We start from the raw sequence: 84,287 nt of genomic DNA, 5'->3' as shown, positions 1-84,287 counted from the left end.
TCGCGCAGTTCCCCGCGCCCCTGAGGGGCGCTGTGCGGCACCCCCTTTTCCCGCCGCAACGGTGATCAGCCACGACGGTGTTGTCCGGCGGTGCCGGGCCGGCCGGTGCCGCTCGCCGTTGCGGGTGGCGGTGCTCTCCCGGGTGCGGCGTCGTCACGGCTGGTCGCGCAGTTCCCCGCGCCCCTGAGGGGCGCTGTGCGGCACCCCCTTTTCCCGCCGCAACGGTGATCAGCCACGACGGTGTTGTCCGGCGGTGCCGCGCCGTCGTGGCTGGTCGCGCAGTTCCTCCCCCAGCCTTCGGCCGGGGGTACCCCCAGCGCCCCCAAGGGGGGCGCTACGCGGCCCGGCGTTGCAGAGGTTCCGCGCTGTTCAAGGAGCCTGATGTGCCCAGGTCCGTCAGGATCGCTGCTGTTGCCCGGTGGGCCGAGTGGAGGGCTCCCTGGACTGTGCTGGTGTCGCGGTGGTCGCCGCAGACGTAGAGGCCGGCGAGGAGGCGGACGGGGCGGCGGAGGTCGTGCGGGGGGCGCATGGCGGGGATGGCCTCGGGGGTGTGGTGGACGGCGAGGGTCTCCCAGCGGCGGGTGGAGGTGGCGTAGAGGCGGGCCAGGTGCATGCGGACCGCCGTGTCGATGTCCGAGGGGGGTGCGCCGAGGACGGTGGAGGAGATCAGGGCGCGGCCCTGGGGGGCGCGGGTCGGGTCGATGTTGCTGACCACGGAGGTGTGGGAGACGGGGCCGCCGCGGTCGGCGTCCAGCAGGAGGGACGTGCCGGTGGTGAGGGTCACCGGTTCGTCCGTGGTGTGGTGGACCACCGTCACCCGGTGGAAGTCCGGGACGCGCAGGCCCGGGAGGAGTTCGGCGGCGGCTCGGGCGTCGGTCGCCAGGAGGACCGCCCGGCAGCGGATCTCGCCGTGCTCGGCCGTGGTCACCGATGTCGTCGAGACCGAGGTGACCCGTACGCCGGTGTGGACCGTGCCGGGCGGCAGGGCGCGGGCCAGGAGGTCCGGGAGGACCTCGGCGCCGCCCTCCGGCACGCACAGCCGCCCGCTCGCGAAGGAGCGCAGGGCGAGGTCCGCGCAGCGGCTGGACGTCGTCAGCTCGGGGTCGCACAGGAGGGCCGCGAGCAGCGGGCGCAGGAAGCCGTCGATCGTGCGGGCGGGCACCCCGCGCTCCGCGAGGGCGTGGGCGGCGGGGAGTTCGGGGCGGGCGAGGATCCGTTCGACCGGGGTCGTGGCGATCCGGCCCAGCGCGGCACCCAGGCGGGCCTGGTCGACGGCGCCGCCCATCGGCGCGGTCGACCGAGGCGGCGCCACCGGCGAGCCGCCCCTGGGGGCGCTTGCCAGGGCGCGCACGGCGTACAGTGCGCCCCTCGCGCTTCCGCCGCCCGCCGGAGCGCCGGCCCGGTGCCTGCGCCCGTCGCGATGCAGCAGCACGCCGGGCGCGTACCGGCGCAGAACCAGGGTGTCCAGTCCCGGGGCCAGGCGCAGCTCCGGATAGGACGTGGACAGGAGCTGCCCGATCCGGTCGAGCCGGAAGCCGTCCACCTTCTCGGTCGACATGCGTCCGCCGACGTAAGGGGCGGCCTCCAGGACCGCGGTCGTTACTCCTGCGCTGTTCAGCCGATGAGCCGCGGAGAGTCCGGCGATTCCGGCTCCCACGATGACGACGTCCGCCTGGTACGCGGGCTCATGCACGAGGCCCCTCCTCGATTGCGCGTCCGGTGGAGACGTGATGCCCCCAACAAGCTCCGGGGATACCCGAGTTCGGGTCGAGGTTAGGACGGTGATCGGTCAAGGACAGTCGCGCATGAACAGGGCACGGTCGCACGGCGGTCGCATGCGGTCACAGGGGCCGTCAGGCCGCCCGGATCGCGTCCTCGATGTCCGGGAACGCGAAGGTGAACCCCGACTCCAGCAGCCGCTTCGGCACCACCCGTTGACTGCCCAGCACGTCCCCGGCCATCTCGCCGAGCGCCGCGCGCAGCACCGGGGCGGGCACCGGGAAGAGAGCCGGACGGCGCAGCACCCGGGCCATCGCCGCGGTGATCTCGGCGTTGGTCAGAGGGCGGGGCGCGGTCAGGTTGAACGGGCCCGACAGACCCTCGGTCTCCATCAGGAACCTGATCGCCGCCACCTCGTCGTGCAGCGCGATGAACGACCAGTACTGGCTGCCGTCGCCCAGCCGGCCGCCGAGCCCCGCCCGGAAGAGCGGGAACAGCCGGCCCCAGGCCCCGCCGCCGCGGGCCACCACCAGGCCCGTGCGCGGGAACACCGTCCGCACGCCCGCCTCCTGCGCCGGGGCCGCCGCCTCCTCCCACTCCACGCACAGCGACGGCAGGAAGCCGTCCCCGGGCGGCGCGTCCTCGTCCACGGCCCGGTCGCCGGTGTCGCCGTAGAAGCCCATCGCGCTGCCGCTCACGAACACCCGCGGCGGGTCCGGCAGCGCCGCCACCGCCTCCGCGAGCGCCGCCGTGCCGAGCACCCGGCTGTCCCGGATCTCCCGCTTGTAGGCGGCGGTCCAGCGCCGGTCGCCGATCCCGGCCCCGGCGAGGTTCACCACCGCGTCGCAGCCGGCCAGGCCCGCGGCGTCCACGTACTGCCCGCCGGGGTCCCAGCAGACCTCCCCGGTGCCGTGGGCCGCGCGCCGGACCAGGCGCACCACCTCGTGCCCGTCCGCCCGGAGGGACCGCACCAGGGCGCTGCCGATGAGGCCGGACGCGCCGGCCACCGCGATACGAGAACGTTCCATGGGTCCCAGCATGCCGGGAAGGACGGGGGAAAACCCGTGGGGCCCCGGTGCCGGCCGACTTAGGGTGACCGCATGCCGGAACCGTACATACGCACCGCCCTGCCCGACGACGACGAGGAGCTCTCCGCCCTCGACCGCGCCACCTGGTCGTACCTGCACGCCGTGCTGCCCGAGCCGCAGCCGCCGTACGGCCCCTTCTTCAGCGAGCGGCACGCCCCCGAGGACACCCTGGTCGCCGAGCTCGACCGGCGCATCGTCGGCTACATCCGCCTCGCCCTCGGCCACAAGATCGCCTCCAACGCGCACGTCCGGCAGATCCAGGGCCTCGCGGTCGCCGAGGAGGCCCGCGGCCGGGGCGTGGCGCGGGCGCTGCTGCGGGCGGCGGTGGAGGAGGCCCGGCGCCGCGGCGCCCGCCGGATCAGGCTCGGCGTCCTCGGCCACAACACCCCGGCGCGCCGGCTCTACGAGTCGGAGGGCTTCGCCGTCGAGGGCGTGCTGCCCGGGGAGTTCTTCCTGGACGGCGAGTACGTCGACGACGTGATCATGGGCCGGTCGCTGTGACGCTCAGGACATGACGCTCGGGACGTGACGCTCAGGACGTGATCAGTTCGCCCGTGTCCACCGGCGAGGTGGCGTGCGCCCCGCGCGTCGCGTCCGCGGTCACCTCGTCGGCGGTGAGCACGTACCCCGTCTCGTTGTCGGACGTGGAGCGGGCGAACACCACGCCGTACACCTTGCCGCCGGTGGTCAGCAGCGGGCCGCCGGAGTTGCCGGGGCGGACCGTGGAGCGGATCGAGTAGATCTCCCGGGTCACGGTGGCGTCGTTGTAGATGTTCTGGCCGGTGGCCTGCACCCTGTTCGCCACGGTGGCCGCCTGCAGGTTCAGGTTGCCGTCCTGCGGATAGCCGGCCACCACCGCGGAGTTCCCGCGCGCCGCGCTCGTGTCGAACTTCAGCACCGGAGCCCGCAGCTGCGGCACGTACAGCACCGCCACGTCCCGGTCCGGGTCGAAGAGGACGACCTCCGCGTCGTACGACGGACCGACCCCGCCGATCCGCACGCTCGGGTTGTCGATGCCGGCCACCACGTGCGCGTTGGTCATCACGTGCTCCGGCGCGAACACGAACCCGCTGCCCTCGCGGCCCTGGGTGCCGGAGGAGCCCTCGATCTTGACCGTGCTGCGCTTGGCCGCGTTCGTCGCCGCCGCCGTGACGTTGTCCCCGGAGGGCTTGGCGACCCGGGCCGTCGACTCGTTCTCGAACGGGTTGAAGACCTGCGGGAAACCCGCCTCGGTCAGCGCCGAGGTGGCCCGCGAGAACCAGGCAGGCGTGGTGTCCGGCATGGTGTCCTGCACGGCGCCGAGCAGCTTCGAGTCCCGGATCGCCGTCGTCACCGCGGGCGACGAGGACGCGCCGAGGACGCTCGCCGCCACCCAGGCCACGATCAGCACCGCCACCGAGTTCGCGACCGCCCCGCCCACCCCGTCGGCCACCCTGAGCGGCCCCTGGTCCAGCTCCCGGCGCAGCCGCAGCGCCAGCCGCCCCGCCAGCTCGTGCCCCACCACCGCCGGTACCAGCACCGTCAGCACCGCGACCACCGTCGCCGTCGCCGTCCCGCGCGTGACCAGCTCCATCACCCACGGCAGCACCCACACGCCGATCACCGCGCCGCCCACGAACCCGGCCAGCGACACGCAGCCGGCCACCAGCCCGCGCCGGTATCCGGACGCCGCGTAGACGAGGACCACCAGTACGAGCACCAGGTCGAGCAGGTCCACGGAGCCGCCTTTCTCTCGGTGCCCTTAATACGGTCGGGACAGGTCCAGTGATCAGTTCACGCGCGCGGGGCCCCGGGAACCGGCCACGCGTGCGTGTACCCCCTGAAACGCCCCGGACCAGGACGATGGTTCCACCAGGTGGCACAGCACACATCGCGGGCGCAGCCGATCCGCCCGAGCATGATTGCCATGCGTGTCTTCCCAAGAGCGGGGCGGCGCACCAGGATCACCGCCCTGACGCTGCTCGGCTGCCTGCCCGGCGTCGCCGCCGTCCTCACCCTGGTGCTGTGCACCCGGGACGTCGACCGGCCTGTCGCGATCCACCTGGCCGCGCCCGCACCCGCCAGCCCCGCCGCCCTCTTCCGGGCACCCCGGCCGCACATCGAGCCGCGCTCGGTCTGGCTGGACGCCACCGTCAGCCGTGTCCAGCCGCCGCCGCGCTACGACGACCAGGTCGTCGCCGTCTTCGTGCACCACACCGACTCGCCCAACGGCTACTCCTGCGCGCAGAGCCCCGAGATCATCCGCCGCCTGTACACCGGTCAGACCGGCGACCGCGCCTGGGACGACATCGGCTACAACTTCCTCGTCGACCGGTGCGGCACCATCTACGAGGGCCGCGCGGGCGGCGCGGACCGGGCCGTCACGGGCGCGCACACCCAGGGCTTCAACCACCGCACCGCCGGCATCGCCGCCCTCGGCACCTTCACCGCCGGGGTACCCGTGCCGCGTGCCATGACCGACGCGATCGCCGCCGTCGCCGCCTGGAAGCTCGGGCTGGCCGGCGTCGACCCGCGCGGCAGCGCCCGGCTGGTCTCCAGCAACGGCCTCAGCCGCTACCGGGAGGGCACCGCCGTCGCCCTGCCCGCCGTCGCCGGCCACCAGGACGGCTACCGGACCAACTGCCCCGGAGCCGCCCTCGCCGACCGCCTCCCGGAGATCAGGGAGACGGCGGCCCGGCTGCAGGGCAGGGGGACCCGGGCGGGGACTCCGCTGCGCATGCTCATGGGGACGGCCCCGGCGACCTCGCTCGGACCGCCCGCGAAAGCGTCCACAGGAACGCCATAGGCGGCACGCAGGCCGTTCCGATCCCCGCGTCCTACCGTCAGGGACATCAGAAGCCGACTGGAGGCGGGGACCATGAACAGCAGTCGTACCGAAGGCCGTGCCGAAGCCCGCGCCGAGGCCCGTGCGCAGGGCACGGAGAAGGCGGGGCGGGCCTGGTCGTCCCGCGGGCCCTGGGCCGTGGTCTGCGCGGTCGCGACGGTCGTCCTCGGCCCGGCCGCGGTCACCGCGTCCGCCCTCGACCAGGCCAACGCGGCGCCGATGCACCACGCGGTCAAGGCCGAGCAGACCCAGGCGTACATCCCGTCCGACATGACCCGCCGCCGTACCGCGGCCTGAGCAGCCCTACGCCTTGAAGCGGTCCCACAGCCTGGGGAACCGCTCGGCGAGCACCCGGCCGTTCTCGAAGTCGACCGGGGTGCCCTCGGGTTCGGAGGGCGCGGGGGCGATGCCCAGGTCCGGCGCCACCGTCCCGGTGAGCTGCTCGTACGCCTCGTCCGCCGCGTACCCCAGCTCCTCGCCGTCGCCGTCGATCTCCTCGTCGAAGTCGGCCAGCAGCTCCGCCAGCGCGTCCGGGTCGTGCAGGGCGCCCTCGAAGATCTCCCGGCCCTGGGCGATGAGCCAGCACCGGAAGAAGTCGAACGCGTCGTCGCTGGCCCCGTCCAGCAGGACCCAGGCGGCGCCCCACAGGTCCCAGCGGTAGGCGCGGTTGTAGCGGGCCTCGAAGTGCCGGGCGAAGTCCAGGACGAGGTCGGGCTCCAGCTGGAGCAACCGCTCCACGAGCAGGTCGGCCTGCTCCTCGGGGTCGCCCTCGGCGGCCTCGCGGGTGGTGTCGACCAGCTCCCAGAACTCCGTCTCGTCCATCACGGGTCCAGCATCGTGCCTGGGCGCCGGGGGCGCACGCGGAGTGGTGCGGATTGTTATCCACCGTCACCCCGGCGTGCGTCACCCCGTCAACCGCTCAGAGCCCGTAGCGCTCCCGGGCTTCCTTCACCGCGGTCGCCTTGACCTCGCCGCGCCTGGCCAGCTGGGCCAGGGCCGCCACGACGACCGACTCGGCGTCGACGCCGAAGTGGCGGCGGGCCGCGTCCCGGGTGTCGGAGAGACCGAAGCCGTCGGCGCCGAGGGAGGACCAGTCCTGCTCGACCCACTGGGCGATCTGGTCCGGGACCTGGCGCATGTAGTCGGACACGGCCAGCACCGGGCCCTCCGCGCCGTGCAGCGCCTGACGGACGTACGGCACCCGCTCCTCGCCGCGCAGCAGGGCCGCGTCCGCCTCCATGGCGTCCCGGCGGAGCTCCGTCCAGGAGGTGGCGGACCAGACGTCGGACGCCACGCCCCACTCCTCGGCGAGCAGCCGCTGCGCCTTCAGCGCCCAGTGGATCGCCGTACCGGAGCCGAGCAGCTGGATGCGCGGGGCGTTCGCCGGCGCGGACAGCCCGGCCGACTCCGCCGTGTTGAACCGGTACAGGCCCTTGACGATGCCCTCGTCGATGCCGAGCCCGGCCGGCTTGGCGGGCTGCGGGAGCGGCTCGTTGTAGACGGTCAGGTAGTAGAAGACGTTCGGGTCCTCGCCCGGGGCCGGCTCGCCGTACATGCGGCGCAGGCCGTCCTTGACGATCGTCGCGATCTCGTAGGCGAAGGCCGGGTCGTACGACAGCGCGGCCGGGTTGGTCGCGGCGATCACCGGGGAGTGGCCGTCGGCGTGCTGGAGGCCCTCACCGGTCAGGGTGGTGCGGCCGGCGGTCGCACCGACGAGGAAGCCGCGGCCGAGCTGGTCGCCGAGCTGCCACATCTGGTCGGCGGTCCGCTGCCAGCCGAACATCGAGTAGAAGATGTAGAACGGGATCATCGCCTCGCCGTGCGTCGCGTACGCGGTGGACGCGGCGATGAAGTCGGCCATCGAACCGGCCTCGGTGATCCCCTCGTTGAGGATCTGGCCGTTCTTGGCCTCCTTGTAGTACATCAGCTGGTCGCGGTCGACCGGCTCGTACGTCTGCCCCTTGGGCGAGTAGATGCCCAGCGACGGGAACAGGCTCTCCATGCCGAAGGTGCGCGCCTCGTCGGGGACGATCGGCACCCAGCGCTTCCCGGTCTCCTTGTCGCGGACCAGGTCCTTGACGAGGCGGACGAAGGCCATGGTCGTCGCCACGTTCTGCGAGCCGGAGCCCTTGTCGAAGGAGGCGAACGCCTTGTCGGCGGGGGCGGGCAGCGGGGCCAGGGCGTGCGTACGGCGGGCCGGGGCCGGGCCGCCGAGGGCCGCGCGGCGCTCCTGGAGGTAACGCACCTCGGGGGAGTCGGCGCCGGGGTGGCCGTAGGGCACGACGCCGTCGGCGAAGGCGCTGTCCGGGATCGGCAGCTCCAGCAGCTCCCGCATCGTCTTGAACTCGTCCACCGTCAGCTTCTTCATCTGGTGGTTGGCGTTCTTCGACGCGAAGCCGGTGCCGAGGGTGTGGCCCTTGACCGTCTGGGCCAGGATCACGGTCGGCGCGCCCTTGAACTCGACGGCGGCCTTGTACGCGGCGTACACCTTGCGGGCCTCGTGACCACCGCGCGAGAGGTGGAAGCACTCCAGGATCTTGTCGTCGCTCAGCAGCTTCGCCATCTCGGCGAGCGCCGGGTCCTTGCCGAAGAAGTCGGCGCGGATGTAGGCGGCGTCGCGGGTCTGGTACGTCTGCACCTGCGCGTCGGGTACCTCGCGCAGCCGCCGTACCAGCGCACCGGTGGTGTCCAGCTGGAACAGCTCGTCCCAGGCGCTGCCCCACAGCGACTTGACCACGTTCCAGCCGGCGCCGCGGAACTGGGCCTCCAGCTCCTGCACGATCTTGAAGTTGGCGCGCACCGGGCCGTCGAGGCGCTGCAGGTTGCAGTTGATGACGAAGGTGAGGTTGTCGAGGCCCTCACGGGAGGCGAGTGCGAGCGCCGCCGTCGACTCCGGCTCGTCCATCTCGCCGTCACCGAGGAACGCCCAGACGTGCGAGGCGGTGAGGTCCTTGATGCCGCGCGCGGTCAGGTACCGGTTGAAGCGGGCCTGGTAGATGGCCGAGAGCGGGCCGAGGCCCATGCTCACCGTCGGGAACTCCCACAGCCAGGGCAGGCGGCGGGGGTGCGGGTACGACGGGAGGCCGTTGCCGCCGGCCTCCTGGCGGAAGTTGTCGAGGTGCGCCTCGGTCAGGCGGCCGTCGAGGAAGGCGCGGGCGTAGATGCCGGGGGAGGCGTGGCCCTGGATGTAGAGCTGGTCACCGCTGCCGTCCCCCTCCTTGCCCTTGAAGAAGTGGTTGAAGCCGGTCTCGTAGAGCCAGGCGGCGGAGGCGAAGGTCGCGATGTGCCCGCCGACACCGTGTTTCGAGCCCCGGGTGACCATCGCGGCCGCGTTCCAGCGGTTCCACGCGGTGATCTTCCGCTCCATCTCCTCGTCACCGGGGACGGCCGTCTCGGCGGTGGTGGGGATGGTGTTGAGGTAGTCCGTCTCCAGCAGCTTCGGCAGCGCGACGCCGTCCGCCTCGGCGCGCTCCAGCGTGCGGCGCATCAGGTACGCGGCGCGGTGCGGCCCGGCCTCCCTGGCCACGGCGTCCAGGGAGGCCTGCCATTCGGCGGTCTCCTCCGGGTCCCGGTCGGGGAGCTGGTCGAGCGCGCTCGGCTGGATGGCCTGGGGGTCGGTCATGTCGCCGCCTTCCTCAGTCGAAGGGGGTTCCCTCATCGGTAAGGGGTTCGGGGGTGCCCTTGGTCTTTGGCAGGACAGGGCAGAGGGCTCGGGTGCGAGCCCGTCGGTGACTCTAACTCCCTGATCGATGATCGATCAAAGGGTTGAGGGCAAAACCTCTCGATTCCGAGAAAGTCGGCACGGGGTGCCTTCGGCGATGGCACCGGGTGACGTGATCCAACCGACGTTTACGCAGGTGAGGCGGTGTTTGAGCGGGGGAGTGCTCTTGTGTGGGAGGGGGTGTGACGATCTCTTCTCCGCCGCGACGGTGCTCAGCGGGGACGGCGGTTTCCGGCGGTGCCGCTCGCCGTTGCGGGTGGCGGTTGTCGGTTCGGTGCCGCGCCGTGGGGGCTGATCGCGCAGTTCCCCGCGCCCCTGAGGGGGCGCTGTGGGCTCGCCCCTTTTTCTTTTCCGCCGCGACGGTGATCAGCCGGGACGGCGTTTCTCGGCGGTGCCGGGCTCACGGTCTGGGGGCGCAGCCCAGGACGTGGGACTTCACGATTTCCGCGATCCGGGGGTCGCGGCGCTTGAAGGCCGCCACCAGTTCCTCGTGTTCCTCGGCGTACGACTGCTGGACCGTGCCCAGCCAGCGGATCGACAGGGCCGTGAAGACCTCGATGCCGAGGCCCTCCCAGGTGTGCAGCAGCACCGAGTTCCCGGCCGCGCGGACCAGCTCGCGGTGGAAGCCGACCGTGTGGCGGACCTGGGCCGTGCCGTCGGCGTTGCGGTCGGCGTCGTACAGCGCAGCCACGTGCGGTTCGAGGGCCGAGCAGTCCTCGGCCAGCTGCTCCGCCGCCAGCTCCGCCGCGATCGCCTCCAGGCCGGCCCGCACCGGGTAGCTCTCCTCCAGGTCGGCCGCCGTCAGGTTCCGCACCCGCACGCCCTTGTTCGGCGCCGACTCGATGAGACGGAGGGACTCCAGCTCGCGCAGCGCCTCCCTGACCGGCGTCTGGCTGACCTCCAGCTCCGTCGCGATCCGTCGCTCCACGATCCGCTCGCCCGGCTTCCAGCGCCCGCTGACGATTCCCTCCACGATGTGCTCGCGGATCTGTTCGCGCAGCGAGTGGACGACGGGCGCGGTCATGGGAGCTCCTTAAGGGCGTTTGACGTTTAGACAATAAGGCCGGACCGTCTTTCGGGAGAGGCGCACGGGGGCGCTTTCGCGCAGGTGAGACGAGACTTACACGCGGGACGACGGTGCCCCGCCCGGAAGGACTCCGGACGGGGCACCGTGGAAACCGCTGGGGATCAGAGGCCGAGCTCGACCTCGAACTCGCCCGCCTCCAGGATCGCCTTGACGGCCGTCAGGTAACGGGCCGCGTCGGCGCCGTCCACCAGGCGGTGGTCGTAGGACAGGGTCAGGTACGTCATGTCGCGAACGCCGATCACCGTGCCCTCCTCCGTCTCGATGACGGCCGGACGCTTGACCGTGGCACCGATGCCGAGGATCGCGACCTGGTTCGGCGGCACGATGATCGTGTCGAAGAGCGCGCCGCGCGAGCCGGTGTTGGAGATGGTGAAGGTCGCGCCGGACAGCTCGTCCGGGGTGATCTTGTTCGCCCGGACCTTGCCCGCGAGCTCGGCGGTGGCCTTGGCGATACCGGCGATGTTGAGGTCGCCCGCGTGCTTGATGACCGGGGTCATCAGGCCCTTCTCGGAGTCCACCGCGATACCGACGTTCTCGGTGTCGAAGTAGGTGATCGTGCCCTCTTCCACGTTGATCCGGGCGTTGATGGCCGGGTGGGCCTTCAGTGCCTGGGCCGCCGCCTTGACGAAGAACGGCATCGGGGAGAGCTTGACGCCCTCGCGCGCGGCGAAGGAGTCCTTGGCCTGGGCGCGCAGGCGCATCAGGCGGGTCACGTCGACCTCGACCACCGAGGACAGCTGGGCCTGCTCGTGCAGCGCCTTGACCATGTTGTCGCCGATGACCTTGCGGATGCGGGGCATCTTGACGGTCTGGCCGCGCAGCGGGGAGACCTCCAGCGCCGGGGTCTTCTTCGCGGCGGCGGCAGCCGGAGCGGCGGCCACGGGGGCCGGAGCAGCGGCGGCGGCCTTCGCGGCCTCGGCGGCGGCGAGCACGTCCTGCTTGCGGATCCGGCCGCCGACGCCGGTGCCCTTGACGGCGCCCAGGTCGACGCCGTTCTCCGCGGCGAGCTTGCGGACCAGCGGGGTGACGTAGGCACCCTCGTCGACCGGAGCGGCCGGGGCCGGCGCCGGGGTGACGGGGGCGGCGGCCACCGGCGCGGGAGCCGGGGCCGGGGCGGCCGGAGCCGGAGCGGCGGCGACCGGCGCGGGAGCCGGAGCAGCCGGGGCGGGCGCGGGCGCCGGAGCCGCGGGCGCCGGAGCCGGGGCGGCGACGGGGGCCGGAGCGGCCGGGGCGGGGGCGGCCGCCGGAGCGGCACCCGGGGCGCCGATGACGGCGAGCTTGGCGCCGACCTCGGCGGTCTCGTCCTCGCCGACCGTGATCTCCAGCAGCACACCCGAGGTGGGCGCCGGGATCTCGGTGTCGACCTTGTCGGTCGAGACTTCGAGCAGCGGCTCGTCGGCCTCGACGGAGTCGCCGACCGACTTCAGCCAGCGGGTGACGGTGCCCTCGGTGACGGACTCACCGAGCGCGGGCAGGACCACGTCCGTGCCGGACGCGCCACCGGCCGGAGCGGCGGGGGCGGCGGCAGCGGGGGCCGGGGCGGGGGCGGGGGCGGCGGGGGCCTCGGCGACCGGCGCGGGGGCCGGGGCGGCCGGAGCCGGCGCGGCGACGGGCTCGGCCGCCGGGGCCGGCGCGGCGGCCGGGGCACCGGTGCCGTCGTCGATGATGGCCAGCTCGGCGCCGACCTCGACCGTCTCGTCCTCGGCGACCTTGATCGAGGCCAGGACACCGGAAGCAGGGGCCGGGATCTCGGTGTCGACCTTGTCGGTCGAGACTTCGAGCAGCGGCTCGTCGGCCTCGACGCGCTCGCCCTCGGCCTTCAGCCAGCGGGTGACAGTGCCCTCGGTGACGCTCTCGCCGAGCGCCGGAAGGGTTACGGAAACCGCCATGGTTTCGGTTGCTCCTTACGAATTGCGGAAGTCTGTGTGCAAGCGGAGTCGCTTGTGTCGACCGAGGGTCAGTCGTGCGAGTGGAGGGGCTTGCCGGCGAGGGCCAGGTGGGCCTCGCCGAGCGCCTCGTTCTGCGTCGGGTGGGCGTGGATGAGCTGGGCGACCTCGGCGGGCAGCGCTTCCCAGTTGTAGATCAGCTGGGCCTCGCCGACCTGCTCGCCCATGCGGTCGCCGACCATGTGGACGCCGACCACGGCACCGTCCTTCACCTGGACGAGCTTGATCTCGCCCGAGGTGTTGAGGATCTTGCTCTTGCCGTTGCCCGCCAGGTTGTACTTCAGAGCGACGACCTTGTCCGCGCCGTAGATCTCCTTGGCCTTGGCCTCGGTGATGCCCACGGAGGCGACCTCCGGGTGGCAGTACGTGACCCGGGGGACACCGTCGTAGTCGATCGGGACGGTCTTCAGACCGGCCAGCCGCTCCGCCACCAGGATGCCCTCGGCGAAGCCGACGTGCGCGAGCTGGAGCGTCGGGACCAGGTCGCCGACGGCGGAGATGGTCGGGACGTTGGTCCGCATGTACTCGTCGACCAGGACGTAGCCGCGGTCCATGGCGACACCCTGCTCCTCGTAGCCGAGACCGGCGGAGACGGGGCCGCGGCCGACGGCGACGAGCAGGACCTCGGCCTCGAACTCCTTGCCGTCGGCCAGGGTGACCTTGACGCCGTCGGCGGTGTACTCGGCCTTCGAGAAGAAGGTGCCCAGGTTGAACTTGATGCCGCGCTTGCGGAAGGCGCGCTCAAGAAGCTTGGAGGAGTTCTCGTCCTCGACCGGGACGAGGTGCTTGAGGCCCTCGACGACGGTGACGTCGGCACCGAAGGACTTCCAGGCGGAGGCGAACTCGACGCCGATGACACCGCCGCCGAGGATGATCGCGGACTTCGGCACGCGGTCCAGGACGAGGGCGTGGTCGGAGGAGATGATCCGGTTGCCGTCGATCTCCAGGCCCGGCAGCGACTTCGGCACGGAGCCGGTGGCGAGGAGCACGTGGCGGCCCTGGATGCGCTGGCCGTTCACGTCCACGGAGGTCGGGGAGGACAGACGTCCGGTGCCCTCGATGTACGTCACCTTGCGCGAGGCGATCAGACCCTGCAGGCCCTTGTACAGGCCGGAGATGACACCGTCCTTGTACTTGTGGACGGCGGGGACGTCGATGCCCTCGAAGGTGGCCTTGACACCGAACTGCTCGCTCTCGCGGGCCTGGTCGGCGATCTCGCCCGCGTGCAGCAGGGCCTTGGTGGGGATGCAACCCCGGTGCAGGCAGGTACCGCCGACCTTGTCCTTCTCGATCAGGGCGACGTCCAGGCCCAGCTGCGCCCCGCGCAGGGCCGCGGCGTAACCACCGCTACCACCGCCGAGGATCACTAGGTCGAAAACGGTGCTGGCGTCGTTCGCCACGTCACGTCCTCCATGCATGTGCGCCGTACGCCGGTCAACGGTGACCGCGCGGCGGCTGGTGTCCGGCCGCTCTTCTTCGGCCCTGTGGGTGGGGCCCTGTCCTGCCGAGCCCCATCTTCGCACTTGTCGGAGGTGAACGAGACGCGGGGCTGGGGTGTGAGACACCACACGCAGCGCCCCGTCAGGGGCGCGGGGAACTGCGCGATCGGCCACAGACAACCCGCAGCCGCCGCATAACCGAAAGCCCCGAGTCAATGGGCGACGGGACCCCGCCCTACCCGCGTGCGAGGTCCCGTCCACAAAACCCGACGTCAGCCCAGGTCGCCCTCGGCCGTCAGCTCCGCCAGCCGCACCAGCGTCCGCACCGCGGACCCCGTGCCTCCCTTCGGCGTGTAGCCGAAGGCGCCCCCCTCGTTGAAGGCCGGCCCCGCGATGTCCAGGTGCGCCCAGGTGATCCCCTCGCCCACGAACTCGCGCAGGAAGAGGCCCGCGACCAGGCCGCCGCCCATCCGCTCACCCATGTTCGCGATGTCCGCGGTGGGGGAGTCCATCCCCTTGCGCAGGTGCTCCGGCAGCGGCATCGGCCACGCCGGCTCGCCCACCTCCTCCGCGGCCTCGTGCACCGCGGAGCGGAACGCGTCGTCGTTGGACATGATCCCGAACGTCCGGCTGCCCAGCGCCAGCATCATCGCGCCGGTCAGCGTCGCGACGTCCACGATCGCGTCCGGCTGCTCCGCCGACGCCGCCCACAGCGCGTCGGCGAGCACCAGCCGGCCCTCCGCGTCCGTGTTGAGCACCTCGACGGTCTTGCCGCTGTACATGCGCAGCACGTCACCCGGGCGCACGGCGGTGCCGGACGGCATGTTCTCGGCCAGCGCCAGCCACCCGGTCACGTTGACCGGAAGGCCGAGCCGCGCCGCCGTGACGACGGCCGCGAACACCGCCGCCGCGCCGCTCATGTCGCACTTCATCGTCTCGTTGTGGCCGGCCGGCTTGAGCGAGATGCCGCCCGAGTCGTAGGTGATGCCCTTGCCGACGAACGCGAGGTGCTTGTCCGCGTCGGCGTGCGTGTACGACAGCTTCACCAGCCGCGGGGTGGCCGCCGAGCCGCCGCCGACGCCGAGGATGCCGCCGTACCCGTCCTTGGCGAGCGCCTTGTCGTCGAGCACCTGGATCTTGAGGCCGTGCTCCTTGGCCGCGCCCTGGGCGATCGCGGCGAACGCGGCCGGCGTGAGGTCGTTCGGCGGGGTGTTGATGAGGTCGCGGGCCCGGTTGAGCTCCTCGGAGACGGCCGTGGCGCGGGCCAGGGCCGCCTTGTGGGCGGCGTCCCGCGGCTTGCCGCCGAGCAGCACGCCGTCGGCGAGCGGCGCCCGGCCGTTCTTCGCCTTCAGGCTCTTGCCGGTGCCGGCACCGTTGTCCTTGTACGTGTCGAAGGAGTAGGCGCCGAGCAGTACGCCCTCGCCGATCGCGCCCACGGCGGCCGCGTCCTCGATGGGCAGCGCGAAGGCCGCCTTCTTGGCCCCGGCCAGCGCGCGGGCGGCGACTCCGGCCGCGCGGCGCAGCGCCTCGGCCTCGTAGTCCGCGTCCGGGCCGGGCTCGGCGCCCAGTCCGACGGCGATGACCAGCGGGGCCTTGAAGCCGGCCGGGGCGGGCAGCTTCGTCAGTTCGCCCTCGGCACCCGAGGCTCCGAGGGTCTCCAGGACGGCCGCCAGCTTGCCGTCGTAGGCCGTGTCCACGGCTTCGGCGCCCGGGGCGACGACCGGGCCCTTGGCGCCCTTGGCGACACCGATCACGATCGCGTCGGCCCGGAGGCCGGGCGCCGCTGAGGTGCTGAGAGTGAGAGCAGTCACGGTAGTGGGATCTCGCTTCCGATGTTGAGTTGCAGTGGCCGAGCGGGTGGGTCGACCGGGCCCGGGAAGCGACCCCAGGAGTTTCCTCGGGCCGCGTTGCGACCGGGGCCTTCACCCCGTCGGCGAACACCCGGGACGAGCCTACGCGTGTGTATGCGTTCGCTCATTCCTGCGGGTGTTCACCTGGGGGTGGCGTCGTAGCCACTTTCCACCGCGGCGGGACTCGGTGTACCGGGCCGTACCCGGGATGGGAGATCATCCATGGGCAGATCCCGTCGCACCCCCTGGAGCCCGCCCGGTGAAACTCCGCGTCACCCCGCTGCTCGCCCTCCCGGCCCTGCTCGCCGGCTGCACCCAGGCCCCGGCCGACGCCGGGCGCTGGCAGCCGAAGCCGGGGATCAGCTGGCAGTGGCAGCTGAGCGGCCGTGTCGACACCACCGTCAAGGCGTCCGTCTACGACATCGACGGCTTCGACCAGTCCAGTGCGACGGTCGCCACGCTGCACGGCAAGGGCCGCAAGGTCATCTGCTACATCTCCACCGGCGCCTACGAGGACTGGCGTCCCGACGCTAAGAAGTTCCCGGCGTCGGTGCTCGGCCGAGGCAACGGCTGGGAGGGCGAACGCTGGCTGGACATCCGCCGTACGGACGTGCTGAAGCCGTTGATGGCGGCCCGCTTCGACATGTGCAGGAAGAAGGGCTTCGACGCGGTGGAGCCCGACAACATGGACGGCTACAAGAACCGCACCGGCTTCCCCCTCACCGCGGCCGACCAGCTCCGCTACAACCGGCTCGTCGCCCGGCTCGCCCACGACCGCGGGATGTCGGTCGGCCTGAAGAACGACCTGGACCAGATACCGCAGCTGGTGGGCGACTTCGACTTCGCGGTGAACGAGCAGTGCGCCCAGTACGGCGAGTGCGGCGACCTGAAGCCGTTCGTCCGGGCGGACAAGGCGGTCTTCCACGTGGAGTACGAACTGCCCACGAGCAGGTTCTGCGCGCAGTCGCGGAAGCTGAAGCTGAGCTCGCTGGAGAAGAAGTACGAGCTGGGGGTGTGGCGGAGAACCTGTTGAGCGGGCCCGAGAACAGCGCGCCCCCAGGGGCGCGGGGAACTGCGCGACCAGCCCCCACCGGTCCGCAGCCGGCACACCACCTTTAGCCCCCCAGACAGAACACCACCAGCGCCGCAGTAGCCGCCACCTCCGCAAGCGCCCCGAACACATCCCCCGTCACCCCGCCGAACCGGCGCTTGCAGTGCCGCAGCAGCCCGTCCGTCGCGGCCTCCGCCACCACCACCGCGAGCAGCGCCCGCAGGCTGTCGCCCGCCCCCACCAGCGCCCCGGCCCCGGCCGCCAGCAGCATCACCGCGAACGTGACCACGGTCGCCCCGGTCTTCGGCACCACCCCGGCCACCGCCGCCCCCAGCCCCTCCGGACGGGCCGCGGGCACCCCCTCCACCGCGGCCAGCGTCAGGGCCAGCCGGGCCACCGTCGCCGCGACGACCGCCGCGAGCGCACCCCGCTGCCACCCGTCGCCGTACGCCTGGGCCAGCGCGGCCACCTGCCCGAGCAGGACGAGGACGAGGGTGACGACCCCGAACGGCCCGATGTCCGACTGCTTCATGATCCGCAGGGCGTCCTCGGCGGGCTTGCCGCTGCCCAGGCCGTCCGCGGTGTCGGCGAGGCCGTCCAGGTGCAGCCCCCGGGTGAGCACGGCCGGTACGGCGACGGCGGCGACCGCGGCCACCAGCGCACTCGCCCCGAGCACCACGAGCAGCGCACCGACCGCCCCCGCGCAGAGGCCGACCGCGAGCCCGGCCAGCGGTGCGGACAGCATGCCGCCGCGGGCCGCCTCGCGGTCCCAGCGGGTGACCTTCACGGGGAACACGGTGAGCGTGCCGAAGGCGAAGCGGACGCCTTCCGGCCAGGGAGTCGCAGAGGTCGCAGCCATCGGCGCAGGCTACCCGGTGGCCGGGAAGGGCCGCGTGCCCGGCCGGACCCGGGGCCGGGCTCCCCGCCAGGGATAAAGTGCGCACATGGGACATTGGCTGGAGCGGAACATCGTCGAGCCGGGCAAACTCCCGCTGCTGCTCGCCCTGACCGCCTTCGTCCTGACCTTCGTGATCACCCGGGTCATCACCCGGCTGATCCGCGCCGGGAAAGGCCCGTTCGGTAACGTGAAGGCGGGCGGGCTGCACATCCACCACGTGGTTCCCGGCGTCGTCCTCGTCGTCGTCGGCGGCTTCGGCGCGGTCGCCGCTTCCCGCAACGGCGTCGGCGCGGCCCTCGCCGCGATCGTCTTCGGGATCGGCGCGGGGCTCGTCCTCGACGAGTTCGCGCTGATCCTGCACCTCGGGGACGTCTACTGGACCGAGGAGGGCCGCAAGAGCGTGGAGGCCGTCGTGATCACGGCCGCGCTGGTGGGGCTGCTGCTCGCCGGGTTCTCGCCGTTCGGCGTCAACGACCTCTCGGCGGACGAACTCCAGAGCCGCGGGACCGTCATCGCGAACGTCGTGGCCAACTTCGCCTTCTCCCTCGTGGCCCTGAGCAAGGGCAAGACGCGCACCGCGATCTTCGGGGTGATCGTCCCGCTGGTCGCGATCGTCGGCGCGGTCCGGCTGGCCCGCCCCGGCTCGGCCTGGGCCCGCCGCTTCTACGGCAACCGGCCGCGCGCCCGCGCCAGGGCCCGGCTGCGCAGCTACCACCACGACCGCCGCTGGTCCCGGCTCGCCCTGACCCTTCAGGACTGGATCGGCGGCAAACCCGACCGCCCCGAACCACTGCGACTGCCCGAACGCGGCCCCGGTCCCGGTCCCGACCCCGGCCGCCGGTGACTCCACCGCCGCCACAGCCGCCGTCCCGCCGGCACCGCCCCGCACAGCGCCGCCACGGCCGCGATCGCCGCCAGGTGCTCCTTCCCGGCCAGGTTGTCCTTCAGCGCCACCTCGACCGCCATCGCGGCCGCCACCGCGCCGGCGGTGACGTAGGCGCCGTACCGCCAGCCGAGGTAGACCGCGAGCCCGACCACGGCGGCCGACGGGCCGGTGTCCACCACCAGGGCGTCCGAGGCCGGCAGCCCCAGCGGGCCGTGCGGCCCCAGCGCGATGCCCGTCCGCGCGTACAGCGTGCCCGCGAGCGTCGCGACGTACGCGATGACCAGGGTCCGGCCCCAGCCCAGGCAGACCTCGGCGATGCCGAGGACCGCCAGGATCTGGACCAGCGCGCCCCACACCGGCAGGTCCAGCGCCGGCACGAACAGCGACAGCGGAGTGCGCAGCAGGGCCGCCCAGAGCGGGTCCTCGGCGCGTACCGCTCCGACGTCCTGGACGAAGCGGTACCCCCACGACTGGTTCTGCGTGAACTGGAGCAGCGCGGTCAGGCACACCGCCCCGGCCGTCATCGGCACCGCCCGCAGCGGGCGCTTCGTCAGCGGGCCGCGCACGGTGGCGTACAGCAGCCCCCACTCGGCGCGGGCCCAGCGGGCGAGCGGCGTCATGCGGTGGTCCTCATCCCTGCGTTTCCCTCTGCGTGTCCAGGTGCCTGCGGTGCAGCCACTTCGGCAGCCCCGGCGCCTCCAGGAACCCCTCCGCGCGCGCCGACGCCAGGCCGATGCGCGGCAGGTCCGCGCTCTTCTCGAAGAGGAGGAACCGGGGTTCCCAGATGGGCCGGTACTTCGCGTTGGCCCGGTACAGGGACTCGATCTGCCACCAGCGGGAGAAGAAGCTCAGCAAGGACCTCCACAGCCGCAGCACCGGCCCGGCGCCGAGACGCGCACCACGTTCGAAGACCGAACGGAACATCGCGAAGTTGAGCGAGACCTGCGTGATCCCGATCTCCCCGGCACGCCGGAGCAGTTCGATGACCATGAACTCCATCAGCCCGTTGTCGGAGTCCCGGTCCCGCCGCATCAGATCGAGGGAGAGCCCGCCCGGCCCCCACGGCACGAAGGAGAGCAGGGCCCGCAGCCCGCCCTCCCCGTCCGTGCACTCCAGCATCACGCACCGGCCGTCCCGGCCGTCCCCGAGCCGCCCCAGCGCCATGCTGAACCCGCGCTCGGTGGCCCCGTCCCGCCAGTCGTCCGCGCACCGGACCAGGTACGACATCTCGTCCGCCGGGATGTCCTCATGGCGGCGGATCCGCACCCGGTACCCCGCCCGCCCGACCCGGTTGTACGCCTGCCGGACGGTCCGCATCGCCCGCCCCTCCAGCGTGAACTCGGCGACCTCGACGATCGCCTCGTCCCCGAGCTCCAGCGCGTCGAGGCCGTGCCGCGCGTACACGGTCCCGGCTTCCTCGCCCGCCCCCATCACCGCCGGGATCCACCCGTGCGCCCGCGCCTCGCCGAGCCACGGCACGATGGCACCCGGCCACGCCTCCGGATCCCCGATCGGGTCCCCGGAGGCCAGCGACACCCCGCCCACCACCCGGTAGGCGACCGCCGCCTTCCCGGTGGGCGACCACACGACGCTCTTCTCCCGCCGCAGCGCGAAGTACCCGAGCGAGTCCCGCTCACCGTGCCGCTCCAGCAGTTCCCGCAGCCGCTTCTCGTCGTCCTCGGTGATCGGGTCGACGGCGCGGCGGGAGCGGAAGGCGGCATAGAAGACGGCGAGCACGAGGAGCGTGCTGAGCACGTTGATGGCGACGTTCACCCAGTTGGGCGGCGCGATGTACGGGAACCGGGAGGGGTCGGCGGCGACCGACACCAGGCGCAGGGTGCCGTAGTGCCAGCGCTCCAGGAACGTCGAACGCGCGGCGTGCGGAGCCCGGTCGGTGGCGGTCACGAGGAGGGCGGCGAACAGTGAGGCGGCGAGACCGCCGGCGACGGCGACGGTGGCGGCGAGGCGCGGGTTCGACCGGTCGCCCTTCGCGTAGAACTCCCGCCGCCCGACGAGCAGGGCCACGACGAAGGCGGCGGTCAGCACGATCGAGATCCAGTTCTGCGCGTAGCGCCGGATCTCCGGGAACGCCATGGCGAACGCGAACAGCGCGAGGAAGAGCCCGCTCAGCACCAGGTTGAGGATCCAGGCCGCCCGCTTCCGCCGCCGCATGGTGACGGCGAGGAACGCGGTGAACACGCCGGAGGCGAAGCCGGCCGTCAGCAGGTACGGGGTGAAGAAGTTCTCCTGGTTGTGCCGCCGCACGTCCTGGCCCAGCGACAGCCACACCCCGCTGAGGAAATTGACGAAGGCGACGGTCCGCAAGTACCAGACGGCAAAGGCGGCGGCCCGCTGGGAAACCCCGGTACCCCGCCGCCCCGGCCCACGTCCATCACACCGCTCCACGGCAATTCGGACATCTCCCATGGAGAGCGATCATATGGGCGCCCTTGCCTCAAACCCCGCCGCACGCACCCTTTTTCAGCCGGACGCATACGGGGTCCGGCGGTCTTGCCGTCGCCGGTCCCCGTCCTTGGCCGGCTTCACGCTTGCGCCGGTCTCTTCTTTCCGCCGCAACGGCGATCAGCGGGGACGGCGCATCCCGGCGGTGCTGTCCCGGTCGTGGCCAAGGGTGCGCTCCCGGCGGTGCTGTCCCGGCCGTGGCCAGGGGCCCGCTACTCCTCCGGCTTCTCCTCGGTCTCGGGCTCGGCCCCGGGCTGCTCCGGCTTCTCCGGCAGCTCCGCCGCCAGCGCCGCCGCGGCCTGCACCAGCGGCAGCGCCAGCAGGGCGCCCGTGCCCTCGCCGACCCGTACGCCCTGCTCCAGCAGCGGCTCCAGGGCCATCCGGTCCAGCGCCTTCGCCTGCCCCGGCTCCCCGCTGTCGTGCCCGGCCAGCCACCAGTCCGGCGCCCGGAACGCGATCCGCTGCGCGACCAGCGCACACGCGGCCGCCACCACCCCGTCCAGCACCACCGGCAGCTTCCGCACCGCCGACTGCAGCAGGAACCCGGTCATCGCCGCGAGGTCGGCCCCGCCGACCGTCGCCAGCAGCTGCAACTGGTCCCCGAGCACCGGCCGAGCCCGCCGCAGCGCGTCCCGGATCGCCGCACACTTCCGCATCCACGCGAGGTCGTCGATGGGGAGCCCGCCCCGTCCGGTCACCACGGACGCGTCCGTCCCGCACAGCGCCGCGACCAGGACGGCGGCCGCCGTGGTGCCGCCGACGCTGACGTCGCCGAGGACCACCAGATCGGTCCCCGAGTCGGCCTCCCCGTCGGCCAGCGCGACGCCCGCCCGGAAGGCCGCCTCGGCCTCCTCCAGGGTCAGCGCGTCCTCGATGTCGATACGGCCGCTGCCCCGCCGCACCCGGTGCCGCACGACCTCCTCGGGCAGCGCCTCCGGGTCGCAGTCCAGCGCCATGTCCACGATCCGCACCGGCACCCCGAGCCGCCGGGCAAGGACCGCCACGGGGCTGGCGCCCTCCAGGACCGCCCGCACCAGCAGCTCCGCACTGCCCGCGGGCCGCGCCGAGACGCCGAGTCCGGCGACGCCGTGGTCGCCGGCGAAGAGCAGCACCCGCGGCCGTTCCACCGGTCGCACCGGTACCGAACCCTGCGCGGCGGCCAGCCACTCACCCAGGTCGTCGAGGCGGCCCAGCGACCCGGGCGGCACGGTCAGCCGCTCCCGGCGCGCCTCGGCGTCACGGCGCACACCGCCGTCGGGGCGCTCGATCAGATCGGTGAAGTCGTCGAGATTAAGCGAGCTCATTCGCCGAACAGTACCGGCACCCGACGAACGGTTAGGTGCCAGATCGCCACCACACCCGCACGGCGCCTTGGCAGGCAAGATCGGTATCCCATACGTTCCGGTTTGCAGTGGATTGCGTTCAGGGAGTACAGGGAGCACAGGGAGCCGCCCATGCCGCCGCGCAAGCCCGAACTCGCCCCGGGCCCCAACCGGTTCCACGAGCCGCGCCGCGAGGACTGCCCCTGGTGCGGCTCCAGGCGCCTGCGCACCCGCCTGCGCACGCCCGACCTCCTCCACCACCGGCCGGGCACGTTCACCGTCGACGAGTGCCGGGACTGCGCCCACGCCTTCCAGAACCCCCGGCTGTCCCCGGCCGGCCTCGCCCTCTACCACCGGGACTTCTACGACGGCCGCCTGGAGGACTACACCGACCGCCTGCACGCCACCCGCGCCGGCCGCCGCCGGCACCGCGCCGCCGCCCGCGTGATGCTGGCGCTGCCGGAACCGGAGAGCTGGCTGGACGTCGGCACGGGCCACGCCCACTTCCCGCGCACGGCGAAGGAACTCTTCGCCTACACGTCGTTCGACGGCCTGGACCCGACCCTCCGCGTGGGGCGCGCCCAGACCGAGGGCCACATCGAGGAGGCCCACTGCGGCTACCTGGCCGCGCCGGAGGTGCTGGCCCGCCTGCGCGCCCGCTACGACGTCGTCAGCATGTTCCACCACCTGCAGCACACCCCCGACCCGCGCGCCGAACTCCGCGCCGCGCTCACGGCGCTGCGTCCCGGCGGCCACGTCCTCATCGACGTCCCGGACCCGCGCAGCGCGTTCGCCAGGCTCCTCGGCAAGTGGTGGATCCCCCACGGGCAGCCCCGCCATCTGCACCTGATGCCGCTGGCCAACCTCCGGGCGGAGCTGGAGTCCCAGGGGTGCGAGATCCTCAGCACCGACCGGAAGTCGGCCCACACGCCGTACGACATCTCGGCGGCGCTCGGCCTGGTGCTCGGCCGGCTCCTGCCGAAGCGGTGGCTGCGGGCGGCTGCGCCGCTGGTCGCCGTGGCGCGACTCGCCGACCACGCCCTGGCTCCGCTGCTGCGCAGGACGCCCTTCTCGAACGCGTACCGGATCGTCGCGAGGAAGGGGCGCTGACGGCCGGTCGCGCGGCTGCGGGCCGGTGGGGGTTGCTCGCGCAGTTCCTCCCCCAGCCTTCGGCCGGGGGGACCCCCAGCGCCCCTTACGGGGCGCTCCTCAGCCGTGTCTCGTACAGCCGCGGGCAGTCGTGCCGCTGGGGCGGCACGGGTGGGCGCGGGCGGCACCCTGCAAGCGCCGGTAAGCGTCCCCCCCCCGCCCCGCCCCCACTCACCTCAGCACCACCACCTGCCCCGCCACCACCAGCACCACCTGCTCGCACTCGCCCGCGAACGCCGCGTTCAGCCGGCCCAGTTCATCCCGGTACCGCCGCCCCGACGCCGTCGCCGGCACGATGCCCGACCCGACCTCGTTGGACACCGCGACCACCGTCCGCCGACTCGCCCGCACCGCCTCCGTCAGCTCCCGCACCCGCTCCCGCAGGGCCTTCTCCCCGCCCGACGCCCACTCCGTGTCGTCCCACGCCCCGACGGAGTCCATCGCGTCCGTCAGCCACAGCGACAGACAGTCGATCAGCAACGGCGGCCCGTCCTCCGTCAGCAACGGCACGAGGTCGCACGTCTCCGTCGTACGCCAGGACCCCGGCCGCCGCTCCCGGTGCACGGCCACCCGCTCCGCCCACTCGGTGTCCCCGCCGCGCGTGCCGCCGGTGGCGACGTACAGCACGTCGGGGAAGGACTCCAGCCGCCGCTCGGCCTCCACGGACTTCCCCGACCGGGCCCCGCCCAGCACCAGCGTCCGGCGCGGTACGTCGGGCACGTCCTCGTACACCCCCACCGTCAGCGTCGTCCCGTCCGGTACCGCCCGCGCCCCGGCCGCCGCCAGGCGACGGCGCAACTCCGGGCCGGGCGGCACGTCGTGGCCGAGATGGACGGCGACGACGTCCGTGGTCGGCCCGGCCGAGCCGGCCGCCCGCAGCCGCGCCAGCGCGTCCGGACGGCCGACGACGTCGAGCAGCACCAGGTGGTACGGGTCCGCGGTCCCGTTCTCCAGCCCGGCCTGCGCGCCGCCCGGCGGCAGGTACAGCAGCCGCTGCCCGTCGGGGCCGGTCACCGCGTACCCGGTGCCGCCCGCGTCCATCGCCACCGCCCGCACCCGATGCCCCGTCAGCAGCGCCAGCTCCCGCCCGTCCGGCACCCGCCCCGGCTGCGGCAGCCCGGCCGGCACCTCGACGGCGGGCCCGTCGTGCGGATGCGACAGCAGCACCTGCCGTACCCCGCCGAGGGACAGCCCGGCCCGGGCCGCCGCGAACGCCACGCCCGGCGTCAGATCGAGCAGCAGCGTCCCGTCGACGAGCACCGCGGTGGCCGCCCGCGCCTCGGCCCCGACGGCACACGAACAGGCCGCACAGGGACAGCCGGGCTGAGGCAGCCCCGCAGGAGCACCGGTACCGAGCAAAGTCACTTCCACGGACCGATTCTCACCCGTCCTGGCGGTTCTCGCTGAGGCGGGCGTCGGCGGTCACGCGCCCCAAAGGGGCGCTGGGGGTCCCCGGCCGAAGGCTGGGGGAGGAACTGCGCGATCAACCCCCACCGGGCCCGCACACAAGCCCACAACCAGCGGAGTTTTCGTCGACGCCCTTATACGATGCACCGGTTGGATCAAAGGAGGCCACATGGCGGCATGGACATGGCGATTCGAAAAGGCCGACGGGACGGAGGTCCAGCCCGCGGTGGAGCCCGAGGAGTTCACCACGCAGGGCGACGCCGAGTCGTGGATCGGCGAGCAGTGGAAGGCCCTGCTGGCCGGCGGCGCCGACCAGGTGCGGCTCTTCGAGGACGCCACCGAGATCTACGGCCCGATGAGTCTGCACGCCGACGAGTCCTGAGACGTGCCGGTCCGGGGCGGCCCTCGCCGGCCGCCCCGCCGTCACCGGGTCACTGCTCGCCCAGCGTCACGTCCACCGTCCTGCTGACGCCGTCCCGGCTGTAGGTCACCGTCGTCTTCTGCCCCGGCCGGTCCACGGCGAGCGACTCGGCCAGTGAGGTGATGGTGGTGATGTCGTCGCCACCCAGCGCGGTGATGATGTCCCCGGGCCGGATGCCCGCCTTGTCGGCCGCGTTGCCGTGCTCCACGGTCACCACCGCCACCCCGGCCGGCTGGTAGTTCACGTCCACGACCGTGCGCCCGGCGATGCCCAGCGCGGCCCGCCCCGAGTCGGTCACCTTGCCCTGCTTGATGATCTGGTCGGCGACCGTCTTCACCATCGACCCCGGGATGGCGAACCCGATCCCGGGCGCCGCGCTGCCGCCCAGGTCGGGGTCGTTCGCGGCGAGCGTGGGGATGCCGATGACCCGGCCGTCCAGGTCGACCAGGGCGCCACCGCTGTTGCCGGGGTTGATGGCCGCCGAGGTCTGCACCATGTTGGGGATCGTGGCACCCGTACCGCCGCCCGCCGTGTTCTCGCTGACGGTCCGTCCGGTCGCCGACACGATGCCCTCGGTCACGCTGGACGACAGCCCGAGCGGCGACCCCATGGCCAGCGTGATCTGCCCGACCTGGATCTTCTCGGTGTCCCCGAAGGCGGCCGGCTTCAGCCCCTCCGGGATCCTGTCGAGCCTGATGACCGCCAGGTCCTGCTGGGGGTAGGAGTACACCAGCGTCGCGGTGAGCGGTTCCTCCGTGTTGGCGGTCGTCACCTTGAACTTCTTCTCGTTGCCCACGACATGCGCGTTGGTGACGATGTGTCCGTTGCCGTCGTAGACCACGCCCGAGCCCAGGTCGCTGCTGGCCTGGATCTGCACGACCGACGGCAGGACGTCCTTGATCACCTTCTGGTACCGGTCCTGCAGGTCCGTCGCGGCCAGGGGGACGGCCGTCGCCCGGGCGGCCCGGGCGGCCGAGGTGTCCTCGGCCGCGCCGCCGCCGAAGGCGGAGCATCCGGAGGCCAGGGCCAGGCAGCAGGAACCGAGCACGGCGGCCGTACGCAGGGTCCGGCGGGCGGGGGAAGCGTCCATGTCCCGAGTCTCACCGCGGTGGTGACGCTCCGGCTCGCGCTGCTGGCCCGAACGAGCGGCGCCCGGGTGCGGTCAGCCGCGGACCCCGCACAGGTGCAGCAGCGCCGCGACCGCCCGGTACGGATCGGTCCGCCCGGCCCGCTCCTCCGCCGCGAGCAGCGTCTCCAGGTCGGCCGGTGCCCCGGCGTCGTCCGCCGCGGTGTCCGTGAACACCCTTACGCCGTACCAGGACTGCAGCGGGGCGCCGATGCCGGCGAGCGCACCGGTGAGGGTGCTCAGCCGGTCGGCCCGGACGTCCAGGCCCAGCCGGTTGCGGTAGGAGAGGGTGTCGAAGGACTCCAGGGCGCCCGCCCAGTCCCCGCTCAGACCCGCGCGCATGGCCAGCGCGTCGGCGTTGCGCACCAGCAGCGACAGCAGCCCGCCCGGGGCCAGCATCCGGGCCAGCCCGGCGAGCAGCGCGTCCGGCTCCTCGACGTACATGAGCACCCCGTGGCAGAGCACCACGTCGAAGCTGCCCGGCAGGAAGTGGACACCCGTGTCCCGCCCGTCGCCCTGGACGATCCGCACCCGCTCGCGGATGCCGTCCGGCTCGGCGGCCAGGGCCTCCCACGCGGCCGCGACCATCGCCGGTTCCCGCTCGACACCGGTCACCTGGTGGCCGGCCCGGGCCAGCCGCAGCGCCTGCGTGCCCTGGCCCATCCCCACGTCGAGCACCCGCAGCCGCTGCCCGACCGGGAACCGCCCGGTTATCTGCTCGTCGAGCTGACGGGCCACCAACTGCTGCCGTACGACATCACGCAGCCCACCCAGCCTGTTCAGCCAGGCCTTCGCCGCACCCCCGGAGAACGGCTCTGTGCTCAGGGCCGCTCTCCGCGCTTGACCTGCGGCTTGGGCAGCCGGAGCCGGCGCATCTGGAGGGAGCGCATCAGGGCGTAGGCGACGGCGCCCTTCCTGTTCTGGTCGGGGAAGCGCTCGGCGAGGCGCTTGCGCAGCCGCAGGCCGCTGATCACCGCGTCGAGCACGATCAGCACGATCACGACCAGCCACAGCAGCAGCGCGATGTTCTTGATCGCCGTGTTGTTGACGACGCTCATGACCAGGATCACCACGGCCAGCGGCAGGAAGAACTCCGCCACGTTGAAACGCGAGTCGACCCAGTCACGGGCGAACCTGCGGACCGGGCCCTTGTCACGGGCCGGCAGGTACCGCTCGTCGCCGGTGGCCAGCGCCTGGCGCTGCCGGTCCATGGCGGCGCGTCGGTCGTCGCGCTGACGCTTGGCGGCGTCCTTGCGCGTCGTCGGCGTACTGGCCACGCTGCGCCGCTGGGACTGGGCCTCACTGCGCTTGGGCGTGGGCCTGCCCTTCGGGGCCTGCGGGTCACGGGTCTCTTTGGAGTCGGTCACGGCCGCCTTGTCGGCGGAGGCCTTCTCATCCTTGGCACGGCTACGGAACACAAAACCCAAGGGTACGGGGTCATGGGGTGTGGGCCCTAGTCCGGCGGGGAACGATCCCGCAACGCCAGTCGTCTCCATGGGGGGGGGGGACAGAGGGGACGTTGCAGGCGCTTCGCTCAGGGGGACACCTACTACCTGTGCCGGAGCGGAGCTGTCGGTAGTCGTCCTTGGGGATGAGCGCATCGGTCCCCGAACAGTGCGGTAATGGAGGCAGGGCCCGTACTGTGGGTTCTGTCGCAGGATCTGTGAGCTGGAGTCCGTCAGAAGGGGGCGCGCGAAGCCCATGAGCGGTGTCATGAAGCGTATGGGGATGATCTTCCGCGCGAAGGCGAACAAGGCCCTGGACAGGGCCGAGGACCCGCGCGAGACCCTCGACTACTCGTACCAGAAGCAGCTCGAACTGCTGCAGAAGGTCCGCCGCGGCGTCGCCGACGTCGCGACCAGCCGCAAGCGGCTCGAACTCCAGCTGAACCAGCTCCAGCAGCAGTCCGGCAAGCTGGAGGACCAGGGCCGCAAGGCGCTCGCCCTCGGCCGCGAGGACCTCGCCCGCGAGGCGCTCTCCCGCCGCGCCGCCCTCCAGCAGCAGGTGACCGACCTGGAGACGCAGCACGCCACCCTCCAGGGCGAGGAGGAGAAGCTCACCCTCGCGGCCCAGCGCCTGCAGGCCAAGGTGGACGCCTTCCGCACCAAGAAGGAGACCATCAAGGCCACCTACACCGCCGCCCAGGCGCAGACCCGCATCGGCGAGGCCTTCACCGGCATCTCCGAGGAGATGGGCGACGTCGGCCTCGCCATCCAGCGCGCCGAGGACAAGACGCAGCAGCTCCAGGCCCGCGCCGGCGCCATCGACGAACTCCTCGCCTCCGGCGCCCTGGACGACCCGACCGGCACGGCGAAGGACGACATCGCCGCCGAGCTGGACCGGCTCTCCGGTGGTACGGATGTGGAGCTGGAACTGCAGCGCATGAAGGCCGAGCTCGCCGGAGGTTCGCCCCAGCAGGCGATCGAGGGCGGCACCGGCCAGGGGCAGCAGTCGCAGCAGCCGCAGGACACCCCGCGCTTCGACAAGCAGTAGCCGACGCCTGGAGGGCGACATGGCCGACATGGTCGTGAGGATCATGGGGGAGGGCCAGGTGAGGCTGGCCGACAGCCACCTCGCCGAACTGAACAAGCTGGACGACGAGCTCCTCGCGGAGACCGAGTCCGGCGACGAGGCAGCCTTCCGCCGCACCCTGGGCGCCCTCCTGGACAAGGTCCGGGACCTGGGCGCCCCGCTCCCCGACGACGCCCTGGAACCCTCCGACCTGATCCTGCCGTCCCCGGACGCGACCCTGGCGGAGGTCAGGGCGCTGCTGCGGGACGACGGGCTCATTCCGGGCTGACGGTTGAAGAGCAGCCCGTCCGGCGTTTGAGGACGAGGCCGTTCAGGCCGAAGCGGGGGTCCGGGGGCGGCAGCCCCCGGGGACAGTGCCCGTACCGGCCCGAACCGGCAGTTCCGGCCCGCACCAACCCGCCGTACTGTTCAGAACGTGAGCACCCTCGAAAGAGCCCGCTGCAGAGCAGGCGCCCATCCACTCGCCGTGGACGCGGTCATCGCCGCGGGCGCCCTCGTCTGCATGGTCGTGAGCTCTTTCGCCGTGCCGCACGGCGCGCACGGCGTCGCCTGGGGCATCCGCACCCCGGACCCCCTCAGCCTGCTGCTGATGACGCTCGCCGCCGCGGCCCTGGTCTTCCGCCGGTACGCCCCGAAGACGGTCCTCGCCGTCACCGGCGCCGCCTCCGTCGTGGAGTGCGTCACCGGCGACCCCCGCGCCCCCGTCGCGATGGCGGCCGTGATCGCCCTGTTCACCGTCGCCGCCACCACGGACCGCCGCACCACCGTGTGGGCCGGCCTGCTCACCATGACCGTGCTGACCACCGCCGCGATGGTCGCGGGACCCCTGCCGTGGTACGCCCAGGAGAACCTCGCGATTTTCGCCTGGACCGGCATCGGCGCCACCGCCGGGGACGCCGTCCGCAGCCGGCGCGCGGTCGTCCAGGCCATCCGCGAGCGTGCCGAGCGCGCCGAGCGGACCCGTGAGGAGGAGGCCCGCCGCCGGGTCGCCGAGGAGCGGCTGCGCATCGCCCGTGACCTGCACGACGTCGTCGCCCACCACATCGCCCTGGTCAACGTGCAGGCCGGGGTCGCCGCGCACGTCATGGACAAGCGGCCCGACCAGGCCAAGGAGGCCCTCGGCCACGTCCGCGAGGCCAGCCGCTCCGCGCTGAACGAACTGCGGGCCACCGTCGGCCTGCTCCGCCAGTCCGGCGACCCCGAGGCGCCGACCGAGCCCGCCCCCGGCCTGCACGTCCTGGACGAGCTCGCCGACACGTTCCGCAACGCCGGCCTCCAGGTCGAGGTCGCCCGCGCCGACCAGGGCACCACCCTGCCGGCCGCCGTCGACCTGGCCGCCTACCGGATCGTCCAGGAGGCCCTGACCAACGTGCAGAAGCACGCGGGACCCGAGGCCAAGGCCGAGGTGAGCGTCGTACGCGTCGGACCGCGCATCGAGGTCACCGTCCTGGACAACGGCTCCGGCGACGACACCGCCCCCGAGGAGGGCGGCGGGCACGGGCTGCTCGGCATGCGCGAGCGCGTCACGGCCCTGCGCGGCACCCTCACCACCGGCCCCCGCTACGGCGGCGGCTTCCGGGTCCATGCGATCCTGCCGGTCAAGACCGACACCGACGACCGTACGAGTGACCGCACGGGTGACCGTACGAACGGGCGCGCCAAGGGGCGTGCGGCCGCCCTGGGGGATTCCGTATGACGATCCGTGTCCTGCTCGCCGACGACCAGGCACTGCTGCGCAGCGCGTTCCGGGTGCTCGTCGACTCCGAGTCCGACATGGAGGTGGTCGGCGAGGCCTCCGACGGCGCCGAGGCGGTGGCGCTGACCAGGGAGCGAGCGGCCGACGTCGTCCTGATGGACATCCGGATGCCGGGCACGGACGGACTCGCCGCCACCCGGCTGATCAGCGCCGACCCCTCCCTCGCCCACGTCCGCGTGGTGATCCTCACGACCTTCGAGGTCGACGACTACGTCGTCCAGGCCCTGCGCGCGGGCGCCTCCGGCTTCCTCGGCAAGGGCAGCGAGCCCGAGGAACTCCTCAGCGCCATCCGCCTAGCCGCCGGCGGCGAGGCACTGCTCTCCCCGACGGCCACCAAAGGCCTGATCGCCCGCTTCCTCGCCCAGGGCGACCTCGGTGACGACGGCCGCACCCCGGCCCGCGGCGAGCGGCTCGACGCGCTCACCTCACGGGAGCGCGAGGTCCTGGTCCAGGTCGCCGGCGGGCACTCCAACGACGAGATCGCCGAGCGCCTGGAGGTCAGCCCGCTGACCGTGAAGACGCACGTCAACCGGGCCATGGCCAAGCTGGGCGCGCGGGACCGGGCGCAGCTCGTGGTGATCGCGTACGAGTCGGGGCTGGTCCGCCCGAGGATGGACTGATCTCCACCCGGGCGTACTGCGGGCGGAGTAGGAGCCGGATAAGGGAACGGCACCCAGGGGCTACCCGAGAGGGTCCGCGCATGGGTGAGAGTGGTGCGGTGGGCGCTCACAGGCACCGCCTGTCCTGTTCATCCGTCGCTCACAGCAGCTCCGCTCATCGCAGCTCCGCTCACAGCAGCTCACCGAAAAGAGACCCTGACCCATGTCCTGGCTGTCCAGATTCAGCCTCGCGCAGCGGGCCCTGATAGGCCTCATCTCCCTGATCGCGCTCGTCTTCGGGGCGATCGCCATCCCCCAGATCAAGCAGCAGCTGCTGCCGACCATCTCCCTGCCCATGGTGTCGGTCATCGCCCCCTACCAGGGAGCGGCGCCCGACGTCGTCGAGAAGCAGATCGTCGAGCCGGTCGAGAACAACCTCGAAGGCGTCGACGGCGTCACCGGCGTCACCTCCACCGCGAGCGAGGGCAACGCCGTGATCATGGCGTCCTTCGACTACGGCAACGACACCAAGCAGCTGGTGGCCGACGTCCAGCTGGCCGTCAACCGCGCCCAGCTCCCGGACGGCGTCGACCCGCAGGTCATCGCCGGCTCCACGGACGACATGCCGACCGTGGTCCTCGCGGTCACCTCAGGCAAGGACCAGCAGGCCCTCGCCGACCAGCTCGACAAGACGGTCGTCCCGGCCCTCAAGGACGTCGACGGCGTCGGCCGCGTCCAGGTCACCGGCGTCCGCGACCTCCAGGTCGACGTCACCCCCGACGACGCGGAGCTGGCGAAGGCCGGTCTCACCTCCGCCGCCCTCGCCCAGTCGCTCCAGGCGGCCGGCGCGACCGTCCCGGCGGGCTCCTTCGACGAGGGCGGCGCCAACCGCACCGTCCAGGTCGGCGGCGGTCTCACCTCGCTGCAGCAGATCAAGGACCTGATGGTCACCGGGCAGGGCGCGAAGAAGCCCGTGCGCCTCGGCGACGTCGCCACGGTGCGGGAGCAGGAGGCCCCGGCCGACTCCATCACCCGCACCGACGGCCGTCCCAGCCTCGCCGTCAACGTCACCATGGACCACGACGGCAGCGCGGTCTCCATCTCGAACGCGGTCAAGGACAAGCTGCCGAAGCTGCGTCAGGACCTCGGCTCCGGCGCCACCCTCACGGTCGTCAGCGACCAGGGCCCGGCGGTCTCCAAGTCCGTCAAGGGCCTGACCACCGAGGGCGCCCTCGGTCTGCTCTTCGCGGTCCTGGTCATCCTGGTCTTCCTGGCCTCGGTCCGCTCGACCCTGGTGACGGCGGTGTCCATCCCGCTGTCGGTGGTCCTCGCGCTGATCGTCCTGTGGACCCGCGGCCTCTCCCTCAACATGCTCACCCTCGGCGCGCTCACCATCGCCATCGGCCGGGTCGTCGACGACTCGATCGTGGTCCTGGAGAACATCAAGCGCCACCTCGGCTACGGCGAGGAGCGCGAGGCCGCCATCCTCGGCGCGGTCCGCGAGGTGGCCGGCGCGGTCACCTCCTCCACCCTCACCACCGTCGCCGTGTTCCTGCCGATCGGCCTGGTCGGCGGCATGGTGGGCCAGCTGTTCGGCCCCTTCAGCCTCACCGTCACGGCGGCCCTGCTGGCGTCCCTCCTGGTCTCCCTGACGGTCGTGCCGGTGCTGTCCTACTGGTTCCTGCGCGCCCCGAAGAGCACCCCCGAGGACGCCGAGGAGGCCCGCCGCAGGGCCGAGGAGAAGGAGGCGAACAGCCGCCTCCAGCGCCTCTACGTCCCCGTCCTGCGCTTCGCGACCCGGCGCCGCCTCACCAGCGTGCTGATCGCGATCGTGGTCCTGGTCGTCACGTTCGGCATGTCCGGGCTGCTGAAGACCAACTTCTTCGACCAGGGCGACCAGGAGGTCCTCACCGTCAAGCAGGAGCTGAAGCCCGGCACCAGCCTGGCGGCGACCGACGTCCAGGCGAAGAAGGTCGAGAAGCTGCTCGCCTCCGTCGACGGGGTGAAGGACTACCAGGTCACCGTCGGCTCCTCCGGCTTCATGGCGGCCTTCGGCGGCGGCACCGACACCAACCAGGCGTCGTACTCGGTGATGCTGGACGACGCGAAGTCCTACGACCGGGTGCAGAAGGCCATCGAGGACGGCCTGCACAAGCTGTCCGGCATCGGTACGACCACGGTGTCGGCCGGTGACGGCTTCGGCAGCCAGGACCTGAGCGTCGTCGTGAAGGCGGCCGACGGCGCCGTGCTGCGCAAGGCCTCCGAGCAGGTCCGGGCCACCGTCGCCAAGCTGGACGACGTCACCGACGTCACCAGCGACCTCGCGCAGAGCGTGCCGCGCATCTCGGTGAAGGCCAACTCCAGGGCCGCGGCCGCCGGTTTCGACGACCAGACGCTGGGCGCCGCCGTCACCCAGGCGGTGAAGGGCACCACGGCCGCGAAGGCGACCCTCGACGACACCGAGCGCGACGTCGTCGTGAAGTCCGCGAAGCCGGCCGAGACCCTGGCCCAGCTGCGCGCCCTCAGGCTGGGCCCGGTGAAGCTCGGCGACATCGCCACCGTCAAGCTGGTGGACGCCCCGGTGTCGATGACCCGGATCGACGGCCAGCGCGCCGCGACCATCAGCGCCAAGCCGACCGGTGACAACACGGGCGCGGTCAGCACCCAACTCCAGTCAAAGATCAAGGCGTTGAAGCTCCCGGCGGGCGCGACGGCCTCGATCGGCGGGGTCACCTCGGACCAGGACAGCGCGTTCAAGAACCTGGGCCTCGCGATGCTCGCGGCGATCGCGATCGTCTTCATGCTGCTGGTCGCGACCTTCCGCTCCCTGGTCCAGCCGCTGATCCTGCTGGTCTCCATCCCGTTCGCGGCGACCGGCGCGCTCGGCCTGCTGATCGTCACCGGCACCCCGATGGGCGTCCCCGCGATGATCGGCATGCTGATGCTCATCGGCATCGTGGTGACGAACGCGATCGTCCTGATCGACCTCGTCAACCAGTACCGCAGGCAGGGGTACGGCGTGGTCGAGGCCGTGGTCGAGGGCGGCCGGCACCGGCTGCGCCCGATCCTCATGACGGCCCTGGCGACGATCTTCGCCCTCCTCCCGATGGCGCTGGGCGTCACCGGCGAGGGCGGGTTCATCGCCCAGCCGCTCGCGGTGGTCGTGATCGGCGGCCTGATCAGCTCCACCCTGCTCACGCTGCTGCTCGTGCCGACGCTGTACGCGATGGTCGAACTCCGCAAGGAGCGCCGGGCCGGGAAGCGGGCCGCGAAGCAGGGCCGGGGGGCCGCGGAGCCCGCCCCCGCGGCAGAGGAGCCGCAGACCGCGGCCGTGTGACGGTCCCGCGAACGGCGGCCGGTTTCCGGAACACCACCGGGAACCGGCCGCCGACGCGTGCCGGTTCCGTATGCTGGCGCCGCGAACTGCACGGCGGGGAAGGGGAGTTTCGGCGTGCCGCTGCACAAGGACGACCCGAGGTCCCTCGGCGGGTACCGGCTGGCGGACCGCCTGGGGGCCGGCGGGATGGGCATCGTCTACCGGGGCCGCTCGCGCTCCGGGCGCGAGGTCGCCGTGAAGGTGGTGCACGCCCAGTACGCCGAGGACCCCGTCTTCCGCGCCCGGTTCCGGCAGGAGATCGAGGCCGCACGCCGGGTCAGCGGCGCCTTCACCGCCCCCGTCCTGGACGCCGACCCGGACGCACCGGCGCCCTGGATGGCCACCCAGTACGTGCCAGGACCCTCCCTCGCCGCCCGCATCCGGTCCCAGGGCGCGCTCCGCGTCACCGAGTTACGGCCACTGGCCCTCGGCCTGGTGGAGGCGCTGCGGGACATCCACCGGGCCGGAGTGGTGCACCGCGACCTGAAACCGGCCAACGTCCTGATCGCCGAGGACGGCCCCCGCGTCATCGACTTCGGCATCTCCCGGGCCGCCGAGAACCACAACACCCTCACCGAGACCGGGCAGATGGTCGGCACCCCGCCGTTCATGTCCCCGGAGCAGTTCACCGACGCCCGTACCGTCGGCCCCGCCTCCGACGTCTTCTCGCTGGGCGCGCTGCTGGTGTACTGCGTCACCGGACGCGGCCCCTTCGACGCCGACAGCCCCTACCTCACCGGCTACCGGGTGGTCCACAACGAGCCTGTCCTGGACGGGGTCACCGGCCCGCTGCGCACGGTCCTGGAGCGCTGCCTGGCCAAGGACCCCGACGCCCGGCCCGGACTCGACGACCTGGCCAGGGAGTTCGCGGCGGCCCTGCCGGAGCCGTCGTCCACCGAACCGCGGACGATGACCCTGCGGCTGCCGGACACCCACCCCGGCCGTGGCGCCCCGGCCCTCGACGCCACCACCCCGCCGGTCACCGGCCGCCGCCCCCGCCGCCGCACCCCGCGCCTGCTGCTGGCCGCCGCCGCGGTGACCGCCGTGGCCCTGACCGGCTACTTCCTGCTGCTGGGCCCCGGGAGCGGCGACGGCGAGGCACGCACCGGTTCCACGGTGTCCGCCGGCTCCCGCTGGGGCACCCTCCCGAACGGCTGGAAGCCCTGGCAGACGACGGTGTCCGCGACCGCCGAGCAGGGGGTGAAGAAGGCACCGGGCTACGCGGGCGACACCTCGCCGACCTGCGTCTCGGACGGCTCCTCCGTCTACTGCGGCGGCACCGCCCTGCTCCCCACCCGGGTCGACGCCACCACCGGCCGGACCCTGTGGCGCTCCGGCATAGCGCCCGCGGGCGTACCGGCCGACCGCTACATCACGACCGTCCTCGGCGTGGACGACGGCCGGGTCCTCGTCGAACTCCAGATCACCGACGAGAACGGCGCCGGAAAGGCGCAGTCCGTCATGGCCCTCGACGGCAAGGACGGCAGCAGGCTCTGGTCCCACGCGGTCCGCACCGACTCCCTGGGGTCGGCCTACGGCGACGGGGTGACCCTGACCCAGGAGGGCGACGGCAGCACGTTCACCGTCCGCTCGGCGCGGGACGGCAGCGTGATCAGCACCGTCCCCGTGCCCGGCGGCTGGCTCTGCTCGATGCTCTCCGCGGGCGACTTCCCCTATGTGGACTGCGGCGACCAGTCGGACGGCTCGCACGCCACGAGGTTCTACGTCGTCCACCCCGCCGACGGCTCGGTGCGCACCCTGAACTCCCCCGCCCAGACGGCCAGTTTCGTCGGCACCCTCTCCGGACAACTGGTCTTCCTGGAATCGGACGACCAGGACGTCAACAACGGCCCCGACCTGATCTACAACCGGATCGTGCGCGTCGACCCCGACACCGGGAAGCGCAGCCTGACCCCGCTGCCCGAGAAGTACCGGGGCGGGCTGCCCACCCTGGCCCACGGCACGCTCTTCCTCGCCACCTCCAGCGGCCTGGTCACCGCGTTCTCACCCACGACCGGGGCCCGGCTGTGGGAGAGCCACACGACCCTGGAGTCGCCGGGCCAGGCCTCGGTGGACGCCAAGGGCCGCACCGTGTACATGGCGGGCATGAGCGGACGGGTGGTCGCGCTCGACGCGGCGAAGGGCACCGTCCTGTGGGAGTCCTCCGCCCGCGCCGAGGTGCTCGGCAACAGCGGCCTGCTGCCCACCGTCTGGTTCAACCGCGGCGCGCTGGTCCTCTCCACCTCCGACGGCACCGTCTTCACCCTCGATCCCGCACACCCCGGGCGCAAACCCGTCGACCCGGGGTGAACCCGGGTCGACGCGGACGTCGTACGGCTACGGCAGCGCCAGCATCCGCTCCAGGGCCAGCTTCGCGAACGCCTCGGTCTCCTTGTCGACCTCGATGCGGTTGACCAGGTTGCCCTCGGCCAGCGACTCCAGGGTCCAGACCAGGTGGGGGAGGTCGATGCGGTTCATGGTCGAGCAGAAGCAGACGGTCTTGTCGAGGAAGACGATCTCCTTGCCCTCGGGCGCGAAGCGGTTCGCGAGGCGGCGGACCAGGTTCAGCTCGGTGCCGATCGCCCACTTGGAACCGGCGGGCGCGGCCTCCAGGGCCTTGATGATGTACTCCGTCGAGCCGACGTAGTCCGCGGCGGCCACGACCTCGTGCCGGCACTCCGGGTGGACCAGCACGTTGACACCCGGGATCCGCTCGCGCACGTCGTTGACCGAGTCCAGCGAGAAACGGCCGTGCACCGAGCAGTGGCCGCGCCACAGGATCATCTTGGCGTCCCGCAACTGCTCCGCGGTGAGTCCGCCGTTCGGCTTGTGCGGGTTGTAGAGGACGCAGTCCTCCAGGGACATGCCCATGTCCCGGACGGCGGTGTTGCGGCCCAGGTGCTGGTCGGGGAGGAAGAGGACCTTCTCGCCCTGTTCGAAGGCCCATTCCAGGGCGCGCTGGGCATTGGACGAGGTGCAGATGGTGCCGCCGTGCTTGCCCGTGAACGCCTTGATGTCCGCGGAGGAGTTCATGTACGAGACGGGGACCACCTGCTCGGCTATCCCGGCCTCGGTCAGCACGTCCCAGCACTCGGCGACCTGCTCGGCCGTCGCCATGTCGGCCATGGAGCAGCCGGCCGCGAGGTCGGGGAGGACCACCTTCTGGTCGTCCGAGGTCAGGATGTCGGCGGACTCGGCCATGAAGTGCACACCGCAGAACACGATGTACTCGGCCTCCGGGCGGGCGGCCGCGTCCCGGGCCAGCTTGAAGGAGTCGCCCGTGACATCGGCGAACTGGATGACCTCGTCGCGCTGGTAGTGGTGGCCGAGCACGAAGACCTTGTCGCCGAGCTTCTCCTTGGCCGCGCGGGCACGCGCGACCAGGTCCGGGTCGGACGGCGAGGGCAGGTCGCCGGGACACTCGACACCCCGCTCGCTCTTCGGGTCGGCCTCGCGGCCGAGCAGCAGCAGGGCGAGCGGAGTCGGCTGTACGTCGAGCTCCGTGGTCTGGGCGGTGGTCACGACACGCACCCTTTCTACTTTTCGTCGTTCTGACGTTATCTATCATAACTGCTTCACGTCACTTTGACGATGGCCATAGCGTCGATGTGACATCAATCCCGGCGCCGAACGGGAGGATGGCCGGCGGGTGGACGCGGGGTGGTCGCCCTGTGCGCAGGTCGCCGTGGGTGGCCACGGCGACTGCTGTGCGTCACCTCGGGCATGTGCGAGCATGAAGACGTAGGAAAAACGCGAGAACGCGCATGCCGGCCCGGAATGAATCAGCGGACCCGCCGGTTGCACTCGTCGGCAAGCAGTCTCCGTACAACCCGGGAGAGATGTAGATGTCCGTATCGGACGAGACCAGCACCGCCACCGACGGCATCATCCTGAGCGACGCCGCCGCGGCCAAGGTCAAGGCCCTGCTCGACCAGGAAGGCCGTGACGACCTCGCCCTGCGCGTCGCCGTCCAGCCCGGTGGCTGCTCCGGCCTGCGCTACCAGCTCTTCTTCGACGAGCGTTCCCTCGACGGCGACGTCGTGAAGGACTTCGGCGGTGTCAAGGTCGTCACCGACCGCATGAGCGCCCCGTACCTGGGCGGCGCGTCGATCGACTTCGTCGACACCATCGAGAAGCAGGGCTTCACGATCGACAACCCGAACGCGACCGGCTCCTGCGCCTGCGGCGACTCCTTCAGCTGAGCCGAGGGGCACACAGCGGGAAGGCGGCGGTCCCTCGTGGTGAGGGGCCGCCGCCTTCGTCGTTGCGTGCTGTGCCCGCCTAGCCCACCTGCGGGTTCAGCGTCGTCGCCTTCTCCTTCGGGACGGCGCTGCCGTCCGTGCCGACCACCTTCCGGCCGTCCAGCGGCGCGTCCAGGCGGATCGTCTGGTGGTACTGCTTGGCGATCATGACGCAGATCTTGTCCGGCCAGGGCGTCGCGGTCACCTTCACCACCACCTGCTCCGAACCCTCGTCCGCCGTGGCCTTGTAGTCCGCGCACACCCCGCCGGTGAAGGCGACGGTCAGATCGCGGCCGTCGGCCGTGTACCCGTCCACCTTCACGTCCTTCGTGGCCCCCGCCGAGCCGCTCGCACTCGCACTCGCCGAGGGTGCCGGCGACGAGGAGGCCAGGTACTCCGGGTCCACCGCCGGATAGGTCACGGTGTACGAGTCCGCCGCCCCGCGCACCTGGAACAGCCAGGACGGCACCAGCGCCTGCCGCCCGGCGACGGACTGCGCGGCGAGCCCGAACACCGCCTTCTCGATCACGGCCGGGGCCGCGGACGAAGCAGCCGACGTGGACGAGCCGGACGAGGCGGACGACGCGGACGGTGTGGACGCGCCGCACGGCTGCTCCAGCCGGTCCTTCAGCGGTACGGAACTGGCGCAGCCGCCGATGCCCATCCGGTGGTCGGAGCGCGGCGCCGCGTTCATCAGCTCCAGCGTCTTCGCGGCGCTCAGCACCGGGTACGTGTCGCCCTTGGCCGGCGTCGCCAGCATCCCGTTGCCGCCGACCACCTCGCCCTGCTTGCTCACGGTCAGCCCGGTCGTCCAGCCGTACGTCGGCAGCCCGCCGACCACCGGATCGGCGTTCACCACCCGCTGGGCGCCCATCACCTGGTCCGCGTCGAGCTTCGCCTCGTCCTGGCCGAGCGCCTTCAGCACCGGCGCCGCCGCCTTCTCGGCGTCACTCACGCTCACCGGGTCACCGGCCGGCGCCGCCGGGTCCTGGGTGCACACCAGGCCCCTCTTGCAGTTGTCGGTGCCCGGGGCGTAGCGGCTGTACGTCCAGATGCCCGGGGCGGTCCGGTTCACCTGGAGACTCCCGCCCGAGCCGTCGTTGTCGGTGCCCACCTTCCAGACCTGGCCCTCGGCGACCGGGGTCCCCTCGATCCCGAGCGCCTTCGCCAGCGCGGCGACCCGGTCCTTGGAGACCTCGCCGGAGGGCTGGTACACGGCGGCCGAGCCGGGGCCGGCGGGGAGCGTGCCGCCGGCCTTGTACGTCACCCCGTACGGGTTGGGCTCGCCCGGGGCGATGCCGTTGCCGCCGGAGGAGTAGCCGTCCAGGGCGAGGGGCGGGGGCGTGGCACCGCCGGACGCGCCCGTGCTCGTACCGCCGCCGGAACCACCGCCGGAGCCGGTGCCCGCGGCGAGGTAGGCACCGCCGCCACCGACCAGGAGGACGGCGGCGGCCACGGAGGCGACGACGAGGGCGGGGGAGCGGCGGCGGGGGGCGGGGTGGTCCGCGCCGGGCTCGGCCACCGGGGTCTCGGGAGCGCCGGGGGCCTCGGGGACGGCGGCGGGGGCGGGCGTCGCGGCTTCCGGCTCGACGGGGGCTTCCGCAGGCTCCGCGGGCTCTGCGGCGGCCTCGGCGGCAGGAGCGACGTCCGGCTCGGGGGCTTCCTCCGGCTCGGGAGCCTTCTCCGGCTCGGGAACCTCCGAAGCGGCGCCCTCGGCGCCCTCGGCGCCCTCGGCGCCCTCTGCGGACTCGGCGGTGGCCTGCGCGTCGGCAGCGGCGTCGGCGTCGGCGGTCACCTCGGCCTCGGCGGCCTTCGGTGACTCCGTGGCCTGCCGGGCCTCGGTGGGCTCCCCGGTGCCGCCTCCGGCCGCGTTGTCGTCGTTCTCGGGTCGCTCGCTCTTCACCGCATCGCTCCTTGCCGTGTCGTATCCCGCCTCCCCTTCACGGGGGACGGCGATGGGACGCGGGAGGGGAGCGCGCGGTTCCCTGGGAGCGCGCCGGGCGGGAACTCAGTCGCCGTAGTCGGACATCGCGTCCAGCAGCCTGGCGGACTTCTTCGGCACGGTCACCCCGTGGATGAGTGACGGCGGCACCGGGCGGGCATCGCTGTGATCGGGCACGGCCCAGTGCGGAGCCATCCGGGCGCAGTCCCCGCGCAGCGACGCGAGATCGCCGTCGAGGTCGGCCGGAGCGGGGGCGTGGACCTTGAGGTTCGTCATGACGGAACCGTAGGCACGCCATGGGCCGGGAAGAAAGATCTACTATCGGGTAGTTTTGGCACCTTCAGAGTGCCCACACCGACCCGGTAGCGTTAACTGTCAATCACGCCTCCCCCTCAGGAGAGTCCCAGCCGTGCGCATCGCAGTCACCGGCTCCATCGCCACCGACCACCTCATGACCTTCCCCGGCCGCTTCGCCGACCAGCTGGTCGCGGACCAGCTGCACACGGTCTCGCTGTCCTTCCTGGTCGACAACCTGGACGTACGACGGGGCGGCGTCGGCGCGAACATCGCGTTCGGCATGGGACAGCTCGGCACCGCGCCGGTCCTGGTCGGCGCGGCGGGCTTCGACTTCGACGAGTACCGGGCCTGGCTCGACCGGCACGGCGTCGACACGGACTCCGTCCGCATCTCCGAGACGCTGCACACCGCGCGTTTCGTCTGCACGACCGACGCCGACCACAACCAGATCGGCTCCTTCTACACGGGCGCGATGAGCGAGGCCCGCCTGATCGAGCTCAAGACGGTGGCCGACCGGGTCGGCGGACTCGACCTGGTCCTGATCGGCGCGGACGACCCGGAGGGCATGCTCCGCCACACGGAGGAGTGCCGGACCCGGTCCATCCCCTTCGCCGCCGACTTCTCCCAGCAGATCGCCCGGATGGACGGCGACGAGATCCGGATACTGCTGGAGGGCGCGACGTACCTCTTCTCCAACGAGTACGAGAAGGGGCTCATCGAGACGAAGACCGGCTGGAGCGACGAGGAGATCCTCGCGAAGGTCGGCCACCGGGTCACCACGCTCGGCGCGCGCGGGGTGCGGATCGAGCGGGTGGGCGAGGACCCGATCGAGGTCGGCTGCCCCGACGAGGAGCGCAAGGCCGACCCGACGGGCGTCGGCGACGCGTTCCGCGCGGGGTTCCTCTCGGGGCTGGCGTGGGGGGTCTCGCTGGAGCGGGCGGCCCAGGTGGGCTGCATGCTGGCGACGCTCGTCATCGAGACCGTGGGGACGCAGGAGTACCAGCTGCGCCGGGGCCACTTCATGGAGCGGTTCACCAAGGCGTACGGGGACGAGGCCGCCGAAGAGGTCCGGGGTCATCTGGTCTGAGTTCCGGCTGCGGGCGCGTGGGGGCTGGTCGCACCCACGCGGCGGCAGCCGCGGATCGATACAGCCCCCCACCCCTGACGGGGCGCTCAGCTCACCCGGCGGACCAAGTAGGCCGTTCCTTTTTCCGCCTTCTCCTCGCCCTCGTACTCCTGGCCCCGCATCTCGCACCATGCCGGGATGTCCAGTCGTGCCGCCTCGTCGTCGGACAGGACCCGGACCCTGCCGCCCACCGGCACGGTGCCGATGACCTTCGCCAGTTCGATGACGGGGATCGGGCACCGCTTGCCGAGGGCGTCCACGACGAGTACGTCCTCCTGCACGGCCGCCGACGGCGTGGGCGCGCCCAACTTCTCCCGCACCCCCGCCACCACCCCCGGCAGCACCTCCAGGAACCGCTCCACGTCCCCCTCGGCGGCCCCCGTCGGCAGCGACACCCGCACGTTCCCCTCACTCAGCACACCCATCGCCCTGAGCACATGGCTCGGCGTCAGCGTGCTGCTCGTGCAGGACGATCCGGACGACACGGAGAAGCCCTCCCGGTCCAGCTCGTGCAGCAGTGTCTCCCCGTCGACATAGAGACAGGAGAAGGTGACGATCCCGGGCAGCCGCCGCTCCGGATCGCCGACCACCTCCACGTCCGGCACCAACTCCGGTACCCGCGCCCGGATCCGCGCCGTCAGCTCCCGCAGCCGTACGGCCTCCTGTTCCGCCGCCGCCCGTACGGCCCGCAGCGAGGCCGCGGCCGCGACGATCGCCGGCAGGTTCTCGAAGCCGGGCGCCCGCCCCGACTCCCGTTCGTCCGAGGCCCCTTGGACGGCGAACCGCACCCCCTTGCGGACGACCAGCAGCCCGACCCCGCTCGGCCCGCCCCATTTGTGCGCACTCGCCGTCAGCAACGACCAGTCGCCCGCCACCCGCTCCCACCCCAGCGACTGCGCCGCGTCCACCAGCAACGGCACCCCGGCCGCCCGGCACACCTCGGCCACCGCCGCCACCGGCTGCACGGTGCCCACCTCGTGGTTGGCCGACTGGAGGCAGGCGAGCGCGGTGTCGGGGCGGAGCGCGGAGGCGTACGACTCCACCTCCACGGCACCTGTCCGCGCCACCGGCACCTGCGTCACCTGTCCACCGTCCGCCTCGAACACCTCGGCCGAATGGAGCACCGAGGAGTGTTCGACGGCTGACACGATCAGGTGACGTCCGACGCGACGACGACCGGCCAACGCACCCGCGACGCCCGCGTGTACGGCCCGGGTGCCCGAGGGGGTGAAGGTCAGCTCGTCCGGTCGGCACCCGACGGCCTCGGCGGCCGCCTCCCGAGCGGCGTCCAGCAACATGCGCGCCTTCCGCCCCTCCCGGTAGAGACGAGAAGGGTCGGCCCACCCGTCGTCCAGAGCAGCCGACAAAGCCTGACGGGCCACAGGGTGGAGGGGAGCAGCAGACGCAGCGTCAAAGTAGGGCACACAGCAACGGTAAGACGCCGGTGGATCACCCAACCTCAGGGGCGCGGGGCTGTGCCCATATGCGGCTCCGCCGCGGGGCGCGACCAGCCCCCACGCACCTGCACTCGCACCGCAAACCGCGACAACCCGAGCTATTAGGCGCCCATTCCCACCCCTACGGAGTGACAGGCGGCGCGTATGCCCCCCTCCCCGCGAACCCCCGAATCGCGTCGGCTAGGGTTTGGTCCGCATAAACATCCAAACCCCTGCCCGACGCAGGGCGGCGACCGACCAGCGAGAAGGCCGCAGCCAACCGCGCGGGCGAGACTCTCGGGAAGGCGCTACGTGAGTCCCAACGGCTCCGACCGCTCGCCGCGGCGCCCGATGCGGCGGAAGCTGCTGCAGGCAATGACCGCGGGCCTGGTCCTGGTATCCGCTACCGGATGCACATACAAGGACTTCCCCCGCCTTGGTATGCCCACCCCGACCACGGAAGAGGCTCCGCGGATCCTCTCCCTGTGGCAGGGCTCCTGGGCCGCCGCGCTCGCCGTCGGCGTGCTGGTGTGGGGTCTGATCATCTGGAGCGCCATCTTCCACCGGCGCAGCCGCACCAAGATCGAGGTCCCGGCCCAGACCCGGTACAACATGCCGATCGAGGCGCTGTACACGGTCGTGCCGCTCATCATCGTCTCCGTGCTGTTCTACTTCACGGCCCGCGACGAGACGAAGCTGCTCAGCCTCTCCGACAAGAAGCCGGACGTCACGGTCAACGTGGTCGGCTTCCAGTGGAGCTGGGGCTTCAACTACATCACGCCCGTCGACGGCGTGACCGGCGACGCGAAGACCGACAAGAACCTGGACGCCATTCCGACCCGGTTCAAGGACGCGTTCCCGGCCGACGCCGGCGGTGTCTACGACGTCGGTACGCCGGGCACGAAGAACCCGCAGACCGGCAACCCCGGTCCGACGCTCTGGCTCCCCAAGGGTGAGACCGTCCGCTTCGTCCTCACCTCGCGTGACGTCATCCACTCCTTCTGGGTGGTGCCGTTCCTGATGAAGATGGACGTCATCCCGGGCCACACCAACGCGTTCCAGGTGACTCCGAACCAGGAGGGCACCTTCCTCGGCAAGTGTGCCGAGCTCTGCGGCGTCGACCACTCCCGGATGCTGTTCAACGTGAAGGTCGTCTCGCCCGAGCGTTACCAGCAGCACCTCAAGGACCTCGCCAAGAAGGGGCAGACCGGTTACATTCCCGCCGGCATCGCGCAGACGAGCCACGAGAAGAACCGGGAGACGAACAACCTGTGAGCATCCTCAACGAACCCCAGGGTGCCGCGGCAGCTGAAGGCTCTTACGCAGATGAGCTGCCGGTCAGGCGCAAGCAGCCCGGCAACGTGGTCATCAAGTGGCTCACCACCACCGACCACAAGACCATCGGAACGCTGTATCTGGTCACGTCGTTCGCGTTCTTCCTGATCGGCGGTGTGATGGCGCTGCTGATGCGCGCCGAGCTCGCTCGCCCCGGTCTGCAGATCATGTCGAACGAGCAGTTCAACCAGGCGTTCACGATGCACGGCACGATCATGCTGCTGATGTTCGCGACGCCGCTGTTCGCCGGCTTCACGAACTGGATCATGCCGCTCCAGATCGGCGCCCCCGACGTCGCGTTCCCGCGGCTGAACATGTTCGCCTACTGGCTGTACCTGTTCGGCTCGACCATCGCGGTCGGCGGCTTCCTCACCCCGCAGGGCGCCGCGGACTTCGGCTGGTTCGCCTACTCGCCGCTGTCGGACGCGGTCCGCTCGCCGGGCATCGGCGCCGACATGTGGATCATGGGTCTGGCCTTCTCCGGCTTCGGCACCATCCTCGGCGCGGTCAACTTCATCACCACGATCATCTGCATGCGCGCACCCGGCATGACGATGTTCCGCATGCCGATCTTCGTGTGGAACGTGCTGCTGACCGCCGTCCTGGTCCTGCTCGCCTTCCCGGTCCTCGCCGCGGCGCTGTTCGCCCTGGAGGCGGACCGAAAATTCGGGGCACATGTCTTCGATGCCGCGAACGGCGGAGCGCTGCTCTGGCAACACCTCTTCTGGTTCTTCGGCCACCCAGAGGTGTACATCATCGCGCTGCCGTTCTTCGGCATCATCTCCGAGGTCATCCCGGTCTTCTCCCGCAAGCCGATGTTCGGCTACATGGGTCTGGTGGCCGCGACCATCTCCATCGCCGGTCTGTCCGTGACGGTGTGGGCGCACCACATGTACGTCACCGGCGGTGTGCTGCTGCCGTTCTTCTCCTTCATGACCTTCCTGATCGCGGTCCCGACCGGTGTGAAGTTCTTCAACTGGATCGGCACCATGTGGAAGGGCTCGTTGTCCTTCGAGACACCGATGCTGTGGGCCACCGGCTTCCTGATCACCTTCACCTTCGGTGGTCTGACCGGTGTCATCCTGGCCTCGCCGCCGATGGACTTCCACGTCTCCGACTCGTACTTCGTGGTGGCGCACTTCCACTACGTGGTGTTCGGCACGGTCGTCTTCGCGATGTTCTCCGGCTTCCACTTCTGGTGGCCGAAGATGACGGGCAAGATGCTCGACGAGCGGCTCGGGAAGATCACCTTCTGGACGCTGTTCATCGGCTTCCACGGCACCTTCCTGGTCCAGCACTGGCTCGGTGCCGAGGGCATGCCGCGCCGGTACGCCGACTACCTGGCGGCCGACGGCTTCACCACCCTGAACACGATCTCGACGATCAGCTCCTTCCTGCTCGGCCTGTCGATCCTGCCGTTCCTCTACAACGTGTGGAAGACGGCCAAGTACGGCAAGCCGGTCGGCGTCGACGACCCGTGGGGCTACGGCCGTTCGCTGGAGTGGGCGACCTCCTGCCCGCCGCCGCGGCACAACTTCGTCACCCTGCCGCGGATCCGCAGCGAATCGCCGGCCTTCGACCTGCACCACCCTGAGATCGCCGCCCTTGAGCAGCTGGAGCACGGGCACGCCGTCGCCGCTGTCGCGGGCAGCAAGGAGGCCGGCAAGTGAAGATCCAGGGCCGCATGTTCGTGTGGCTGAGTGTCTTCGTCCTCGTCATCGCGATCGTCTATGGCGTGTGGTCGAAGGAGCCGGCCGGTACCACGGCGCTCTTCCTGGCCTTCGGCCTGTGCATCATGATCGGCTTCTACCTGGGCTTCACCGCCTCGCGCGTCGACGCGGGTGCCCAGGACAACAAGGAGGCCGACGTCGCGGACGAGGCCGGCGAGATCGGCTTCTTCAGCCCGCACAGCTGGCAGCCGCTCGCCCTCGGCGTCGGCGGCGCGCTGGCCTTCCTCGGTGTTGCCGTCGGCTGGTGGCTGCTGTACTTCTCGGCACCCATCATCATGATCGGCCTCTTCGGCTGGGTGTTCGAGTACTACCGCGGTGAGAACCGCACCCAGTAACCACGTACCGAGCGCAGCGGGAGCCCGGACCCTCCGTCAGGAGAGTCCGGGCTCCTGCCGTCTCCGGCCCGTTCGCGCCTTCGGCGCAGCGCCCGTCCCCCGTCCGGACTACCTGCCGCGCCGGGCCGGAAAACATCTCATAGCGTGACAGTATGAGTCACTCTCCGTGCGCCCGTACCGTCGTCAGCTGCACCCTGCTGGTGATCGCCCTCGGAGCGGGCGTCACCGCCTGCGGTTCGGACGGCAACCCCCTCGCGGACAAGCCGTACGACGCGGCGGACCAGATCTCCTTCAACACCCCCACCGGGACGGGGAAGCGGGCCGACCCCGACAAGCCCCTGGAGGTCGTCGCCAAGAGCGACGAGGACCACATCACGGACGTCACGGCCCAGGACGCCACCGGTCGCTTCGTGGCGGGCGAACTCGACGCCGACGGCCGCCGCTGGCACAGCACCTCCCCGCTGGCCGCCAACGCCCACTACACGGTCCAGGTCAGCACCGAGGACAAGGACGGCGCGCAGGGCCGCAAGATCCTCACCTTCGACACCAGCACGCTCACCACCCGGCAGCGACTGAAGGTCACCTTCGGCCCCAAGGCGGGCGAGTACGGCGTGGGCCAGCCGGTCACCGCCCAACTCGACCACGAGATCAAGGACAAGGCCCAGCGCGCCGTCGTCGAGCGCGCCCTCAGGGTCGACTCCGTCCCGGCCGTGGAGGGCTCCTGGTACTGGGTGAGCGACAAGGAACTCCACTACCGGCCCAAGGACTACTGGCCCGCCCACGCCACCGTCCAGGTGCACAGCAACCTGGACGGCATCAGGATCAGCGACCGCCTGTGGGGCGGCGCGGCCGCGCCCCTCAAGCTCACCATCGGCGACAAGCTCCTCGCCGTCACGGACGCCGCCGCCCACCAGATGACGGTCTACAGGGACGACAAGGAGATCAACCAGATCCCCGTCACCACCGGCAAACCGGGCTTCGAGACCCGCAACGGCGTCAAGGTCGTCCTGGAGAAGCAGTACTTCGTACGCATGCGCGGCACCACGGTCGGCATCGCCGAGGGCACCTCGGACTCGTACGACCTGCCGGTCTACTACGCCACCCGGGTCACCTGGTCGGGCGAGTACGTGCACGCCGCGCCCTGGTCGGTGGGGTCCCAGGGGTACGAGAACGTCAGCCACGGCTGCACCGGCATGAACACCTCGAACGCCGAGTGGTTCTTCGACACCGTCCACCCGGGCGACCTGGTGAAGGTCGTCAACTCCAACGGCAAGACGATGGAGGCCTTCGGCAACGGCTTCGGCGACTGGAACCTCGCCTGGAAGGACTGGCGCAAGGGCAGCGCCCTCACCGACGGCACCCAGGACGGCCAGAAGCCCCAGGACGCGGCGAGAGTGCAGCCGGCCGCACTGTGAACCGCCCTCAAGGGCAGCCGACCCAGGGGCGCGGGGCGTTATCCGGTATGCGGCTACCGCCGCGTGGGCGCGAACGGCGCCCACCGGCCCGCACGCGCGCACGCACCGCGCCCCACCCTCTCCTAGGCGCTCTGCAGCCTCTTCTGCCGCAACAGGGACGCCAGCGCCCCCGCGAACTCCACCGGCTCCACCGGCAGCGTCACAGCCGCGTCCGCCCGGCTCCACGTGGCGAGCCACGCATCCTGCGGCCGCCCGATCAGCAGCAGCACCGGCGGGCAGTTGAACACCTCGTCCTTGATCTGCCGGCACATGCCCATGCCCCCCATCGGCACGGCCTCGCCGTCCAGGACACACACGTCGATCCCGCCCTTGTCCAGCTCGGCGAGGACCGCCGCGGGCGTCGCGCACTCCACGAACTCGACGAACGGCACATCGGGAGCCGGTCGCCGGCCGGCGGCGAGCCGTACCTGCTCGCGGGTGTTGGAGTCGTCGCTGTAGACCAGCACCGTGGCGGTCGGCTGCATTGTTCCTCCGAGACGTCAGCGTCGTACGGACAGGACCGATGCGCCGGATGCTACTCCCCTGAACACCTCGTCAACACCTGTTGGAACACCGCTTCGATGGGCCATCCGGGCACTACACAGGGGGCGGACACTCCGAACGGCACCCCCCGGAGTGAGCGCGAGATAAGCGACCGACATAATGTCGGTCGTGGCGACAGCAACGACAGTAGAAACCGGGCACGCGCACCCGTCGGTCAACAGGCCGAACCTCACCAGCGTCGGAACCATCATCTGGCTGAGTTCCGAGCTGATGTTCTTCGCGGCCCTCTTCGCGATGTACTTCACCCTGCGATCGGTGACCGGCGAGGCTCACTGGAAGGAGATGGCGAGTCATCTCGACATCCCCTTCTCGGCGACCAACACCACGATCCTGGTGCTCTCCTCCCTCACCTGCCAGCTCGGCGTGTTCGCCGCCGAGCGCGGGGACGTGAAGAAGCTCCGGGGCTGGTTCATCGTCACCTTCATCATGGGTGCGATCTTCATCGGCGGTCAGATCTACGAGTACACGAACCTGGTCAAGGAGGACGGGATCTCCCTCTCCTCCGACCCGTACGGTTCGGTGTTCTACCTGACCACCGGCTTCCACGGCATGCACGTGACGGGCGGCCTCATCGCCTTCCTGTTCGTCCTGGGGCGCACCTACGCGGCGAAGAGGTTCACGCACGAGCAGGCGACCGCGGCCATCGTCGTGTCCTACTACTGGCACTTCGTCGATGTCGTCTGGATCGGCCTCTTCGCCACGATCTACCTGATCAAGTAGCCGGGCCGGCACCACGCGCCGCAGAAGCGCATTTTCCAGAAGCTTCCAGAAGCATCGACGCAGAAGATCCTGACACCGGGGTAATCCGTGAAAAAGCTCTCCGCACGACGACGCCATCCGCTGGCGGCGGTCGTCGTCCTACTCCTCGCGCTGGCATGCACAGGGGGGCTGTACGCCGCGTTCGCACCCGCGGGCAAGGCGCAGGCCGATGAAACATCCCAGTCCCTGACCATCGAGGAGGGCAAGAAGCTCTACTCGGTCGGTTGCGCCAGCTGCCACGGCACCGGCGGTCAGGGTTCGTCCGACGGCCCCAGCCTGGTGGGCGTGGGCGCCGCGGCCGTGGACTTCCAGGTCGGCACCGGCCGTATGCCGGCCGCCACCTCGCAGGGCCCGCAGGTCGTCAAGAAGAAGAACATCTACACCCAGGCCCAGATCGACCAGCTCGCGGCGTACATCGCCTCGCTGGGCGCCGGTCCCGAGGTCCCCACCTCGGAGCAGTACGGCCCGGACGGTGCCGACATCGCCAAGGGTGGCGAGCTCTTCCGCACCAACTGCGCGCAGTGCCACAACTTCGTGGGCTCGGGCGGTGCGCTGACCAAGGGCAAGTTCGCCCCGAGCCTTGAGGGTGTCGCCCCGAAGCACATCTACGAGGCCATGCAGACGGGCCCGCAGAACATGCCGTCCTTCCCCGACACCACGCTGACGGAGAAGAACAAGAAGGACATCATCGCGTACCTGAACGCGGTCAACAGCAGCAACACGGAGAACCCCGGCGGTCTCAACCTGGGCGGCCTCGGGCCGGTCAGCGAGGGTCTGTTCGCCTGGATCTTCGGTCTCGGTGCACTGATCGCGGTCGCCGTCTGGGTCGCCGCTCGGACCGCAAAGGCCAAGAAGTCATGAGTAGCCAAGACATTCCAGAAGAGAACCTGCCTGCTGAGCAGGACCACCACGGGCACGGCGCCGTGAGCGTCGCGGACGAGAAGGACCCCTTCTCGGACCCGGGTCTGCCGCCCCACGAGCACCGGATCCAGGACATCGACGAGCGGGCCGCCAAGCGGTCCGAGCGCGTCGTGGCCATGCTGTTCACGGTGTCGATGCTGGCCACGGTCGGCTTCATCGCCTCCTATGTGACGATCCCCAAAGACAAGTCGATCTTCGTCTTCCCGATCGGTCACATCAGCGCGCTGAACTTCGCCCTGGGCCTGACCCTCGGCGCGGCGCTGTTCTGCATCGGCGCGGGCGCGGTCCACTGGGCCCGCACCCTGATGTCCGACGTGGAGGTCGCCGACGACCGGCACGCCATCGCGGCCGAGCCCGAGGTCAAGGCCAAGGTCCTGGCCGACTTCAAGCAGGGCGCGAAGGAGTCGGCGATCGGCCGGCGCAAGCTGATCCGCACCACGATGTTCGGCGCGCTGACCCTGGTCCCGCTCTCCGGCGTCGTGCTGCTGCGCGACCTCGGCCCGCTGCCCGGCACCTCGCTGCGCCACACGGCGTGGTCGAAGGGCAAGCTGCTCGTCAACATGAACACCAACGAGCCGCTGCGTCCCTCCGACGTCGCCGTCGGCTCGCTGACCTTCGCCAAGCCCGAGGGCGTCGAGGAGTCCCAGGAGGACTTCCAGAACGTGATGGCGAAGGCGGCCCTGATGATCATCCGGCTGCAGCCGGACAACATCAAGGACAAGCGCGAGCTCGAGTGGTCGCACGAAGGCATCGTCGCCTTCTCGAAGATCTGCACCCACGTGGGCTGCCCGATCTCGCTGTACGAGCAGCAGACCCACCACGTGCTCTGCCCGTGCCACCAGTCCACCTTCGACCTCTCCGACGGAGCCCGAGTGATCTTCGGCCCGGCCGGCCACGCCCTGCCGCAGCTGCGCATCGGCGTGAGCGAGGAGGGCTACCTCCAGGCGCTCGGCGACTTCGACGAGCCCGTCGGTCCTGCCTTCTGGGAGCGCGGATGAGCACTAACGAGAACTCCACGCGGACATCAGCCGCTGACGCGGCGGGCCGCGAGCGCGGGAAGGCACCGGCCGGCGAGCGTGTCGCCGACTGGGCCGACGGACGGCTCGGGATCTACTCCCTGGCCAAGTCCAACATGCGCAAGATCTTCCCCGACCACTGGTCGTTCATGTTGGGCGAAGTGTGCCTGTACAGCTTCATCATCATCATCCTCACGGGTGTGTACCTGACGCTGTTCTTCCACCCGTCGATGAACGAGGTGGTGTACCACGGCAGCTACGTCCCGCTCCAGGGACAGATGATGTCCGAGGCGTTCAGCTCGACCCTGCACATCTCCTTCGACGTGCGCGGTGGTCTGCTCATCCGGCAGATCCACCACTGGGCCGCGCTGATCTTCCTCGCCGGCATGTTCGTGCACATGATGCGCGTGTTCTTCACGGGCGCGTTCCGCAAGCCGCGTGAGATCAACTGGCTGTTCGGCTTCCTGCTGTTCGTCCTGGGCATGTTCACCGGTTTCACCGGTTACTCGCTCCCGGACGACCTGCTCTCCGGCACCGGTGTCCGCTTCACCGAGGGCGCCATCCTGTCGATGCCGATCGTCGGCACGTACATCTCGTACTTCCTCTTCGGCGGCGAGTTCCCCGGCCACGACTTCGTGGGGCGGTTCTACTCGATCCACATCCTGCTGCTGCCGGGCATCATGCTCGGCCTGGTGGTGGGCCACCTGATCCTGGTCTTCTACCACAAGCACACGCAGTTCGCGGGCCCCGGAAAGACCGAGAAGAACGTCGTCGGCATGCCGCTGCTGCCGGTCTACATGGCCAAGGCCGGAGGCTTCTTCTTCCTGGTCTTCGGTGTCATCGCGGCCATCGCGGCGACCACCCAGATCAACCCGATCTGGGCCATGGGCCCCTACCGCCCGGACCAGGTGTCCACCGGCGCCCAGCCCGACTGGTACATGGGCTTCGCCGAGGGCCTGATCCGCTACATGCCCGGCTGGGAGATCAACTTCTGGGGCCACACCCTGGTCCTGGGCGTCTTCATCCCGCTGGTCCTGTTCGGTCTGGTCCTGGGTGCGATCGCGGTCTACCCCTTCATCGAGTCCTGGGTCACCGGCGACAAGAGCGAGCACCACATCCTGGACCGCCCGCGCAACGCCCCGACCCGTACGGCCTTCGGTGTCGCCTGGGTGACGGTCTACATGGTGGGCCTGATCGGTGGTGGCAACGACCTCATCGCCACCCACTTCCACCTGTCGATCAACGACGTGACCTGGTTCGTCCGGATCTTCTTCTTCGCCGGACCGGTGATCGCGTTCATCGCGACCAAGCGGATCTGCATGGGCCTGCAGCGCCGGGACCGCGACAAGGTGCTGCACGGTCGCGAGACCGGCATCATCAAGCGGCTGCCGCACGGTGAGTTCATCGAGGTCCACGAGCCGCTCTCGCAGGAGCAGCTGCACACCCTCACGGCGCACCACCAGTACGAGCCGGCCCAGGTCGGCCCGGCGGTCGACGAGAACGGTGTCGAGCGCAAGGTCAAGGGCTCCGAGAAGCTCCGCGCCAAGCTGAGCAGCGCCTACTACGGCGAGGACAACCAGATCCCGAAGCCGACCGTCGAGGAGTACAAGGAGATCACGAGCGGCCACGGCCACCACTGATCGACCGCGTCGCCACGCCACAGCCGAAGGGCCCCGTCCGTACACCGGACGGGGCCCTTCGCGGTGCCCGGGGCTGGATAGGGTAGGCCGTGAGACCTTCATTCCGCGTACGACGATCAGGAGCGGCCCCATGAGCGCTGTGACCCCCGCTGGAGGCGACACCGCGGCGGGCCGTTCCTGGCCCGAGGTACTGAACGCGCTGCTGTACGGCCAGGACCAGAGTGCCGAGGCGACGGCCTGGGCGATGGACCAGATCATGCGTGGCCAGGCCACCGACGCCCAGATCGCGGGCTTCGTCGTCGCGCTGCGCGCCAAGGGCGAGACGGTCGAGGAGATCAACGGGCTCGTCCGCACGATGTACGCGCACGCCAACGTCATCGAGGTGCCGGGCCGCACCGTCGACATCGTCGGCACCGGCGGCGACGGCGCGAAGACGGTGAACATCTCCACGATGTCGGCGCTCGTGGTGGCCGGCACCGGCGCGAAGGTCGTCAAGCACGGCAACCGCGCGGCCTCCTCCGCGTCCGGGGCCTCCGACGTCCTGGAGAAGCTCGGCGTCAACCTCGACCTGACCCCGCAGCGGGTCGCCGAGGTCGCCGAGGAGGCGGGCATCACCTTCTGCTTCGCCGTCAAGTTCCACCCGGCGCTGCGCTACGCGGGCGCCGCGCGCGGCCAGCTGGGCATCCGCACGGTCTTCAACATCCTCGGCCCGCTGACCAACCCCGCGCAGGTCCGCGCCCAGGCGGTCGGCGTCGCGGACCCCCGCATGGCCCCCGTGGTCGCGGGCGTCTTCGCGGAGCGCGGCAACTCCTCCCTGGTCTTCCGCGGCGACGACGGCCTCGACGAGCTGACGACGACCGCCACGTCCCACGTCTGGATCGTCCGCGACGGCAAGGTCACGGAGGAGACCTTCGACCCCCGCGAGGTCGGCATCGACCTGGTCCCCGTGGAAGCGCTCCGGGGCGGCGACCCGTCGTACAACGCGGAGGTCGCCCGCAGGCTGCTGGACGGCGAGCGGGGCCCGGTGCGGGACGCGGTGCTGCTGAACTCCGCGGCGGCGCTGGTGGCCCTGGACCCCGGCGCCGGAACCCTGGCCGAGGAACTGCGCGCCGGCATGGACAGGGCGGCCGAGTCGATCGACTCGGGCGCGGCGAAGCGGGCACTGGAGCGCTGGGCGGCGGCGACGAACAGGTAGGGGCTGCGGTCGGCCCGTGGCGGTGTCCCGTCATCCGGACAGGAGTTGCGCGGCGGCGATCACTTCACCTACGTTTCTTTCCAGGTCATGAGTGACAGTCATGAGGCCCCGGCCGACTGTCCGGCAACCCTCCGTCCGTGGCGGGGTGCCCCGGGTGAAGACCAGGCCGCAGGCAGCGAGGTCTGCGGCAAGCGCGGACCCCTCGTACACCAGGGGTCCTGGTCGTCGAGGAGTCTCCCGTGAGCAAGCGAATGCGATAGGGCCGCAGAGCCCCGCCTCCGCATCCCCTTTTCCTTTTTCCCCGTGCCGGAGCCGCGGTCGTCCGCGCGCTCGCACGGTGATTCCGCCTTGCCTCTCACGGGAGTTCCGCCATGTCCGTCTCCACCGCTGCCGCCGCCCGGTCCGTTTGTGCCCCGCTGCCCGTTCTGGGCCGGGATGTCACCGTCCCCCTCGTCACCGGCGGCGAGGTCACCTACGCCGCCCTCGACTACGCGGCCAGCGCCCCCGCCCTCCAGCGGGTCTGGGACGACGTGGCGGCGTACGCGCCCTACTACGGCAGCGTCCACCGCGGCGCCGGCTACCTCTCCCAGCTCTCCACGGACCTCTTCGAGAACGCCCGGAAGGCCGTCGCCGAGTTCCTCGACTGCCGCCCCGACGACCAGCTGGTCTTCACCCGCTCCACCACGGACTCCCTGAACCTCCTGGCCCGTGCCCTCCCCGCCGACTGCCAGGTCTTCGTCTTCGAGACCGAGCACCACGCCTCCCTGCTGCCGTGGCAGGACGCCCGCGTCACCTACCTGAACGCCCCCCGCACCCCGCGCCAGGCCGTCGAGACCCTGGAACGCGCCCTCGCCGACCGCGACCCGTACGGCCCGGCCCTGGTCTGCGTCACCGGCGCCTCCAACGTCACCGGCGAGCTGTGGCCGGTACGGGAGCTCGCGGCCGCCGCGCACGCGCACGGCGCCCGGATCGTCCTGGACGCCGCCCAGCTGGCCCCGCACCACCCCGTCTCCGTCCAGGACCTGGACGTCGACTGGGTCGCCTTCTCCGGCCACAAGCTGTACGCCCCCTTCGGTTCCGGCGTCCTGGCCGGCCGCGCCGACTGGCTGCAGGCGGCCGAGCCCTACCTCGCGGGCGGCGGCGCCAGCCGCAGGGTGACCCGGCGCGAGGACGGGGGAGTGGCCGTGGAGTGGCACGAGAGCGCCGCCCGGCACGAGGCGGGCTCGCCCAACGTCATCGGCGCCTACTCCATCGCCTCCGCCTGCAAGGCGCTCACCGAGGCCGGCTTCGAGGCGCTGGTCGCCCGTGAGCAGCACCTGATCGAGAAGGTCCGGGCCGGGCTGGCCGGGGTCCCCGAGGTCCGGGTCCTCTCCCTCTTCGGCGACGACGCCCCCCGCGTCGGCGTGATCAGCTTCGTGGTGGACGGCTGGAACAGCTCCCACTTCGCCGCCGCCCTCTCCGCCGAGTACGGCATCGGTGTCCGCGACGGCCTCTTCTGCGCCCACCCGCTGGTCAGGACCCTGCTGGGCTCCGACCCGCAGACCCAGGGCGAGTGCGGGGCGCCGGAGGCGGCACCGGGCGAGAAGTCCCTGAACGCGATCCGGGTGAGCTTCGGGGCGGGGACGCCGGACGAGCACGTGGAGCGCTTCGTGAACGCGGTGCGGGAACTGGTGACGGAGGGCGCCAAGTGGTCCTACCGCACGGAGGACGGCCGCTGCGTCCCGGCGGTGAGCTGACTTACCTGTTTTTCAGGGGCGCGGGGAACTGCGCGACCAGCCACGACGTACCCGCAGCGGACCACGGCGCTTCGTGCCCGGCTGCGGACCGGTGGGGGCTGGTCGCGCAGTTCCCCGCGCCCCTTTGGGGCGCGTTGCAGTCGGGGCGCCCCGAAACGTACTGGCTCAGCTGTCCAGGCCGATCGCGAACGCCGCCTCCAGGTCGTGCTGGGAGTACGTGCGGAACGCGACGTGCGTGTCCGTGGCCTCCACGCCGGGGATCTTGCTGATGGAGCCGGGGATGACCTCGGCCAGGTCCTCGTGCTGCTTGACCCGGACCATGGCGATCAGGTCGTACGTACCGGTGACGGAGAAGACCTCGCTGACGCTCTCCAGTGCGGCGATCCGTTCCGCGATCTCGGGGATCCGGTCCACGCTGGTCTTGATGAGGACGATCGCGGTGATCACGGCTGGTTCTCTCCCTCGGGTGCCGGAGCTGGGGCGACCTTCACTTTAGTCGCCCGCCCGTCGCCCACCACCCCCCTTCCGAGGCCGCGCTTCGCGCCCTTCTTTCTTCCGTACCGCACCCACGCGTAACCGAACCCGAGTCCGAAGCCGACCAGGTGTGCGAGGTAGGCCACGCCGGGACCGGAGGGGGCCTGGTTCAGGGCCAGCCACTGGAGGGCCGCCCAGAACGGGAGGACCACCCAGGCCGGGAAGCGGAGCGGGAGGAAGAAGAGGAAGGGGAGGAGACTGGTCACGCGGGCGTTGGGGAACAGGTACAGGAACGCCCCGAGGACCGCCGAGATCGCCCCGGACGCGCCCACCAGCGACTGCGGGGACGTGGCGTTGGCGACCGCGTAGCCGAGCAGCGCGAGATAGCCGCAGCCGACGTAGAAGAGGGTGAACTCCACGCGGCCCATCCGTTCCTCGGTCATCGCCCCGAAGACGAAGAGGAAGAGCATGTTGCCGAGCAGGTGCACCCAGCTGCCGTGGATGAACAGCGCCGTGGCCGGGGTGAGCGCCTCCCGCGCCGGCCCGTCGAACAGGTCGGCGGGAACCACCCCCCAGTGCCGGAAGTACGCCCGCTGGGCGGTCGCGAGGGCCTCCCCGGTGCCGTAGGACGGGGTGAAGCCGGAGGCGGGGCCGAGCACGAAGATCAGGCAGCACACGGCGATCAGGGTGTACGTCATGGGCGCGGACGTGCCTCGCAGGCTCCGCAGGGTCCGGGCCGCCGTCGTGTTCCAGTTGCCGATCATGGACATAGAGCATGGCGTAACGGGACGCAGTGGTGCAGACCGCCTCGCCGCCATGGAGAGGGCGGCGTCGAGTACCCGCCAGGCCGTAGGGTTACGAGCCACACGCGTCGGGACGGCGCGTCACGGACACTAGAAGGAAGCGAACAAGCCACGATGACGGTTCCCCTGCCGACCGCCACGACGCGGTGGCGCTGCACCCTCTGCGGCAACCTCACCCGCTTCGACGTGACCCGCTCGTCGAAGGTGGTCGAGTACATCCACCTCGACCTGGCCGGTGAGCCGAAGGTCGAGGAGCGCGAGGTGGTCAGTGAGACCATCGAGTCGGTGCGCTGCCGCTGGTGCAACGCGGTGGACCAGGTGGAACTCGTGGACAGGCCGGGCGCCGACTCCTGATACCGGGAGCCGGCCCCGTACAGGTGATGGGGTGTGACGGATGGTGGAGACCACAGGCGGGGGGCCGGGCGACGGCACCGCCGAGGTGCTTGACCGTCCGTTGCCCGACGGTGTGCGACGGCGTGTCGTACAGATCGTGTCGGACGGCTTCGGTGGGCTGACCGTCGCCGAACTGCCCGCACAGCTGCGGCAGTACGCCCGTTTCGCCCCGAACCGCCGGGCCAAGTTCGCGGGGAACGCCATGGCGGCCGCGCTGGAGACGGACACCCTCTTCCGGCAGCGGATCGGCGAGAAGCTGAGAGAGGCCCAGCCGGAACTGGCCGGCGCCCTGGACTCCGGCTCCCCGCCCCCGGCCGCGGACCCGCTCGACGTGGCGGCCGCGGCCTACGTACTGCGCCCCACGGGCTGGGTGAAGCTGGTGGCGGCGGCCGGCGAGGAGGCCCAGCGGGCCGACGCCGAGCGGGCCGACGAGGAGAGCCGGGCCGAACTGGAGCGGCTGCGCGAGGAGCTGGACCGGGCCCGGGAGCAGACCCGGTCCGAGACGGAGCGGCTGCGCACCGAGCTGGACGCGGCGAAGAAGGAAGCGGAATCGCTTCACCGCAAGCTGCGGGCCGCCCTGAGCGACGTCAAGCGCGGTGAGGCCGCCCTGCGCAAACTGCAGGCCGGGATGGAGGCGGGGCGGGCCGAGGGGCAGTCCCAGCTGTCCGCCGCCGAGAGCGAGAGCCGGCGGCTCAAGGCCCGGCTCGGCGAGGTCGAGGCGGCCCTGGAGGCCAGCCGCCGGGCCGCCCGCGAGGGGCGCAGCGTCGAGGACATGCGGCTGCGGCTGCTGCTCGACACCGTCCTCGACGCGGCCCAGGGGCTGCGCCGGGAGCTGGCCCTGCCGCCGGTGTCGGTGCGGCCCGCCGAGACCGTGGATGCGGTCGAACCGGGACGAATGACCCCGAAGGACATCGCGGCGCGCGCACTGTCCGAGCACGACCCGGCCGTTCTCGACCAGCTGCTCGCCCTGCCCCAGGCGCACTTGGTCGTCGACGGCTACAACGTGACCAAGACCGGCTATCCGCAGATGCCGCTGGAGAAGCAGCGGCTGCGGCTGCTCGGCCAGCTCTCCCAGCTCGCCGCCCAGACCGGCGCCGAGGTCACCTGTGTCTTCGACGGAGCCGAGCTGGCCGCGCCGGTGCTGCTCGCCCCGCCGCGCGGGGTCCGCGTCCTCTTCTCCAAGCCCGGTGTCACCGCGGACGAGTTGATCCGCCAGCTGGTGCGCGCCGAGCCGCCGGGCCGCCCGGTGATCGTCGCCTCGACCGACCGCGAGGTCGCCGACGGGGTCGCGAAGGCGGGCGCCCGTCCGGTCGCTTCTGCGATGCTTCTGAAGCGACTGTCCTGAAGATGCAACCCGCATATGCAATGCCCGAATTGACCGAACCGTCACGCAACGTAGCGTCAATCGAGCATTACCGCTCGTGAGTTATGTGCAAAGAGTGCGTTGCGTGACCACTTTTTTGGCTGCTGGGTTTGAACTGATCACAGGTAGGTCACTAGGGTCGGGCCTCGAACCTCCACACGGGTGATCACTCAAACGAAGGAGCCCGTCTCCGTGGCGTCCCATCGTCGACCCAAGCAGCCGAGCCGTGCGCGCGTGACGGTGCTCACCACCGCAGCCGCCGCCGCCGTAGTCCTCAGCGCCAACGCCGCCAACGCGGCGCCCAGCGAGAAGCTGAGCAAGGACGAGGTCAAGGCGAAGGTCGACAAGCTCTACGAGGAGGCCGAGCAGGCCACCGAGAAGCTCGACGGGGCCAAGGACAAGCAGCAGAAGCTGCAGAAGGAAATCTCCACGATCCAGGACAACGTGGCCCGTGGTCAGGAGGACCTCAACAAGCTTCGGGACAGCCTCGGTTCGCTGGCCACCGCGCAGTACCGCTCCGGCGGCATCGACCCGTCGGTCCAGCTCTTCCTCTCCTCGAACCCGGACGACTACCTCGACAAGGCGTCCACGCTCGACCAGTTGAGCAGCCAGCAGGTCGAGGCCCTGAAGAAGATCCAGGACAAACAGCGCGAACTGGCCCAGGAGCGGGCAGAGGCCTCCGACAAGCTCAAGGACCTCTCCGCCACCCGCACCGAGCTGGCCAAGCAGAAGTCCGCCGTCCAGGCCAAGCTCGCCGACGCGCAGAAGCTGCTCAACACGCTGACCGCCAAGGAGAAGGCGGCCCTCGACGCCGAGCAGGCCCAGGCCGCCAGCCGCGCCTCCTCGCGCGTGAACCTCGGCAGCACGGGCTCCGCCTCCAGCCGGGCCGCCGCCGCCTTCGCCGCCGCCCAGTCCGTGATCGGCTCGCCGTACGTCTACGGCGCCTCCGGCCCGTCCTCCTTCGACTGCTCGGGCCTGACCTCCTGGGCCTACGCCCAGGCCGGCGTGACCATACCCCGCACCTCCGAGGCGCAGGCCAACGCCGGCACCCGCATCTACAGCGCGAGCGACCTCAAGGTCGGCGACCTGGTCATCTTCTACGGCGACTACCACCACGTCGGCCTCTACGCCGGCAACGGCCAGGTGCTGCACGCCCCGCACACCGGCGCCGTCGTCCGCTACGAGGCGATGAGCGACATGACCTTCGAGTTCGGCGTCCGGATCTGACCACCGCCGGGACTCCGCGCCCGGTCAAGATCGTGATGCCCGGGCGTCCGAACGGGCGAACTGTTTCAGCCTGATGCACCCCCCGCCCCGCCTTTGACCTGCGTCAGAGGCGGGGCGTCGCGTTGTGCGGCCGGGGACGGTCGTTGGCCGGTGCGTGTCCGCGCGGCTAGCATCGCCGCGTCCAGTGACGGAAGTCGCCGGACCTACCGCCGGACGGGCGGGAAGTCACGCCTGTGGAGGCTGCGTAGGACCGACCCGCACGGGTCGGCGGCGGCCTGTGAAGCAGGAACCCGCGGTGGCGCCGCTGAGCGGTGCGGACCGGATCTCCTGCCCCGGGCGGGAGAGGGCGTCAATGTCTGGCGCGTTTCCCCCGACACCGGGGGAGACCGTCGGCGTCCGACGATCGGAAGGAACGCGGCTCCCCGTGGTGTCTCATCGCCGTCTCGTACCGCCGTCCGGGTTCAACCGGGGCGCCGGTGCCGCAATCTGCGTGCTGTCGGCCGCGGCCGCCGCGCTCGGCGCCGTACCGGCGAGCGCCGCCCCGCACGCCGACGGCCGCGCCGAGGTGGACCGGCTGTACCGGCAGGCCGAGGAGGCGACCCAGGCCTACGACAAGGCCGACGAGCGGGCCGGCGCGCTGCGCCGCGAGGTCAACGACTCCCAGGACCGCATCGCCCGCCAGCAGGAGCGCATCAACACCATGCGGGAGGCGCTCGGCTCGCTGGCCGGCGCCCAGTACCGCTCCGGCGGCATCGACCCCACCGTGGCCCTGCTGTTCTCCGACGACCCGCAGGACTACCTCGACCGGGCCTCCCTCCTCGACCGCATCGACGTCCGCCAGGCCGGGCAGCTCAGGCGGCTCCGGACGGCGATGCGCGAACTCGCCCAGGAGCGCACCGAGGCCGCCGGGAGCCTCGCCGAACTGGAACGCAGCCGCCGGGCGGTCGCCTCCCACAAGGCCGTCGTGGAGAAGAAGCTCACCAGGGCCCGGCAACTGCTCAACGCGCTGCCCGCCGCCGACCGCGCCGCCTTCGAGCACTCCTCCCGGGGCGACGACCGGGCCGACCTGCCCGACCTCTCCGGCGCCGACGCCCCCGACGGCCGCGCCGCCGCCGCGATCGCCGCCGCCCGCTCCGCCCTCGGCAAGCCCTACGTCTGGGGCGCCAGCGGCCCCACCGGCTTCGACTGCTCGGGCCTGATGCAGTGGTCGTACGCGCACGCCGGGATCCACCTGCCGCGCACCTCGCAGGAGCAGCGCTTCGCCGGCCACCAGGTGCCGCTCTCCCAGGCGCAACCCGGTGACCTGGTCGTCTACCGCTCCGACGCCAGCCATGTGGGCATGTACGTGGGCAACGGCCAGGTCATCCACGCCCCCTACCCCGGCGCCCCGGTCCGCTACGACCCGGTCGGAATGATGCCGGTCTCCTCCGTCACCCGGCCCTGACTTCCGGGCCGCTGCCCGTACGATCGGAAAGTGGCTGGTCGTGGACGGGCGTGGCGCTCAGGAGCGGTGGGGCTGTGTCTGCTGCTCCTGCCGCTGGCCGGATGCGGCGGCGGGCAGTCGCCGACCGGCGCGGCGATGGCCGAGGTGCAGCAGGTCCTGGACCGCCGCTCGGCCGCGGTCCTCGGCCACGACGAGCAGGCGTACGCCGAGACCGGCACCCGGAGCTCGTACGCGAACCTGCGGGCCGTACCGCTCGCGGACTGGAGCTACCGCCTGACCGCCCTCCACCCCGACGGCGCCGGGGCCACCGCCGACGCACAGCTCAGCTACCGGATCCAGGGGTACGACAAGGCACCGGTGACGACGGACCGGGCGCTGACCCTCAGCCGCACCGCCGACGGACAGTGGTATGTCACATACGACAGGCCCGCCAAGAAGTCCGGCCAGCAGCTCTGGGACCAGGGCGAGGTGACCGCGGTCAGGTCCGCCCACACCCTCGTCCTCGGCGTCGGCCAGTCCCGGGCCACGCTGCGCGGTTACGCCGGCCTCGCCGACACCGCCGTCCCCGAGGTCTCCAAGGCCTGGGGCACGGACTGGACGCAGCGGGTGGTCCTGCTCGTGCCCGGGTCCCTGAACGGCATGGCGGGCCTGCTCGGTGCCCCCGCCTCGAACTACCGCGGCATCGCCGCCGTCACCACCGGGGAGGCGGGCGGCTCCGGCCAGGCCCCGGCCGACCGGGTCATCCTCAACCCGGAGGCGTACGCCGTCCTCGGCGCGGTCGGCAGGCAGGTCGTCCTCACCCACGAGACCACCCATGTGGCCACCCGCGCCCACACCACGGCCGCCACCCCGCTCTGGCTCTCCGAGGGCTACGCCGACTGGATCGGCTACCTCGACACCGGCCGCACGCCCACCGAGGCGGCCCCCGAACTCGCCCGCGCCGTCGAGGCCGGGAACGTCCCCGGGGACCTCCCGGCGGACCAGGACTTCGGCTTCACCGACGACCCCACCAAGCTGGCCCAGGCCTACGAGGGCGGCTGGCTGGCCTGCCGGATGATCGCCGCCCACTGGGGCGAGGAGCGGCTCGGCGCCTTCTACCGGGCCGTCGGCGCCCACAAGGAGCGCACGGGCGCGGTGGAGGACGCCCTGAAGACGGAACTCGGCACGACCCTGCCCGACTTCACCGCCCGCTGGCGGGACTACGTGAAGGCTCAGCTGGGCGACTGAGCCCGCCGCCCGGCCGCCGCCGCGAGCCGGGCCCGCTCGGCCGCCCGCGCCGCGGGGTCCGGGCTCAGGAGGAGACCGGGGTCTCCTTCGCGCGGGTCGCCTGGGCGGGGAAGGGGGCGACGGCGGCCTCGGCCACCGTGGAGCGCCACAGTGCGCGGGCCGCCGTGACCGTGGCCGCCGCCAGCAGGCCGTTGCGCAGGGCCAGCAGGGTGATGCCGTACCAGTCGCTGACGACGACGTGCGAGAAGCCGACGGGGAACTCCAGGACGGTCACGAAGGTCGCCAGGAGGAGCAGGACGGCCGGGAGGGTCATGCGGCTGGCGCGGAAGCAGAGGCAGACGGCGGCCAGGCCGACCAGCCAGACCATGTACTGGGGGCTGATCACCCGGCTGGTGATCGTGAACATCAGGACGGCGGTGAAGGCCGCGTCCGCGAGCGTGTGGGAGCGGAAGCGGGCCGCCGACAGCCGCCACAGCAGCAGCCAGCCGAAGGCGAGGACGGTGAGCAGCAGGGCCGCCGTGCTCACCGCCTGCACGTGCGGGCCGAGGAATTCGATCGAGCCGTAGTTGAGCAGCACCTCGCCGTGCCAGCCGAAGTGCCGGGCGACGTGGAGGACCAGCGCGCCGAGGGACTCCACCTCGGTGCCCCGGTCCCGCTGGAAGGTCAGGAACGCGAACGCGCCCGGCATGGCCACCGCGAACAGCGTGCCGACCGCGCCCGCGGTGACGGCCGCCGACACCCAGGCCCGCCGCCGTACCGCACCCACCAGCAGCAGCGCCGGCCACACCTTGACCATCGCGCCGAAGCCCGCCAGCGCGCCCATGAGCCGGGGGTGCCGGGCCCCGGCGAGCAGCGCGGCGACGGCGACGGCGGTGACCATCAGGTCGTAGCGGGAGTAGACGGTCGGGCCGAGGAGCGGGACGCCGAGTACCCAGACCCAGGCGCCGCGCAGGGTGCGGCCGGGGCGCGGGCCGGCGTAGAGCAGGAGGGAGAGGACCACCAGGTCGGCCAGGCAGGCCAGCACGAAGAAGGCGGTCGGGTAGTCCAGGAAGGGGAACAGCGCGGGGGAGAGGATCGCCAGGGCGGCCGCGGGCGGGTACTGCCAGGTGACGTCGTCCAGGGGGAACGTTCCGTGCCGCAGGACCTCGTACCAGCCCTGGTAGATGACGGAGACGTCGCTGGTGACGTCCGCGCCCGGGAACACGAACACCTTCAGGACGAACAGCAGCAGCACCAGCCGGGTGGCACCCCAGATGACCAGCGGCAACGCCAGGGCACGCCGTACGCCCGTCCTGTCCACCTGAGCCCCTGTCCGTCGGCATCGCCGTGTCGAATGGGCCACATGATCTCCCGGCGTCCTGTGCGGGGGCCATGAAGCACGGCCGGACACACTGTGCGGGTAGGGTCGGCGCCGATGAACAAGACCCTCGTCGTGACCAATGACTTCCCGCCGCGGCCGGGCGGTATCCAGGCCTTCCTGCACAACATGGCGCTGCGCCTGGACCCGGAGCGGGTCGTCGTCTACGCGTCCACCTGGAAGCGCGGCCGGGAGGGCGCCGAGGCCACCGCCGCGTTCGACGCGGAGCAGCCCTTCACCGTCGTACGCGACCGTACGACGATGCTGCTGCCGACGCCCGGGGTGACCCGGACGGCGGTCGGGCTGCTGCGGGAGCACGGGTGTACGTCCGTGTGGTTCGGGGCGGCGGCACCGCTGGGCCTGATGGCGCCGGCGCTGCGGAAGGCCGGGGCACGGCGGCTGGTCGCCACGACCCACGGGCACGAGGCGGGCTGGGCCCAGCTGCCCGCGGCCCGGCAGCTGCTCGGGCGGATCGGGGAGGCGACCGACACGATCACCTATCTCGGCGAGTACACGCGGTCCCGGATCGCGGCCGCGCTGAGCGCCGGGGCGGCGGCGCGGATGGTGCAGCTGCCCCCGGGGGTGGACGAGAAGACCTTCCACCCCGGCTCGGGGGGTGCCGAGGTCCGGGCGCGGCTGGGGCTGAGCGACCGGCCGGTGGTCGTGTGCGTGTCCCGGCTGGTGCCGCGCAAGGGGCAGGACACCCTGATCCTCGCGATGCCGCTGATCCTGGCCGCCGAGCCGGACGCGGTGCTGCTGATCGTGGGCGGCGGGCCGTACGAGAAGGAGCTGCGGCACCTGGTCCGGGAGACCGGGGTGGAGGCGTCGGTGCGGTTCACGGGGGCTGTGCCGTGGCCCGAACTGCCCGCCCACTTCGGCGCGGGTGACGTGTTCGCGATGCCGTGCCGGACCCGGCGCGGCGGGCTGGACGTGGAGGGGCTCGGGATCGTGTACCTGGAGGCCTCGGCGACGGGCCTGCCGGTGGTGGCCGGGGATTCGGGCGGGGCGCCGGACGCGGTGCTCGACGGGGAGACCGGGTGGGTGGTGCGGGGCGGGTCCCCCGAGGAGGCCGCCGAGCGGATCGTGGCGCTCCTGGGGGACGCCGAGCTGCGGCAGCGGATGGGGGAGCGGGGGCGGCGGTGGGTCGAGGAGCGGTGGCGGTGGGATCTCCTTGCGGAGAGGTTGAAGGCGCTGCTTTAGAGGGTTGGGACGGGTTTCGTCTGCAGGCCGGTGGGCGCTTGTCACCAACTCTGTCTTATCTCTAGGCGGAACCGGAAAATCCGCACATGCTGCGCGCATGACAGCAAAACTGATGCAGCGTCAGCTGAGTAGACGTCAGATCCTGGGCATGATCGCCCTCCAGACCGCCGCCGCGGCCGGTCTCACCCGTGTCGGTCTCCAGTCGGCGCAGGCCGCCGAGGAAGCGGCCGACGTCGACAACGCGCCCGCGATCGTGGTCGGTTCGGGGTACGGCGGGGCCGTGGCCGCGCTCCGGCTCGGACAGGCCGGGATCCGGACCGTCATGATCGAGATGGGGCAGCTGTGGAACACGGCCGGCTCCGACGGCAAGATCTTCTGTTCCACCGCCGCCCCGGACAAGCGGTCCATGTGGTTCAAGACCCGCACCGAGGCCCCGCTCGCCACCTTCCTCTGGCTGGACGTCGTCAACAAGGACATCGCCTCCTACGCGGGAGTGCTCGACCGCGTGCACTACGACAACATGTCCGTGTACGTGGGACGCGGTGTCGGAGGCGGGTCGCTGGTCAACGGCGGAATGGCCGTGACCCCGCTCCAGTCGTACTTCACCGAGCAGTTCCCGACCGTCGACGCGACCGCGATGTACAACACGTACTTCCCGCGCGCCCGCGCCATGCTCGGCGTCAACACCGTCGACCCCACCTGGTTCGAGTCGACCGAGTGGTACCAGTTCACCCGGACCTCCCGGAAGGCCGCCGCCAACACCGGGCTCAAGACCACCTTCGTGCCGAACGTCTACGACTTCGGCTACATGCAGCAGGAGGCCGCCGGCACCGCCACCAAGTCCGCGCTCGCCCAGGAGGTCATCTACGGCAACAACTACGGCAAGAAGAGCCTCGACAAGACCTACCTCGCCGCCGCCCTCGGCACCGGCAACGTCACCATCCACACCCTGGAGAAGGCGAAGGCCGTCACGCGGGCGAGCGACGGCTCGTACGTGCTGAGCGTGGACCGGATCGACACGAGCGGGAACGTCGTCGAGAGCAAGCAGTACAGCTGTACCTACCTGTTCCTCGGCGGCGGCAGCCTCGGGACCACCGAGCTGCTCGTCCGGGCCCGGGACACCGGGGCGCTGCCCGCGCTCAACTCCAGTGTGGGAGGCGGCTGGAGCACCAACGGCAACACCATGCTCGGGCGCGCCAACCACATCTGGGACACCACCGGCGCCAACCAGGCGACCATGCCGGTGATGGGCATCGACGACTGGGCCAACACCGACAACCCGGTCTTCGCCGAGATCGCCCCGCTGCCCATCGGGTTCGAGACCTGGGTGAGCCTCTACCTGGCGATCACCAAGAACCCGCAACGGGCGTCCTTCACCTACGACTCCGCGAGCGGCGGGGTGAAGCTGGGCTGGACCGCGGCCCAGAGCGCGGTCTCGGTCGCCATGGCCAAGAAACTGTTCGACCGGATCAACACGGCCAACGCCACGATCTACCGGTACGACCTGTTCGGGTCGAGCAGCAAGGTGTTCGCGGACGACTTCTGCTACCACCCGCTGGGCGGCTGCGTGCTGGGGCAGGCGACCGACAACTACGGCCGGGTGAAGGGGTATTCGAAGCTCTACGTCACGGACGGCTCGCTCGTGCCGGGGAACATCGGCGTGAACCCGTTCGTCACCATCACCGCGCTCGCCGAGCGGGCGATGGAACGGGTTCTCGCCGAGGACTTCTGAACACCGGGAGGATGCCCCGAGCGCCGCTCTACTTCTGGTAGATGGCCTCGATCTCGTCCGCGTAGTCCTTCGCCACCACGTTGCGCTTGAGCTTCAGGGACGGCGTCAGGTGGCCCGACTCCTCCGAGAACTGGGAGGACAGAATGCGGAACTTCCGCACCGATTCCGCCTTCGACACCGCGGCGTTGCCGTCGTCGACAGCGTCCTGGATCGCCGCGATCAGATCCGGGTCGTCACGCAGCGACGCCGCGGTGGACCCCGCCGGCTTGCCGTGGTCGGCCGCCCAGCGGCCCAGGAACTCGTCGTCCACGGTGATCAGCGCGGCCACGAACGGCCGCCCGTCGCCGACCACCATGCACTCCGCGACCAGCGCGTGCGCGCGGATGCGGTCCTCGATCACGGCCGGGGCGACGTTCTTGCCGCCCGCGGTGACGATGATCTCCTTCTTGCGGCCGGTGATCCTGAGGTAGCCGTCCTCGTCCAGGGTGCCGATGTCCCCGGTGTGGAACCAGCCGTCGGCCAGCGCCTCGGCGGTCGCGGCCGGGTTGTTCCAGTACCCCTTGAACAGGTGCTCGCCGTGCAGCAGCACCTCTCCGTCGTCCGCGATGCGGATCACCGAGCCGGGCAGCGGCTGCCCGACCGTGCCGATCTTGGTCCGGTCCCAGGGGTTGAACGCGGTCGCCGCACAGGACTCGGTCAGGCCGTAGCCCTCCAGGACCGTGAAGCCGATGCCGCGGAAGAAGTGGCCCAGCCGCTCGCCGAGCGGGGCGCCGCCGGAGATCGCGTACTCGCCCTTGCCGCCGAGCACCGCGCGCAGCTTGCTGTAGACGAGCTTGTCGAAGGTCCGGTGCTTGATCTTCAGGCCGAGGGTCGGGCCCGACGGGGTGTCCAGCGCCTTGCTGTACGCGATCGCGGTGTCCGCGGCCTTGTCGAAGATCTTGCCCTTGCCGTCCGCCTGCGCCTTGGCGCGCGCCGAGTTGTAGACCTTCTCGAAGACGCGCGGGACACCGAGGATCAGCGTCGGCCGGAAGGCGGCCAGCTCGTCGGTGAGGTTCTTGATGTCCGGGACGCAGCCCAGCTTGATCGGCGCCATCATCGGCGCGATCTGGACGAGCCGGCCGAAGACGTGCGCGAGCGGGAGGAAGAGGAGGACCGAACACTCACCGGTGCGGAACAGGGGGCGCAGCCGCTCCACGATGTTGCCGCACTCGGCGAAGAAGGCGCGGTGGGTGAGGACGCAGCCCTTGGGGCGCCCGGTCGTACCGCTCGTGTAGACGATGGTCGCCGGGTCGTCCGCCTTCGCCTGCGAGCTGCGCGCGTCGACGGTGGCGTCCGTGACGCCCTGGCCGAGTCTGCCGAGTTCCTCCAGGGCGCCGGCCTCGATCTGCCAGACGTGCTTGAGGGCGGGCAGCGTCTCGCGCACCGACTCGACGGCGGCCGTGTGGCTGTCGAGTTCGACGATGCAGGCGGTCGCGCCGGAGTCGCTGAGGATCCACTGCACCTGCTCCGGCGAGCTGGTCTCGTACACCGGCACGGTGACCGCGCCGGCGCTCCAGATCGCGAAGTCGAGGAGCGTCCACTCGTACCGGGTGCGGGACATCAGGCCGACCCGGTCGCCCGGCTGGATGCCGGAGGCGATGAGGCCCTTCGCGGCCGCGTGCACCTCGGCCAGGAAGGCGGTCGCGGTCACGTCCGTCCAGACCCCGGCGACCTTGCGGGCCATGACGGCGACGTTCGGATGCTGCGCGGCGTTTCTGCGGACGATGTCGGTCAGATTGCCGTCCGCGGGGACCTCGTACAAAGCCGGAAGGCTGAACTCGCGCAAGACTGCTGCTCCTCATAGGGCGCCGACGCCACGACGTTGTGCGATGCGACGGTGCGGTCCAAGGCTCGGGCAGGTGCTCAGGGCTTCGCCACGGGCTGGAAGATCCGTTGGTTGAATTCCTGAGCACGACTGGACTGCCCGGACGTTACCCGCCGGTATGGCTTCTTCGACAGGGGGGTCCGGCGAGATGTTCGGTGCGTCACACAGGTTGGTGTTCCTCCGCGTACGGTAGTCCACGGCTTTAGTGACTGACCAGTAACCGCGGGCCCGGCCATCGCCTGTTCACGTTTGCCGCACAGGCCTACCCTTGATCACCATGGCAGCCACACCCTCCGGCACCCGAAGGACCCGCGTCCACGTGGTCAGCGACGTACACGGCAACGCCCGTGACCTGGCCAGGGCCGGCGACGGCGCGGACGCCCTGATCTGTCTCGGCGACCTCGTCCTCTTCCTCGACTACGCCGACCACTCCCGCGGCATCTTCCCCGACCTGTTCGGCGTCGAGAACGCCGACCGCCTGGTCGAACTCCGCACCGCCCGCCGCTTCGAGGAGGCCCGGGAACTCGGCGCCCGGCTCTGGGGCGGGATCGGCATGGACCGCGCCACCGCCATCGAGAAGGCCGTGCGCAAGCAGTACGCCGAGATGTTCGCGGTGCTCCCGACGCCGACGTACGCGACGTACGGCAATGTCGACATGCCGCCGCTGTGGCGGGAGTACGCGGGCCCTGGCACCACCGTTCTGGACGGCGAGCGGGTCGAGATCGGCGGATGGGTCTTCGGCTTCGTCGGCGGCGGGCTGCGCACCCCGATGCGCACCCCCTACGAGATCTCCGACGAGGAGTACGCGGCGAAGATCGAGGCGCTCGGCGAGGTCGACGTGCTCTGCACGCACATCCCGCCGGAGGTGCCGGAGTTGGTGTACGACACGGTGGCGCGCCGGTTCGAACGGGGCAGCCGGGCGCTGCTGGACGCCATCCGCCGCACCCGCCCCCGGTATTCGCTCTTCGGGCACGTCCACCAGCCCCTGGTGAAGCGGATGCGGATCGGGGCCACCGAGTGCGTGAACGTCGGGCACTTCGCCGGTACCGGCCGGCCCTGGGCGCTGGAATGGTGACGGCCCCGGACAGGGGGTGAAGTCGGCTGGTCGGACGCGCGGTAGCCTTCACGCGGCACACGCGTGCGCATGCGTGCAGCGACCTCTCTCACCGGCCCGCATCTGGAGGAGCCACGGCGATGGCGGAACACACCAGCTCGAACATCACGATCGAGGCGGCCCCGGCCGACGTCATGGCGGTGATCGCCGACTTCGGGCGCTACCCGGACTGGACCGGCGAAGTGAAGGAGGCGGAGGTCCTGAAGACCGACGCCCAGGGCCGTGCCGAGCAGGTCCGCCTGGTCATGGACGCCGGCGCGATCAAGGACGACCAGGTCCTCGGGTACACCTGGACCGGCGACAACGAGGTCTCCTGGACGCTGGTGAAGTCCCAGATGCTGCGGTCCCTGGACGGGTCCTACCTGCTGAAGCCGGCGGGCGCGGGTTCGACCGAGGTCACGTACTCGCTGACGGTGGACGTCAAGATCCCGATGCTCGGGATGATCAAGCGCAAGGCGGAGAAGGTCATCATCGACCGGGCGCTGGCCGGGTTGAAGAAGAGGGTGGAGTCGGGGGAGAAGTGAGGTAGGGGCGCGTAGCGGGGGTACGCGCAGGACCCCGGGTGCGGGTCGTCGGTGGCTGCTCGCGCAGTTCCTCCCCCAGCCTTCGGCCGGGGGACCCCCAGCCGCCCCCTTCGAGTCACCCAGCTGCGGGCAGGCGTGCCGCACGGCGGCACGGGTGGGCGCAGCGGCACCCTGCCAACGCCGGTAAGTGACACCCCCTCCCTCAGCGCCGAGCACCTTCGAGCAAGGCCCGCTTCAGTTACGGTTCACCCTCATGCGCACCATCCTGATCACCGGCCCCGGCGGCAGCGGCCGTACGACCGTCGCCGCGGCCACCGCCCTGCGCGCCGCGGCCGAGGGCACCCCGACCCTCGTCCTGAGCGCCGACCGCACGGACACCCTCGGCGCCGCCCTGGGCACGGCGACAGGACCGGAGCCCACCCGCGTCACCCCCACCCTCACCGCGTGGCGCCCCGACGCCGCCGCCCGCTTCCGCGAGGACCTCACCTCCTTCCAGACCCGCGCCGCGAACGTCCTCGACCTCCTCGGCGCCTCCCGCCTGGACGCCGAGGAGCTCACCCCCCTGCCCGGCGCCGAGGAACTCTCCTTCCTCCGCGCCCTGCGCGACGCCGCCCTCTCCGAGCGCTACGAACTGCTCGTCGTGGACCTGCCGCCCGCCCCGCAGGCGCTCGCCCTCCTCTCGCTCCCCGAGGAACTCCGCCGGTACCTGCGCCGCCTGCTCCCGCCCGAGCGGCAGGCGGCCCGCGCCCTGCGCCCGGTCCTCGGCCGCCTCGCCGGCGTGCCCATGCCCGCGGACTGGCTGTACGAGACGGCGGCCCGCTGGGACGTCGAACTGGCCGCCGTCGAGGCCGTCCTCGCCGACCGCGACACCGCCGTACGCCTGGTCGCCGAACCCGGCCCGGCCGCTGCCGACGCCGTCCGCAGCGCCCGCCTCGGCCTCGCCCTGCGCGGCCTGCCCGCCGCGGCCCTGGTCGCCAACCGCGTGCTGCCCGAGGCCACGCCCCTGCACGCCCTCGTCGCCCAGCAGCGCAAGGCCCTCGCGGAGTGGGGAGAGGCGTACGACGTCACCGCGGTCGCCCACCTCGGGCACGACCCGCGCGGCATCGACGACCTCGCGGCGCTCGCCGTGCCCGGTGTCAACACCGCGCCCGCCCCCGTCGAGTGGCCGGTCGCCGACCGGATCGAGGAGGAGGGCGTCCTCGTCTGGCACATCCCGCTGCCCGGCGCGATACGGGACGACCTCGACCTCGTCCGGCGCGGCGACGAGCTCGTGATCACCGTGGGCGGCTTCCGCCGGATCGTCGCCCTGCCGTCGGCCCTGCGCCGCTGCACCGTCGCCGGGGCCGCCCTGCGCGACGGCGAGCTGCGGCTGCGCTTCGCGCCCGACCCGGAGCTGTGGCCGCGCTGACGGTGAAAGCGGTACGCCCGTTCGGGTAACGTCGTAGAGACGAACCGTAGTCAGGAGTCCGTCATGAGCGAAGAGCGCCCCGCAGCCGACGCCTCCGAGGCCGCGGACGAGGTACGGGCGACGGACGACGACGCCTGGGCCACCGCCTGCGCCGAGGACCTGGAGGCGGAGAAGGCCCGCCGCCGCGCCCAGTACGGCCCGCCCCCCGGGTCGGCCGCCGAGGAACTGCGCAAACTCGTCGACGCCGTCGCCGACAAGCTCTCCGGCATCCCGACCCCGCTCCTCGGGGCGGTCGCCGGGCCTGCCGCCCAGCAAGTGGTCCGGCAGGTCGTCCAGCAGGCGAAGAACGCCGTCGAGCCCGTCATAGAGCGCAACCCGGACGTCTTCGACCACCTGGCCGCGGCCGGCAGCGAACTCCTCGCCGCCTACCGCTCCGCGGTCCAGGCCCAGGAGACCCGCTGGACCTCCGGCCGCCACGACAAGGGCGAGGACGACAGCCCCGGCGAACGCATCGATCTCGACTGACAGCCCCCTCGGGTACGGTTGGCCGTAGCGGGGCTCGACCGAAACTGAGGGATTCATGGGACTCACCATCGGCGTCGACATCGGCGGCACGAAGATCGCGGCCGGCGTGGTCGATGAGGAAGGCAACATCCTCTCGACCCACAAGGTGCCGACCCCGGGCACGCCCGAGGGCATCGTGGACGCCATTGCTTCCGCCGTAGAGGGTGCGCGCGCCGGGCACGAGATCGTCGGCGTGGGCATCGGCGCCGCCGGCTACGTGAACCGGCAGCGCTCCACGGTCTACTTCGCGCCCAACATCGACTGGCGCCAGGAGCCGCTGAAGGACGAGGTCGAGGCCCGCGTCGGACTCCCCGTGGTCGTGGAGAACGACGCCAACGCCGCAGCCTGGGGCGAGTACAAGTTCGGCGCCGGCAAGGGCCACCGCAACGTCATCTGCATCACCCTCGGCACCGGCCTCGGCGGCGGCATCATCATCGGCAACAAGCTGCGCCGCGGGCACTTCGGGGTGGCCGCCGAGTTCGGCCACATCCGGATGGTCCCGGACGGGCTGCTGTGCGGCTGCGGCTCGCAGGGCTGCTGGGAGCAGTACGCCTCCGGCCGCGCCCTGGTCAGGTACGCCAAGCAGCGCGCCAACGCCACCCCCGAGAACGCCGAGGTCCTCCTCGCCCTCGGTGACGGCACCCCCGAGGGCATCGAGGGCAAGCACATCTCCGTGGCCGCCCGCCAGGGCGACCCGGTCGCCGTCGACTCCTACCGCGAGCTCGCCCGCTGGGCCGGCGCCGGCCTCGCCGACCTGGCCTCCCTCTTCGACCCGTCCGCGTTCATCGTCGGCGGCGGCCTCTCGGACGAGGGCGAACTGGTCCTCGACCCGATCCGCAAGTCCTACAAGCGCTGGCTGGTGGGCGGCAACTGGCGCCCGGTCGCCGAGGTCATCGCGGCCCAGCTGGGCAACGAGGCCGGCCTGGTGGGCGCGGCCGACCTGGCGAGAGAGCCCGACCCGATCATGTGATGCCGCCGACCTCCTGAGGCACGGCAACTGCAACCCCCAAGGGGCGCGGGGAACCGCGCGACCAGCCACGACGAACCGGCAGTCGCGCACCCACCTCGCGCCCCGAGCCATTGGGCGTACATTGATCCACATGGCGCCGCTCCCCAACTCCCACACAGAGCCCGACGGTTCCGCCGTCATCCGCGTCCTCGGCTACAACATCCGCTCCATGCGGGACGACACCGACGCCCTCGCCCGCGTCATCAAGGCCTGTGCCCCCGACCTGGTCCTGATCCAGGAAGCCCCCCGCTTCTTCCGCTGGCGCAAGAAGCTCGCCCGCCTGGCCTCCGCCTGCGACCTGGTGATCCTCACCGGGGGCGGCACGGCAGCCGGTCCGGCGATCCTCTGCGACCTGCGCGCCACCGTCGAGCGCACCGAGGACGTCCTCCTCCCGCTCACCCCGGGCCTGCACCGCCGCGGCCTCGCGACCGCCGTCGTCCGGTTCGGCGGCGTCCGCCTCGGCGTCACCAGCTTCCACCTCAGCCTCCAGCAGGACGAGCGCTACGAGCAGGGCGGCATGCTCCTCGACCGGGTCGCCGGCATGGGCGTGGAGCACGCCGTCGCGGGCGGCGACCTCAACGACCGGCCCGACGGCCGCACCTTCCGCCGCCTGGCCGCCGCCTTCCAGGACTGCCGTACCACCGCACCCTGGGGCGGCGAGTTCACCTCCTGGTCCACCGACCCCCACCAGCGCATCGACGCCGTCTTCGCGACGAAGGGCATCGAGGTGCTCGGCTGCGGCGTGCCGACGGACCTCCCCGGCGTCACGGACGCGGACCTGCGGGCGGCCACCGACCATCTCCCGGTCCTGGCCGCCCTCAGAATCCCCGCCGCCCCCGGACCCGGCCGCCCGGCCGCGTAGCGGTGCACGGCGGCCGGTTCCCACTTCCAGGACCGGGGTCGCCGCCGGAAAACCCGAAGGCCCGCCCGGAGTCGCTCCGGACGGGCCCTCGGACGGGTGCGGATCGGTCAGACGACGGCGCCCCGGCCGGGGTCGCCGTCCTCCTCGTCGTCGGTCTTCATACGGGTCACCAGCGTGACGAACCCGCCCAGGAAGCCGCCGATGCCCAGCGTCGCCAGCCACCAGGTCATGTCCCAGCCCAGCAGCACCGCGAGCAGCAGCAGGATCGGCCCGCCCACCACGCCCAGCCAGGCGAACTTGGCCGTGGTGTCGGCCTCCGGCAGCGGCGGCGGCTCCGGGGGCACGAAGTGCCCCTCGTCGTCCTCGTCGAAGTCGTCCTCGGACGGCTCCGGTGTCGTGTAGTCACGCGGGCCGCCCACCCCGGGCGCGAAGGAGACGGAACCGCCCAGCGGCTGCACGGGCCGCTGCTCCTCGGCCGCCCCGGCCCCCGTCCCGGTGGTCTCGGCGCCCGCGTCGGTCTCGTCCCCCTCCATCGGGGGCAGCGCGAGGTCCTTCACCGGCTTGTAGGGCGTACTGCCCGGTGGGTCCGGCGGCTCGTCGCCGTACCCCGCGACGATCGCCGCCCAGGCGGCCTCCTCGTCGAAGGGCACCCCCGTCTCGTCCGGCTCGCGGTCCTCGCGGTCGGAGTCGTGCTCAGCCAACTGCGGCCGTCCCTTCCTTGCCGACACTGGGTGCGAGCCGGCCGATGAAGGCGAGGCTCTCCTCGAAGATCCGGTCCGCGTCATGGTCCAACGTCGCGACGTGGTAACTCTGTTCCAGCACGACCTCCGTTACGTCCGTGGACGACACCCGGCTCAGGATCCGGGCGGAATCCACCGCCGGAACCACATGGTCCGCGGCGCTGCGCAGGAGCAGCAGCGGCTGGGTCACCTGCGGCAGCTCCTTGTCCACCCGGCGGAAGAAGTTCCGCAGCGAGTGCGCGCTGTGCAGCGGCACCCGGTCGTACCCCGTCTCCGCGGCGCCCGGCTTGGCGATGTCGCTGGCGATGCCCCTCGTCGTGCGCACGAGATGCCGGGCCACCGGAAGGGCGTACGCCGACAGGCCGTGCACCTTGTTCGCCGGGTTGACGATCACCACGCCGTCCACACCCGTACCGTTCCGCGCGGCCAGCCGGAGCGCCAGCGTGCCGCCCATCGACAGGCCCGCCACGAACACCTGGGAGCAGCGCTCGCGCAGCAGCCGCAGCTCGCGGTCCACCTCCGCGTACCAGTCCTGCCAGCCGGTGACCGCCATGTCCTCCCAGCGGGTGCCGTGCCCGGGCAGCAGGGGCACGGACACGGTCAGGCCGTGTGCCGCATGGTGTTCCGCCCAGGGGCGCAGCGACTGGGGCGAGCCGGTGAAACCGTGGCAGAGGAGGACGCCGGCCTCCCCGCCGTCATGGCGGTACGGCTCGGCTCCGGGGAGAACCGGCACCTTCGGTCTCCAATTCATTTCGAGTTCGTTCGAGGGGGCGGAACTGCGGGAGCCGTGGACGACGACTCCAGTTGTGCTTCACCGTACGCGACGGCACTGACACCGACCAGGGTCGTCGGGCCCATTCCCGGCGCTCCGGGTTAAGGTCTGATCGACGGAAACAGGAGGCACTCGGTTGTTGTACGGCGCGATGAAGGTCGCCATCGGGGGACCGCTCAAGGTCACCTTCAGGCCCTGGGTGGAGGGCCTGGAGAACGTCCCGGCCGAGGGCCCGGCGATCCTGGCGAGTAACCACCTGTCCTTCTCGGACTCGTTCTTCCTGCCCGCGGTGCTGGACCGCAAGGTCACCTTCATCGCGAAGGCCGAGTACTTCACCACACCCGGGCTGAAGGGCCGCCTCACGGCCGCCTTCTTCAAGGGCGTCGGCCAGCTCCCCGTCGACCGCTCCGGCGCGCGCGGCGCCGGCGAGGCCGCGGTGCAGAGCGGCATAGACGTGCTGGAGCGCGGCGAGCTGTTCGGCATCTACCCGGAGGGCACCCGCTCGCCCGACGGCCGCCTCTACCGCGGCAAGCCCGGCGGCCTCGCGCGCGTGGCGCTCGCCACCGGCGCCCCGGTCGTCCCGGTCGCCATGATCGACACGGAGAAGATCCAGCCGCCGGGACAGGTGATGCCCAAGCTGATGCGGCCGGGCATCCGGATCGGCAAGCCGCTGGACTTCAGCCGCTACCAGGGCATGGAGCACGACCGGTTCGTGCTGCGCGCCGTGACCGACGAGGTCATGTACGAGATCATGAAACTTTCCGGCCAGGAGTACGTGGACATCTACGCGACGGCCGCCAAGCGGCAGATCGCGGAGGCCGCCAAGGCCGAGAAGGACGCGGCGAAGGCCGAGAAGAAGGCCGCCGAGTCCTAGACCGGCGGCAGGGGGCCCGCAGCCGGGGGGACCGGCGGCCGGGGACTGGGGGGACTGGGGGACATGAGCAAGCGGGAACGCGTCATACGGATGTCGGTCGAGCAGCCCCTGTGGCGTGCCCTCACCGGCTACCGCGTGCTGACCCTGCTGTACGCGATCGGCCTGTTCGCCTCGGCCTACGACGACTACGACCGTGCGGGCGTCGCCATCGCCTACTACGCCGTCCTGACCGTCTGGACCCTGGCGACCCTGCCCCGCGTGCAGAACGCGGCGGCCTGCACCAAGCGCTTCCTCGCCGTAGACCTGGCCGTCGCGCTCACCGGCATCCTGCTGACCCCCTGGGTGGTCACCCAGGGCCACATCGACCGGGGCGGCCCTACCCTGCCGTCGATCTGGACCGCCGGCTCGGTCCTCGCCTACGCCCTCAAGGGCGGCTGGCGCTGGGCCGCGTTCGCCTCCACGCCGGTCGCCGCCGCCAACCTGGTCGAGCGCGGCCACCCGGCCCGCGACACCGTCCACAGCGTGATCCTGGTCTGGGTCGCCTCCATCGCCATCGGGTACGTCGTCGAGGTCGCCCGCGCCTCCGAGCGCACCCTCGCCCGCGCCCTGGAGATCGAGGCGGCGACCCGGGAACGGGAACGGCTCGCCCGGGACATCCACGACAGCGTCCTCCAGGTGCTCGCCATGGTGCAGCGGCGCGGCGCGGTCCTCGGCGGCGAGGCGTCCGAACTGGGCCGGCTGGCCGGGGAGCAGGAGGTCGCCCTGCGGACGCTGGTCTCCGGCGGCCTGGTGCCGCCCTCGCGGCTCTCGGAGGACGAGGCCCAGGGGGCGGTCGTCCGCCTGGTCGAGGAGCCGGACGACAGCGGTCCCGTCGACCTGCGCACGCTGCTCGCGCGGTACGCCGGATCCCGGGTCAGCCTCGCCGAGCCCGGCGCGCCGGTGGAGCTGCCGCCGGGCGCCGCACGCGAGCTGGCCGCCGCTGTCGGTGCCGCCCTGGACAATGTGCGCAGGCACGCGGGCGAGGAGGCGCGGGCCTGGATCCTGGTCGAGGACGAGCCCGGCGAGGTCGTGGTGACCGTTCGTGACGACGGCCCCGGCATCCCGCAGGGGCGGCTCGCCCAGGCGGAGGGGGAGGGGCGGCTCGGGGTGGCCCAGTCGATCCGGGGGCGGCTGCGCGACCTCGGCGGCAGCGCCGAGCTGTTCTCGACTCCCGGGCAGGGCACGGAAGTAGAGCTGAAGGTACCCAAGGTCTCCCCGGGGAAGGCGGAGCGGCGATGAGCATCAGGGTCATGGTGGTCGACGACCATCCCATGTGGCGGGACGCGGTCGCGCGGGACCTGGCCGAGTCCGGGTTCGAGGTGGTCGCCACCGCCGGGGACGGCGACCAGGCGGTGCGCCGCGCCAAGGCCGCCGCGCCCGACGTCCTCGTCCTGGACCTCAACCTGCCGGCCAAGCCGGGCGTCCAGGTCTGCAAGGAACTCGTCGGCCACAACCCGGCGTTGCGGGTCCTCGTCCTCTCCGCGAGCGGGGAGCACGCCGACGTCCTGGAGGCGGTGAAGTCCGGTGCCACCGGCTACCTGCTGAAGTCGGCGTCCACCGAGGAACTCCTCGACGCGGTCCGCCGTACCGCCGTCGGCGACCCGGTGTTCACGCCCGGCCTCGCCGGACTGGTCCTCGGGGAGTACCGCCGCCTCGCCTCCGAGCCCGCCCCGGAAGCGGACACCGACCGGCCCGACGCGCCCCGGCTCACCGACCGCGAGACCGAGGTGCTGCGGCTGGTCGCCAAGGGCCTGAGCTACAAGCAGATCGCCGAACGCCTGGTCATCTCCCACCGCACGGTCCAGAACCACGTGCAGAACACCCTCGGCAAGCTCCAGCTGCACAACAGGGTGGAGCTGGTGCGGTACGCGATAGAGGCGGGCCTCGACGACGACTGATCCGAAGACCGGGCCGACGACTGATCTGATCTTCGGGCACGCGTAAACCAACCGCCCGACAATTCACCGGAATTGCCCTTCCGCGCCCATCCCTGTGTGAGCTGGATCACCATTAGCGTGAGTCCCACCAGGCAACCGCGGCGAAGGGACATTTCCATGCGGGTCGGAGTACTGACCGGAGGCGGCGACTGCCCCGGGCTCAACGCCGTCATCCGGGGCATCGTCCGCAAGGGCGTGCAGGAGTACGGCTACGACTTCGTCGGCTTCCGGGACGGCTGGCGCGGACCCCTCGAAGGCGACACCGTCCGCCTCGACATCCCCGCCGTACGCGGCATCCTGCCCCGCGGCGGCACCATCCTCGGCTCCTCGCGGACCAATCCGCTCAAGCAGGAGAACGGCATCCGGCGGATCAAGGACAACCTCGCCAAGCTGGAGGTCGACGCGCTGATCGCGATCGGCGGCGAGGACACCCTCGGCGTCGCCGCCCGCCTCACCGACGAGTACGGCGTGCCCGTCGTCGGCGTGCCCAAGACCATCGACAACGACCTGTCCGCCACCGACTACACCTTCGGCTTCGACACCGCGGTCGGCATCGCCACCGAGGCCATCGACCGGCTGCACACCACCGCCGAGTCCCACATGCGGGTCCTGGTCTGCGAGGTGATGGGCCGGCACGCCGGCTGGATCGCCATCCACTCCGGTCTCGCCGGCGGCGCCAACGTCATCCTCATCCCGGAACAGCGCTTCGACGTGGACCAGGTGTGCGCCTGGGTCACCTCGCGCTTCAAGGCGTCGTACGCCCCCATCGTGGTCGTCGCCGAGGGCGCCATGCCGAAGGACGGCGAGATGGTCCTCAAGGACGGGACGCTGGACTCCTTCGGGCACGTCCGGCTCTCCGGGGTCGGCGAGTGGCTGGCCAAGGAGATCGAGAAGCGCACCGGCAAGGAGGCCCGGACCACCGTCCTCGGGCACATCCAGCGCGGCGGCACGCCCAGCGCCTTCGACCGCTGGCTGGCCACCCGCTTCGGCCTGCACGCCGTCGACGCCGTCCGCGACGGGGACTTCGGCAAGATGGTCGCGCTGCGCGGCACCGACATCGTCCGGGTCCCGATCGCGGAGGCCACCGCCAAGCTGAAGACCGTCGACCTGAAGCTGTACGAGGAGGTCGGGGTGTTCTTCGGCTGACAGCCGCCGGACATCGCTCCCCGGCCTGCGCGCCGTCACGGTCACCGTGACGGCGCGCGTCCGGTACTACCGGACCGGACGCCCCTCGGAGACCGTGCCGCTGTCGCGCAGCCGGCCGATCAGCTCGCGCACCACGGCGGCACCGTTCAGCGTGAGGACCGACTCGGGGTGGAACTGCAGCCCGGCGAAGCCCGGCCCCCGCACCGCGTGCACCTCACCGTTCTCCGCCCGGCTCACCTCCACCCCGTGCGCCGCCAGCTCCCGCGCCGTCTCCTCGTCGCAGCGGGCCACGAAGCTGTTGTAGAAGCCGACCGTCTCCGGCCGCCCGAACAGGTCCACGGTCGCCTGCGCCCCCTGGTGGGGGACCTCCTTGCGGACGATCTCCAGCCCCAGCTCCGCCGCGATCAGCTCGTGCCCGAGGCAGACGCCCAGCACCCCGTGCCGGTGCTCCCGGATCACGGTCGCCGCCAGCTCCCGCAGGAACCGCATCTTCGGGTCGTCCAGGTCGGACGGGTCACCGGGCCCCGGGCCCAGCACCACCGGGCCCTCGTGCGCGAGCACGGCCGCCCGCAGGCCCGGCTCGTCGTACCGCCGGACGGTGACGTCGAGCCCGCCGGCCCGCAGGACGTGCGCGAGCATCGCCGTGAACGTGTCCTCGCCGTCCACCACGAACGCGTGCCCGGCCAGTTCGCCGGTCCGCTCCTGCATCCGCAGCCAGAACGGCGCCAGGGAGGCCCGCCGCCCGTCCAGCGCGGCCCGCACCCGGGGGTCGTCCGCCAGCCGCGGTCCGGTCCGCTCCGCGCGCGGCCGGGCCGGCCGTACCCCGAGGGCGGCCAGCACGCCCGCCGCCTTGGCGTGCGTCTCGGCGACCTCGCCCGCCGGGTCCGAGCCGCGCACCAGGGTGGCGCCGACGGGGACCCGCAGCCGGCCGTCCGCGTCGATGTCGGCGGTGCGGATCAGGATGGGGGAGTCCAGGGTCTGGGCGCCGCCGGAGTCACGCCCCAGCAGGGCCAGCGCACCCGCGTAGTAGCCGCGGCCGCCCACCTCGTGCCGCTCGATGACCCGGCAGGCGTTCTGCACCGGCGACCCGGTCACCGTCGCCGCGAACATGGTCTCCTTCAGGACCTCCCGCACATCGAGCGAGGACCGGCCGCGCAGCTCGTACTCGGTGTGGGCGAGGTGCGCCATCTCCTTCAGCCGCGGCCCGACGACCACGCCCCCCATGTCGCCCACGGTGCACATCATCTTGAGCTCCTCGTCGACGACCATCGACAGCTCCTCGATCTCCTTGCCGTCGGCGAGGAAGTCGAGCAGGTGTTCCGGGGAGGGGCCCTCGGCGGGATAGCGGTACGTGCCGCTGATCGGGTTCATGACCACCGTGCCGCCGGACATCCGCACGTGCACCTCGGGACTGGCGCCGACCAGCGTCCGGTCCCCGGTGTGCACGACGAACGTCCAGTAAGCGCCCCGCTCGCCCTCCAGGAGCCGGCGGAACAGGGCCAGCGCGTCGGCGCGCCCGAAGCCCGGGATCTCGCCCTCGTACGTCCGCCGGATCACGAAGTTCGCGCCCTCGCCGCTGCCGATCTCCTCGCGCAGCACGCGGCCGACGATCCGCGCGTACGCGTCGTCGTCGACGTCGAAGGCGCCGGACTCGACGTGGACGTCGTGGGTGGGGAGGGCGGCGAGGGCCTCGTCGAGTGGAATGTGACATACCACTGTCGGGGTGAGTACCAGCAGCGGCGTCCCGTCGTCCCGCACGTCGAACCCCCGCTCCCGGATCTGCCGGTACGGGACCAGGGCGAGCCCCTCCTCGGGCAGGTCGGCGAGCCGGTCACGGGCGGTGACCGGGCCGAGCAGGAGTTCCACGGTGTTCTCGTCGTGGCCGGGGGTGCGGCGGCGGAGCAGGGCGAAGGGGCGGTCGTCGTGGAGCAGCCGGTTCAGGTCCATGGGTTCCTCTGCGGTCCTCTGTCCGGTCGGACAGGTAGCTGGAGGAGGAACGGCCCCGGAAACGCCGAAGGCCGCCCCTCCGGGCGGCCTTCGCGAAGTCTTGCGTACGCGCAGTCAGTGGGCCGCCGGATAAGCGGTCCACCACCAGTTCTGGGTCGAATGCGCGAACATGCGGGAAACCCTACCCCACCCCACGCGCTGTCCACAGGACAATCGCAGCGTCTCACCAGTCGAGCCGGAGGAAAACATGGCGACACGACCCCGTAATGTTTACGAGGTGACCGTGAACGCTAAGACCAGCCTCGGCGCTGGCAACACCTGGCGAAACCTGCCCGCGGCGCAGCAGCCCGAGTACCCCGACCCCGAGGCTCTGCGCGCAGTCGTTGCGGAGCTGGAGTCGTATCCGCCGCTCGTCTTCGCGGGCGAGTGCGACCAGCTGCGCGCCCGGATGGCGGCCGTCGCCAAGGGCGAGGCGTTCCTCCTCCAGGGCGGCGACTGCGCCGAGGCCTTCGACGCGGTGTCCGCCGACCACATCCGCAACAAGCTCAAGACGCTCCTCCAGATGGGTGCCGTGCTGACGTACGCCGCGTCGGTGCCCGTGGTGAAGGTGGGGCGGATCGCCGGCCAGTACAGCAAGCCGCGCTCCAAGGGGACCGAGACCCGCGACGGTGTGACCCTGCCGACGTACCGCGGCGACTCCGTCAACGGCTTCGACTTCGACGAGAAGGCCCGTATCCCGGACCCCGAGCGGCTGAAGCGGATGTACAACGCCTCCGCGTCCACGCTCAACCTGGTGCGTGCCTTCACCACCGGCGGTTACGCGGACCTCCGTCAGGTGCACGCCTGGAACCAGGACTTCGTGAAGTCGTCCCCGTCCGGCCAGCGCTACGAGCAGCTCGCCCGCGAGATCGACAACGCGCTGAACTTCATGCGGGCCTGCGGCGCGGAGCCCGAGGAGTTCAAGACGGTCGAGTTCTTCTCCTCGCACGAGGCGCTGCTGCTGGACTACGAGTCCGCCCTGACCAGGGTCGACTCGCGCACCGGCAAGCTGTACGACGTCTCGGCGCACATGGTGTGGATCGGTGAGCGCACCCGGCAGCTGGACGGGGCGCACATCGAGTTCGCCTCGAAGATCCGCAACCCGATCGGTCTCAAGCTCGGCCCGTCGACGACGGCCGAGGAGGCGCTGAGGTACATCGACCGCCTCGACCCGGACCGCGAGCCGGGCCGGCTGACCTTCGTGGTCCGGATGGGCGCCGACAAGGTCCGCGACAAGCTCCCCGAGCTGGTCGAGAAGGTCACCGCCTCGGGCGCCACCGTGGCCTGGGTGACCGACCCGATGCACGGCAACACCTTCGAGGCGGCCTCGGGCCACAAGACCCGCCGCTTCGACGACGTGCTCGACGAGGTCAAGGGCTTCTTCGAGGTCCACAAGGGCCTTGGCACCCACCCGGGCGGCATCCACGTGGAGCTCACCGGCGACGACGTCACCGAGTGCGTGGGCGGCGGCGACGAGATCTTCGTCGACGACCTGCACCAGCGCTACGAGACGGCCTGCGACCCGCGGCTGAACCGCAGCCAGTCCCTGGACCTGGCGTTCCTCGTCGCGGAGATGTACCGGGACCAGTAGCCGGTTCTGTGCGAAGTGGGGCGCGGATCACAGATGATCCGCGCCCCTTCCACTTTTGCGCCCGCCGGACGATGGGTAAGGTTAGGTTTGCCTCACCGATCAATCGGGACGGCACCACTGATCGATCCCGGCGGGAGGTGAATCCGCGTGTACGTCTGCAGCTGCTTCGGGGTGACCGAGGCGCAGGTCAAGCAGCACGCGGAGGACGGCGCCTGCACCCCCCGCCAGATAGCGTCCGCCTGCAAGGCGG

74 protein-coding genes and 1 riboswitch (1 of these 75 cut by a window edge) are annotated in these 84,287 nt (G+C 71.6%); of the genes, 44 read left to right on the top strand and 30 right to left on the bottom strand.

Annotated elements, in window-relative coordinates; translation table 11 throughout:
• Positions 1–334: 334 nt before the first annotated feature.
• Entirely contained in the window at positions 335–1,693 is a 1,359-nt protein-coding gene (locus ACFZB3_RS22235; RefSeq protein ID WP_391377514.1) for an FAD-dependent oxidoreductase, read from the bottom strand.
• 160 nt (positions 1,694–1,853) lie between these two features.
• Positions 1,854–2,747 carry a TIGR01777 family oxidoreductase gene (locus ACFZB3_RS22230; protein WP_391377512.1) on the bottom strand — a complete coding sequence of 298 codons (894 nt, stop codon included), beginning with the start codon at positions 2,745–2,747 and terminating at the stop codon, positions 1,854–1,856.
• A gap of 72 nt (positions 2,748–2,819) precedes the next feature.
• Between ACFZB3_RS22230 and ACFZB3_RS22225 the strand changes: the two genes are divergently transcribed.
• Positions 2,820–3,308, top strand: coding sequence for a GNAT family N-acetyltransferase (locus ACFZB3_RS22225; protein ID WP_391377510.1), 489 nt, complete (start codon positions 2,820–2,822; stop codon positions 3,306–3,308).
• Positions 3,309–3,339: 31 nt separating this feature from the next.
• On the opposite strand, the gene ACFZB3_RS22220 is transcribed toward ACFZB3_RS22225, so the two are convergent.
• Complete coding sequence (locus tag ACFZB3_RS22220; RefSeq protein ID WP_391377508.1) at positions 3,340–4,524, bottom strand: MarP family serine protease; 1,185 nt, start codon at positions 4,522–4,524, stop codon at positions 3,340–3,342.
• A gap of 189 nt (positions 4,525–4,713) precedes the next feature.
• Here ACFZB3_RS22220 and ACFZB3_RS22215 point away from each other — a divergent pair, with 189 nt between their 5' ends.
• Both ACFZB3_RS22215 and ACFZB3_RS22210 read left to right on the top strand, forming a co-directional pair.
• Entirely contained in the window at positions 4,714–5,592 is an 879-nt protein-coding gene (locus ACFZB3_RS22215) for an N-acetylmuramoyl-L-alanine amidase (RefSeq protein WP_391377506.1), read from the top strand.
• Positions 5,593–5,664: 72 nt separating this feature from the next.
• A complete protein-coding gene (locus ACFZB3_RS22210) occupies positions 5,665–5,928 on the top strand; it encodes a hypothetical protein (protein WP_391377504.1) in 264 nt (87 codons plus the stop codon).
• A gap of 6 nt (positions 5,929–5,934) precedes the next feature.
• On the opposite strand, the gene ACFZB3_RS22205 is transcribed toward ACFZB3_RS22210, so the two are convergent.
• The 6 genes from ACFZB3_RS22205 to ACFZB3_RS22180 form a co-directional block, all read right to left on the bottom strand.
• Positions 5,935–6,453 carry a DUF4240 domain-containing protein gene (locus ACFZB3_RS22205; RefSeq protein ID WP_391377856.1) on the bottom strand — a complete coding sequence of 173 codons (519 nt, stop codon included), beginning with the start codon at positions 6,451–6,453 and terminating at the stop codon, positions 5,935–5,937.
• Between the two features lie 97 nt (positions 6,454–6,550).
• Positions 6,551–9,253 carry a pyruvate dehydrogenase (acetyl-transferring), homodimeric type gene (aceE, locus tag ACFZB3_RS22200; protein ID WP_391377502.1) on the bottom strand — a complete coding sequence of 901 codons (2,703 nt, stop codon included), beginning with the start codon at positions 9,251–9,253 and terminating at the stop codon, positions 6,551–6,553.
• Between the two features lie 499 nt (positions 9,254–9,752).
• Entirely contained in the window at positions 9,753–10,376 is a 624-nt protein-coding gene (locus ACFZB3_RS22195) for an FCD domain-containing protein (RefSeq protein WP_391377500.1), read from the bottom strand.
• Positions 10,377–10,540: 164 nt separating this feature from the next.
• Positions 10,541–12,328, bottom strand: coding sequence for a 2-oxoglutarate dehydrogenase, E2 component, dihydrolipoamide succinyltransferase (sucB, locus tag ACFZB3_RS22190; protein ID WP_391377498.1), 1,788 nt, complete (start codon positions 12,326–12,328; stop codon positions 10,541–10,543).
• Between the two features lie 68 nt (positions 12,329–12,396).
• The gene (gene lpdA, locus ACFZB3_RS22185; RefSeq protein WP_391377496.1) at positions 12,397–13,785 is read right to left on the bottom strand and encodes a dihydrolipoyl dehydrogenase; all 1,389 of its coding nucleotides are present in this window, start codon (positions 13,783–13,785) and stop codon (positions 12,397–12,399) included.
• Positions 13,786–14,096: 311 nt separating this feature from the next.
• Entirely contained in the window at positions 14,097–15,635 is a 1,539-nt protein-coding gene (locus tag ACFZB3_RS22180) for a leucyl aminopeptidase (protein WP_391377494.1), read from the bottom strand.
• Positions 15,636–15,882: 247 nt separating this feature from the next.
• Here ACFZB3_RS22180 and ACFZB3_RS22175 point away from each other — a divergent pair, with 247 nt between their 5' ends.
• On the top strand, positions 15,883–16,707 hold the full coding sequence (locus tag ACFZB3_RS22175) for an endo alpha-1,4 polygalactosaminidase (protein ID WP_391377492.1): 825 nt from the start codon (positions 15,883–15,885) through the stop codon (positions 16,705–16,707).
• An 82-nt stretch (positions 16,708–16,789) separates the two neighbouring features.
• Here ACFZB3_RS22175 and ACFZB3_RS22170 read toward each other — a convergent pair whose 3' ends face one another.
• Positions 16,790–17,584, bottom strand: a complete 795-nt coding sequence (locus tag ACFZB3_RS22170; RefSeq protein ID WP_391377490.1) for an adenosylcobinamide-GDP ribazoletransferase — start codon at positions 17,582–17,584, stop codon at positions 16,790–16,792.
• A gap of 85 nt (positions 17,585–17,669) precedes the next feature.
• On the opposite strand from ACFZB3_RS22170, the gene ACFZB3_RS22165 reads away from it, so the two are divergent.
• Entirely contained in the window at positions 17,670–18,467 is a 798-nt protein-coding gene (locus tag ACFZB3_RS22165; protein WP_391377488.1) for a hypothetical protein, read from the top strand.
• On the opposite strand, the gene ACFZB3_RS22160 is transcribed toward ACFZB3_RS22165, so the two are convergent.
• The 3 genes from ACFZB3_RS22160 to cobT all read right to left on the bottom strand — a co-directional run bounded on the left by ACFZB3_RS22160 (position 18,374) and on the right by cobT (position 22,276).
• The gene (locus tag ACFZB3_RS22160) at positions 18,374–19,129 is read right to left on the bottom strand and encodes a hypothetical protein (RefSeq protein ID WP_391377486.1); all 756 of its coding nucleotides are present in this window, start codon (positions 19,127–19,129) and stop codon (positions 18,374–18,376) included. The genes ACFZB3_RS22165 and ACFZB3_RS22160 overlap by 94 nt on opposite strands.
• Positions 19,130–19,139: 10 nt before the next feature.
• The gene (locus ACFZB3_RS22155; RefSeq protein ID WP_391377484.1) at positions 19,140–20,936 is read right to left on the bottom strand and encodes a phosphatidylglycerol lysyltransferase domain-containing protein; all 1,797 of its coding nucleotides are present in this window, start codon (positions 20,934–20,936) and stop codon (positions 19,140–19,142) included.
• 248 nt (positions 20,937–21,184) lie between these two features.
• Positions 21,185–22,276: a nicotinate-nucleotide--dimethylbenzimidazole phosphoribosyltransferase gene (gene cobT, locus ACFZB3_RS22150; RefSeq protein WP_391377482.1), complete on the bottom strand. Its 1,092-nt coding sequence runs from the start codon at positions 22,274–22,276 to the stop codon at positions 21,185–21,187.
• A gap of 150 nt (positions 22,277–22,426) precedes the next feature.
• Here cobT and ACFZB3_RS22145 point away from each other — a divergent pair, with 150 nt between their 5' ends.
• On the top strand, positions 22,427–23,404 hold the full coding sequence (locus ACFZB3_RS22145) for a methyltransferase domain-containing protein (RefSeq protein WP_391377480.1): 978 nt from the start codon (positions 22,427–22,429) through the stop codon (positions 23,402–23,404).
• Positions 23,405–23,614: 210 nt separating this feature from the next.
• Here the strand turns inward: ACFZB3_RS22145 and ACFZB3_RS22140 are convergent, their stop codons facing one another.
• Entirely contained in the window at positions 23,615–24,814 is a 1,200-nt protein-coding gene (locus tag ACFZB3_RS22140) for a bifunctional adenosylcobinamide kinase/adenosylcobinamide-phosphate guanylyltransferase (RefSeq protein WP_391377478.1), read from the bottom strand.
• Positions 24,815–25,019: 205 nt separating this feature from the next.
• Here ACFZB3_RS22140 and ACFZB3_RS22135 point away from each other — a divergent pair, with 205 nt between their 5' ends.
• Positions 25,020–25,232, top strand: coding sequence for a hypothetical protein (locus ACFZB3_RS22135; RefSeq protein ID WP_093503930.1), 213 nt, complete (start codon positions 25,020–25,022; stop codon positions 25,230–25,232).
• 49 nt (positions 25,233–25,281) lie between these two features.
• Here ACFZB3_RS22135 and ACFZB3_RS22130 read toward each other — a convergent pair whose 3' ends face one another.
• The 3 genes from ACFZB3_RS22130 to ACFZB3_RS22120 all read right to left on the bottom strand — a co-directional run bounded on the left by ACFZB3_RS22130 (position 25,282) and on the right by ACFZB3_RS22120 (position 27,893).
• Entirely contained in the window at positions 25,282–26,361 is a 1,080-nt protein-coding gene (locus ACFZB3_RS22130; RefSeq protein ID WP_391377475.1) for a trypsin-like peptidase domain-containing protein, read from the bottom strand.
• A 72-nt stretch (positions 26,362–26,433) separates the two neighbouring features.
• Positions 26,434–27,135, bottom strand: a complete 702-nt coding sequence (locus ACFZB3_RS22125) for a methyltransferase domain-containing protein (protein ID WP_391377473.1) — start codon at positions 27,133–27,135, stop codon at positions 26,434–26,436.
• A gap of 83 nt (positions 27,136–27,218) precedes the next feature.
• Complete coding sequence (locus tag ACFZB3_RS22120; RefSeq protein ID WP_391377471.1) at positions 27,219–27,893, bottom strand: DUF3043 domain-containing protein; 675 nt, start codon at positions 27,891–27,893, stop codon at positions 27,219–27,221.
• A gap of 205 nt (positions 27,894–28,098) precedes the next feature.
• Here ACFZB3_RS22120 and ACFZB3_RS22115 point away from each other — a divergent pair, with 205 nt between their 5' ends.
• The 6 genes from ACFZB3_RS22115 to ACFZB3_RS22090 all read left to right on the top strand — a co-directional run bounded on the left by ACFZB3_RS22115 (position 28,099) and on the right by ACFZB3_RS22090 (position 36,970).
• On the top strand, positions 28,099–28,890 hold the full coding sequence (locus tag ACFZB3_RS22115) for a PspA/IM30 family protein (protein WP_391377469.1): 792 nt from the start codon (positions 28,099–28,101) through the stop codon (positions 28,888–28,890).
• Between the two features lie 28 nt (positions 28,891–28,918).
• The gene (locus ACFZB3_RS22110; RefSeq protein WP_391377854.1) at positions 28,919–29,197 is read left to right on the top strand and encodes a hypothetical protein; all 279 of its coding nucleotides are present in this window, start codon (positions 28,919–28,921) and stop codon (positions 29,195–29,197) included.
• A gap of 147 nt (positions 29,198–29,344) precedes the next feature.
• The gene (locus tag ACFZB3_RS22105; RefSeq protein WP_391377467.1) at positions 29,345–30,625 is read left to right on the top strand and encodes a histidine kinase; all 1,281 of its coding nucleotides are present in this window, start codon (positions 29,345–29,347) and stop codon (positions 30,623–30,625) included.
• On the top strand, positions 30,622–31,305 hold the full coding sequence (locus ACFZB3_RS22100; RefSeq protein WP_391377465.1) for a response regulator: 684 nt from the start codon (positions 30,622–30,624) through the stop codon (positions 31,303–31,305). Before ACFZB3_RS22105 ends, ACFZB3_RS22100 begins: the two co-directional genes overlap by 4 nt.
• A 202-nt stretch (positions 31,306–31,507) precedes the next feature.
• Positions 31,508–34,621 carry an efflux RND transporter permease subunit gene (locus ACFZB3_RS22095; protein ID WP_391377463.1) on the top strand — a complete coding sequence of 1,038 codons (3,114 nt, stop codon included), beginning with the start codon at positions 31,508–31,510 and terminating at the stop codon, positions 34,619–34,621.
• A gap of 114 nt (positions 34,622–34,735) precedes the next feature.
• Entirely contained in the window at positions 34,736–36,970 is a 2,235-nt protein-coding gene (locus ACFZB3_RS22090; protein WP_391377461.1) for a PQQ-binding-like beta-propeller repeat protein, read from the top strand.
• A gap of 27 nt (positions 36,971–36,997) precedes the next feature.
• On the opposite strand, the gene nadA is transcribed toward ACFZB3_RS22090, so the two are convergent.
• Positions 36,998–38,182, bottom strand: a complete 1,185-nt coding sequence (gene nadA / locus ACFZB3_RS22085) for a quinolinate synthase NadA (protein WP_391377459.1) — start codon at positions 38,180–38,182, stop codon at positions 36,998–37,000.
• A 323-nt stretch (positions 38,183–38,505) separates the two neighbouring features.
• Here nadA and ACFZB3_RS22080 point away from each other — a divergent pair, with 323 nt between their 5' ends.
• On the top strand, positions 38,506–38,862 hold the full coding sequence (locus ACFZB3_RS22080; protein WP_030951236.1) for an iron-sulfur cluster assembly accessory protein: 357 nt from the start codon (positions 38,506–38,508) through the stop codon (positions 38,860–38,862).
• A 79-nt stretch (positions 38,863–38,941) separates the two neighbouring features.
• Here ACFZB3_RS22080 and ACFZB3_RS22075 read toward each other — a convergent pair whose 3' ends face one another.
• Both ACFZB3_RS22075 and ACFZB3_RS22070 read right to left on the bottom strand, forming a co-directional pair.
• Positions 38,942–40,804: a hypothetical protein gene (locus tag ACFZB3_RS22075; RefSeq protein WP_391377457.1), complete on the bottom strand. Its 1,863-nt coding sequence runs from the start codon at positions 40,802–40,804 to the stop codon at positions 38,942–38,944.
• 105 nt (positions 40,805–40,909) lie between these two features.
• Entirely contained in the window at positions 40,910–41,119 is a 210-nt protein-coding gene (locus ACFZB3_RS22070) for a hypothetical protein (RefSeq protein WP_093503947.1), read from the bottom strand.
• 133 nt (positions 41,120–41,252) lie between these two features.
• On the opposite strand from ACFZB3_RS22070, the gene ACFZB3_RS22065 reads away from it, so the two are divergent.
• Complete coding sequence (locus ACFZB3_RS22065) at positions 41,253–42,227, top strand: PfkB family carbohydrate kinase (protein ID WP_391377455.1); 975 nt, start codon at positions 41,253–41,255, stop codon at positions 42,225–42,227.
• Positions 42,228–42,313: 86 nt separating this feature from the next.
• Here the strand turns inward: ACFZB3_RS22065 and ACFZB3_RS22060 are convergent, their stop codons facing one another.
• Complete coding sequence (locus ACFZB3_RS22060; RefSeq protein WP_391377453.1) at positions 42,314–43,690, bottom strand: aminotransferase class V-fold PLP-dependent enzyme; 1,377 nt, start codon at positions 43,688–43,690, stop codon at positions 42,314–42,316.
• A 324-nt stretch (positions 43,691–44,014) separates the two neighbouring features.
• Between ACFZB3_RS22060 and coxB the strand changes: the two genes are divergently transcribed.
• From coxB to ACFZB3_RS22040, 4 genes are all read left to right on the top strand, one after another.
• Positions 44,015–44,977: a cytochrome c oxidase subunit II gene (gene coxB / locus ACFZB3_RS22055; protein ID WP_391377451.1), complete on the top strand. Its 963-nt coding sequence runs from the start codon at positions 44,015–44,017 to the stop codon at positions 44,975–44,977.
• Entirely contained in the window at positions 44,974–46,707 is a 1,734-nt protein-coding gene (gene ctaD / locus ACFZB3_RS22050; protein ID WP_391377449.1) for a cytochrome c oxidase subunit I, read from the top strand. Before coxB ends, ctaD begins: the two co-directional genes overlap by 4 nt.
• The gene (locus tag ACFZB3_RS22045; RefSeq protein WP_093503960.1) at positions 46,704–47,102 is read left to right on the top strand and encodes a cytochrome c oxidase subunit 4; all 399 of its coding nucleotides are present in this window, start codon (positions 46,704–46,706) and stop codon (positions 47,100–47,102) included. Before ctaD ends, ACFZB3_RS22045 begins: the two co-directional genes overlap by 4 nt.
• A 152-nt stretch (positions 47,103–47,254) precedes the next feature.
• Positions 47,255–48,517 carry an Ig-like domain-containing protein gene (locus ACFZB3_RS22040; protein ID WP_391377447.1) on the top strand — a complete coding sequence of 421 codons (1,263 nt, stop codon included), beginning with the start codon at positions 47,255–47,257 and terminating at the stop codon, positions 48,515–48,517.
• 122 nt (positions 48,518–48,639) lie between these two features.
• On the opposite strand, the gene ACFZB3_RS22035 is transcribed toward ACFZB3_RS22040, so the two are convergent.
• Positions 48,640–49,041, bottom strand: coding sequence for a hypothetical protein (locus ACFZB3_RS22035; RefSeq protein ID WP_294009076.1), 402 nt, complete (start codon positions 49,039–49,041; stop codon positions 48,640–48,642).
• Between the two features lie 178 nt (positions 49,042–49,219).
• Here ACFZB3_RS22035 and ACFZB3_RS22030 point away from each other — a divergent pair, with 178 nt between their 5' ends.
• The 6 genes from ACFZB3_RS22030 (at position 49,220) to ACFZB3_RS22005 (ending at position 56,387) form a co-directional block, all read left to right on the top strand.
• Positions 49,220–49,840, top strand: a complete 621-nt coding sequence (locus ACFZB3_RS22030) for a heme-copper oxidase subunit III (RefSeq protein ID WP_189260663.1) — start codon at positions 49,220–49,222, stop codon at positions 49,838–49,840.
• 87 nt (positions 49,841–49,927) lie between these two features.
• Positions 49,928–50,740 carry a c-type cytochrome gene (locus tag ACFZB3_RS22025; RefSeq protein WP_391377444.1) on the top strand — a complete coding sequence of 271 codons (813 nt, stop codon included), beginning with the start codon at positions 49,928–49,930 and terminating at the stop codon, positions 50,738–50,740.
• Positions 50,737–51,798 carry a Rieske 2Fe-2S domain-containing protein gene (locus ACFZB3_RS22020; protein ID WP_391377442.1) on the top strand — a complete coding sequence of 354 codons (1,062 nt, stop codon included), beginning with the start codon at positions 50,737–50,739 and terminating at the stop codon, positions 51,796–51,798. Before ACFZB3_RS22025 ends, ACFZB3_RS22020 begins: the two co-directional genes overlap by 4 nt.
• Positions 51,795–53,456, top strand: a complete 1,662-nt coding sequence (locus ACFZB3_RS22015; protein ID WP_391377440.1) for a cytochrome b N-terminal domain-containing protein — start codon at positions 51,795–51,797, stop codon at positions 53,454–53,456. Before ACFZB3_RS22020 ends, ACFZB3_RS22015 begins: the two co-directional genes overlap by 4 nt.
• Positions 53,457–53,586: 130 nt before the next feature.
• Positions 53,587–54,651 carry an anthranilate phosphoribosyltransferase gene (trpD, locus tag ACFZB3_RS22010; RefSeq protein WP_391377438.1) on the top strand — a complete coding sequence of 355 codons (1,065 nt, stop codon included), beginning with the start codon at positions 53,587–53,589 and terminating at the stop codon, positions 54,649–54,651.
• An 83-nt stretch (positions 54,652–54,734) separates the two neighbouring features.
• Positions 54,735–54,851: riboswitch (SAM riboswitch) on the top strand.
• A 171-nt stretch (positions 54,852–55,022) separates the two neighbouring features.
• Positions 55,023–56,387 (top strand): aminotransferase class V-fold PLP-dependent enzyme, encoded by a 1,365-nt coding sequence (locus ACFZB3_RS22005; RefSeq protein WP_391377436.1) that lies wholly within the window; start codon positions 55,023–55,025, stop codon positions 56,385–56,387.
• 165 nt (positions 56,388–56,552) lie between these two features.
• Here the strand turns inward: ACFZB3_RS22005 and ACFZB3_RS22000 are convergent, their stop codons facing one another.
• A complete protein-coding gene (locus ACFZB3_RS22000; protein ID WP_020137395.1) occupies positions 56,553–56,834 on the bottom strand; it encodes an Lrp/AsnC family transcriptional regulator in 282 nt (93 codons plus the stop codon).
• Positions 56,831–57,625, bottom strand: coding sequence for a rhomboid family intramembrane serine protease (locus tag ACFZB3_RS21995; RefSeq protein ID WP_391377852.1), 795 nt, complete (start codon positions 57,623–57,625; stop codon positions 56,831–56,833). Before ACFZB3_RS21995 ends, ACFZB3_RS22000 begins: the two co-directional genes overlap by 4 nt.
• A 153-nt stretch (positions 57,626–57,778) precedes the next feature.
• Between ACFZB3_RS21995 and ACFZB3_RS21990 the strand changes: the two genes are divergently transcribed.
• From ACFZB3_RS21990 to ACFZB3_RS21970, 5 genes are all read left to right on the top strand, one after another.
• On the top strand, positions 57,779–58,018 hold the full coding sequence (locus ACFZB3_RS21990; RefSeq protein WP_361256516.1) for a hypothetical protein: 240 nt from the start codon (positions 57,779–57,781) through the stop codon (positions 58,016–58,018).
• A 40-nt stretch (positions 58,019–58,058) separates the two neighbouring features.
• Positions 58,059–59,402: an NYN domain-containing protein gene (locus ACFZB3_RS21985; protein WP_391377433.1), complete on the top strand. Its 1,344-nt coding sequence runs from the start codon at positions 58,059–58,061 to the stop codon at positions 59,400–59,402.
• Between the two features lie 210 nt (positions 59,403–59,612).
• Positions 59,613–60,647 carry an NlpC/P60 family protein gene (locus tag ACFZB3_RS21980; RefSeq protein ID WP_391377431.1) on the top strand — a complete coding sequence of 345 codons (1,035 nt, stop codon included), beginning with the start codon at positions 59,613–59,615 and terminating at the stop codon, positions 60,645–60,647.
• A 424-nt stretch (positions 60,648–61,071) separates the two neighbouring features.
• Entirely contained in the window at positions 61,072–62,091 is a 1,020-nt protein-coding gene (locus ACFZB3_RS21975; protein WP_391377429.1) for an NlpC/P60 family protein, read from the top strand.
• A gap of 30 nt (positions 62,092–62,121) precedes the next feature.
• Positions 62,122–63,318, top strand: coding sequence for a hypothetical protein (locus tag ACFZB3_RS21970; protein ID WP_391377427.1), 1,197 nt, complete (start codon positions 62,122–62,124; stop codon positions 63,316–63,318).
• 64 nt (positions 63,319–63,382) lie between these two features.
• On the opposite strand, the gene ACFZB3_RS21965 is transcribed toward ACFZB3_RS21970, so the two are convergent.
• A complete protein-coding gene (locus tag ACFZB3_RS21965; protein ID WP_391377425.1) occupies positions 63,383–64,618 on the bottom strand; it encodes a glycosyltransferase 87 family protein in 1,236 nt (411 codons plus the stop codon).
• Positions 64,619–64,732: 114 nt separating this feature from the next.
• On the opposite strand from ACFZB3_RS21965, the gene ACFZB3_RS21960 reads away from it, so the two are divergent.
• Together ACFZB3_RS21960 and ACFZB3_RS21955 are read left to right on the top strand one after the other, a co-directional pair.
• On the top strand, positions 64,733–65,875 hold the full coding sequence (locus ACFZB3_RS21960; protein ID WP_391377423.1) for a glycosyltransferase: 1,143 nt from the start codon (positions 64,733–64,735) through the stop codon (positions 65,873–65,875).
• A 148-nt stretch (positions 65,876–66,023) separates the two neighbouring features.
• On the top strand, positions 66,024–67,607 hold the full coding sequence (locus ACFZB3_RS21955; RefSeq protein WP_391377849.1) for a GMC oxidoreductase: 1,584 nt from the start codon (positions 66,024–66,026) through the stop codon (positions 67,605–67,607).
• 28 nt (positions 67,608–67,635) lie between these two features.
• Here the strand turns inward: ACFZB3_RS21955 and ACFZB3_RS21950 are convergent, their stop codons facing one another.
• Positions 67,636–69,432: an AMP-binding protein gene (locus tag ACFZB3_RS21950; RefSeq protein WP_391377421.1), complete on the bottom strand. Its 1,797-nt coding sequence runs from the start codon at positions 69,430–69,432 to the stop codon at positions 67,636–67,638.
• Between the two features lie 316 nt (positions 69,433–69,748).
• Between ACFZB3_RS21950 and ACFZB3_RS21945 the strand changes: the two genes are divergently transcribed.
• The 6 genes from ACFZB3_RS21945 to ACFZB3_RS21920 all read left to right on the top strand — a co-directional run bounded on the left by ACFZB3_RS21945 (position 69,749) and on the right by ACFZB3_RS21920 (position 74,952).
• A complete protein-coding gene (locus tag ACFZB3_RS21945; protein WP_391377419.1) occupies positions 69,749–70,546 on the top strand; it encodes a metallophosphoesterase in 798 nt (265 codons plus the stop codon).
• Between the two features lie 119 nt (positions 70,547–70,665).
• On the top strand, positions 70,666–71,109 hold the full coding sequence (locus tag ACFZB3_RS21940; protein WP_093503999.1) for an SRPBCC family protein: 444 nt from the start codon (positions 70,666–70,668) through the stop codon (positions 71,107–71,109).
• Positions 71,110–71,362: 253 nt separating this feature from the next.
• The gene (locus tag ACFZB3_RS21935; RefSeq protein WP_391377416.1) at positions 71,363–72,517 is read left to right on the top strand and encodes an ArsA-related P-loop ATPase; all 1,155 of its coding nucleotides are present in this window, start codon (positions 71,363–71,365) and stop codon (positions 72,515–72,517) included.
• A 63-nt stretch (positions 72,518–72,580) separates the two neighbouring features.
• The gene (locus ACFZB3_RS21930) at positions 72,581–73,042 is read left to right on the top strand and encodes a DUF5304 family protein (RefSeq protein ID WP_391377414.1); all 462 of its coding nucleotides are present in this window, start codon (positions 72,581–72,583) and stop codon (positions 73,040–73,042) included.
• A gap of 55 nt (positions 73,043–73,097) precedes the next feature.
• Positions 73,098–74,051 carry an ROK family glucokinase gene (locus tag ACFZB3_RS21925; RefSeq protein WP_093504006.1) on the top strand — a complete coding sequence of 318 codons (954 nt, stop codon included), beginning with the start codon at positions 73,098–73,100 and terminating at the stop codon, positions 74,049–74,051.
• A gap of 130 nt (positions 74,052–74,181) precedes the next feature.
• The gene (locus tag ACFZB3_RS21920; protein ID WP_391377412.1) at positions 74,182–74,952 is read left to right on the top strand and encodes an endonuclease/exonuclease/phosphatase family protein; all 771 of its coding nucleotides are present in this window, start codon (positions 74,182–74,184) and stop codon (positions 74,950–74,952) included.
• Between the two features lie 107 nt (positions 74,953–75,059).
• Here ACFZB3_RS21920 and ACFZB3_RS21915 read toward each other — a convergent pair whose 3' ends face one another.
• Together ACFZB3_RS21915 and ACFZB3_RS21910 are read right to left on the bottom strand one after the other, a co-directional pair.
• A complete protein-coding gene (locus ACFZB3_RS21915) occupies positions 75,060–75,653 on the bottom strand; it encodes a hypothetical protein (protein WP_391377410.1) in 594 nt (197 codons plus the stop codon).
• Entirely contained in the window at positions 75,646–76,425 is a 780-nt protein-coding gene (locus tag ACFZB3_RS21910; protein ID WP_391377408.1) for an alpha/beta fold hydrolase, read from the bottom strand. The genes ACFZB3_RS21915 and ACFZB3_RS21910 overlap by 8 nt, the downstream gene beginning before the upstream one ends.
• A 175-nt stretch (positions 76,426–76,600) precedes the next feature.
• On the opposite strand from ACFZB3_RS21910, the gene ACFZB3_RS21905 reads away from it, so the two are divergent.
• The 4 genes from ACFZB3_RS21905 (at position 76,601) to ACFZB3_RS21890 (ending at position 80,460) form a co-directional block, all read left to right on the top strand.
• Positions 76,601–77,338 (top strand): 1-acyl-sn-glycerol-3-phosphate acyltransferase, encoded by a 738-nt coding sequence (locus tag ACFZB3_RS21905; RefSeq protein WP_391377406.1) that lies wholly within the window; start codon positions 76,601–76,603, stop codon positions 77,336–77,338.
• A gap of 63 nt (positions 77,339–77,401) precedes the next feature.
• Complete coding sequence (gene macS, locus ACFZB3_RS21900) at positions 77,402–78,616, top strand: MacS family sensor histidine kinase (protein ID WP_391377404.1); 1,215 nt, start codon at positions 77,402–77,404, stop codon at positions 78,614–78,616.
• On the top strand, positions 78,613–79,275 hold the full coding sequence (locus tag ACFZB3_RS21895) for a response regulator (RefSeq protein WP_391377402.1): 663 nt from the start codon (positions 78,613–78,615) through the stop codon (positions 79,273–79,275). Before macS ends, ACFZB3_RS21895 begins: the two co-directional genes overlap by 4 nt.
• Positions 79,276–79,431: 156 nt before the next feature.
• A complete protein-coding gene (locus ACFZB3_RS21890; protein ID WP_382725402.1) occupies positions 79,432–80,460 on the top strand; it encodes a 6-phosphofructokinase in 1,029 nt (342 codons plus the stop codon).
• 66 nt (positions 80,461–80,526) lie between these two features.
• Here the strand turns inward: ACFZB3_RS21890 and ACFZB3_RS21885 are convergent, their stop codons facing one another.
• Both ACFZB3_RS21885 and ACFZB3_RS21880 read right to left on the bottom strand, forming a co-directional pair.
• Positions 80,527–82,407 (bottom strand): chorismate-binding protein, encoded by a 1,881-nt coding sequence (locus ACFZB3_RS21885; RefSeq protein ID WP_391377400.1) that lies wholly within the window; start codon positions 82,405–82,407, stop codon positions 80,527–80,529.
• A gap of 114 nt (positions 82,408–82,521) precedes the next feature.
• Entirely contained in the window at positions 82,522–82,578 is a 57-nt protein-coding gene (locus ACFZB3_RS21880; RefSeq protein WP_391377846.1) for a trp operon leader peptide, read from the bottom strand.
• Between the two features lie 106 nt (positions 82,579–82,684).
• Between ACFZB3_RS21880 and ACFZB3_RS21875 the strand changes: the two genes are divergently transcribed.
• Both ACFZB3_RS21875 and ACFZB3_RS21870 read left to right on the top strand, forming a co-directional pair.
• Positions 82,685–84,037 carry a class II 3-deoxy-7-phosphoheptulonate synthase gene (locus ACFZB3_RS21875; protein WP_391377398.1) on the top strand — a complete coding sequence of 451 codons (1,353 nt, stop codon included), beginning with the start codon at positions 82,685–82,687 and terminating at the stop codon, positions 84,035–84,037.
• Positions 84,038–84,184: 147 nt separating this feature from the next.
• Positions 84,185–84,287, top strand: the 5' portion of a protein-coding gene (locus ACFZB3_RS21870; protein ID WP_391377396.1) for a (2Fe-2S)-binding protein. Its footprint extends 149 nt past the window's final position; the window shows 103 of its 252 coding nt (coding positions 1–103); its start codon is at positions 84,185–84,187; the stop codon falls past the right edge of the window.

This window comes from Streptomyces sp. NPDC008092, assembly GCF_042957285.1.
GTDB lineage: Bacteria > Actinomycetota > Actinomycetes > Streptomycetales > Streptomycetaceae > Streptomyces.
The sequence above is the reverse complement of the archived record's forward strand: the minus strand, read 5'-3'. Positions and strand labels throughout refer to the sequence as shown.

Coding starts and splice junctions, on each gene's coding strand:
- ACFZB3_RS22230 (WP_391377512.1), bottom strand. CDS start 2,747: ATGGAACGTTCTCGTATCGCGGTGGCCGGCGCGTCCGGCCTCATCGGC.
- ACFZB3_RS22225 (WP_391377510.1), top strand. CDS start 2,820: ATGCCGGAACCGTACATACGCACCGCCCTGCCCGACGACGACGAGGAG.
- ACFZB3_RS22215 (WP_391377506.1), top strand. CDS start 4,714: ATGCGTGTCTTCCCAAGAGCGGGGCGGCGCACCAGGATCACCGCCCTG.
- ACFZB3_RS22210 (WP_391377504.1), top strand. CDS start 5,665: ATGAACAGCAGTCGTACCGAAGGCCGTGCCGAAGCCCGCGCCGAGGCC.
- ACFZB3_RS22205 (WP_391377856.1), bottom strand. CDS start 6,453: ATGGACGAGACGGAGTTCTGGGAGCTGGTCGACACCACCCGCGAGGCC.
- aceE (WP_391377502.1), bottom strand. CDS start 9,253: ATGACCGACCCCCAGGCCATCCAGCCGAGCGCGCTCGACCAGCTCCCC.
- ACFZB3_RS22195 (WP_391377500.1), bottom strand. CDS start 10,376: ATGACCGCGCCCGTCGTCCACTCGCTGCGCGAACAGATCCGCGAGCAC.
- sucB (WP_391377498.1), bottom strand. CDS start 12,328: ATGGCGGTTTCCGTAACCCTTCCGGCGCTCGGCGAGAGCGTCACCGAG.
- ACFZB3_RS22175 (WP_391377492.1), top strand. CDS start 15,883: ATGGGAGATCATCCATGGGCAGATCCCGTCGCACCCCCTGGAGCCCGC.
- ACFZB3_RS22170 (WP_391377490.1), bottom strand. CDS start 17,584: ATGGCTGCGACCTCTGCGACTCCCTGGCCGGAAGGCGTCCGCTTCGCC.
- ACFZB3_RS22165 (WP_391377488.1), top strand. CDS start 17,670: ATGGGACATTGGCTGGAGCGGAACATCGTCGAGCCGGGCAAACTCCCG.
- ACFZB3_RS22160 (WP_391377486.1), bottom strand. CDS start 19,129: ATGACGCCGCTCGCCCGCTGGGCCCGCGCCGAGTGGGGGCTGCTGTAC.
- ACFZB3_RS22155 (WP_391377484.1), bottom strand. CDS start 20,936: ATGGGAGATGTCCGAATTGCCGTGGAGCGGTGTGATGGACGTGGGCCG.
- cobT (WP_391377482.1), bottom strand. CDS start 22,276: ATGAGCTCGCTTAATCTCGACGACTTCACCGATCTGATCGAGCGCCCC.
- ACFZB3_RS22145 (WP_391377480.1), top strand. CDS start 22,427: ATGCCGCCGCGCAAGCCCGAACTCGCCCCGGGCCCCAACCGGTTCCAC.
- ACFZB3_RS22135 (WP_093503930.1), top strand. CDS start 25,020: ATGGCGGCATGGACATGGCGATTCGAAAAGGCCGACGGGACGGAGGTC.
- ACFZB3_RS22130 (WP_391377475.1), bottom strand. CDS start 26,361: ATGGACGCTTCCCCCGCCCGCCGGACCCTGCGTACGGCCGCCGTGCTC.
- ACFZB3_RS22120 (WP_391377471.1), bottom strand. CDS start 27,893: ATGGAGACGACTGGCGTTGCGGGATCGTTCCCCGCCGGACTAGGGCCC.
- ACFZB3_RS22115 (WP_391377469.1), top strand. CDS start 28,099: ATGAGCGGTGTCATGAAGCGTATGGGGATGATCTTCCGCGCGAAGGCG.
- ACFZB3_RS22110 (WP_391377854.1), top strand. CDS start 28,919: ATGGTCGTGAGGATCATGGGGGAGGGCCAGGTGAGGCTGGCCGACAGC.
- ACFZB3_RS22100 (WP_391377465.1), top strand. CDS start 30,622: ATGACGATCCGTGTCCTGCTCGCCGACGACCAGGCACTGCTGCGCAGC.
- ACFZB3_RS22095 (WP_391377463.1), top strand. CDS start 31,508: ATGTCCTGGCTGTCCAGATTCAGCCTCGCGCAGCGGGCCCTGATAGGC.
- ACFZB3_RS22080 (WP_030951236.1), top strand. CDS start 38,506: ATGTCCGTATCGGACGAGACCAGCACCGCCACCGACGGCATCATCCTG.
- ACFZB3_RS22070 (WP_093503947.1), bottom strand. CDS start 41,119: ATGACGAACCTCAAGGTCCACGCCCCCGCTCCGGCCGACCTCGACGGC.
- ACFZB3_RS22040 (WP_391377447.1), top strand. CDS start 47,255: ATGAGTCACTCTCCGTGCGCCCGTACCGTCGTCAGCTGCACCCTGCTG.
- ACFZB3_RS22035 (WP_294009076.1), bottom strand. CDS start 49,041: ATGCAGCCGACCGCCACGGTGCTGGTCTACAGCGACGACTCCAACACC.
- ACFZB3_RS22030 (WP_189260663.1), top strand. CDS start 49,220: ATGTCGGTCGTGGCGACAGCAACGACAGTAGAAACCGGGCACGCGCAC.
- ACFZB3_RS22020 (WP_391377442.1), top strand. CDS start 50,737: ATGAGTAGCCAAGACATTCCAGAAGAGAACCTGCCTGCTGAGCAGGAC.
- ACFZB3_RS22015 (WP_391377440.1), top strand. CDS start 51,795: ATGAGCACTAACGAGAACTCCACGCGGACATCAGCCGCTGACGCGGCG.
- trpD (WP_391377438.1), top strand. CDS start 53,587: ATGAGCGCTGTGACCCCCGCTGGAGGCGACACCGCGGCGGGCCGTTCC.
- ACFZB3_RS22005 (WP_391377436.1), top strand. CDS start 55,023: ATGTCCGTCTCCACCGCTGCCGCCGCCCGGTCCGTTTGTGCCCCGCTG.
- ACFZB3_RS21995 (WP_391377852.1), bottom strand. CDS start 57,625: ATGATCGGCAACTGGAACACGACGGCGGCCCGGACCCTGCGGAGCCTG.
- ACFZB3_RS21990 (WP_361256516.1), top strand. CDS start 57,779: ATGACGGTTCCCCTGCCGACCGCCACGACGCGGTGGCGCTGCACCCTC.
- ACFZB3_RS21985 (WP_391377433.1), top strand. CDS start 58,059: ATGGTGGAGACCACAGGCGGGGGGCCGGGCGACGGCACCGCCGAGGTG.
- ACFZB3_RS21960 (WP_391377423.1), top strand. CDS start 64,733: ATGAACAAGACCCTCGTCGTGACCAATGACTTCCCGCCGCGGCCGGGC.
- ACFZB3_RS21955 (WP_391377849.1), top strand. CDS start 66,024: ATGATCGCCCTCCAGACCGCCGCCGCGGCCGGTCTCACCCGTGTCGGT.
- ACFZB3_RS21945 (WP_391377419.1), top strand. CDS start 69,749: ATGGCAGCCACACCCTCCGGCACCCGAAGGACCCGCGTCCACGTGGTC.
- ACFZB3_RS21940 (WP_093503999.1), top strand. CDS start 70,666: ATGGCGGAACACACCAGCTCGAACATCACGATCGAGGCGGCCCCGGCC.
- ACFZB3_RS21935 (WP_391377416.1), top strand. CDS start 71,363: ATGCGCACCATCCTGATCACCGGCCCCGGCGGCAGCGGCCGTACGACC.
- ACFZB3_RS21930 (WP_391377414.1), top strand. CDS start 72,581: ATGAGCGAAGAGCGCCCCGCAGCCGACGCCTCCGAGGCCGCGGACGAG.
- ACFZB3_RS21925 (WP_093504006.1), top strand. CDS start 73,098: ATGGGACTCACCATCGGCGTCGACATCGGCGGCACGAAGATCGCGGCC.
- ACFZB3_RS21920 (WP_391377412.1), top strand. CDS start 74,182: ATGGCGCCGCTCCCCAACTCCCACACAGAGCCCGACGGTTCCGCCGTC.
- macS (WP_391377404.1), top strand. CDS start 77,402: ATGAGCAAGCGGGAACGCGTCATACGGATGTCGGTCGAGCAGCCCCTG.
- ACFZB3_RS21895 (WP_391377402.1), top strand. CDS start 78,613: ATGAGCATCAGGGTCATGGTGGTCGACGACCATCCCATGTGGCGGGAC.
- ACFZB3_RS21890 (WP_382725402.1), top strand. CDS start 79,432: ATGCGGGTCGGAGTACTGACCGGAGGCGGCGACTGCCCCGGGCTCAAC.
- ACFZB3_RS21885 (WP_391377400.1), bottom strand. CDS start 82,407: ATGGACCTGAACCGGCTGCTCCACGACGACCGCCCCTTCGCCCTGCTC.